At 70.2% G+C, this 112,954-nt stretch carries 105 protein-coding genes and 2 pseudogenes (2 of these 107 only partly in view); 58 read left to right on the top strand and 49 right to left on the bottom strand.

Annotated features, from left to right (window positions below):
• Positions 1-2,192 carry the 3' portion of a choice-of-anchor D domain-containing protein gene (locus tag EAS64_RS06455; protein WP_222849044.1) on the top strand. It extends 1,342 nt beyond the left edge of the window, so 2,192 of the gene's 3,534 nt are visible here — the last part of the coding sequence; its start codon lies beyond the left edge, outside the window; it ends in the stop codon at positions 2,190-2,192.
• A gap of 352 nt (positions 2,193-2,544) precedes the next feature.
• A complete protein-coding gene (locus EAS64_RS44585; protein WP_222849043.1) occupies positions 2,545-3,570 on the top strand; it encodes an FHA domain-containing protein in 1,026 nt (341 codons plus the stop codon).
• 687 nt (positions 3,571-4,257) lie between these two features.
• On the opposite strand, the pseudogene EAS64_RS45615 reads toward EAS64_RS44585, so the two are convergent.
• Positions 4,258-4,905 (bottom strand): annotated as a pseudogene (locus tag EAS64_RS45615) (serine/threonine-protein kinase); the annotation flags it as partial.
• Complete coding sequence (locus tag EAS64_RS44580; protein WP_145851721.1) at positions 4,796-6,397, bottom strand: MFS transporter; 1,602 nt, start codon at positions 6,395-6,397, stop codon at positions 4,796-4,798. The gene EAS64_RS44580 and the pseudogene EAS64_RS45615, both read right to left, overlap by 110 nt.
• Before the next feature lie 103 nt (positions 6,398-6,500).
• Between EAS64_RS44580 and EAS64_RS06440 the strand changes: the two genes are divergently transcribed.
• Both EAS64_RS06440 and EAS64_RS06435 read left to right on the top strand, forming a co-directional pair.
• A complete protein-coding gene (locus EAS64_RS06440) occupies positions 6,501-7,409 on the top strand; it encodes a LysR family transcriptional regulator (RefSeq protein ID WP_145851720.1) in 909 nt (302 codons plus the stop codon).
• A 126-nt stretch (positions 7,410-7,535) separates the two neighbouring features.
• Entirely contained in the window at positions 7,536-8,579 is a 1,044-nt protein-coding gene (locus tag EAS64_RS06435; RefSeq protein ID WP_145851719.1) for a hypothetical protein, read from the top strand.
• A gap of 98 nt (positions 8,580-8,677) precedes the next feature.
• Here the strand turns inward: EAS64_RS06435 and EAS64_RS06430 are convergent, their stop codons facing one another.
• Complete coding sequence (locus tag EAS64_RS06430) at positions 8,678-9,889, bottom strand: TIGR03118 family protein (protein ID WP_145851718.1); 1,212 nt, start codon at positions 9,887-9,889, stop codon at positions 8,678-8,680.
• A 407-nt stretch (positions 9,890-10,296) separates the two neighbouring features.
• Here EAS64_RS06430 and EAS64_RS06425 point away from each other — a divergent pair, with 407 nt between their 5' ends.
• Positions 10,297-10,530 (top strand): hypothetical protein, encoded by a 234-nt coding sequence (locus EAS64_RS06425; RefSeq protein WP_145851717.1) that lies wholly within the window; start codon positions 10,297-10,299, stop codon positions 10,528-10,530.
• Positions 10,531-10,599: 69 nt separating this feature from the next.
• Positions 10,600-10,965: an ATP-binding cassette domain-containing protein gene (locus tag EAS64_RS06420; protein ID WP_222849042.1), complete on the top strand. Its 366-nt coding sequence runs from the start codon at positions 10,600-10,602 to the stop codon at positions 10,963-10,965.
• 285 nt (positions 10,966-11,250) lie between these two features.
• Here the strand turns inward: EAS64_RS06420 and EAS64_RS06415 are convergent, their stop codons facing one another.
• From EAS64_RS06415 to EAS64_RS06405, 3 genes are all read right to left on the bottom strand, one after another.
• The gene (locus EAS64_RS06415) at positions 11,251-13,080 is read right to left on the bottom strand and encodes an ABC transporter ATP-binding protein (RefSeq protein WP_145851716.1); all 1,830 of its coding nucleotides are present in this window, start codon (positions 13,078-13,080) and stop codon (positions 11,251-11,253) included.
• The gene (locus EAS64_RS06410) at positions 13,067-14,935 is read right to left on the bottom strand and encodes an ABC transporter ATP-binding protein (RefSeq protein ID WP_145851715.1); all 1,869 of its coding nucleotides are present in this window, start codon (positions 14,933-14,935) and stop codon (positions 13,067-13,069) included. Before EAS64_RS06410 ends, EAS64_RS06415 begins: the two co-directional genes overlap by 14 nt.
• A 124-nt stretch (positions 14,936-15,059) precedes the next feature.
• The gene (locus EAS64_RS06405; RefSeq protein WP_145851714.1) at positions 15,060-15,719 is read right to left on the bottom strand and encodes a pyridoxamine 5'-phosphate oxidase family protein; all 660 of its coding nucleotides are present in this window, start codon (positions 15,717-15,719) and stop codon (positions 15,060-15,062) included.
• 60 nt (positions 15,720-15,779) lie between these two features.
• Between EAS64_RS06405 and pdxR the strand changes: the two genes are divergently transcribed.
• The 4 genes from pdxR (at position 15,780) to EAS64_RS06385 (ending at position 20,556) form a co-directional block, all read left to right on the top strand.
• Positions 15,780-17,420 (top strand): MocR-like pyridoxine biosynthesis transcription factor PdxR, encoded by a 1,641-nt coding sequence (gene pdxR, locus EAS64_RS06400; RefSeq protein WP_145851713.1) that lies wholly within the window; start codon positions 15,780-15,782, stop codon positions 17,418-17,420.
• 99 nt (positions 17,421-17,519) lie between these two features.
• A complete protein-coding gene (locus tag EAS64_RS06395) occupies positions 17,520-18,605 on the top strand; it encodes an outer membrane protein assembly factor BamB family protein (protein WP_145851712.1) in 1,086 nt (361 codons plus the stop codon).
• Positions 18,606-18,899: 294 nt separating this feature from the next.
• Entirely contained in the window at positions 18,900-19,409 is a 510-nt protein-coding gene (locus EAS64_RS06390) for a hypothetical protein (RefSeq protein WP_145851711.1), read from the top strand.
• 229 nt (positions 19,410-19,638) lie between these two features.
• A complete protein-coding gene (locus EAS64_RS06385; protein WP_246115543.1) occupies positions 19,639-20,556 on the top strand; it encodes a fumarylacetoacetate hydrolase family protein in 918 nt (305 codons plus the stop codon).
• 44 nt (positions 20,557-20,600) lie between these two features.
• On the opposite strand, the gene EAS64_RS06380 is transcribed toward EAS64_RS06385, so the two are convergent.
• Positions 20,601-22,502 (bottom strand): potassium transporter Kup, encoded by a 1,902-nt coding sequence (locus EAS64_RS06380; protein WP_222849041.1) that lies wholly within the window; start codon positions 22,500-22,502, stop codon positions 20,601-20,603.
• Between the two features lie 177 nt (positions 22,503-22,679).
• Between EAS64_RS06380 and EAS64_RS06375 the strand changes: the two genes are divergently transcribed.
• The 4 genes from EAS64_RS06375 (at position 22,680) to EAS64_RS06360 (ending at position 26,302) form a co-directional block, all read left to right on the top strand.
• Positions 22,680-23,561, top strand: a complete 882-nt coding sequence (locus EAS64_RS06375) for a sterol desaturase family protein (RefSeq protein WP_187365719.1) — start codon at positions 22,680-22,682, stop codon at positions 23,559-23,561.
• Positions 23,562-23,647: 86 nt separating this feature from the next.
• Positions 23,648-24,439: an SDR family oxidoreductase gene (locus tag EAS64_RS06370; RefSeq protein WP_145851708.1), complete on the top strand. Its 792-nt coding sequence runs from the start codon at positions 23,648-23,650 to the stop codon at positions 24,437-24,439.
• Complete coding sequence (locus EAS64_RS06365) at positions 24,436-25,419, top strand: NADPH:quinone oxidoreductase family protein (RefSeq protein WP_145851707.1); 984 nt, start codon at positions 24,436-24,438, stop codon at positions 25,417-25,419. The genes EAS64_RS06370 and EAS64_RS06365 overlap by 4 nt, the downstream gene beginning before the upstream one ends.
• Positions 25,420-25,525: 106 nt before the next feature.
• On the top strand, positions 25,526-26,302 hold the full coding sequence (locus EAS64_RS06360) for a VOC family protein (protein ID WP_145851706.1): 777 nt from the start codon (positions 25,526-25,528) through the stop codon (positions 26,300-26,302).
• On the opposite strand, the gene EAS64_RS06355 is transcribed toward EAS64_RS06360, so the two are convergent.
• From EAS64_RS06355 to EAS64_RS06335, 5 genes are all read right to left on the bottom strand, one after another.
• The gene (locus tag EAS64_RS06355) at positions 26,289-26,657 is read right to left on the bottom strand and encodes a DUF6582 domain-containing protein (protein WP_222849040.1); all 369 of its coding nucleotides are present in this window, start codon (positions 26,655-26,657) and stop codon (positions 26,289-26,291) included. The genes EAS64_RS06360 and EAS64_RS06355 overlap by 14 nt on opposite strands.
• A gap of 72 nt (positions 26,658-26,729) precedes the next feature.
• The gene (locus EAS64_RS06350) at positions 26,730-27,482 is read right to left on the bottom strand and encodes an SDR family oxidoreductase (protein WP_145851705.1); all 753 of its coding nucleotides are present in this window, start codon (positions 27,480-27,482) and stop codon (positions 26,730-26,732) included.
• Between the two features lie 119 nt (positions 27,483-27,601).
• A complete protein-coding gene (locus EAS64_RS06345) occupies positions 27,602-27,910 on the bottom strand; it encodes an STAS domain-containing protein (protein ID WP_145851704.1) in 309 nt (102 codons plus the stop codon).
• Positions 27,894-32,084: a SpoIIE family protein phosphatase gene (locus EAS64_RS06340; RefSeq protein WP_145851703.1), complete on the bottom strand. Its 4,191-nt coding sequence runs from the start codon at positions 32,082-32,084 to the stop codon at positions 27,894-27,896. Before EAS64_RS06340 ends, EAS64_RS06345 begins: the two co-directional genes overlap by 17 nt.
• 152 nt (positions 32,085-32,236) lie before the next feature.
• Entirely contained in the window at positions 32,237-32,977 is a 741-nt protein-coding gene (locus tag EAS64_RS06335; protein ID WP_222849039.1) for a TetR/AcrR family transcriptional regulator, read from the bottom strand.
• A 95-nt stretch (positions 32,978-33,072) separates the two neighbouring features.
• Between EAS64_RS06335 and EAS64_RS06330 the strand changes: the two genes are divergently transcribed.
• Positions 33,073-34,677 (top strand): MFS transporter, encoded by a 1,605-nt coding sequence (locus EAS64_RS06330; protein ID WP_246115542.1) that lies wholly within the window; start codon positions 33,073-33,075, stop codon positions 34,675-34,677.
• Between the two features lie 675 nt (positions 34,678-35,352).
• Here EAS64_RS06330 and EAS64_RS06325 read toward each other — a convergent pair.
• Positions 35,353-35,886, bottom strand: coding sequence for a PaaI family thioesterase (locus EAS64_RS06325; protein WP_145851701.1), 534 nt, complete (start codon positions 35,884-35,886; stop codon positions 35,353-35,355).
• Positions 35,887-35,949: 63 nt separating this feature from the next.
• Between EAS64_RS06325 and EAS64_RS06320 the strand changes: the two genes are divergently transcribed.
• Complete coding sequence (locus EAS64_RS06320) at positions 35,950-36,420, top strand: winged helix-turn-helix transcriptional regulator (protein ID WP_145851700.1); 471 nt, start codon at positions 35,950-35,952, stop codon at positions 36,418-36,420.
• A 77-nt stretch (positions 36,421-36,497) separates the two neighbouring features.
• Here EAS64_RS06320 and EAS64_RS06315 read toward each other — a convergent pair whose 3' ends face one another.
• Positions 36,498-37,682: a glycoside hydrolase family 1 protein gene (locus EAS64_RS06315; protein WP_246115541.1), complete on the bottom strand. Its 1,185-nt coding sequence runs from the start codon at positions 37,680-37,682 to the stop codon at positions 36,498-36,500.
• A gap of 355 nt (positions 37,683-38,037) precedes the next feature.
• On the opposite strand from EAS64_RS06315, the gene rho reads away from it, so the two are divergent.
• Together rho and EAS64_RS06305 are read left to right on the top strand one after the other, a co-directional pair.
• A complete protein-coding gene (gene rho, locus EAS64_RS06310; RefSeq protein WP_187365797.1) occupies positions 38,038-39,225 on the top strand; it encodes a transcription termination factor Rho in 1,188 nt (395 codons plus the stop codon).
• A 148-nt stretch (positions 39,226-39,373) separates the two neighbouring features.
• A complete protein-coding gene (locus EAS64_RS06305; protein ID WP_187365718.1) occupies positions 39,374-39,970 on the top strand; it encodes a DinB family protein in 597 nt (198 codons plus the stop codon).
• A gap of 17 nt (positions 39,971-39,987) precedes the next feature.
• On the opposite strand, the gene EAS64_RS06300 is transcribed toward EAS64_RS06305, so the two are convergent.
• The 4 genes from EAS64_RS06300 to EAS64_RS06285 all read right to left on the bottom strand — a co-directional run bounded on the left by EAS64_RS06300 (position 39,988) and on the right by EAS64_RS06285 (position 43,141).
• Positions 39,988-41,283 (bottom strand): ABC-2 transporter permease, encoded by a 1,296-nt coding sequence (locus EAS64_RS06300; RefSeq protein WP_222849038.1) that lies wholly within the window; start codon positions 41,281-41,283, stop codon positions 39,988-39,990.
• 72 nt (positions 41,284-41,355) lie between these two features.
• Entirely contained in the window at positions 41,356-41,835 is a 480-nt protein-coding gene (gene bfr / locus EAS64_RS06295; protein ID WP_145851696.1) for a bacterioferritin, read from the bottom strand.
• A gap of 96 nt (positions 41,836-41,931) precedes the next feature.
• Positions 41,932-42,129 carry a (2Fe-2S)-binding protein gene (locus tag EAS64_RS06290; RefSeq protein ID WP_145851695.1) on the bottom strand — a complete coding sequence of 66 codons (198 nt, stop codon included), beginning with the start codon at positions 42,127-42,129 and terminating at the stop codon, positions 41,932-41,934.
• 145 nt (positions 42,130-42,274) lie between these two features.
• Positions 42,275-43,141, bottom strand: coding sequence for an IclR family transcriptional regulator (locus EAS64_RS06285; protein WP_145851694.1), 867 nt, complete (start codon positions 43,139-43,141; stop codon positions 42,275-42,277).
• 160 nt (positions 43,142-43,301) lie between these two features.
• Here EAS64_RS06285 and EAS64_RS06280 point away from each other — a divergent pair, with 160 nt between their 5' ends.
• From EAS64_RS06280 to EAS64_RS06240, 9 genes are all read left to right on the top strand, one after another.
• Positions 43,302-44,060 (top strand): SDR family NAD(P)-dependent oxidoreductase, encoded by a 759-nt coding sequence (locus tag EAS64_RS06280; protein ID WP_145851693.1) that lies wholly within the window; start codon positions 43,302-43,304, stop codon positions 44,058-44,060.
• An 86-nt stretch (positions 44,061-44,146) separates the two neighbouring features.
• On the top strand, positions 44,147-45,133 hold the full coding sequence (locus tag EAS64_RS06275) for a heme-binding protein (protein WP_145851692.1): 987 nt from the start codon (positions 44,147-44,149) through the stop codon (positions 45,131-45,133).
• Positions 45,130-46,104 carry a ketopantoate reductase family protein gene (locus EAS64_RS06270; RefSeq protein WP_187365717.1) on the top strand — a complete coding sequence of 325 codons (975 nt, stop codon included), beginning with the start codon at positions 45,130-45,132 and terminating at the stop codon, positions 46,102-46,104. The genes EAS64_RS06275 and EAS64_RS06270 overlap by 4 nt, the downstream gene beginning before the upstream one ends.
• A gap of 128 nt (positions 46,105-46,232) precedes the next feature.
• Positions 46,233-47,069 (top strand): ABC transporter ATP-binding protein, encoded by an 837-nt coding sequence (locus EAS64_RS06265; protein WP_145851690.1) that lies wholly within the window; start codon positions 46,233-46,235, stop codon positions 47,067-47,069.
• Positions 47,050-47,817 (top strand): ABC transporter ATP-binding protein, encoded by a 768-nt coding sequence (locus tag EAS64_RS06260; RefSeq protein ID WP_145851689.1) that lies wholly within the window; start codon positions 47,050-47,052, stop codon positions 47,815-47,817. Before EAS64_RS06265 ends, EAS64_RS06260 begins: the two co-directional genes overlap by 20 nt.
• A 100-nt stretch (positions 47,818-47,917) precedes the next feature.
• Positions 47,918-48,886, top strand: a complete 969-nt coding sequence (locus EAS64_RS06255; RefSeq protein ID WP_145851688.1) for an ABC transporter substrate-binding protein — start codon at positions 47,918-47,920, stop codon at positions 48,884-48,886.
• 18 nt (positions 48,887-48,904) lie between these two features.
• Positions 48,905-49,195: a hypothetical protein gene (locus tag EAS64_RS06250; RefSeq protein ID WP_145851687.1), complete on the top strand. Its 291-nt coding sequence runs from the start codon at positions 48,905-48,907 to the stop codon at positions 49,193-49,195.
• A 101-nt stretch (positions 49,196-49,296) separates the two neighbouring features.
• Entirely contained in the window at positions 49,297-51,351 is a 2,055-nt protein-coding gene (locus EAS64_RS06245; protein WP_187365716.1) for a branched-chain amino acid ABC transporter permease, read from the top strand.
• 109 nt (positions 51,352-51,460) lie between these two features.
• Entirely contained in the window at positions 51,461-54,145 is a 2,685-nt protein-coding gene (locus tag EAS64_RS06240) for a beta-glucosidase (protein ID WP_145851685.1), read from the top strand.
• A 333-nt stretch (positions 54,146-54,478) separates the two neighbouring features.
• Here EAS64_RS06240 and EAS64_RS06235 read toward each other — a convergent pair whose 3' ends face one another.
• Positions 54,479-55,126, bottom strand: a complete 648-nt coding sequence (locus tag EAS64_RS06235; protein WP_187365715.1) for a uridine kinase family protein — start codon at positions 55,124-55,126, stop codon at positions 54,479-54,481.
• Positions 55,127-55,212: 86 nt separating this feature from the next.
• Between EAS64_RS06235 and EAS64_RS06230 the strand changes: the two genes are divergently transcribed.
• The gene (locus EAS64_RS06230; protein WP_145851684.1) at positions 55,213-55,854 is read left to right on the top strand and encodes an MBL fold metallo-hydrolase; all 642 of its coding nucleotides are present in this window, start codon (positions 55,213-55,215) and stop codon (positions 55,852-55,854) included.
• A 14-nt stretch (positions 55,855-55,868) separates the two neighbouring features.
• Here EAS64_RS06230 and EAS64_RS06225 read toward each other — a convergent pair whose 3' ends face one another.
• The 4 genes from EAS64_RS06225 to EAS64_RS06210 are packed head-to-tail and all read right to left on the bottom strand — an operon-like array spanning position 55,869 to position 59,731.
• Positions 55,869-56,990: an acyl-CoA dehydrogenase family protein gene (locus EAS64_RS06225; RefSeq protein ID WP_145851683.1), complete on the bottom strand. Its 1,122-nt coding sequence runs from the start codon at positions 56,988-56,990 to the stop codon at positions 55,869-55,871.
• Positions 56,991-57,035: 45 nt separating this feature from the next.
• Positions 57,036-58,259 carry an acyl-CoA dehydrogenase family protein gene (locus EAS64_RS06220; protein WP_145851682.1) on the bottom strand — a complete coding sequence of 408 codons (1,224 nt, stop codon included), beginning with the start codon at positions 58,257-58,259 and terminating at the stop codon, positions 57,036-57,038.
• Complete coding sequence (locus EAS64_RS06215; RefSeq protein ID WP_187365714.1) at positions 58,249-58,812, bottom strand: protein-tyrosine phosphatase family protein; 564 nt, start codon at positions 58,810-58,812, stop codon at positions 58,249-58,251. The genes EAS64_RS06220 and EAS64_RS06215 overlap by 11 nt, the downstream gene beginning before the upstream one ends.
• A 37-nt stretch (positions 58,813-58,849) precedes the next feature.
• A complete protein-coding gene (locus EAS64_RS06210; RefSeq protein WP_145851680.1) occupies positions 58,850-59,731 on the bottom strand; it encodes a MaoC/PaaZ C-terminal domain-containing protein in 882 nt (293 codons plus the stop codon).
• 337 nt (positions 59,732-60,068) lie between these two features.
• On the opposite strand from EAS64_RS06210, the gene EAS64_RS06205 reads away from it, so the two are divergent.
• Together EAS64_RS06205 and EAS64_RS06200 are read left to right on the top strand one after the other, a co-directional pair.
• The gene (locus tag EAS64_RS06205; protein WP_145851679.1) at positions 60,069-60,869 is read left to right on the top strand and encodes an SDR family NAD(P)-dependent oxidoreductase; all 801 of its coding nucleotides are present in this window, start codon (positions 60,069-60,071) and stop codon (positions 60,867-60,869) included.
• Entirely contained in the window at positions 60,866-61,540 is a 675-nt protein-coding gene (locus EAS64_RS06200; protein WP_145851678.1) for a PHP domain-containing protein, read from the top strand. Before EAS64_RS06205 ends, EAS64_RS06200 begins: the two co-directional genes overlap by 4 nt.
• A 212-nt stretch (positions 61,541-61,752) precedes the next feature.
• Here EAS64_RS06200 and EAS64_RS06195 read toward each other — a convergent pair whose 3' ends face one another.
• The gene (locus EAS64_RS06195; RefSeq protein WP_246115540.1) at positions 61,753-62,547 is read right to left on the bottom strand and encodes a TetR/AcrR family transcriptional regulator; all 795 of its coding nucleotides are present in this window, start codon (positions 62,545-62,547) and stop codon (positions 61,753-61,755) included.
• Between the two features lie 217 nt (positions 62,548-62,764).
• On the opposite strand from EAS64_RS06195, the gene EAS64_RS06190 reads away from it, so the two are divergent.
• The 5 genes from EAS64_RS06190 to EAS64_RS06170 all read left to right on the top strand — a co-directional run bounded on the left by EAS64_RS06190 (position 62,765) and on the right by EAS64_RS06170 (position 68,837).
• Entirely contained in the window at positions 62,765-63,646 is an 882-nt protein-coding gene (locus EAS64_RS06190; protein WP_145851676.1) for an SDR family NAD(P)-dependent oxidoreductase, read from the top strand.
• Between the two features lie 8 nt (positions 63,647-63,654).
• The gene (locus EAS64_RS06185) at positions 63,655-64,077 is read left to right on the top strand and encodes a Zn-ribbon domain-containing OB-fold protein (RefSeq protein WP_145851675.1); all 423 of its coding nucleotides are present in this window, start codon (positions 63,655-63,657) and stop codon (positions 64,075-64,077) included.
• Positions 64,074-65,231 (top strand): thiolase C-terminal domain-containing protein, encoded by a 1,158-nt coding sequence (locus tag EAS64_RS06180; RefSeq protein ID WP_145851674.1) that lies wholly within the window; start codon positions 64,074-64,076, stop codon positions 65,229-65,231. The genes EAS64_RS06185 and EAS64_RS06180 overlap by 4 nt, the downstream gene beginning before the upstream one ends.
• A 220-nt stretch (positions 65,232-65,451) precedes the next feature.
• Positions 65,452-66,624, top strand: coding sequence for an acyl-CoA dehydrogenase family protein (locus EAS64_RS06175; protein WP_187365713.1), 1,173 nt, complete (start codon positions 65,452-65,454; stop codon positions 66,622-66,624).
• Positions 66,625-66,686: 62 nt separating this feature from the next.
• Positions 66,687-68,837, top strand: a complete 2,151-nt coding sequence (locus EAS64_RS06170; protein ID WP_145851673.1) for an acetate--CoA ligase family protein — start codon at positions 66,687-66,689, stop codon at positions 68,835-68,837.
• Positions 68,838-68,865: 28 nt separating this feature from the next.
• Here EAS64_RS06170 and EAS64_RS06165 read toward each other — a convergent pair whose 3' ends face one another.
• From EAS64_RS06165 to speB, 5 genes are all read right to left on the bottom strand, one after another.
• Positions 68,866-69,126: a hypothetical protein gene (locus EAS64_RS06165; protein WP_187365712.1), complete on the bottom strand. Its 261-nt coding sequence runs from the start codon at positions 69,124-69,126 to the stop codon at positions 68,866-68,868.
• Positions 69,123-69,827, bottom strand: a complete 705-nt coding sequence (locus EAS64_RS06160; RefSeq protein WP_145851671.1) for an AAA family ATPase — start codon at positions 69,825-69,827, stop codon at positions 69,123-69,125. The genes EAS64_RS06165 and EAS64_RS06160 overlap by 4 nt, the downstream gene beginning before the upstream one ends.
• A gap of 310 nt (positions 69,828-70,137) precedes the next feature.
• Positions 70,138-70,587 carry a hypothetical protein gene (locus EAS64_RS06155; RefSeq protein WP_145851670.1) on the bottom strand — a complete coding sequence of 150 codons (450 nt, stop codon included), beginning with the start codon at positions 70,585-70,587 and terminating at the stop codon, positions 70,138-70,140.
• Positions 70,588-70,683: 96 nt separating this feature from the next.
• Positions 70,684-71,826: a serine hydrolase domain-containing protein gene (locus EAS64_RS06150; protein WP_145851669.1), complete on the bottom strand. Its 1,143-nt coding sequence runs from the start codon at positions 71,824-71,826 to the stop codon at positions 70,684-70,686.
• A 174-nt stretch (positions 71,827-72,000) separates the two neighbouring features.
• A complete protein-coding gene (gene speB / locus EAS64_RS06145) occupies positions 72,001-73,011 on the bottom strand; it encodes an agmatinase (protein ID WP_145851668.1) in 1,011 nt (336 codons plus the stop codon).
• Positions 73,012-73,145: 134 nt separating this feature from the next.
• Between speB and EAS64_RS06140 the strand changes: the two genes are divergently transcribed.
• Positions 73,146-74,027 carry an NAD(+)/NADH kinase gene (locus tag EAS64_RS06140; RefSeq protein WP_145851667.1) on the top strand — a complete coding sequence of 294 codons (882 nt, stop codon included), beginning with the start codon at positions 73,146-73,148 and terminating at the stop codon, positions 74,025-74,027.
• A 45-nt stretch (positions 74,028-74,072) separates the two neighbouring features.
• Positions 74,073-75,395 carry an IS630 family transposase gene (locus EAS64_RS06135; RefSeq protein ID WP_222849036.1) on the top strand — a complete coding sequence of 441 codons (1,323 nt, stop codon included), beginning with the start codon at positions 74,073-74,075 and terminating at the stop codon, positions 75,393-75,395.
• Positions 75,396-75,442: 47 nt separating this feature from the next.
• Here EAS64_RS06135 and EAS64_RS06130 read toward each other — a convergent pair whose 3' ends face one another.
• From EAS64_RS06130 to EAS64_RS06115, 4 genes are read right to left on the bottom strand one after another with little or no spacing between them, the layout of a single operon-like run.
• Positions 75,443-76,336 carry a TIGR03620 family F420-dependent LLM class oxidoreductase gene (locus EAS64_RS06130; protein ID WP_222849035.1) on the bottom strand — a complete coding sequence of 298 codons (894 nt, stop codon included), beginning with the start codon at positions 76,334-76,336 and terminating at the stop codon, positions 75,443-75,445.
• 29 nt (positions 76,337-76,365) lie between these two features.
• A complete protein-coding gene (locus EAS64_RS47925; protein ID WP_222849034.1) occupies positions 76,366-76,776 on the bottom strand; it encodes a hypothetical protein in 411 nt (136 codons plus the stop codon).
• Positions 76,777-76,794: 18 nt separating this feature from the next.
• Positions 76,795-77,706: a formyltetrahydrofolate deformylase gene (purU, locus tag EAS64_RS06120; RefSeq protein ID WP_145851665.1), complete on the bottom strand. Its 912-nt coding sequence runs from the start codon at positions 77,704-77,706 to the stop codon at positions 76,795-76,797.
• Complete coding sequence (locus EAS64_RS06115) at positions 77,696-79,039, bottom strand: aminomethyltransferase family protein (RefSeq protein ID WP_145851664.1); 1,344 nt, start codon at positions 79,037-79,039, stop codon at positions 77,696-77,698. The genes purU and EAS64_RS06115 overlap by 11 nt, the downstream gene beginning before the upstream one ends.
• Positions 79,040-79,304: 265 nt before the next feature.
• Between EAS64_RS06115 and EAS64_RS06110 the strand changes: the two genes are divergently transcribed.
• A complete protein-coding gene (locus EAS64_RS06110; protein WP_145851663.1) occupies positions 79,305-80,231 on the top strand; it encodes a LacI family DNA-binding transcriptional regulator in 927 nt (308 codons plus the stop codon).
• A 21-nt stretch (positions 80,232-80,252) separates the two neighbouring features.
• On the opposite strand, the pseudogene EAS64_RS45610 reads toward EAS64_RS06110, so the two are convergent.
• Positions 80,253-80,973: pseudogene (locus EAS64_RS45610) on the bottom strand (DUF899 domain-containing protein).
• A gap of 89 nt (positions 80,974-81,062) precedes the next feature.
• A complete protein-coding gene (locus EAS64_RS06100; protein WP_145851662.1) occupies positions 81,063-81,491 on the bottom strand; it encodes a PPOX class F420-dependent oxidoreductase in 429 nt (142 codons plus the stop codon).
• A 152-nt stretch (positions 81,492-81,643) separates the two neighbouring features.
• Here EAS64_RS06100 and EAS64_RS06095 point away from each other — a divergent pair, with 152 nt between their 5' ends.
• A complete protein-coding gene (locus tag EAS64_RS06095; protein WP_222849032.1) occupies positions 81,644-82,444 on the top strand; it encodes a L,D-transpeptidase in 801 nt (266 codons plus the stop codon).
• Between the two features lie 307 nt (positions 82,445-82,751).
• On the opposite strand, the gene EAS64_RS06090 is transcribed toward EAS64_RS06095, so the two are convergent.
• Positions 82,752-83,147 carry a DUF302 domain-containing protein gene (locus EAS64_RS06090; RefSeq protein WP_145851661.1) on the bottom strand — a complete coding sequence of 132 codons (396 nt, stop codon included), beginning with the start codon at positions 83,145-83,147 and terminating at the stop codon, positions 82,752-82,754.
• 63 nt (positions 83,148-83,210) lie between these two features.
• Entirely contained in the window at positions 83,211-84,056 is an 846-nt protein-coding gene (locus EAS64_RS06085; protein ID WP_145851660.1) for a CmcJ/NvfI family oxidoreductase, read from the bottom strand.
• A gap of 189 nt (positions 84,057-84,245) precedes the next feature.
• On the opposite strand from EAS64_RS06085, the gene EAS64_RS06080 reads away from it, so the two are divergent.
• From EAS64_RS06080 to EAS64_RS06070, 3 genes are all read left to right on the top strand, one after another.
• On the top strand, positions 84,246-84,926 hold the full coding sequence (locus tag EAS64_RS06080; RefSeq protein ID WP_222849031.1) for an SIMPL domain-containing protein: 681 nt from the start codon (positions 84,246-84,248) through the stop codon (positions 84,924-84,926).
• A 596-nt stretch (positions 84,927-85,522) separates the two neighbouring features.
• A complete protein-coding gene (locus EAS64_RS06075; protein ID WP_145851659.1) occupies positions 85,523-85,927 on the top strand; it encodes a nitroreductase family deazaflavin-dependent oxidoreductase in 405 nt (134 codons plus the stop codon).
• Positions 85,928-86,020: 93 nt separating this feature from the next.
• Positions 86,021-86,881 carry an SAM-dependent methyltransferase gene (locus EAS64_RS06070; RefSeq protein WP_246115539.1) on the top strand — a complete coding sequence of 287 codons (861 nt, stop codon included), beginning with the start codon at positions 86,021-86,023 and terminating at the stop codon, positions 86,879-86,881.
• Here the strand turns inward: EAS64_RS06070 and EAS64_RS06065 are convergent.
• Positions 86,784-87,953, bottom strand: coding sequence for a permease (locus tag EAS64_RS06065; protein WP_145851657.1), 1,170 nt, complete (start codon positions 87,951-87,953; stop codon positions 86,784-86,786). The genes EAS64_RS06070 and EAS64_RS06065 overlap by 98 nt on opposite strands.
• A 197-nt stretch (positions 87,954-88,150) precedes the next feature.
• Positions 88,151-88,327 carry a hypothetical protein gene (locus tag EAS64_RS43370; protein WP_187365711.1) on the bottom strand — a complete coding sequence of 59 codons (177 nt, stop codon included), beginning with the start codon at positions 88,325-88,327 and terminating at the stop codon, positions 88,151-88,153.
• 180 nt (positions 88,328-88,507) lie between these two features.
• Here EAS64_RS43370 and EAS64_RS06060 point away from each other — a divergent pair, with 180 nt between their 5' ends.
• From EAS64_RS06060 to EAS64_RS06050, 3 genes are read left to right on the top strand one after another with little or no spacing between them, the layout of a single operon-like run.
• Positions 88,508-88,873 (top strand): DsrE family protein, encoded by a 366-nt coding sequence (locus tag EAS64_RS06060; protein WP_145851656.1) that lies wholly within the window; start codon positions 88,508-88,510, stop codon positions 88,871-88,873.
• 20 nt (positions 88,874-88,893) lie between these two features.
• Positions 88,894-89,271: a hypothetical protein gene (locus EAS64_RS06055; protein WP_145851655.1), complete on the top strand. Its 378-nt coding sequence runs from the start codon at positions 88,894-88,896 to the stop codon at positions 89,269-89,271.
• Positions 89,272-89,297: 26 nt separating this feature from the next.
• Positions 89,298-90,251, top strand: a complete 954-nt coding sequence (locus EAS64_RS06050) for an RNA-guided endonuclease TnpB family protein (protein ID WP_153227505.1) — start codon at positions 89,298-89,300, stop codon at positions 90,249-90,251.
• 18 nt (positions 90,252-90,269) lie between these two features.
• Here the strand turns inward: EAS64_RS06050 and EAS64_RS06045 are convergent, their stop codons facing one another.
• Both EAS64_RS06045 and EAS64_RS06040 read right to left on the bottom strand, forming a co-directional pair.
• Entirely contained in the window at positions 90,270-91,838 is a 1,569-nt protein-coding gene (locus EAS64_RS06045; RefSeq protein WP_145851653.1) for an HD domain-containing phosphohydrolase, read from the bottom strand.
• Between the two features lie 52 nt (positions 91,839-91,890).
• Positions 91,891-92,676, bottom strand: coding sequence for an SAM-dependent methyltransferase (locus EAS64_RS06040; RefSeq protein ID WP_246115538.1), 786 nt, complete (start codon positions 92,674-92,676; stop codon positions 91,891-91,893).
• Between the two features lie 145 nt (positions 92,677-92,821).
• Here EAS64_RS06040 and EAS64_RS06035 point away from each other — a divergent pair, with 145 nt between their 5' ends.
• A complete protein-coding gene (locus tag EAS64_RS06035; protein WP_145851651.1) occupies positions 92,822-94,048 on the top strand; it encodes a kynureninase in 1,227 nt (408 codons plus the stop codon).
• Positions 94,049-94,075: 27 nt separating this feature from the next.
• Here EAS64_RS06035 and sigJ read toward each other — a convergent pair whose 3' ends face one another.
• A complete protein-coding gene (gene sigJ / locus EAS64_RS06030; RefSeq protein ID WP_145851650.1) occupies positions 94,076-95,008 on the bottom strand; it encodes an RNA polymerase sigma factor SigJ in 933 nt (310 codons plus the stop codon).
• A gap of 241 nt (positions 95,009-95,249) precedes the next feature.
• On the opposite strand from sigJ, the gene EAS64_RS06025 reads away from it, so the two are divergent.
• Positions 95,250-95,687, top strand: coding sequence for a cupin domain-containing protein (locus EAS64_RS06025; RefSeq protein WP_222849030.1), 438 nt, complete (start codon positions 95,250-95,252; stop codon positions 95,685-95,687).
• A 9-nt stretch (positions 95,688-95,696) separates the two neighbouring features.
• Here the strand turns inward: EAS64_RS06025 and EAS64_RS06020 are convergent, their stop codons facing one another.
• Positions 95,697-96,338, bottom strand: a complete 642-nt coding sequence (locus tag EAS64_RS06020; protein WP_145851649.1) for a TetR/AcrR family transcriptional regulator — start codon at positions 96,336-96,338, stop codon at positions 95,697-95,699.
• A 171-nt stretch (positions 96,339-96,509) separates the two neighbouring features.
• Here EAS64_RS06020 and pdhA point away from each other — a divergent pair, with 171 nt between their 5' ends.
• The 9 genes from pdhA (at position 96,510) to EAS64_RS05980 (ending at position 104,328) form a co-directional block, all read left to right on the top strand.
• Positions 96,510-97,712 carry a pyruvate dehydrogenase (acetyl-transferring) E1 component subunit alpha gene (gene pdhA, locus EAS64_RS06015; protein WP_145851648.1) on the top strand — a complete coding sequence of 401 codons (1,203 nt, stop codon included), beginning with the start codon at positions 96,510-96,512 and terminating at the stop codon, positions 97,710-97,712.
• On the top strand, positions 97,709-98,734 hold the full coding sequence (locus EAS64_RS06010) for an alpha-ketoacid dehydrogenase subunit beta (protein ID WP_145851647.1): 1,026 nt from the start codon (positions 97,709-97,711) through the stop codon (positions 98,732-98,734). Before pdhA ends, EAS64_RS06010 begins: the two co-directional genes overlap by 4 nt.
• Positions 98,731-100,146: a dihydrolipoamide acetyltransferase family protein gene (locus tag EAS64_RS06005; RefSeq protein WP_187365710.1), complete on the top strand. Its 1,416-nt coding sequence runs from the start codon at positions 98,731-98,733 to the stop codon at positions 100,144-100,146. The genes EAS64_RS06010 and EAS64_RS06005 overlap by 4 nt, the downstream gene beginning before the upstream one ends.
• A gap of 148 nt (positions 100,147-100,294) precedes the next feature.
• Positions 100,295-101,611, top strand: a complete 1,317-nt coding sequence (locus tag EAS64_RS06000) for an ammonium transporter (protein WP_281283193.1) — start codon at positions 100,295-100,297, stop codon at positions 101,609-101,611.
• A gap of 78 nt (positions 101,612-101,689) precedes the next feature.
• Positions 101,690-102,118: an ATP-binding cassette domain-containing protein gene (locus EAS64_RS44565; protein ID WP_222849029.1), complete on the top strand. Its 429-nt coding sequence runs from the start codon at positions 101,690-101,692 to the stop codon at positions 102,116-102,118.
• A complete protein-coding gene (locus EAS64_RS44560; RefSeq protein WP_342782026.1) occupies positions 102,082-102,612 on the top strand; it encodes a DUF8746 domain-containing protein in 531 nt (176 codons plus the stop codon). The genes EAS64_RS44565 and EAS64_RS44560 overlap by 37 nt, the downstream gene beginning before the upstream one ends.
• Positions 102,609-103,394: a DUF2705 family protein gene (locus tag EAS64_RS05990; RefSeq protein ID WP_145851646.1), complete on the top strand. Its 786-nt coding sequence runs from the start codon at positions 102,609-102,611 to the stop codon at positions 103,392-103,394. Before EAS64_RS44560 ends, EAS64_RS05990 begins: the two co-directional genes overlap by 4 nt.
• A 102-nt stretch (positions 103,395-103,496) precedes the next feature.
• Positions 103,497-103,751, top strand: coding sequence for a hypothetical protein (locus EAS64_RS05985; RefSeq protein WP_145851645.1), 255 nt, complete (start codon positions 103,497-103,499; stop codon positions 103,749-103,751).
• Positions 103,752-103,962: 211 nt separating this feature from the next.
• A complete protein-coding gene (locus EAS64_RS05980) occupies positions 103,963-104,328 on the top strand; it encodes a VOC family protein (RefSeq protein ID WP_145851644.1) in 366 nt (121 codons plus the stop codon).
• Between the two features lie 241 nt (positions 104,329-104,569).
• Here EAS64_RS05980 and EAS64_RS05975 read toward each other — a convergent pair whose 3' ends face one another.
• The 5 genes from EAS64_RS05975 to EAS64_RS05955 all read right to left on the bottom strand — a co-directional run bounded on the left by EAS64_RS05975 (position 104,570) and on the right by EAS64_RS05955 (position 110,066).
• Positions 104,570-106,267, bottom strand: a complete 1,698-nt coding sequence (locus tag EAS64_RS05975; RefSeq protein ID WP_145851643.1) for a CocE/NonD family hydrolase — start codon at positions 106,265-106,267, stop codon at positions 104,570-104,572.
• A 54-nt stretch (positions 106,268-106,321) separates the two neighbouring features.
• Positions 106,322-107,224 (bottom strand): CE1 family esterase, encoded by a 903-nt coding sequence (locus tag EAS64_RS05970; protein ID WP_222849027.1) that lies wholly within the window; start codon positions 107,222-107,224, stop codon positions 106,322-106,324.
• A 94-nt stretch (positions 107,225-107,318) separates the two neighbouring features.
• Positions 107,319-108,218 carry a 1,4-dihydroxy-2-naphthoyl-CoA synthase gene (locus EAS64_RS05965; protein WP_145851641.1) on the bottom strand — a complete coding sequence of 300 codons (900 nt, stop codon included), beginning with the start codon at positions 108,216-108,218 and terminating at the stop codon, positions 107,319-107,321.
• A 42-nt stretch (positions 108,219-108,260) separates the two neighbouring features.
• Positions 108,261-109,355 (bottom strand): hypothetical protein, encoded by a 1,095-nt coding sequence (locus EAS64_RS05960; RefSeq protein ID WP_145851640.1) that lies wholly within the window; start codon positions 109,353-109,355, stop codon positions 108,261-108,263.
• Between the two features lie 204 nt (positions 109,356-109,559).
• Entirely contained in the window at positions 109,560-110,066 is a 507-nt protein-coding gene (locus tag EAS64_RS05955) for a hypothetical protein (protein WP_145851639.1), read from the bottom strand.
• A 53-nt stretch (positions 110,067-110,119) separates the two neighbouring features.
• Here EAS64_RS05955 and EAS64_RS05950 point away from each other — a divergent pair, with 53 nt between their 5' ends.
• Complete coding sequence (locus tag EAS64_RS05950) at positions 110,120-111,118, top strand: GlxA family transcriptional regulator (RefSeq protein WP_246115537.1); 999 nt, start codon at positions 110,120-110,122, stop codon at positions 111,116-111,118.
• On the opposite strand, the gene EAS64_RS05945 is transcribed toward EAS64_RS05950, so the two are convergent.
• The gene (locus tag EAS64_RS05945; RefSeq protein WP_145851638.1) at positions 111,111-112,511 is read right to left on the bottom strand and encodes a lipase maturation factor family protein; all 1,401 of its coding nucleotides are present in this window, start codon (positions 112,509-112,511) and stop codon (positions 111,111-111,113) included. The genes EAS64_RS05950 and EAS64_RS05945 overlap by 8 nt on opposite strands.
• A gap of 173 nt (positions 112,512-112,684) precedes the next feature.
• Here EAS64_RS05945 and EAS64_RS05940 point away from each other — a divergent pair, with 173 nt between their 5' ends.
• Positions 112,685-112,954, top strand: partial view of a cation:proton antiporter gene (locus tag EAS64_RS05940; protein WP_145851637.1) — the beginning only. Its footprint extends 1,098 nt past the window's final position; only the first 270 of its 1,368 coding nucleotides appear in the window; the start codon lies at positions 112,685-112,687; the stop codon falls past the right edge of the window.

Raw genomic sequence — 112,954 nt, 5'->3', positions numbered from 1 at the left:
ACAACACGATGATCCGCGACGGCGACCTCGACCCGAACTGGCAGTTCGGTGTCGGCGCGCTGTGGTTCGACGGCAGCCAGGGCTGGGGCCCGGGCCCGATCAACGTGAGCAACGCGCTGATCGAGCAGAGCCCGTACGAGGCCATCCAGTGGGTCGAGGGCACGATCAGCAACGTCAGCCTGAACAACGTGTCCATCGCCGGCGCCGGCACCTTCGCCCTGCAGGAGCAGACCGGCGGCACCGCCACGCTCACCAACGTCACGGCCACCGGCGTGGCGCAGTCCGTCGCGCCGAGCTACAGCTGTGAGGGCGGCAACTTCGTCATCACCGATGGCGGCGGCAACTCCGGCATCACCCCGACGCAGTGCAACGGCTGGCCGGCCCCGGTTTACCCGCCCTACCCGGTCACCGGCGTCAACACCAGCCCGAGCGCGCTGAGCTTCGGCACGGCCGCGACCGGCACCACCACCGCCGCGCAGACCGTGACGGTCGCCAACCCGACCAGCGCGGCCGCAGCGGTCTCGTCCATCGCCGCCAGCGGCGACTTCTCGCAGACCAACACCTGCGGTTCATCGATCGCGGCAAACAGCTCGTGCACGGTTAGCGTCAAGTTCTCGCCGACGGCAACCGGCACGCGCACCGGGACCCTCACGGTCAACGCCGGCGGCGTCACCAACACGGTGAGCCTGTCCGGTACCGGCATCGCGCCGGGGCCGGTGCTGAACGCCGCGCCGGGCAGCCTGTCCTTCGCTGGCACGGTTGTCGGGACAAGCGCCGCCACCCAGACGGTGACGGTGACCAACTCGGGCACCGCCGCCGCGACCGTCTCCGGCGTCGCGGTGACCGGGGACTTCAGCCAGACCAGCAACTGCACCAGCATCGCGGTCGGCGGGTCCTGCACGGTGACCGTCACGTTCACGCCCACCGCCGCCGGGTCGCGCACCGGCACCCTGACGGTGACCAGCAACGCCAACAACAGCCCGGTCACCGTCGCGCTGACCGGTTCCGGCATCGGGAGCACCACCAACATCGCGGCCGGCCAGCCGGCCTCCGCAAGCTCGGCCAACAGCCCCTACGTCGCCGCCAACATCACGGACGCCGACCCCTCCACCTACTGGGAAAGCGCCAACGGCTCGTTCCCGCAGTGGGCACAGGTCGACCTCGGCCAGAGCTACAGCATCGGCAAGATCACGCTGAGGCTCCCGCCGTCGACCGCCTGGGGTGCGCGGACGCAGACCCTGTCGGTGCTCGGCTCCACGGACGGCTCGAACTTCTCGACCATCGTGGGTTCGGCCGGGTACACCTTCGACCCGAACGCCAACAACAACACCGTCACCATCACGTCCAATGCGACTACCGCCAGGTACGTCCGGGTGAACATCACCGCGAACACTGGCTGGCCGGCCGGCCAGCTCTCGGACTTCGCGGTCTTCCCCGCCTCCGGCGGTGGCGGTTCGTCGGCGACCCTGGCGACGAGCCCGTCCTCGCTGACCTATCCCAGCCAGGCACTCAACACGACAAGCGCCGCCCAGACGGTGACGGTGACCAACACGGGAACCGCGGCTGCGACGGTATCGAGCATCGCTGCCAGCGGCGACTTCGCGCAGACCAGCAACTGCGGGACGTCGATCGCGGCGGGCGGCTCCTGCACGGTGAGCGTCACGTTCACGCCCACCGCGTCCGGAACCCGCACCGGCAGCCTGACGATGACAAGCAACGCGACGAACAGCCCGACCACGGTCGCGCTGTCCGGCACCGGCGCGGGTACCACGCCAACCAACCTGTCGCAGAACCAGCCGGCCTCGGCGAGCGGATACACCCAGACGTACGTGCCCGCCAACGCCGTGGACGGCAACACCAGCACCTACTGGGAGAGCACGGACAACGCCTTCCCGCAGTGGTTCCAGGTTGACCTGGGCGCGTCGAAGAGCTTCAGCAGGCTCGTGCTCGACCTCCCGCCATCCACCTCATGGGCGACAAGGACGCAGACGCTGTCGATCCAGGGGAGCACCGACGGCTCGACTTTCACCACGATCGTCGCGTCGGCCAACTACACCTTCAACCCCTCGACCGGCAACACGGTCACGATCACGTTCCCCGCCGCCAGCTACCGCTACGTGCGGGCCAACTTCACCGCCAACACGGGGTGGCCAGCCGGGCAGCTCTCCGAGTTCCAGGTCTGGAGCAGTTGAGATAACCAAGTACGCGAGGTAAGCCGGGGCCAGCTTCCCGGCTCTGGGGGCGGGCGCGGCAGCGCACGCCCCCCCTCGCATAATGCGAAATGCCGTGCGCTGCCGCTCGACCGGTAGCCAAAATGCTGCCCGTCCTTGGCGAGACGCCGTGCGCCGGTGACCATTGCACCGGATCACCCCAGGACCAAAAGAACCTGGTCCCCACCCTCCGGCGCGTGGCCCGGCCCTTGCGGGCTGTTCCCAACGCGGCGTGCGGCGCCTCCCCATCTGGAGCTAACCGCATCGCGAACCGAGGCGCCATCCCCGAATCAGGGGGTGCACCTGACGGAACCCGCGTGCTTAGACTGGCCCGGTGGCCACGCACGTCAGTACCGCGTCCGGCCAGGTCATCCGGCTCACCGAAGGCAGCCAGCTGGTGTTCGGGCGAGGACCCGAGGTAGACCTGGCGATTTCCGCTGGGCGCGGACTCTCCCGGCGTGCCGGGATCATCAGGACGACCCCCGAAGGTGCCTGGATCGCCAACATCAGCCGGACGCACGCGCTGTACGTGGCGGGCGACGGATACCGGATCCGGCTGCCGCGGGTGGAGGGCGACGGAGAACCGGCCGGCGGCTGGCTGGTCCACGCGGGCACGGCGATGGTCGGCTCCCGTGCCATGCTCGACGACGGGCTGCAGATCGCGGTCATGGTCCCCGGGCGGCACCGGCGCACGGCCGGGGCGGCCGACGCGGAGCCCGCCGCGAGCCCTGCCGCGCCCGAGGGCGACGGCACGGTGCTGCCGCTCTACCTGGACCCCAAGACCAAGCTCTTCCTCGTCGCGCTGATGTGGTGCCGGCCATGGCTCACCGACCCGGGCGCGACGTCGCCGCTACCGCGCACGCCGGAGATCGCCAGGGCGGCGCTTGAGGTGACCGGCGCGCACCACGAACTCGAGCGGTTCGAGACCGACCAGGAGTTCCGCGACCGGCTGGCCGCGCGCGTCGCCGAGCACCTCAAGGTGCTGCGCCGCAAGATCACCGAGCGCGGCCTCGCCGGGCCTGATGTCCGCCTGTCGGATGAGGTCGCCGTCCGGGTGCTCATCGAGCACGGCATCGTCGCGCCAAGCGACCTCCGGCTGCTTGCCGACCCTGCCTGGTGCTCCCGTCAGGAGGACCTCTGGTGGACCAGGGAGTTATGCGGGCGGCGGGCCGGATCCGCCCGGCGGCGGCGGGTGCAGCGCGCCGGCGTTGACGAGGAACGACGCACGGGCGGTCGGCTCGCCGGCGGCGGTGACGAACACCTGGTAGGTCCCCGGGGGTATCAGGCCTTTGAAGAAGATATGCCCCTGGTCGACGGCGTAGTTGAAGGTGCCGTTCAGGTCGGTGACCGTCGCGAGTGACGAGACGCCATGACCGGCGAGCCCGACCGTCACGGGGGTGAAGGGCCGGTAGCCGGTGCCGTGGATGATGTACACGGTGTCGCCGTCGCCCATCGGCTGGCTGAGGCAGATTTCCGGCGTGGTGCCCACGGTGGTGGTCGCACACGGGAGAGGGCTGGCCGCCGGGCCGAGGGTGGCGCTCGACCCCGGCGCCTTCGCTTCGCCGGACTGCAGCGCGAGGCCCAGGCCGATGCCCGCGCCGAGCAGGGCGATGGCCACGGCAGCCCAGATCCCGGTTGGCAGCGTCCCCCGGCCGCCAGGATGCGTGCGGCCCGCGTGACCGGGCAGCAGGCGCCGGACGGGTACCCGGGCCGGCCGGCTGTCCGGCGATTCGCGCCCGAGGTTGTAGCCGTCGAGCGAGTGAAAGCCGGGCAGTGCGGTGTGCGAGCCCGACGTGGCATCCTCGGGCGCCGAACGGACACCCGAGCCGTCCGTCGCGTCGCCTGCGGGCTCGTCGCCGAAGTCACTGCGGCCGGCTCCGGCCGGCGGGACCGGGCTGTTCTGGTACTCCGCGATCAGCGTCATCGCGGACTCGGGCAGGTAGGAGTGCCCGGGACCAGACGGGAGGGAAAAGGAGCCGAGGCTGCCGAGAATCGCGCTGTCTGTCGGCCGGTCCCGCGGCACGCGCTCCAGGCAGGCGGTGATCAGGGCGTCTAGTTCCTTTGGCATGCCGGTCAGGTCGGGCGGCTCGGTGGCGAGCCGGACCAGGATGTCCATCACCGTCTCGCCCCGGTAGGGCGGATGGCCGGTCGCCGCGTACACGAGCGTCGCGCCGAGCGAGAAGACGTCGCTGGCCGGCGAGGCCTGCGTGGCGTCCCTGGCCTGCTCGGGCGCCATGTACGCGGGCGTGCCCGCCGCGCCGCGGGTGGTGGTGAGCTGCACCCGCTCGGCCGCCCGGGCCACGCCGAAGTCGATGACCCGCGGCCCGTCCGGCGCCACGAGCACGTTCGACGGCTTGACGTCGCGGTGCAGCAGTCCCGCGCCGTGGATGGACTGCAGCGCCTCGGCGCAGCCCGCGGCGAGCCAGCGCACGGCGGGTACCGGCAGCGGACCCGTCTTGCGGACCAGCGTGGTCAGCGACGGCGCGGGGACATAGGCGGTGGCGACCCAGGGCAGGTCGGCGTCGGCGTCCGCCTCGATGACCGAGGCGGTGAACACCCCGCTTACCCGGCGTGCCGCCGCGACCTCACGGGCGAACCTGGCGCGGAAGCCAGCCTCCTCGGCCAGTTCGACCCTGATGGTCTTCACCGCCACCAGGCGGCCGGCCGCCGAACGGGCGAGAAACACCTGTCCCATCGCTCCGGCCCCGAGCTTTCCGATGATGGCGTAGGGGCCGATGCGATCCGGATCCCAGCGCCGCAGCGGCTGGACAATCGTTTGCGGCATCGTTCGGTTCGCCTCCCCTCGCGACAATCATGCACATTCGCTTGGGGTGTGACGTGCACCCGGGAAAAGACCGGCCCCGGCGACCACGATATGACCCGTTCGGGTGGTGTGGGAATAGTGCGAAGGTGCGGACTTTCGGGTTGTCCGGCCGCCGCGCGGCGGCGCCCCCGCGTGCCCTCGCCGCCAGCACGATGGCCACGACCACCGCGGCGACCGCTGGCACCGTGCCGCAGAAGGCCATGCCCGCCCGCGCGCCAAAGTGGCTGGTGATCTCGCCGACGGTGAGCGCGCCGATGGGCGTGCCGCCGATGAAGGCCAGCATGTAAAGGCCCATGACACGGCCGCGCATCTCCGGATCCACGGCGAGCTGGACGGCCGAGTTGGCCATCGCCTGGCAGATCAGGTTAACCAGGCCCATGGCGGCGAGCAGCACGGCGAAGACGGCGATGCCCGGTGCCAGCGCCCCGGCGACCTGGAGCACGCCGAACAGCGCCGCGCAGCTCACGATCGCGCGGGTCCGCGGCCTGGCGCCCGCGGCTGCGAGCACCGCGCCGGCCGCCGAGCCGAGCCCGAGAACGATGTTGAACAGGCCGTAGGTGCTCGCATCGTCCCCGTACGCCGACTTCGCCATGGCGGTGAGCACGATCGGGAAGTTGAGGCCGAACGTGCCGAGCACGCCGACGAGGAAGATCGTCCACAGAATCTCCGGCCGGCGCCACACGTACGCGGCGGCCTCGCGCGCCGCGCGCGGTGAGCGGGCGGCGGAGGCGGCGGGGGCGGCGGACGGCTGCAGGCCGGCAGGTCGCAGCAGGAGCAGGCCGACGGTAGGGCCGAGGTAGCAGGCGGCGTTGGCGGCGAACACCCAGCCGGTGCCCGCGCACACGATGAGGACGCTGGCGAGGGCCGGCCCGACGAGCCGTGCGGCCTGGAACGCCGCGGCGTTCAGCGAGATGGCCGCGCGGAGCTGGCCCTCCGGCACCACGTCGGTGACGAACGCCTGCCGCGCGGGCACGTCGAACGCGAAGATCACCCCGCTCAGCAGCGCGAACACGTACACGTCGGCGGCGGTGACCGCGCCGGCGATGGTGATGACCGCAAGTAGCGCGGTGCTGACGGCGTTCAGCGTCTGCGTGATCAGCAGGATGCGCCGCTTAGACAGCCGGTCGGCCGCGATCCCCGCGTGCATGCCGAGCAGCAGTATCGGACCGAACTGCAGGGCCATCGTCACGCCGACGGCGGCCGAACTGCGCGTGAGGCTGAAGATCAGCCAGTCCTGGGCGATGCTCTGCATCCACGACCCGGTGTTGGCCAGGCTCTGGCCGGCGAGGTAGATCCGGTAGCTGCGCACGGTGAGGGCGGCGAAGGCGCCCCTCGGTTGCCGAATCGCCTCGGCGGTAGTCACTGGGAACGCCTTCCTGCTCGTCTTAGTTGTCTTTAGGCATTCTCTGCCACCTGCGATTTATGTGGAACGGCAATCATCTGCCTAACTGTTATTGTGAATCGTTATGACTGGCTATGACCCGCAGCTGCTCACCACGTTCCTTGCCGTCGAGCAGACGGGCAGCTTCACCCGTGCCGCGGCCCGGCTCGGCCTGCAGCAGCCGACCGTCAGCCAGCACATCCGCCGCCTAGAGCAGCAGGTCGGCAGGACCCTGGTGCTGCGCGACACGCACTCGGTGTCGCTGACCGCCGACGGCGAGGCGATGATCGGGTTCGCGCGCAACATCCTGGCCGCCTCCGAGCAGGCGGCGGCCTACTTCAGCGGCTCGCGGCCGCGCGGGCGGCTGCGGATCGGCATCGCCGACGACCTGGCGCTCACCCGGCTGCCGCAGATCCTGCGCGACTTTCGCAGGGACAACCCGCTCGTCGACTTCGACCTGATCGTCGACCAGAGCGGCCTGCTGCACCAGCGCCTGGAGGGGGACAAGCTCGACGTCTTCATCGGCAAGCGGCCGAGCGGCGAGCAGCGCGGCCAGCTCGTCAAGCGGGATCGCATGGTCTGGGTGGGCACGCCGTCGACCAGGCTCGACCCGACGAAGCCGCTGCCGCTTGTGGTCTACCCGGCGCCGAGCATGTCGCGCACCGAGATGCGCCGCGCACTGCAACGTGCCCGCGTCCCGTTCCGCAGCGCCTGCGTTTGCCACGGCGTCAACGGGCTGATCGCGGCGGTCGCGGCCGGCATCGGCATCTCGGCCATGGCCGCCAGCCTGGTGCCTGCCCAGCTCAGCACGCTCGGGCCGGGCTACCGGCTGCCCGAGCTCGGCACGATCGACCTGATGCTGCAGACCAACCCGCGCACCGACCAGCGCCCGGCGGTGCGCGCGCTGATCTCGACGGTGCTGGCGAGCGGGTCGCGCTCGCTGACCGCCTACCGCGACGAGCCCGCCGCGGCCGCGGCCGCGTTCGCACGCTGACCGCCGGATAGACCCTTTCTTTGCGGTCATCCCGTGCCCTATGGTGTCCGTGGGTTGGGTGGAAATGTGTGTTTTGTGAGTGATGTGAATGTCACTCTTCGGGGCAGGACAACGAAAGGAAACCGAATGGAGCACGACGGGAAGTCCCGCCGCTGGCGGATGCCGCGCGTCCTGGGGGCTGCGGCACTGGCGGCTGGACTGCTTGCCGTGGGTCTGCCGGCAGGCGCGGCCCAGGCGAGCACCGTGCCGACTAGCCCAGGGGCGAGCACCACCACCCAGTACTCGCTCGACTTCGTTGGCAGCGCCAAGACACTCGGCCACACCTGGATTGTCGACTTCAACGCGGGCAACGACGCCGTGGGCGTCCTGCTCAGCACGACCTACAAGGGCGTCTCCGAGCAGCACCAGTGGATGACCACCGCTGGGTACGGCAAGACGGCGGCCAAGGAACTGAAGGTCACAAGCACCGGGCACGCCAGCTTCGCCACCGGCAAGACGCTCAGCCCGGTGCTGTCCGTCACGGCGGCCTTCGCGCCGACCAAGGCCACGAAGAGCGCCTGCACCAAAGGCTCGGAGACCGTATACACCGGCAAGGTGACCGGTTCCCTCACGCTGGTCACCGGCCTGAAGAGCGTCAAGGTCAAGCTCAAGTTCAGCGGGAAGGCTGGCGCGTCGCTTGACGTCGACAAGTCCTGCCAGCCGAAGATCCCGCCGGTCAAGACCCCGTGCGCGGGCAGTGGCTGGTTCGTCACCGCCGCCAACAATTCGAGCAATGTGCTCGGCGCGCAGACACCCGGATCGAAGACATGGCAGGACCTGTTCGCCCAGGGTCCGTTCAAGACCGCGTCCAAGTGGGTCCAGCGCTCGGCCCTGGTGGCGGTCAACGGCCCTGCGCCCAAGGTCAGCACGGCATCGAAGACGGTCGCGGTCAGCGGGCTCGCGTCCGGCGCCATCACCGGTGCCGGGTTGATCTCTTACAGCAGCGGCTTCGCCAGCCCGCCAGTCACGTGCTACATCGGCAGCAAGAAGTACAAGGCGACGACCACCGAGTACTTCGGCTCGGTCAAGGTAAGCAAGCCGTTCAAGGCGAACACCGCGCTGGCAGGCACGCTGACCGCGAAGACGCCCACCCAGGGCTTCTACAACGCCGTCAAGCTAGTCGCCGCGTAACCGGTCACTAGTCAGGGACCGGGCGAAGCCACGCACCCGTTCGGGATGAAGAGAGGAAATCTCATCCCGAACGGGTGCGCTCTCACTCGCCGCGTCGGCTACCAGCCGCCCCCGGTGGCGGCCGGCTTGGCAGGGGTGAGGATGCCCACCAGGCCGTCTCGGTAGCCGTGCGGCCCGGCGCTGAACTCAACCGCGGACGATCCGCCGAACGAGGAGTTGCCCACCTCGAGCCCCCACAGCCCGGGGATGGCGATCGGCGTGCCGTTCGGCGTGTCGAGCCAGCCAAGGTACTTGCCAGTAGTTGGGTTGAACGCGTTGATCCAGCCGTTGCCGAGGTTTCCGACGAGCAGCGCGCCGCCGAACGGCCCGAAGCCCTTCGGCGCGATCGCCAGGCCCCACGGCGCGTTGAGCTCGCCGCCGCCGGCCAGGTGCTTGATCAGCTTCCCGTTGACCGTGTACACGTCGACGAAGCCGCGGCCCTTGCCGACGAGCACGTCGGTCTTCGCCTTGTTCTGCTTGGCGTAGGTGACGTAGAGCTTCCCGCCCAGGTTCTGCACGTTGAACGGCACGAAGCCGGCCGGGATCTTCGGGTCCTTGAACTCGCCGGGAGTGCTGACGAACTTGAAGTTCTTGTTGAACACGTCGATCTTCCCGTTGGCCACGTCGGCCGCGAACAGCTCGGGTCCGGCTTTGGGCCCGGTGGCGATCGCCAGCCCCTTGAACACGGCGTGCGCGGGCACCTTGCCGCCCGCTCCGCCCTTGACGCTGTCCTCGACGACGAAGGCGGCGCCACCGTCCCACGCCTCGAGCTGCCCCGGTGACTGCTTCTTGCCGGTCGAATCGGTGTCGACGATGAAGACGGCTGCGCTGCCGTTCGGCCCGCCGACATGGAAGGCGGCCGCGTCCGGGTTGAACACCTGGCCGGTGGGGTTGCCGCCGGGCACGGGCACGCTGAAGTCGCGTACGACCTTGCTGCCCTTGACCCCGCCGCTGTAGATACCGGCCATCCCGGAGCCGTTGTCGGACACCCAGATGGGGGTGCCAGGGCCGGCCGCCAGGCCCCAGGCGTTGGTCAGGGTGGGGTCGGTCAGCTTCGCGTGGTAGGAAGCCTTGTTGGCGATGAGAAGGGTCCGTGCGAAGCTGTCCGGCTGCGCCGCGGCGTGCGCGGGTACCGCGACGACGGTCAGCCCGGTCACTGCGAGCCCCGCTCCGATTGCCGCTGCTCCGATGCGTCCGGCCCGGCGGCCGGGATGCGCGTACTTGGTAGCGATGCTGGTGATCTTCCTGGCGTTGCTAAGCGTGCGCCGCATGGGGGTCCCTTCACTCGCCTGCCCAGGGGGGCAGGCCCTCCTCCCGGGCCTGCCAATCGCTCTCACGGCCGCCACGCCGGCCCGGGTTCGGTGGCTGACAAAATGCAGAGGAAAACCATAGAATTGAGAGGAAATACAGAGTATTCGGAACGGGTTCGGCCTGCTCCCGCCGCCCACGGTGCCTCCGTCTCGGCCTCGTCGCGCATGACCGGCCACCTGCGGCGTTTCAGCTTTTCAATTGTTAACGTGCGCAGACTGCATACGTAAATGTCGGAAGTGTGTTGACATGAGTCAGTGTTAGCGCTCACAATGGTGGCACTCGGGGTGACCTGGCGGTGCCCCGGGGCCCGGGCTGCAGCCCTGGGCGTCCGGCCTTGGCGGCCGGGCGCCGGACGGGAGGGATCGGCATGGAACCGTCATCTTCGGTCGCGCGGCGCCCGCCCGCGCCCGGCGGGGCGGACTGTGCCGCGAGCCGGATCGCGCTGGTGACGGCGCACGCCAACCGGGTTCTGAAGATCACCCATCCGTACGTCAGCGATTCCGGGCGCTGGGAGGCGACCTGGACGGGCGGCGGTTCGGCCGTCGCAGACACCGAGTACGAGCTACTCGAAGACATCGCCGCGCGCCTCGGGCGCCCGTGACCGGGCGCCGGCCATCCCCTCTTCGGCCCGGCGCCCCTCGCCCGGCGTGATACCGGGCACAATGGGCCTGTGCAATCTGCGATCGAGGCACGCGCGCTCGGGCAGCAGGCCAGGTCGGGAGCTGTCACGCAGCAAGACGTCTCGCTGACCGTCGGAGCCGGGGAACTTGTCGCGATCATCGGCGCGAGCGGCTCAGGCAAGACCACGCTGCTCGACACGATGTGCGGCCTGCGGCCGCCCGTCTCCGGTGCGGTGAGCCTGGCTTCACGGAGCATCGGCTACGTCCCGCAGGACGACATCATCCACCTCGCCCTGCCGCTCGCCCGCACGCTCCGCTACGCCGCCGCGCTCCGCGGCGTGCCGGCCGGATCGGTCGACGCCGTGCTGGAGACGCTGGAACTGACCGGCCGCTCGCTGATCCCGGCACCCGTGTAGTCGAGGTAGACATGGCCGCCCTCGTCGAGGTAGCCGTATTCCGTCGCGCGGAGCTCGTCGAGCCTGGATGTCTCCTCGTATCCCGGATATGCGACGCGAATATCGTTCATCACGCGCCCCCTGCTTTCCCAACTCCAGGCGTTTGGCCAGCCAAAACGCCGTTACATCGATGCGGCCCCTTGCACTGGTTACTGAACCATCCGGTGATTGAGCGCCGGTTGAGCACGGCCGTGCGCGATCGCGGCCGGCCGTCATCGCAGGCGCGTCCACGCGACGGCTCATTGACTACTGGTAAGCAGTCGCCTGGATACGGTAGAGCTCGGCGTACCGGCCGTTCCTTGCCATCAGCTCGTCGTGGCTACCGTACTCGGCCACCCGGGCACCGTCCATGACCACGATAAGGTCGGCCATCCGGACCGTGCTGAACCGGTGCGACACCAGGACCGTCACACTCCCGCTCTGCCTGGCTAGGTGCGCCCGCTCCGCGTACCGCTCGAACAGCTGGTGCTCGGTCTCCGCGTCCAGTGCCGCCGTGGGCTCGTCGAGCGTGACGAGCAGCGGCTCGTCCCGCATGAACCCGCGGGCGAGTGCGATCTTCTGCCACTGGCCGAAGGACACGTCCACCCCGCCGTCCCAGGTCGGCCCGAGCTGCGTGGCAAGGCCCGATGGCAGGGCGCGGATCAGATCGGCGGCCCCTGCCCGCTCGACCGCGGCGGCCAGCGCCGGCTCGGCGTCGAGCCGCGGCAGGTCACCGACGCCTACCGCCTGCCCGGCGCGGAACTCGAACCTGAAGAAGTCCTGGAACGCCCCGGCCAGCCGTTCCCGCCACCGCGCGGTGTCGATCTCGGCCAGGTCGGCGCCGTCGACGAGGATCCGGCCGGATGCGGGGGAGTAGAGCTTGGCGAGCAGCTTGACCAGCGTGGACTTCCCCGCGCCGTTCTCGCCGACGACCGCGACGACCGATCCGGCCGGCAGGAACAGGTCGACATCGTCCAGGGCGGGGCGGCTCGCGCCCGGGTAGCGGAACGTCACGTGCTCGAGCCTGATGCCGTCGGTGATGCGCTCGGGCGCGGGCAGGTTCGCGTGCTGCGCAACCCCGGCGGCGTAGTGCTCGAGCCAGGCAAGCCGCTGCGCCCCGTCCATCCAGGTGCCGCGCAGGAAGCCGATCTCGCCCACCGTGGCGCCAAGGTAGGACGACAGCCTGGCGCCCGCGGTCAGCACCAGGATGGCGCCCGAGGCCGAGGCATGGGGCCCGGCGGCGACAAGCGCGATCGCGCCGGTGTAGCCGAGCGCGAAGATCGCCCAGCCGCCGGCGTACCAGGCGGCGGAGCGGTTCCTCTCCTTGGCTACCGGGCGGTACCAGGTCTCCCACGCGGCCCGGCGCCGGCCGGCCAGCGCCGGGCCGATGCCGAGCACCCGCAGTTCCTTGCCGGCGGCCGCCGTGGTGGACAGCGTGTACAGGTGCGTCGCGAGCCGGGTGGACTGCGCACCGCGTTCCTGTGCGGTGCGCTCCACGGCGGGCCGCCATGAGGTGGCGGCCACGGTCGGCACCGCGAACAGCACCAGGGTCACCAGGACCGGGTTGACGGCGCCGAGCAGCGCTACCGTGATGCCAAGCCGCACCAGCCACCCGGCGGTAGAGAACACCGACATGTACATGTGGTCGAGGGTGTAGGTTTCCTCGCGCAGCACCGCCAGCCGGTCCAGGTACTCGGGCCGCTCCTGGTGCGCGACGGTGGCGATCGTCGCCTGGAGCCGCGCCACGTGGGACTCAAGTGCGATGGTGACCTTGTCCCTGAAGCGCCGCTGCAGGCGGGTGGAGATGGTCTGCAGCAGCCAGGTCGCCACCGTCGAGACGGCGAGCGCGATGATGGCGAACCACAGCAGCGCCGCGTCCTGCCTGAGCAGCCCCTCGCCGAGCAGCTTGAACCAGACGGCGAGCAGCGCGTCAGGTACCGCCGCGAGCAGCGCGAGCACGAAGGAAACGCCCATCAGCGACGGTTCGTAGCTGAAGCCGAGCCGGCACAGCCGCCACATCGAGCGGAGCGCGGGCGGCAGCTTCCCGATGTCATCGCTCGCCGTCGTGTCAGGAGATGGCACCTCAGGAGAGGACATCGAGGGCCACCTCATCCTCGCCCTCTTCTGCCGCTCCAGCGGCGAACCGCTCCGCCTGCAGGGTGAACATGCGCCAGTAGCGGCCGCGCAGCGCCATCAGCTCGTCGTGGCTGCCGAGCTCGACGACAGCGCCGCCGTCGACCACCGCGATCCTGTCCACGTGCCTGACGGTGTTGAACCGGTGCGAGACCAGGATCGTCGTGCAGGACCTGGTAGCCGCGAGCAGCCGCTCGAATATCTCCATCTCGCCGCGCACGTCGAGCTGTGCCGTCGGCTCGTCGAGCAGCACGAGCCCGGCGCCGAGGCGTACCGCGGCGAGCGCCCGGGCCAGTGCGACCCGCTGCCACTGCCCGCCGGAGAGGTCGGTGCCGCCTGGGTAGCCCTTCGACAGCACGGTGTCCAGGCCGGTCAGGCGGTCCGCCCCGGCCTCGGCCAGCGCCGCGGCGACGATGCCGTCGAGTTCCCCCATGCCGGGCTGCCGCGGGGTTTCCCGGGGGGCGACGTTCTCTCGCAGGCTCAACTCGAACCGCACGAAGTCCTGGAACACGGCGGTGACCCGGCCGCGCCACGCGGCAAGGTCGAGATCGCGCAGGTCGGTGCCGTCGATCTCGATCGTGCCCGACTGCGGGTCGTACAGCCGGCAAAGCAGCTTGGCCAGGGTGGTCTTGCCCGCGCCGTTCTGGCCGACGATGGCGAGCGAGCTGCCTGCGGGGATGTCCAGGCTGAGCCCGCGCAGCACCGGGCGGTCCGGGCTCGCCGGGTATGCGAAGGTCACGTCGCGGAACCTGATCTCTCGCCGCGGCAGGCCATCCGCGGGGCGGCCGCCCGAGGTCACGGCGTCGGCCTCGCGCATAGCGGCCGTCACCCTGAGCACCGCCGCGGCCGAGGCGGAGGTGCCGTCAAGCGCCCAGTTGAGGCCGCCGAACGCGATCATCGACGAGCCGGCCACCGCCGTGGCGTAGGCGATCAGGGCGCCGAGTGCCAGCCGGTGATCGAGGGCGGCGCGGCCGAGCGCCCACAGCACGACCGCGTTGGCCGCGAGGACCAGGGCGAGGCTCAGCAGGACGGAGCGCTCGCGCATCCGCGTCGCCTCGTACTGGAGCTGGTGCAGCCGCCGTCTACTGGCGAGGAACCGCGCGAGCACCCAGTCGGGCAGCCCGAAAATCCGCAGTTCCTTGGCCGCGGGCGGGTCCACGGCCAGCCGGTAGGCGTAGTCGGCGTCCCGCTGCGCCAGCCGGACCTCCGGGGTGTTGCGGTCCCGCCAGACCGAGCTCTCGCGCAGCAGCCAGTGCGTGCCGAGCCAGCCGCCGGCCAGCACCGGCGGTGCCCACCAGGCGAAGCCGAACAGCACGCACGCCTGGGCGAGCCCCGCGACGAACTCGACGAGGCCGGCGGCGATGAAGTCCATCGAGATCGACAGCGGCGGCCCGGTCATTCCCCTGTCGAAGTCCCGCGCCACCTGGAGGTCCGTGGCCAGGGCGGGGTCCTCCAGGTGACCGATGCCCGACGGGGCAGCGCACGCCGCGGTCAGCAGGTCATACAGCCAGGCCGCCGCCCGGTCACCGAGGTTGCCCGACACCGAGGTGTGCAGCGGGCCGAGCACCTGCATGCCGATGAACACCACCGCGACCGCGAGCAGCGGCGCCGCGACGCCGGAACCACGCTCGACCGCGGCGACAAGAACGCCAGTGGCGACCGCGAAGCAGGCGGGCAGCAGGCCGCGCGCGACGAGCAGTCCCCACCAGGTCGCCGCCAACCGCCGGTCGGCGTGCCACAGCGCCGCGGCGAGCCGCAGCTCCTGCCGTTCCCGCACCCGTACGAGCACGGAGGGCCGGGTGTCCGTGTTGCCTGTCATGGGCTTCATACTTGCAGAACCGGCCGGCCCTGCCCAGCCTCAATCAGCACAGAAGTTCGATAAAAAGCCGCGAGCTTCCCCGGCGGCTGGCATCATTATCGACTGGTCTCCGGCCAGGCGGCTATTAGCTGGCGCGGTCGCGGATGTGCGCGGGCAGCGGGATCTCGCCGCGCTGCTCCGGGTCGGGGACCGGCTCGCCGAATGTCACGGAGACCGGCAGCACGCCCGCCCAGACGTCGAGTTCCAGGTCCTCCCGGTCGTCCTTGGGCATCCCGGTGCGGATCTTCACCGAGGCCTCGGTGAGCGGCAGCGACATCACGGCCGTGGCCGCCATCTCCTTCGTGGTCGGCTGCCGGGCGGCCGCCCAGCGGCCGGGAATGAGGTGGTCGGTGATTACCCGCAGCGCCTGCCACCGTTCGTCCTCGTCCGTGACGACGGACGCGGTGCCGAAGATGACGGCGCTGCGGTAGTTGACCGAGTGGCTGAACACCGACCTGGCCGCGACAAGCCCGTCCAGGTGCGTGACGGTCACGCAGACCCGCTGACCGTCCGCGGCCCAGAACGCACCGTTCGCCGACGACCCGTGCAGGTACAGCGTGTCGCCGTCGCGTCCGTAGGCGGTGGGCAGCACCACGGGATCGCCGTCGGCGACCACGCCGAGGTGGCACACGAGGCCGGCGTCGAGTACCTGGTAGAGGGCGGTGCGGTCGGTCTCGCCGCGCTCGCGGTGCCTGCGCAGGGTGGTGCGGGGCGTGCTGGACAGCGGGGTGGTCTCAGTGCTCATGATCCCGTAGCCTATGCGGCAAGTGGACTGGCACAAATAGCCAATCATGGAGAAGTTTCGATGACCACTTTGCCATCCGATCTGCCCGTCATGGTGAACCGCGCGGACGGAGAGCCGCTGGCGGTCCAGATATCCGCCCAGCTCCAGGCCGCCGTCACCGGCGGCGCGCTGCACGCGGGCGACCGGCTGCCGTCGAGCCGCGACCTGGCGGCGACCCTCGGCGTCAGCAGGACCGTGGTAACGAACGCGTACGCGCGGCTGTTCGCCGAGGGGTGGCTCGAGGGACGCCACGGCTCGGGCACCTACGTGGCCGACGTGCAGCCGGCCGCCATGCAGTCAGCCGACGGGCGCGACTCCGACACCCGGACATCGTCAATATCAGTCGTGCCGGCGAAGCCAGCGGCCCCTGCCGCAGCGCGGCGGCCCGATACGATGGCGCCTTTCGCCATCGGGCCGCCGCGCGAGGACCTCGGGGGGGACGGGGGGTCGTCCCCCCGGGAGGTAACCGATCTTCAGCCGGGCATTTCCTGGCACGACGGGATAGACCCCGCCGCCTGGCGGCGGGCCTGGCGAGAGGCGGGCGCGCACCTTCCGTCCCGCATGCCCGACCCTTACGGGCTGCCGGAACTGCGCGCAGAGATCGCGGCATATCTGCGCAGGTCCCGCGGGCTCGCCGTCACACCCGCCCACGTCCTCGTCACTCAGGGCACCTCGAGCGGGCTCGCGCTGCTCGCCGACTCGGTGCTCCGCCCTGGCGACAAGGCCGGCATCGAGGAACCCGGTTATCCCACCGGGCGCGAGGTGCTGCGCCGGGCCGGGGCGCAGGTCGTGCCCTGCCGGGTCGACGCGCACGGCATCGTTCCCGAGGAACTCCCCGGCGAACTACGGCTGCTCTACACCACGCCCGCGCACCAATACCCGCTCGGCGGACGCCTGCCGGTGAACCGTCGTCAGGCACTGATCGCGTGGGCCAGGGAGTCCGCCGCGCTCGTTGTCGAAGACGACTACGACAGCGAGTTCCGCTACGACGTCGGGTCGCTGCCTGCGATGCACAGCATGGACCCGGACGTGATCGTCTACCTCGGCACCGCCTCCAAGGTCCTGGCGACCGCCTTCGGCGCGGGTTGGCTCGTCGCGCCGCCCGCGCTGGTTGATCAACTCGCCGCGCTCCGTCCACGGCTCGGCGTGCGTATCCCCGAGCCGGTGCAGTACGCCATCCTCGCGCTGCTCCGCTCGGGCGACCTGGAACGCCACGTGCGCAAGATGCGCCTGGAGTACGCCCGCCGCCGGGCCGCGCTCGTCGACGGACTCAACCGCGGCACGCAGGGCAGGCAGGTTCCGTTCCGGCTGCTCGGCGACACGGCCGGGATGCACGTGGTGCTCGAGCTCTCCGGCGATTACCCGGCCGCCCGCCTGGTCGAGGCGGCAGCGGAGCGCGGCGTCCTGATCTACCCGCTCGACCGCTACTACGCGGGAAAGCCGACGATGAACGGCCTCATTCTCGGCTACGGCACCGCCACCCTCCCGCAAATCCGCCGCGCCGCGGGCGAGCTCGCCCGCCTCCTCACCCGCCTCTCCTTAGCCCCGCATTGGCGCATGGCTGTGGCAGCGATACGCCTATGGGGGATGCGCCAGATCCCCCAGCCGCAGGCTGGCAATCCGTGCGCTTTCACACCTCAAGCTCCGCCGGCTCGCGATTGACGCCATAGTAGATCCCTAACCTGGGCTCCAGTGGCTACCCGGTGCCGCTACCGGCGAGCCGCAGCTGCCCGGAGCACGAGAACGAGGAGCCTGCCCGGCATGCGTCCCGGAGCTAATACCCCCCTCCACCACAGACGTGCCTTCTGGGCGCTGATCGCCGCCTGCCTCGCGCTCACCGTCGTCGTGCCGTGGTCAGTTGCCCGCGTGGTCCGCCTAGTGCACGGGCCGTCCGTGCTAGTGCCCGGTGACGGATTCAGCGCGGTGGCCGTCACCTCGGACGGGCGGACACTCTATGCCGCGAACGGGGGACCCGTCGGAAGCAACGGCCATACGGTGACGCCGGTAGACATCGCCACCGGCAAGGCGGGCAAGCCCTTCGCTGTCGGGACCGATCCGCAGGGTCTGGCGGTGACGCCTGACGGCCGGATGCTCTGCGCGCTGCTTTCGGACGGAAGGATCACGCTGGTCAATCTCCCGACCGGCACCCCTGTGGCGTCGATTCACGTCACGAGCGGCGCGTACAGCATGGCGGTGTCCCCGGACAGCACGTCACTGTTCATCGGTACCGACAACAACGAGGTAGTGGCCGTTGACATCGCCACCGGGCGGCGGAAACTCCTGATCCCTCTCCCCACGCCCGGCAGCGGGGTCGTGACTCCCAACGCGATGACCGTGACGCCGGACGGCAGAACGCTGTACGTGGCCGAAAACGACGACGCGGTAATTCCCGTCAATCTCGCCACCGGCAATCAAGGAACCCCGATCACCGTCGGGAACTCTGACCTGACCATGACTTCAGCGCTCGCCGTCACGCCGGACGGCAAAACCCTGTACGCCGCCGTCAACGGCGACTACGACTTTGGTTCAGGACCCAACAACCTGGTAGCCATCAGCACCGCGACCGGCACCGTGTCCAAGACCATCGCCTACGGGCAGGGGCCGATCGCGCTCGCGGTCACGCCGGACGGGCGCACCCTGTGCGTCCTGAACGGCAACTACGGCGACTTCGTGACCGATGAATCCACGGTCACCCCCATCAGCACAGCCGACGGCAGGCCAGGCAAGCAGATCCGCACCGGAGGCCTTTTCGGCCGTGCCGGCGCATTCGGCTTCGCGATCACGCCTGACAACCGCACCGTCTACGTGGCGCAGGGGGATGTCGTAGCCATCGGACTACCCCGCTGACCTAGGCTCGCTCATGATCACTCGGGGCGCGCAGCCCCCGGACACCGCCAGCGCACCGCGCGCTGTGCCGTCCGGGCCGTGTGCTGTTGTGCGCAAGAGGGAGCGGGGTGATCGGATCGCAACGTGGGTGTGTAGAGCTGGGGCATTATTGACAGGTCTGGTCAGCGGCGGCTGGCACATTGCAGCCCTCGCGGGCAAGCGGGCGTCGAGCGGCGAGGAGCGTGAGGTGGGATGCGGGCGGGTCCCTGGGTCTGGCTGAGGGCGGCCTGCGACGCGTTCGTCGCGGTAGCCGCCGTGCTGATGATCGTGGCTCCGCGCTGGGTGTGGTTCCAAGCGACGCTTACGTATACGGGTGATGGTCAGTCGGGCTGGGTGCCGGCGCCACCTAGCGGGCGGGCCACTGGGGTGTATGCGCACCCGTCGCTGTGGGTCGTGGTGGGGCTCGCGGCCGTCGAGATTGCCCTGCTCGTGGCACGCTATTGCCCGGGCGGGCGACTGCGGGTGCCCGGCGACAGCACGCTCCTGGCAGTCGGATCTGGCTTGGTGTTTCTCCTGATGGTGGTTGATTACCTGGCCGTTCCGAGCCCGTGGGCTGACGCTTTCACGCCCTTTGGTCCCCCGGACTGGGGAGTGAAGGACTACCTCGACGGGGCCGTCTTTGTCATGACGCGGACTCATGGGGCAACCATCGCTCTTAAGGTCGCCCTTGCCTCGCTGGCCGGCGCCGTGGCCTCGCTTGTCGTCACCAAGCTGGGAGCTGCGAGACCTGACGCGGGACCGGTGCTTCTGCCCCGTCCCTGGTGACAGTTGCCAAGGGTCGCGCGGCGAGACGGGGTGCGGGAACCGGGAAACCTGTTCTTCGGGCTGGCTCCACGGACGGGGAAGGCGGGACATCCTGTCCGGTTCCCTCATGCCTTGATCGAGCTGGTCGGCGTCGACATCATGACTGGCGTGACTATCCGGCCAGTCAGCCCCGATCCCGCGGGTCAATTAGGGTGGGCCGGGGTGGCGCGAGAGACGGGCACGGTGAGCAGTGACGACTGAGGAAGACTCGAGGGGTACCGGGATCGTCCGGTTCCTGGCGGGCGACGGCGAACCGCGCATCGGGATGCTGGCGGGCGATGTCATCACCGGAATAGCCGTGGACTCGCTGGCGGATCTGCTCGGCCTGCCGCTCGCCGAGATCCGCGCGATCTGCCAGGCCCCAGCGCGCGAGACGGTCCCAGCCGGCGAGGTCAGGCTGCTCGCCCCGGTTGATGGCCGCACGGAGGTGTGGGCGGCGGGCGTGACGTACGAGCGTTCACGCATCGCGCGGATGACGGAGAGCGAGGAGTCCGCCGACGTCTACGACCGCGTGTACGCCGCGGAACGGCCCGAGCTGTTCTTCAAGTCCGCCGCGTGGCGGGTGAGCGGTCCCGGCGCCCCGGTGTCCGTGCGCGCGGATTCCACTATCGACGTCCCCGAGCCGGAGCTCGCCGTGGTACTCAACGCGAGCAGGGAGATCGTCGGGTACACCATCTGCAACGACATGAGCTCGCGGTCCATCGAGGGGCAGAACCCGCTCTACCTGCCGCAGGCCAAGATCTACCTGGGCGGCTGCGCGCTCGGCCCGTCGGTCAGGCCGGCCTGGGAGGTACCCGACCCGTACGCGCTGACCATCGAGCTGACGATCAGCAGGGACGGCGCGGTCGCCTGGGCAGGCAGCGCGAGCACCTCGGCCCTGCACAGAAAGATCGGCGAGCTGGCCGGCTACCTGTTCTGCGAGGACGAGTTCCCGGCGGGCGCGGTCCTGTCCACCGGGACCAGCCTGGTCCCTGATCTGCCGTTCACCCTCCAGGCGGGCGACGAGATACGCATCGCGATTCCCGGCATCGGCGAGCTCGCCAACCCGGTGGTTCGCGGCAAGGCCGCCGTCGCCGCCGCACTCGGCCTTCCCGCCCGCGAAATCTAAGTCACCATCCCGAACGGTTACGTGGCTTCGCCCGTCACCCCCGCCTACAGCTCGATCCGGGAGCCCATGATGACCGTGCTCTCCCTGGGGAGCTGGAAGTACTCGGCGGCGTCGGCCGTCAGCCGTGCCGTGGCGATGAACAGCCGCTTGCGCCACGGGCTCATCCCTGGCGTGCTGCCCTTGCGAATCTCGATGGTGGACAGGAAGTAGGACACGTTGCCGCTGTCCAGCTTCCCCTCGGGCGCGGCCGCGCGGATGAGCGGCATCAGCGACGGGACGACCGGCGCGTCCATGTAACCGAAGCGCGCGGTGACGTGGTAGATCCGGTCTTCCTTGTAGCCGAGGTCGTCGATCTCCAGCCGGTTGCCATCCGTCACGTGCGGCACCGGCAGCGTCTCGATGGCCAGGATCAGCACGTGGTTATGCAGCACATGGTTGTGCTCCACGTTGGCCCGCATGGCGAGCGGCGTGGTGGCCTTGCCCCGGTTGAGGAAGATCGCGGTGCCGGGCACGCGGGGGAGGGGAGGCGTTGCGTCGTGCAGCCCGTCGATGAACTCGCGCAGCGATCCCTCGTCGAGCGAGCGTCGGCGGCTGACGAGCTCCCGGCCCTTCTGCCAGGTGGTGAGCACGATGAAAACCACGATGCCGATGGCGAGCGGCAGCCAGGCGCCGTGCGGCAGCTTAGTGAGGTTGGCGGCGAAGAACAGCAGGTCGAAGGCGATCAGCACGGCGGCGCCCGGCAGGACGAGCCACAGCGGCTTCTTCCACTGGCTGCGGACGATGTAGAAGTAGAGCAGCGTGGTGATGGTGATCGTGCCGGTGACCGCCACGCCGTACGCGTAGGCGAGTGCGGTCGACGTGCGGAACGTGAAGACAAGCGCGAGCACCGCGACGCACAGCGCCCAGTTGATCCACGGTACGTAGATCTGCCCGACCCGCTCCTCTGACGTGTGCGCGATGCGCAGCCGCGGCAGGTACCCGATCTGGGCGGCCTGTTGCGTCACCGAGAACGCCCCGGTGATGACCGCCTGCGAGGCGATGACGGTCGCGGCGGCGGCCAGGATCACCATCGGAATCCGCGCCCATCCTGGCACGAGCAGGAAGAAGGGGTTGGCGATCGCCTTGGTGGGATCGGAAAGGACAAGCGCGCCCTGCCCCATGTAGTTGAGCACGCAGGCCGGGAAGACCGCGAACAGCCAGGCCCGGGTGATCGGGCCGCGGCCGAAGTGCCCCATGTCGGCGTAGAGCGCCTCGGCGCCGGTCACCGCGAGCACCACGGCCGCCATCGAGAAGAACGCCGTGCTGAAGTGCCCGAACAGGAACGAGAGCGCATACGTCGGAGACAGTGCCCGCAGGATGTCAGGGTTGCTGGCGACACCTTTGATGCCCCAGGCGGCGATGGTCACGAACCAGAGCAGCATCACGGGCCCGAACAGCCGCCCGACCGCGTGGGTGCCGAACCGCTGGATCACGAACAGGCCGATCAGGATGGCCGCGGTGATCGGCAGCACGATGTCGCCCACGGACGGCGCCGCGACCTGCACGCCCTCGATCGCCGAAAGAACCGAGATTGCCGGGGTGATCATGCTGTCGCCGAAGAACAGCGACGCGCCGAACACGCCGAGCCCGGCGAGGATCAGCGCCGTCCGCCGCCCGCTGGGCGCGCCCCGCCGACGGATCAGGGTGATCAGTGCCATGATGCCGCCCTCGCCGTCGTTGTCGGCGCGCATCACCAGGAGCACGTAGGTGACCATGACGATCAGCATGATCGCCCAGAAGATCAGCGAGACGACGCCGTACACGTTCTGCGTCGACACCTGGACGCGGTGCGGGTCGGCCGGGCTGAAGACGGTCTGCACGGTATAGAGCGGGCTGGTGCCGATGTCGCCGAACACGACGCCGAGCGCACCCAGCTCAAGCGCTCCCCGCGCCATCCCCTGTCGCAACACGCCTCCCAGGCCGGTGATCCCGACAATCACACCACGGCAAACCCTAGCGTCGCCTATCTGGAGCATTGTCTGCCGGGACCACGTGTAACCAGCTTGGAAGCGCGCGGGCTTGCCGGTCCGCCGGACCTGAGGTAAGTTACCCGCCAGTCATATCTCCGTGCACTGGAGGCGGCGATGCATGACGTGCTGAACCCGTGGGCCAATCCGGTGACCTACGCGGTCCCGTTCTTCATCCTGTTCATCGGCATCGAGCTCGCCGTGCTGAAGTGGCTCGACCACGACGACACCGTCACCGGCTACCAGGCCAGGGACGCCTCCGCGTCGATCATGATGGGCTTCTTCTCCCTGTTCACGACGCTGGCGCTGAAGGCGGCCGCCTTCTTTGTGTACATCGCGCTCTACCTCTACGTGGCGCCGTGGCACCTGGCGATGCACACCTGGTGGTCGTGGGCGCTGGTCATCGTCGGCGTGGACTTCGCCTATTACTGGCAGCACCGCTTCGTGCACCGCGTTCGCGTCGGCTGGGCCGCGCACCAGGCGCACCATTCCTCGCGGTACATGAACTTCGCAACCGCCCTGCGGCAGAAGTGGAACCCGTGGTTCGACTTCTTCTTCTGGCTGCCGCTGCCGCTGCTCGGTGTGGCGCCCTGGGCGATCTACGCTGCCTACGGCATCAACCTGGTCTACCAGTTCTTCGTGCACACCGAGACGATCCGCAAGCTGCCCCGCCCGGTCGAGTTCGTGTTCAACACGCCGTCTCACCACCGGGTGCACCACGGTTCCGACCCGATCTACCTGGACCGCAACTACGCGGGCATCCTCATCGTCTGGGACCGGATGTTCGGCACCTTCCAGCCTGAGCTGTTCCGGCCGAACTACGGCCTGACCCACCCGGTGGACACTTACAACCTGCTCACCCTCGAGTACGGCCACTACGCGGACCTGTGGCGTGACGTCAGGCACGCCGCCTCGTGGCGGGACCGGCTCGGCTACCTGTTCATGCCGCCGGACTGGCAGCCCGCGGCGGCGCGCGTCGCCGAGGCGGCTCAAGCCTGACACGACACGGCCAGCCTGACAGCGAGACGGCCAAGCCCGGCAAACAGCCCCCTGGCGCGAGGAGCGGAAATCGGTATGGTTCGCACATGACGAACGTGAGCGGAGCCGGCGCGGTGGTGACCGGCGGTGGCGGCGGCATCGGACGGGCCATGGCGCGCAGGCTGGCGGCCGACGGCGCCCGGGTAGTGGTGAACGACCTCGACCCGGCCGCGGCCCAGGCGGTCGCCGCCGAGATCGGCGGCCTGGCGGTTCCCGGTGATACCGGCACCGAGGCCGGCATCGCGGGGCTCATCGCGGCCGCGGAAGACTTCCTCGGGCAGGTCGACATCTACTGCTCCAACGCGGGCACGGCGGCCGGGGCCGGCCTGGACACGCCGGAAGACCAGTGGCAGCGCGCCTGGGAGGTCAACACTCTCGCGCACGTCCGCGCCGCACGGCTACTGCTGCCCGGCTGGCTTGACCGCGGCCAGGGCACGTTCGTGGTCACCGCGTCGGCGGCCGGCCTGCTGACGATGCTCGGCGGCGCGCCGTACTCGGCGACCAAGCACGCGGCGGTCGGGCTCGCCGAATGGCTCGCGGCGACGTACCAGCACCGGGGCCTTACCGTGCACTGCGTCTGCCCGCAGGGAGTTCGCACCAGCATGCTCGCCGGTTCCGGGCGCGCGGGTGACATAGTGCTCGGCGACAGCGCGATCGAGCCCGAGCAGGTGGCCGACGCGCTCGCGAAGGCGATGGCCGAGGGCAGGTTCCTCGTCCTGCCGCACCCCGAAGTGCACGACTACTACGTCTACCGGGCGACCGACACCGACCGCTGGCTGCGCGGCATGTCCCGGCTGCAGCAGCGGATCGAAGACCAGGCACCGGAGGGGGCCCAGTGAAGGCCTGGCAGCTCGGCAGCTATGGCGAGGCTGAAGAGGTCCTCGAGTTCGTCGACCGTCCGCGCCCGGTGCCCGGCCCCGACGAGCTCCTGGTGCGGGTGCTCGCCGCGTCGGCCAACTTCCCCGACGTGCTGATGATCCGCGGCAGCTACCAGGTCAAGCCGCCGCTGCCGTTCGTCCCCGGTGTCGAGCTATGCGGCGAGGTCGTCGAGGCCGGCCCTGGCGTGACCGAATTCGCCCCGGGTGACCGGGTGCTCGGCGGCACGGCGCTGCCGGACGGGGCATTCGCCGAATACGCGCTGATGCACGCGACGCGGGCGGTGCCGGTGCCGGAAGCGCTCGACGACGCGCAGGCGGCGCCGTTCCACGTCACCTACCAGACGGGGTGGTTCGGGCTGCACCGCCGAGCCCGTCTCGCGGCCGGCGAGACCCTGCTGGTGCACGCCGCGGCGGGCGGCGTGGGCAGCGGCGCGATCCAGCTCGGCAAGGCCGCCGGCGCAACGGTCATCGGCGTGGCCGGCGGCGCGGAGAAGGCGGCGATCGCCAGGGAACTCGGCGCCGACGTGGTGATCGACCGCTACGCCGAGGACTTCGTCGGCGTCGTCAAGGAGGTCACCGGTGGCAGGGGCGCCGACGTCGTCTACGATCCGGTCGGCGGCGAGGCGTTCCGCAAATCCACCAAGTGCATCGCGTTCGAGGGCCGCATCGTGGTCGTCGGCTTCGCGAGCGGCGAGATCCCGTCGGCCGCGCTCAACCACGCGCTTGTCAAGAACTACTCGATCCTCGGCCTGCACTGGGGCCTGTACGAGCGGCTCGCCCCGGGCGCGATCCGCGAGTGCCACACGGAGCTGACCAGGCTCGCCAATGCCGGTCTCATCAAGACGCTGGTCACCGAGCGGCTCCCGCTCACCGAGGTGCCCGATGGCCTGCGCCGCCTCGGAGCGGGTACGACCACGGGACGGATCGTCTTCCAGCCCTGACCTCCGTCCCCGAACGGTTGCGTGGTTCCCGCATCACGATGAGATTTCACGGCGGGCGCGGTCTTCCCTGCTGACGGGGCAACCGGCCCCCGAATGGGGAGGGATCATGGCACAGGCCAACGGAGTTCCGTGCTGGATGGACCTGCTGACGTCGGACACGGAGCGGGCGCGCGAGTTCTACGGGCGAGTGCTCGGCTGGACCGCTGCTGAGGCCTCGGACGAGTTCGGCGGGTACTTCATGTTCTTTGCCGACGGTGCACCGGCGGCCGGGTGCATGCCGACGCAACCGGGCGTGGGCATCGCCGACGTGTGGGGCACCTACCTCACCGAGGACGACGCCGACACCGCGCTCGCCCGGGTCGCCGAGCACGGCGGGGCCGTCCGGGTTCCCGCGATGCCCGTCGCCGACCTCGGCATCCAGGCGATAGTCGAAGACCCGTCGGGCGCGCGGATCGGGATCTGGCAGCCGGGTACGTTCCCCGGCTTCGGTCCTGTCGGCACGGGCAAGCCGGGCACGCCCGCCTGGTTCGAGCTGCACACCAGGGAGCACGCCGGCTCGGTCGCCTTCTACCGCGACGCGCTCGGCTGGCAGCCGAAGGTGCTCAGCGACACCGATGAATTCCGGCTGACCGCGATCGAGGACGACGGGACTGGCACTCCGCAGCCGGTCGCGGGCATCATGGACGCGAGCGGCTACCTGCCCGCGGGGGAGGGACCGCGCTGGGAGGTCTACCTGTCGGTGGACAGCGCCGACAAGGCCCTGCAGGCCGCCGTCGAACTGGGTGGCACCGTCCTGCGGGAGCCCGAGGACACCCCGTACGGCAGGATCGGCTCGGCGGCCGACCCGATGGGCGCCCGCTTCAACGTCGTCAGCCGCCTTTAGCCCCGCGGTCCTTGCCGCCCTTGGCCAGGTCGCGCCATGAGGACTCGGACACCTCGATGTCGTAGCGCTTCGCGGCGGCCAGGATCCGCTGCCACGCCCGGTCGCGCTCGGCGTCGCTGACCCCTTCGACCTGGTCGAAGCGCGCGATCGCGTTGCGCACGTGCCTCGCGTCGGTCAGCGGTTCCTTGCGCTCCTTGGGGAAGGCGAACTCGCTGTTCTTCAGGTCGTCCTTGTCCGCGGTGCTCATGCCCTGGCCCTGGCGCGGAACGTCCTTGCCGTGCGCACGGGCGCTCTGTGCCTCCCTGGCCTTCGCGATGTTCTGGCGGGCGGCTTCCTTCTGCTTGGCGGTCGCCATGAGGGACTCCTTTCCGCTGGTATGGCTACAACGGCCGTCTACCCGGAGCCCTCATGGCTACACGCCGAATGGCTACACGCCGCCGGTCAGCGTCACGCCGCCGTCCAGTACCAGGGTCTGCCCGGTGATCCAGCTGGCCTGGTCGGACAGCAGGAAGACGACCGCGCCCGCGATGTCCTCGGGGACCCCGAGGCGCTTGAGCGGGTAGGCGGCGGCCACCTTCTCCTCCTTGCCTTCGTACAGCGCGGTGGCGAACTTCGTCTTCACCACGGCGGGCGCGATCGCGTTGACCCGGACGCGCGGGCCGAGCTCGACGGCGAGTTCGGTGGTAAGCCGGATCAGTGCGGCCTTGCTTATCCCGTACATGCCGATGCCAGGGCTCGGCCGCAGGCCGGCCACGGAGGAGACGTTCACGACCGAGCCGCCGTGCTCGCCCATCCAGGCGTCGACAGCCAGCCGGGTCCAGGCAAGCGGCGCGAGCACGTTGACCGCGAGGATCTTGGCGGCCGCAGCGGGGTCGGTGCCGAGGACCGGGCCGTAGACGGGGTTGATGCCGGTGTTGTTGACAAGCATGTCAAGCCGGCCGAACGTCTCGATGGTCGTGGCCACCGTTTCGGCCTGGTGGGCGGCGTCGTCGGCCTTGCCGGGCACCGCGATCGCGACTTCTGGCCCGCCCAGCTCGGCCACCGCCGCGGCGAGCGTCTCGGCGCCGCGGGCGGTGACGCACACCCGCGCCCCCTGCCTGACGAGTTCCGCGGCGACGCCAAGGCCGATGCCCCGGCTCGCACCGGTGACGATGGCCACCCGGTCCTTCAGTGATTCCATCTGCCTCTTTCCGCCTGCCTCGGTCGCGCTGTCCTGCGCGGGTCGCTTACGCCCGCGTGGCGTTCACGGCGACGGTACCAGGCGCGCGGCCTGGTGCCGAGGGGGCAGTTGGGTGGCTGTTACGGCGCGGGGACCACAGTGGTGACCGTCTCGAGTCCGGTGATGGCGAGCACCGGCGCGAGAATGCCGGTGGCGATGATCTTGATACGGGACGCGTGCGGGAGCAGCGCGGTCAGGCCGGCGCTGTCCAGGTAGCTCACCGCGGTCAGGTCCACGATGACGCGCGCAATCGGCGGCACCGCCGCGGCCGCCTCGTCGAGCGCCGCGCCGAAGCTGGCGGCGTTGCTCATGTCGATCTCGCCCGCGGCGGCCAGCACGGTGGCGCCGGCGTCGTCCCGCCGGGTGGAAAGCTCAAGAGGAGCGGTCACCGGTGATCCTCGCCTCCATGATGACGGTCGTGCCCGCCCCGTCGGGCTCGATGCTAACCCTGTCCATGAACGCCTGCATGAGCGGGATTCCCTTACCGCGGAACGGCGCGGGCGCCGGCGGCAGCCACTGGCCGCTGTCGGTCACGGTCATCCGGAGCGTGCCCGCGGTGACGGAGGCACGCAGTCGGATTTCGCCGCCCGGGCGCTCGCGGTGGCCGTGCTCGATCGCGTTGGCGACCGCTTCTCCCGCCGCCACCAGGGCGTCCTGAGCCAGCCGGATGCCGAGGCCGCAGCCGTCGAGCCACTGCCGCAGCCGGGTGCGCACCGGTCCGAGCTGGCCGATCTCCGCGGGAAAGTTCAGCTCAAGCGGGGCTGGATGGCGGTAGAGCACCATGGCGACGTCGTCCCCGTATCCGTCGGGAGGCGCGAGCCGGGTCATGAGCCTGGTCGCGAGGTCCTCGAGTGAGTCCTCGCCGCCGCTCATGACCGCGATCCCGGCCTCGGATATGCCATCGGTCAGCGGACGGCCCCGCCGTTCCACGAGGCCGTCGGTGTAAAGCAGCAGGGTCGACCGCGGTTCGAGCAGGTAGCCCGCGTCGCGGCGCCTGGGAGTCGGCCCGGCGGCGAGCGGGAACGAGCGGGCCTCCTCAAAAAGGTCGACGCGGCCGTCCGGGTGGACAACGAGAGCCGGCGGGTGCCCGGCGCTCGAATAGCTGACCCGCCCGGTCGCCGGGTCGAGGATGGCGCAGCACATCGTGGTGCACTCCGCGCCGGGTACGGACGCCGCGAACCGGTCCATGGCGGCAAGTACCTGGCCCGGGCTCCCGTCCTGGAGCAGCAGCGCACGGCAGGCGCTGCGCAACTGCCCCATCACCGTCGCGGCGCCGAGGTCGTGCCCGACGCAGTCGCCGACCACGATCGCGATCCGCCCGTCGGGCAGCCCGATGATGTCGTGCCAGTCGCCGCCCACCTCGAGCGGGCGGGTGGCGGGCTCGTACCTGGCGCTGAATCCCGCGGGAAGCTGCGCGGGGCCCAGGATGGAGCGCTGCAGCGCGAGCGCCGTCTCGCGCTGCTGGTCGGTCTGGTGCGCCCGGCTCAGCGCCTGGCCGAGCTGCCCGCAGAGCAGGCTGAGCAGCGTCTGATCCTCGATGGTCAGCGTCCTGCCGTCGGCCAGGTCGATCCAGATCGTCAGCGTGCCCGAGGGATGCTCGAGGCTCACGCCCGCGCCGCCGCCTGCCGCCGCAGGCGTGAGCGGCGCCCGCTCGCGCAGGCCGGCCAGCTGCTCGCGCACCGCGGGGGCAAGGCTCTCCCACTCGTCGCCCGCGGTGCTGAAGGTGACCGACGGCCCTGCCGCGTCGGTCCAGATGGCCGCGACGACGCGCCTGGCGTGCCATAGCCGGTGCAGTTCACCGAGCGCCTCGCGCAGCGTGTCGGCCATGTTGTGGGCACGCGTCAGCACCTGACCGAGCGAGGCGAGGGCGCTTTGTCGCTGGATGACGTAGTGTTCGGCGGTCACATCGCGGAGTGTTCCCACCACGAGCCGCCCGTTGTCCGAGTCGGTGATCTCGTTGAAGCTGCCCGCCACCCACAGCCGGCGACCGTCGCGGTGCCTGACGGGGACGTGGAAGTTCCCGCCCGCGCGCTCCCTGGTGTCCCGGTAGGCCTCCTCGGCCATCCGGCGGTCGTCCGGGCCGGATTCCGCATCTGGCCACCACGGGTGCGGTGCCGGGTAAGGCAGCCCCTCGGGGCCGTAACCGAGCATGTCCGCGAAGGCCGAGTTGATCTCAAGGACGGCGCCGTCCGGGCCGCTGAGGAAGAAGGCCTCGTGCAGCGACTCGATGAGCGCCGCCCGCCACCGTGCGTGCTGGCTGCGCATCCGGGACAGCTGCACGCTTGCCCGGACCCTGGCGAGCAGCTCGGCGGCGGAGAACGGCTTTACCAGGTAGTCGTCGGCCCCGGCGTCGAGACCCTCGATCGCCGCATCCTGGCCGGCTCGCGCCGAGAGCAGCAGCACCGGCACGTCGGCCGTACGGGGATCGGCTCGCAGCGCGGCGACAAGCCCGAGGCCGTCGAGCCGAGGCATCATCACGTCGCTGATGACCAGATCGGGCGGCCGCACCCGCGCGGCGTCCAGGGCGGCGCGGCCGTCGGTGACCGTGCTCACCAGGTAATGGGGCCGCAGCAGCCGCTCCAGGTACTCGCGCATGTCTGCGTTGTCGTCGGCGAGCAGCACCCGTGGGCCCTCGGACGGCGTCCGCGCCGCTGCCCGCGCGCCGGGCAGCGCGCCCGCCGTGGCGGCGCCGGACGGGTCGTTCTGCGCCTGGTCGTCGGCCGGCGGCAGCCAGCGCATCGCCTCCTGCACGTACGGGTCGGCGGACACGACAAACAGCGGCCGGCCGCTCGCCGCCACGCCGGCCTCGGCGTCAGCGTCGTCCGGCCCGCCGGCGACATCCGCGCCCGCGTCGCCTGCCGCGCCTGCGTCGCCCGCCGGCGGGTGGGTGAACGGAAGGCGCACGGTGAAGGCGGTGCCCTCGTGCTCGCTGCTTTCCGCGTCGATCGTCCCCCGGTGCAGCCCGACGAGCTCCCGGACCAGCGCCAGGCCGATGCCGCTGCCCTCGTTGGACCGCGCCCGCACGTTCTGCACGCGGTGGAAGCGGTCGAACAGCTGTGGCAGCTCGGCCTGGGGAATCCCGGTCCCGGTGTCCGCCACCCGCAGCACCGCCTGCCCGTCCTTCTCGCCGAGCGTGACCGTAATGCCGCCGTCGAAGGTGAACTTGAGCGCGTTGCTGAGCAGGTTGAGAACGATCTTCTCCCACATTTCCCTGTCGACGTAGACCGGTGCGCTGAGCGCCGGGCAGTCCACCTCGTAGCGCAGGCCGGCCCGTTCGATGGCCGAGCGGAAGACGCTGGCAAGCTCGGCCGTGAAGGCGCTCAGGTCGGTCGGCTCGTAGCTGGCCCGCATCCGGCCGGCCTCGATCCTGGAGAAGTCAAGCAGCGAGTTGACCAGCTTCCCGAGCCGCAGGCCGTTGCGGTGGATCACGTCGAGTTCCGAGCGAGCGGCGTCGTCCGCCGGGCCGAGGCGGCGGCGCAGTTCTTCGACCGGGCCCATGATCAGGGTGAGCGGGGTGCGGAACTCGTGGCTGATGTTGGAGAAGAACGTCGTCTTGGCCCGGTCGAGCACGGCGAGTTCCTCCGCCCTGCGCAGTTGCGCCTGGTAGGCGATCGCCCCGTTGACAAGGGCCGCCGACTGCCGCGCGACCAGGCCGAGGAAGTCCTGGTAGGCCGCGTCGAGCGTGCGGCCCGCACTGGCCGCGAGCACCATCGCGCCGACCGGCTCGCCGCCGGCGTCGCCCGGTAGCGGCAGCACCATCGCCTCGGCGGGCGGGTCGCGCCAGCCGCCGGACGGCAGCCCTCCGAACCGGGCCGCCACGTCGCGGAGCACCACCGGCCGCCCGCCGTGCAGCACCTCGACGGCCGGCCAGCCGGGCGCGGGTCCCGGCATGGTGCTCGCGGCCAGCGTGGCTTCGGCAACGTCTCGGGTCCCGTCGGCTGCACGCAGGTAGATCGCGGCGTACGGCACGACCTGCCCGGCACGGGACAGGATCTCGGTCACCACCTCGCAGACTTCGGCGACGCCGCGCCCGCGCCCGGCCTGCGCACCGAGGTTCTGCAGCACGGCCAGACGGTGCCGGCCCACCACCTGCTCGGTGCTCTCGGTAACCGCCGTGAAGACGCCGCGGACGGCGCCGTCGTCGTCGTGCAGCGGACTGTAGGAGTACGTCCAGTACGTCTCTTCCCAGTACCCGTGCCGGCGCATGGGCAGCAGCAGGTCCTCCGACCAGGTGGCCTGACCGCTGCTCAGCACCGAGTCGAGCATCGGTCCGATCGTGTCCCAGATCTCGCTCCACACCTCGCGCCCGGGCAGGCCGAGGGCCGGGTGCTTGTCGCCGAGCAGTGGCATGTAGGCGTCGTTGTAGAGGAACCGCAGCTCGGGGCCCCACCAGACGATCATCGGGAAGCGCGAGGTGAGGCAGATCCGGCAGGCGGTGCGCAGGCTTGCCGGCCAGTCCCGCGGGTCGCCGAGCGCCTGCGGTCCCCAGGAGTAGTCCCTCATCCGCCGCGCCATCTCCCCGTCTCCGGGAAAGGCAAGGTGGGCACTGCTGAGGTTCCGCATGAGCGAAAACTACCATCGCCGCATGGACCCAAACGGGCAGGCCGGGGTGCATTTCGCCCGCCTGCGGCAGCGGGCGGGCAGGTACGTCACTCAGGACCGGAAGGCGCTGTCTCGCCGTCGGCGTGCTCGCCGCTGTCCTGCCGGGTGCGCCGCTATTCCGCCTGCTGCGCGGCCCGGATGGCGGCGAGCGACGTCACGCCGGCCATGAACATTTCCACGCCGAACTGGTAGTGCAGCTCGGGATCGTCGCACGCGGTCATCGGGATGGCGCACTCGACGAGCCGCGGGTACCTGGCAGGCGGCAGCATGGCAAGCGTCACCTGCTTCTTGCGCTGCAGCTCGGTCCGCGCCGCCTCGTCGATCAGCTCGATGCCCGGCTCGCTCATCACCAGCATCAGGCCGGTCCACAGCGCGGAGCGGGCGATCGCGCTCGCGTCAAGCGGGCTGAATCCGGCGGTGCGCAGGATGTCCAGCGTGAACTCGGTGGCATTAAGCGCGGACTCGTTGTTCAGCTTCTCCGAGCTGGCGAGCAATTGCGCCGCGGCCGGGTGCGCGCGCAGCACGGTGAGCAGCGAGACGAGCAGCCCGCGCAGCTGATCCGTCCACGGCGCCGTGCGGTCGATGGCGGCGATGTCGATCTCGCTCCAGACGCGCTCGGCGAGGCCCTCGAGCAGTTCGTCCTTGCCGCGGAAGTGCCAGTACAGCGCCATCGGCGTCACGCCGAGCTCGGTGGCGAGCTTGCGGATCGTCAGCGACTCCAGGCCCGACGCGTCGGCGAGCGCCAGCGCGCGGTCGACCACGGCGGCCCTGGTCAGGCGAACACGCTCGCCCTCGTCCGGCGGCTGGTCGCCTACCGTGCCGGCTACTCGCGCCGGCTGCCTGGAAGAAGTCACTTGACAACTATACGGCGTACAAGGCAGGATCGGCAATGAGCACATGTACGGCGTATAAGAACGCCATACAGGTACGGCTTACAGGTACGTCGTATATGAACGAGGGAAGGGCCGAAGCGATGGCCGGACGGGCACGATGGTGGGCGCTGACCGCGGTCAGCCTCGCCACCTTGATGAGTTATCTAGACAACAACGTGGTCAACGTGGCGCTCCCGACGATCGAGCGCAGCCTGCACCTTTCGGTGAGCGGGCTTGAGTGGATCGTCAGCAGCTACCTGCTTGTCCTTGGCGGCCTGCTGCTGGTCGGCGGCCGGGTGGCCGACGTCTTCGGCAGGCGCCGGATGTTCCTGATCGGCCTGACCATCTTCACCCTCTCCTCGCTCGCCGCGGGCCTGGCGGGAAGCGCGGGCGTGCTGATCGCCGCGCGGGCGGTCCAGGGCCTCGGCGCCGCGCTCGTGATGCCGGCCAGCCTCGCGATCATCGCCGCGACGTTCACCAACGCACGCGAGCGCACCGCGGCGATCGGCATCTGGAGCGCGGTGGGCGCACTCGGGCTCGCGCTTGGCCCGGCGATCGGCGGGCTGATCAGCCAGCACCTGCACTGGGGCTGGATCTTCCTGATCAACGTGCCGCTTGGCGCGGTCACCATCGCGATCGCGCTGCCGTTCGTCAGCGAGTCGCACGGCAGGGTGGCGGAAGACGGCGCGCCCGCTGGCCGGGTCCGCGCGATGCTCGACATTCCGGGCCTGATCACCTCCGCGGTCGCGCTGTTCTCACTGACCTACGCGCTGATCGAGGGCGGCGACAGGGGCTGGACCTCGCCGCTGATCGTCGGCTCGTTCGCGGTCGCGGCCGTCGCGGCGGCGGTCTTCCTCGCGATCGAGTCGCGCAGCGCGCACCCGATGATCCCGCTGCCCATCTTCCGGTCCGCTGCCTTCAGCGGCGGTCTCGGCACGATGATGATCTGGTCGTTCGGCGTGCTCGGCATCTACTTCTTCACATCGCTGTACCTGCAGGCCAACCTCGGCTTCTCGCCGACCAAGGCGGGCATGGCGTTCGTGCCGATGGCGCTGTGCCTGGCCATCGCCGCGACCCTCTCGCCGCGCGTCACCGCGATCATCGGCGAGCACCGCACCGTGGCGCTCGGCATGGCGATCATGACCGTCGGCCTAGTGCTGTTCGCCCAGCTGGGCGCCGGCGCCACGTTCAACGCGCTGCTGCCAGGGTTCGTGCTGTTCGGCCTCGGCGCTGGCCTGATGAACGTGCCGCTCGCCAACGCGGTGCTCGGCGGCGCGCCCACTGCGCAGGCGGGCATGGCCTCCGCGCTGCTCAACGCCTCCCGTGAAGTCGCGGGCCTGCTCGGCGTGACGGTCATCGGCGCGGTACTCAGGTCGAGCGAGTCAAGCTCGCTCCGGTCGGGCGTCAGCCAGGCGCAGGCCTTCATCGACGGCTACCACTCGGGCCTGTGGCTGACGATCGGCCTGCTCGCCGCCGGCGTCGTGCTCAGCTACGTCACCCTGCGGCCGCGGCGCACCGGAGAGCTGACGATTGACGAGGCGCTTGCAGGCCTTGACGACACGGTTCCCGGCACAGCTTCAGGCACCGCCGAGACGCCGCTCACCGCGCGCGCCTCCGTCCCGGCGCAGTCGCCCGCCTCCCGGAACATCACTAGGGGGGCCGCGCCCGCGGACGGCCGCTGACCCGGGGCGGGCACGCAGCCCGGGCCCCGACCCCCCGGACTGCCGCACCGCCCGCCCCGGCCGCCCGCCTCCCGTGCCGCCGCATCGCAAGGCGGTCACGGGGGCGGGCCGGTCAAGCCGCTTCCGGGGCCGCCACGCCGCAAGGAGGCTCCGGGGGCCGGAGAGCAAGCCGCATCCGTTCGGGAGAGGAAGGAATCCCGGACGGATGCGGCTTCGCGTTTCCCGGTTGGGCGGCGCCTGGGCCCGGGCGTTTGCTACCGCGTGGCCGTCAGCTCACGCCCCACAGCCTCGCGAACGCGCCCTCGAAGGAGTTGTCGCCGCGCCCGCACCCGCCTACCGCACAACCACCTGACCCGCGCCCCGCGGGCTCCCCGAGCCCCGAGCCAGTCGAGATCCCCGGCCACAGACCCGCCTGGCCGGAAACCGAAGGCCGTCCCGCGATTCCGGCGGCGCGGCCGGCGGTGCACGGACAGACATGTACTGACTTGCGGGCAAAAGTGCGCCCGATTTGGCCCAGTTTGTTCCCCCAAACTCGGTATACCTTGTCCCACGGCACCCTACGACAGGAGGCCGGGGGCACTCTCCGCCCGATTTGCCGTGTTTGCCGGGCGGAGATAGGCGCCGTACAGAGATCGCTGAACACGCGGCCCTCGAACTCCGGCAGGCGGCGCGCTGCTACGAGGGATACGCGGGCTGGTCGGGCCGGATCAGCAGGCAGCTGCTCGTGGCCGTGACGTAGACCTTCCCCGCAGCGTCGGTGATCCTGGCCTCGGCGAGTGCCGTGCGCCGGCCGAGGTGGACCACGTTGCCTTCGGCGGTGATCGGGCCGGTTTCGACCGTGACCGGCCGGAGGAACTTCACCGACAGGTCAAGGCTCGTGTAGAAAACGCCCGCGGGAAGCAAGGTGTGCACCGCGCAGCCGCAGGCCGAGTCGAGCATGGTCGCGAACACGCCGCCGTGCACGGTGCCGAGCGGGTTGTAGTGGAATTCCTTCGGTGTCATCCGGAAGGTTGCCTGTCCCTCGCCGAAGGCCACGCCATCGAAGTCGAGAGCCCGCATGACTGGCGGCGGCGGGATCGTTCCCTCCCCGATCGCGGCGAAGAACTCGGCACCGCTCAGGCCGGCACCGGCGGTGGCGATCGCCACCGGGTCGGACCAGGTGAAGGTGCGCTGCCGTGCCTGCTCGGTATCGGGCGCTGTCGTCGTCATGGCCACCTCGCTCTCCAGAGTCTGAGTTTCAGAAAACAACCTAGCACGCGTAGCATGCCGGTCATGAGGCCGTATAGCGCGTACGACAGCGACACCTGCTCGATCGCCAGGACGCTCGCCCTGATCGGCGATCGCTGGACGCTCCTGGTGCTGCGCGACGTGGCCAACGGCGTCCGCCGCTTCGACGAGCTGGCCGGTCACCTGGGCGTGGCGCGCAACGTGCTGTCGGCTAGGCTCGCCCGCCTGGCGGAAGCCGGCCTTGTCGAGCGCACCGCCTACCGCGAGCCGGGCGCGCGCGAACGGCTCGAGTACCGGCTCAGCACGGCGGGCCGCGACCTGATGCCGGTCCTGCTTGCCTTCATGGCATGGGGCGACTCGCACCTGGCCGGCCAGGAAGGCCCGCCGGCCATCGTCACGCACGCCGGCTGCGGCGCGCCGATCAGGGTCGCGGTCACCTGTGCGGACGGCCATGACCTGGGGGAGCGGCCTCATGTACTGGTGCAGCCCGGGCCGGGAAGCCGGATGCGGGCCTAACCAGGCGGTGCTCAGGCGAGGACAGCGTGTCGCTTGCCAGTCCAACAGAACCAGCAAAAGGCGCGCGGCTACTGTCGCTAGGCGCCCGGCCGGCGAAGCCCGCCAAGCCAGGCAAGCGACGGTTTCGGCCGGCGCTCGAACGTACGCCTGTCGACGCCGATGAGGCCGAAGGTGGGCCGGTAGTCGCCCCACTCGTAGTTGTCGAGCAGGCTCCAGTGGAAGTAGCCGTCGACTCGGATGCCGTCGTCCATGACGGAAGCCAGGCCGTCGAGCGCCCCCGCGGTGTAGGCGATGCGCTGCGCGTCGTCGCCGGTGGCGATGCCGTTCTCGGTGACGATGAGCGGAACGGAACCGAGCACGCCTGCGGCCGTGCGCACGGCGTTGCCGAGCGCGGCGGGATAGTACTCCCAGCCGGTGAGCGTGCGGACGGCGTCGTCGGGCAGCGCCGCGGTGGAAGGGTCGGCGGCCGTGCCGCGCACCCGGGTCCTGCTGTAGGCCTGCACGCCGAACCAGTCGTCGCCCGCCGCTGCCTCGATGAACCGCGTCTCACGCGCCCCCGCGTAAGTGCGGGCGGCGTCCAGGTACTCCGGAGCGAGCGGTTCGATGCCCAGCATGGCCACGCTCCAGCCGGTCTTCGCGCCGGGATTGTTGCGGCGCAGCGTGGCGCGCGCCGCCTGGTGTGCCTCGATGAGGCGTTCCGTCAGCGCGAGATCGGCTGGCGGCAGGCCGTTCCGCAGGTCGACGCGACTGCCGTCGAGTGCATGCCGGAAGATCGCGACCATGTTCGGCTCGTTGATCGTGCACACGTGCCCGACGTCAGCACCGAGGATCTCTCCCGCGATGTCCACGAAGCGGTCGAACCGTGCGATCCCGTCCGGGTGCGTCCAGCCGCCATCGGCCGTGAACCAGGCCGGCGACGTGAAGTGGTGCAGCGTGACCATCGGGCGCAGGCCGCGCGCGATCGCGCCGAGCACCATCGCGCGGTAGTGCGCGACCGCGGCCCGCGAGACACGGCCGGTGATGGGTTCGATCCTGGCCCACTCGATGCTGAACCGGTAGTCGGTGAACCCCGCCGCCGCTAGCAGGTCCATGTCCTCGCCCCAGCGGTGGAAGCTGTCGACCGCGTCCAGGCTGGGCTCGGACACGAAGCTGCCCGGCGCGTTCTCCAGGACCCACCAGTCGCTGCTCGCGTTGCCGCCCTCGGTCTGATGACCGGAGGTCGACGCACCCCAGAGGAAGTCAAGCGGGACGGTGAATGACACCTCATGCCTCCTAGTAGGACAAGCTAGTAGGACAAGCTCGCTGCGCAGCCTATTACGCGATACCGCGCCGTAAAAGATCCGAGATGGGGAATGCTCTGGCGCTGGCCGGTGTTTTATGGTACAGTTCGAGTATTGGCCTGGTGCCCATCTGAGTGGCCCGGCTAGCCTCCCAAGCGCCTCACCTGAGCATGTCCTAAGTAGGCAGAGCACAGGCGCTGACGAAGATCCCGAGTCTTCAGGGAAATACTCACTCATCAGACATAGCGCTGCTCAGCAGCCGTTTCACGCTTGCCTTCCACGCATGCCAACGGCTCTATTCGCCATGCGCTTTTCACTCTCCTCGAGAGGAGATCCCATGACCGCAATCGCGGAAGAAATCAACGCAGTAACCACAGCAGAACCCCAAGCAGAAACCAGAGAACAAGCCAAGACGGCAATCCAGGAAAAGCAGGAAATCACGGTCGCGGGCATCGCCGATCTGAGCGACGGGCGCGGTTTCCTGCGGACCGACGGCTACCGAAGGTCGAGGAACGACATCCCGCTCAGCGCCGCCCAGGTCCGCAGGTTCGGACTGCGCGCTGGCGACCAGATCGAGGGCACGGCGACCGGGAACGGCCGTAACGGCAGGACCCTGATCGGCGTCGCGACCATCAACGGCCTGCCCGCGAACCGGGCGGAAAGCCGGCCGAGGTTCGACAACCTCACTCCCATCTACCCCAGAGAACGTCTGCGGCTCGAAGACGGCGACCCGTCGCCCGCCGCCCGGATCATCGACCTGGTGGCGCCGATCGGCAAGGGCCAGCGCGGTCTCATCGTCGCGCCGCCGAAGGCAGGCAAGACCACCGTGCTCAAGACGATCGCGCACGCGATCGCCGAGGGCCACCCCGAGGTGCACCTCATGCTGGTCCTCGTCGGCGAGCGCCCGGAAGAGGTAACCGATCTGCGCCGCCTGATCCGCGGCGAGGTGATCTCCTCGACCTTCGACCAGTCGCCCGCCGACCACATTCAGGCGGCGGAGCTCGCGATCGAGCGGGCCAAGCGGCTCGCGGAACTCGGCCGCGACGTGGTCGTCATGCTCGACTCGCTCACCAGGCTCGGCCGCGCCTACAACCTGGCCGCCCCCGCGAGCAGCCGCATCCTCAGCGGCGGCGTGGCGGCGTCCGCGCTCGAACCGCCGCGAAGGTTCCTCGGCGCGGCGCGCTGCCTGGAGGAAGGCGGCTCGCTGACCATCCTGTCCACCGCGCTCATCGAGACCGGTTCTCAGCTGGACAGCGTCCTGTTCGAGGAGTTCAAGGGAACAGGCAACATGGAGCTGCGCCTCCGCCGTGACCTGGCAGAAAAGCGGCTGTTCCCGGCGATCGACCCGATGCCTTCCGGCACCCGCCGCGAGGAACTCCTGATGGGCCCGGGTGAGCACGCCGCCGTGGTGAGCCTGCGGCGGGCACTTGCCGCCCTCGACAGCCAGCACGCCATCGAGCTGCTCCTCGAGAAGACCACTCTCCCGAACGAGATCCTGCTCCGCCAGATCAGCGCCGCCCGCTGACCTGCCGCAGGCCGGCGTAAGTCGCACCCCGGCCTGCGGCCGGCGGCACCGGAGCCGCAGCCTGCCGCCCCCTTAGGGGTGTCCATCACGCGACGCCCGGCGTATATCGGGTGTCCACGGTCCGGACCGCTATGACAGGGTGGCTGTCATGACTGAGCCGAACAGCACGGAAGAACTTCCGGAGCGTTGGAACGCGCTCGGGCCGGACTCCAGCATGTGGATGGACGTGAAGGAGGACCCGAGGTTCACCGAGGGGACTGACGTCGATGGCGAGCGGGATACGATGCTCGGCTACCTGCGCGGTTACCGGCTGACCCTTGAGATGAAGTGCGAGGGCCTCGACGCGGAACAGCTGGCCCGCAGGTCGGTGCCGCCCTCGACCATGTCGCTGCTCGGCCTCGTCAGGCACATGGCCGACGTGGAGCGCAACTGGTTCCGCCGGGTAATGGCACAGACCGACGCACCGCCGCTTTACTGGAGCGACGATATCCCCGACGCCGACTGGGCGGGCGCGACCGCCGACCCGGCCGTGGTGGCTGAGGCCTGGCTTGCCTGGCGCGATGAGATCGCCTTCGCCAACGAGTACATCGCAGCCACCGACGACCTGGGCGTCCGCAGCCCGATGCCTGACGGCAGCACGGTGGCACTGCGCGACGTGATCATCCACATGATCGAGGAGTACGCCAGGCACTGCGGCCACGCCGACCTGCTCCGCGAGCGCATCGACGGCCGCGTCGGCCAGTAACCGCCACCGGCGACGGTCTAACTCTGCGGCGACGGCGAGAGGTCCCCGCCGCCCGCCGTGTCCGGCCTCCCGGGTCCGCCGCCGGGGTCACCGGGTCCGCCGCCGGGGTCACGTTCGCCGCTGACGTCGGGTCCAACGCCAGGCTCACTGGCGTCACCAGTCGCAGCAGGTTCGCTGCTGGTCTCAGGTCCGCTGCCAAAGTCACGGCCGTCGGCGTCACGTCCGCCGTGAGCGTCAGGTCCGGCTCCGGCGTCGGAGCCCCGGCGCCGCCCGCGGTGGCCGCGGTGGCCGCGGCCGAGCAGCATGAGCGTGGCGTAGCTGAGCACGAGCCCCGCCGCCGCGTACCCGCCGAGGACGAGCAGGTCCCTCGTGATGCCCGCGTTGCCGAAGTAGGCGGCGCCGCGGACCGCGTCGGTTCCCGCTCCCGGCGGCAGCCACGGCCCGATCGCGGCCCAGAAGGGCGGCAGCAGCGGCCATCCGTACGCACCGCCCGCGCTGGGGTTGCCGGCGATGACGAACAGCAGGATCGCGATGCCGATGCCGATGATGCCGGCCATCGTCATCAGGGCGGTGGTGAACGCGCCGGCGGCGAAGACCACCAGGGTGCCGATGCCCCACAGGCCGAGGGTGTCGGTGGGCAGCGCGTGCAGCCAGGGGCCGACGATCAGCGCGCCGAGCAGTGCGGTGACCGCGGCGTACAGCGCAAGGGCGATCAGCCGGATGGTGATCCTGTTGACGTTGGCGGACCGCGCACCCGAGCTCAGGCCGAGCAGTGACGCCGCCAGGTAACCGCCGATCATCCAGCCGATGACCAGGTAGAACGCGGAGAGCCCGTTGTGGTCTCCCGACGCGGGCGGCCGGATGTCCACGACGGTCAGCCGGCGGCCCGAGCGCGCCTCGGTCGTCTGGAGCACGGAGGTCAGCGCGTTGACGGTGGACGTGCCCGCTGCACTGGCCACGGTCAGCCGGTCGGTGTTTCCTGAGACGCTGATCTCTAGCACGCCGTAGCTGGACCGGTCGCGCAGCTTGGACAGCCCGGTGGCGCGGTCGGGCACCGCGGTGGCGTCGAGCGGATCGCCGGGCAGGGCGCTGAGCTGCGCCGCGGCGCGCCCGGCAGCCGCGGCGGCCGGCGCGGTTACCGAGACCGGAATCTGATGCGGTGCCGGCCGGTGAAAGGCGCCGATATAGGAGGCGATGAACGCCAGCTGGAGCAGCCCGATGCCGCAGACGAGCAGGAACGCGCGCGGCGTAACCGCGTCCCTTGCCTCGGCCGCGAAGCCGCGCCACCTTGTCCCCGCTGGTCGCTGGTGCATGGAGACGATGTTCCCGGCGCCACCATGCGCTAACTCAACGCATACGGAACGTGCGAACTGCGGCGGGACTGGTCAGTCGTCGGGCTGCTCGACGAGCTGTGCCAGGTAGAGCGGCTCGCCGAGCTGGGTGATCAGGCCGAGCTGCGTCTCGAGGTAGTCGATATGCTCTTCCTCGTCAGCGAGAATGTCCTCGAAGATGTTGGCGCTCGTGACGTCGCCCGTGCTGCGCATGTACTCGATGCCGCGCCGCAGCCGGTCCACCGCCTCGACCTCCACGGCCAGGTCGGCGTCCAGCATCTGGGTTATCGTCTGGCCGATGCGGAGCGGGAAGAGACGCTGGTAGTTCGGCAGCCCGTCGAGGAACAAGATGCGGTCGGTCAGCTTTTCCGCGTGCCGCATCTCGTCGTACGACTCGTGCTTAGTGTGCTTGGCGATCTTCACCCAGCCGAGGTTCTCCTGCATCTTGGCGTGCAGGAAGTACTGGTTGATCGCCGTGAGCTCGGCGGTGAGCTGCTCGTTCAGGAATTCGATCACCCGGTCGTCTCCGCGCATCTGCTCACCATAGCCCGCTACGGGCCGTTACGGTCATGACACGCTGAAGTTAAGTCACGAAGAGTAATCCGGTGAACACGATCTTCCGCGAAGGATTCAGGCGATGGCGGGCAGCCCGTGGACCGGGCATTCGGCGGACCGCTCGGCGAGCATGGCCGAGATGCGGACCCGGCACATCCCGCACAGGGTGCAGGCGCGGGTGGCCTTGGCCACCGCCTTCACCGTGGCGGCGCCCTCATCGATGGCCGCGCTTACCTCATCGGTCGTCACGGCGCGGCAGATGCACGCGTACACTACCTCGCCGCTCCTTCCGGGCCGCGTCTGGTCAGTATGGTTAGGCTACCCTAACTGACCTATCGCAGTAAAGAGGCGCAGAGAAGCATAACGGACAGCCAGCAATGAGTAACTCGGCGTGATATTCGGACGAGAGGGCCGGATGTCAGAGCGAGCCGGTGTTCGCGTCGGACAGCAGCGCGGAGATGTCCGCGCAGGCCGCGAGCACGGCAGGCTTGAGCTCGCGGACGATCCGCTGTGACGACCAGTCCTGCGCCTGGACCGCCAGGTTGACGCCCGCCAGCACGCGGCCGTCCGGGCTGGTGATCGGTGCGGCCACCGAGCGGAGTCCGTAGGCGAGCTCCTCGTCCTGCATCGCCCAGCCCTGGCCGCGGATGGCGGCGAGCTCCTCGCGCAGTTCGGCGAGTGACAGCTTCGCGTTCGGGCCCGAGTTGGCCGCGAAGGAGGCGTCGGTGATGCGGGCGGCGAGGTCTTGCTCGTCCAGGTGGGCTAGGAGGAGCTTGCCGATCGACGTGTGCACCGCGGGCAGCGTCGATCCCACCTGGATGTTGGCGGTCACCAGGTCGGAATTGCGCAGCCGGATCAGGTAGAGCACGCGGTCGCCGCTGAGCACCGCCAGGTTCACCGTCTCCCCGGTGCGGTCGCCGAGTTCCCTGAGCCTCGGCGTGGCGATGGCTACCAGGTCCAGGCTGCGCAGAGCCGCGGTGCCGAGGGTCAGCGTGCGGACCCCTGGCCGGTAGTCGCCGTTCGGCAGGTGATCGAGGTAGCCCTCGGCGGCGAGCGTCATGACCACCCGGTACACGGTCGGCATCGGCAGCTGAGCCGCCGTAGCCAGATCACTGACACGCCAGGTCGGCCGCTTCTCGTCGAACAGGGACAGGATGCGCAGCCCCTTGGCGAGCGCCTCGACCCGGTAGTCCGGGCGTTCAGCGCCTTCGGACGTTCCGGCGGCGGCCCGCGGCCCGGCAGCCCGCGGCCCAGCGGGGGAGGAGGTGGCGGTACGGCGGGGCATGGGTGCTTCCTCCTCGGTGCTCGGACCACCGACAGCTTACGTGGAGTCGGCGAAAGCGGAGCCTAGACAGCCGCGCGGCGGGTCGGCTACGGTGCTTGAAGTACGAATTTTGAAAGCCACTTTCATCATACGAGAATAAGCGACAGAAAGACAGAGGCTCATGCAGGACTGGCTCACGCTCGACCGACGGCCGACCCTGGTATTCGGAGCCGGCGGGCTCGGCGGGGCCAGTGCGCTCAGCCTCGCCGCGTGCGGCGCGCTCGTCGCGCTCGTCGACGTGAACCAGGAGAACCTCGATACGGTCGCGCGGGCGGCCAAGGAGGCCGGGCATGAGATCAGGCCGCTGCTCGCCGACCTGCGCACGGCCGACGCCTGCCGGGCCGCGGTCAGCGAGGCGGCCGGGCTCGTCGGCACGCCGCAGGTCTTCCTGCACGCCGTCGGGCGCAACGTACGCAAGCCGATTCTCGATCTCGGCGACGACGACTGGGCGGACACGGTCAACCTGAACCTGTCGTCGGCGTACTGGCTCGGCCAGGCGGTCGGCCGGCTCATGGTCGAGCAGCGGTACGGCCGGATGATCTTCGTCTCGTCGGTCTCCGGCCTGCTCGCCCACCCGCATCACGCGCCCTACGCGGCGACCAAGGGCGGGATGAACCAGCTGCTCCGGGTCATGGCGCGCGAGTGGGGCGGCTTCGGCGTCACGGTCAACGCGGTCGCACCCGGCTATATCGAGACCAGCCTGACCAGGGCCTACTTGGACAAGGACAACAACAGGCAGAGCCTCGAGGCGCTCGTGCCGGCCGAACGGCTCGGGCGGCCTGACGAGGTGGCCGACGCGGTCACGTTCCTCGCCTCCGACCGCGCGCGCTTCATCACCGGGCAGGTGCTGTACGTGGACGGCGGGCGCACCCTGGTCTGACCGCCGTGTGCGGCAGCGACCGCCGGCCGATGGGAAGGGCCAGCAACGGATATCAGCTAGCCGAGAGAAGAAAGGCGTGAGACGCGATGAGTGAGGCAGTGCGGCCGCACCCGCGGGACCTGGGCCTCGCCGAGGCACGTGCGCTGGCGCGGCGCGCGGTGGACAAGGCCGAGCAGCTTGGCCTGCGCGGCGCGATCGCCGTCGTGGGTGCGTCCGGCAGCCTGATCACGGCCTCCCGGATGGACGCGGGCGGACCAGGCGGCATGACCCGCGCCAGGTCGAAGGCCTGGATCTCCGCGACACAGCAGATACCGAGCTCGGAACACCTGCACCGGATGACGACGATCGCGCCGCCGGTGGCGACCGGGTTCGCCCAGGCCTCTCCCGAGGCGGTGTTCCCCGGCGCCGGCGGCATGGCGGTGAGCGACGGCGGCGTGGTGGTCGCGGGCATCGCGGCCTCCGGCGCGACCGTCAGCCCGTTCTTTCCCGACGGCATCGACCCGCGGGCGGTGAGCGCGGACGGCAGGCCGGCCAACCCGGAGGATCTGCTGATCGCCTACGCCCTCGGCATCCCCTACGCCGGGCAGCACGGTGATGACGGCAAGCGCTGGCAGCAGCGGTTCGGTGATCTCGTCGTCGATCCGGCCGACAGCCTCGGCATGGCCACCGCGCCGCCGGCGAGCCTGCAGGCGCAGCTCGACTGGGCCAGGGCGCTGTGCGATGCCGTCATGGCGGAGGCGCGAGCGCGTGGCGTGCGGGTCGCGGTCGCCGTGCTTGACCGCGGCGGAGACCCCATACAGCAGGATCTGATGGACGGCGCGCCGGCGGGCGGCGTGGCCATCGCGCAGGCCGCCGCCGGCGCCGCGGCGCTATTCGACTGCGAAAGCGGCGAACTCGAGTCCCGCTTCGGCCCGGTCGCCGCGCTGAGCGCGCTCGTCGTGCCGCCGGTCGCCGGCATTCCCGGCGGCCTGCCGGTCAACGACGCAGGACGGCTGGTCGCGGGCCTCGGCGTCGGTGGCGGCGATCCCGCCGTGTGCGCCGAGATCGCCAGGGCCGCACTGGCAGCCACGTGAGCCGCCACCCCGCGAGCCACCCCGCGAGCCGCCCGACGGACGGCGACGGCGACACGGTCCGCATCGCGGTCATCGGCTGCGGCGCGATCGGCAGCCTGTACGCCGCGCACCTGGCCCGTGTGCCGGGGACCGAGGTGTGGGTCGTCGACCCCTGGGCCGAGCACATGGCGGCGATAAGGGAGCACGGGCTGCGGGTCACCGGGGTCGCGGACTTCACCGCCGAGGTCAGCGCGACAACCGAAGGCCGCGATCTCCCGGCGTGTGACTTCGGCATCGTCGCGACCAAGGCGCTGCACACCAGGGCGGCCGTCGACGGCGCGCGGGCGGCCTTGGCGGACGCGGCGGTCGTGAGCGTGCAAAACGGCCTGGGCAATGAGGAGGTCATCGCCGAGGCAGTGCCGCACGTCATCAGGGGCAGCATCGTCCCGGCCGGCGCGGTGGCCGCGCCCGGCGTGGTCAGGTACGACGCGCCGGGTGACTCGTGGTTCGGTCCCTTCGAGCCGAGTCCCGCGCCGATGTGCGCGGTCGAACGGCTCGCGGGCCTGCTCACCGAGGGCGGCCTGCGCACCCACGCGCTTGCCGACGCCCGCGGTCCGCAGTGGACGAAAGTCATTTTCAACGCCGCCACCAGCCCGCTCGCCGCGCTGACCGGGCTGCCGGTCGGCCGCGTGTGCACCGATGAGGCGCTGCGCCGCCAGGTCGACGGGCTGATCGCGGAGGCGCTCGCCGTGTGCACACGTGCGGGCATCGTGCCGGTGCGGCCGCCGCATGAGGCGGTCGACGAGGCCATCGCGGAGGCATACGGCCACAAGCCGAGCATGCTCCAGGACGTGCTTGCCCGCCGGGCAACCGAGATCGACGTGCTCAATGGCGGTATCGCCGCCGAGGGGCGGCGGACCGGCGTGCCCACGCCACTGCACGACTGCATGGTGGCGCTCGTCAAGGGACTCGAGTCTTCCTGGTCGGGCTAGCGGGAGTCCGCACCGCGCGTGCCACCGAACGCGCCAGCCGCCCTGTGTCGCCAACTCGTAATCGCCGGCCGGTGGACAACCCCCTACCCGCCTCTTAACCTGAATGAAATGAAAATAGCTTTCACGGAATGAAAGTGAGGGGAACCGTGACCGCTGCCACCCCACCCTCGGCCGCCGGGGCCAGGCCCCCGCTGCTCGAGGTCAGCGGCCTGCGCGTGACCTACGGCGGCGTCGTCGCCGTCTCCGACGTGGACCTGCGGATCGCCGAGGGCACGATCTACGGGCTGATCGGCCCGAACGGCGCGGGCAAGACCTCGATGGTCGACGCACTTACCGGGTACACGCGGCCCGCCGCGGGGCGGATTGTCTTCGGCGGCCGCGAGATCGGCGGGCTGCGCCCCTACCAGCGGGCACGGCTCGGGCTCGCGCGTACCTTCCAGTCCGGTGAGCTGTTCGACGACCTGACGGTTGAGGAGAACCTGCTCGTGGCGAGCGAGCGGGTCACTCTCGGCTTGGCGCTGCGGGAGCTGGTCCTGCCGCGGCGGCCAGCCGACGGGGACCGCACCAATAGGGACAGCGTCGACTGGGCCATCTCCGTCTGCGGCCTCGAGGATGTCGCGGACCGCTACCCGGCACAGATCTCACTCGGCAGGCGCAAGCTGGTCGGCATCGCCCGCGCACTGGCCCGCCGACCTCGCCTTGTGCTGCTCGACGAGCCCGCGGCGGGTCTCGACACCACGGAAAGCCTCGAGCTCGGCCGCCGGCTGCGGACGCTGCCCGAAGAGCACGGCGTGACGGTCTTCCTCATCGATCACGACATGGGGCTCGTGCTCAGCGTGTGCGATCACCTGACGGTGCTCGACTTCGGCCGCCGGATCGCCGACGGCACCCCCGCGGTGATCCGCGAGGACCCGCGCGTCATCGAGGCGTACCTAGGAGGACAGCATGCCGGAAGCGGCGCGTAGCACCGGCGGCCAGGAGACCGCACTGGCCGTCAGCGAGCTGTCCGCGGGCTACCAGGGAATCCCTGTCGTCCGCGAGCTGAACCTGGCGGTCGGCCACGGCGAGGTCGTCGCGCTGCTCGGCCCGAACGGCGCCGGCAAGACGACGACGCTGGAAACCATCGCCGGGCTGCACCGGCCGATCTCCGGCACGATCAAGGTGTCCGGGCGCGACGTGGCGGGCACCGCGGCGCACGTCCTGGCCCGCCGTGGCATGGCGCTCGTGCCAGAGGGCCGCGCGCTGTTCCCCGGGCTCACGGTCCGGGAGCACCTGCGGCTGGCAGGCGGGCGCGGCGGCCGCGGCAGTGTCGGCGGAAACAGCAGGGCCAGCGAGCGGGAACTGCTCGAGATGCTCCCCGAACTCGCCAAGTGCCTGGACCGCAAGGCCGGCCTGCTATCCGGCGGCGAGCAGCAGATGCTGGCCGTCGGCCGGGCCCTGGTTACCCGCCCCAGCCTGCTGCTCGTCGATGAGATGAGCCTCGGGCTCGCCCCGGTCATCGTCGAGCGCCTGCTGCCCATCCTGCGCAGGGTCGCCGGCGAGCTCGGCACCAGCGTGCTGTTCGTCGAGCAGCACGTCGCGCTCGCGCTGCAGATCGCCGACCGCGCCTACATCCTCACGCACGGCCAGATCAGCCTCGAGGGACCCGCCGCGCGGCTGCGCGAGAGCCGCGAGCTGCTCGCCGCCAGCTACCTCGGCGAGACCGCCGCCTGACCACGGCCACCTGGCCACGGCACCTGACCGCGGCCACCGAACGAAGAAGACACCGTCACCAGGAAAGAAGCGGAAGTTGAGACAATATAGATGGCTAGCCGTGGCGTCGATCGCCGCGGCCGCACTGACCGCGGCAGGCTGCAGCTCGAGCAGCTCTGGCAGCCCGAGCACCACTAGCAGCGGCACGAGCGCCTCGTCGGGCTCGACCGGATCCGCGTCGGCCGCCGGCACGGCGAGCGCGGACCCGTTCGGCACGCCCAAGAAGGCGACAGGCACGCCTTACGTGTTCGGCATGATCAACGACGAGACCGGCGCGGTCACCTTCCCCGAGGCGCGCCAGGGCGCGATCGCCGCCGCCGCCTACGTGAACAATTATCTCGGCGGCATCAACGGGCACCCGATCCAGATCGACAACTGCACCGGCGACGGCACCCCGGCCACCGCGGCGCGCTGCGCCAACCAGCTAGTCGGCGACCACCCGCTCGCCATCCTCGGCGCCGCCGATGTCGGCGCGCCCGCCTCGCTGCCGATCTACCAGCACGCCGGCCTGGCGTACCTGGGCGGCATCCCGTTCACCCCGGTCCCCCAGACGGCACCGAACTCGGTGCAGTTCTGGTCGGTCAGCGTGGGCGACAACCTGGCGGCGGCCACCTACGCGGGCAAGACGCTCGGCGTCAAGAGCGTCGCGATCATCTACTTCAGCAACGCGCAGGGCGAGTCGATCCTGCCGCAGATCACCCCGGTGTTCAAGGCGGCCGGCGTGACCACGGTCAAGGACATCCCGCTGTCGCCGACCTCACCCGACCCGACCTCGCAGGCCGCCCTGGTGGAGAGCAGCGGCGTCCAGATGGTCTACGTCGACGTGCCGAACGGCTGCGGCAACGTGCTCAAGGCGCTCAAGGGCGTCGGCTTCACCGGCAAGATCATGGGCATCGACCCCTGCGGCGCGCCGCCGGTGATGCAGGCGGCGTCCGGCGGTGCGAACGGCATGTACATCGCGTCGCCGTTCGAACTGCAGAGCGGCGACAGCGCGCAGGCGAAGCTGTTCGTGGCGGCGATGCAGAAGTAGGCAGCGGCCGGGACCTTTGTGGACTCCATCTCTACGGCTGGTTTCGCCACCGTGATGAACGTGCAGCAGGTGCTCGGCACCATCAAGGCCACCCCGACCACGCAGCAGATCCTGGCGGCGTTCAAGTCGGGCACCCACGACAACTTCCTGTCGCACCCGTACACCTGCGACGGCCAGGCGCTGAAGGGCGCCACCGCGGTCTGCAACGACTACTACCTGATGAACCAGATCCAGGGCGCCAACCTGACCCAGCCCTCGGCCACCGACTGGGTGACTTCCAAGGGTTACACGCAGGGCATCGCCGGCTGATGCCCGCGACCCGGCCCGCCCGCCTGTCGCAGGCGGCGGGCGGGCCCGGGTTCCGCGGCAGGCAACGGCATCGCACACCAACGCGACGTAAACGAGACTCCATGTCCAGCTACATGCTCTTCCTGATCCTCGGCCTCGGCTCCGGCGCCACCTACGCCATCCTCGGCCAGGGCCTCGTACTCAAGTACCGCAGCGCTGGCGTGGTCGACTTCGCCCACGGCGCGGTGGCGATGTTCATCGCCTACGTCTTCATCAACCTGCGCGGCTTCGGTGAGCTCGAGCTTCCCGTAGTCCTCATACCTCATCAGATCTCACTGAACGGTGGAGCGAGTCTCCCCACCGCCCTCGCGGCTCTCATAGCGCTGGGATACGCGGCCGTGCTCGGCCTCGTCCTGTACCTGGTCGTCTACCGGCCGCTGCAGAACGCCTCGCCGCTGACCCGGGTCTGCGCCTCCGTCGGCGTGATGCTCGGCCTCGAGGCGATCGCGGTGCTCAACTTCAGCACGCAGCCCGTCGCGACCAACCCGCTCTTCCCCAGTTCGCCGCTGAAGGTGTCCGGCGTCACCTTCCCCGAGGACCGGCTGTTCTTCACCGGCGTCGTGATCGTGGTTTCCGTGGTGCTCGCGCTTGTCTACCGCTACTCCCGCTTCGGCCTGGCCACCAGGGCCGCCGCGGAGAACGGCAGGGGAGCGGCGCTCACCGGCATCTCCGCGGTCCGGGTGGCGTGCCAGAACTGGGTGATCGCCACCGTGCTGGCCGGCGCGGCGGGCATCCTGATCGCCCCGGTCGCCAATCTCGACCCGAACTCCTACACGCTGTTCGTGGTGCCCGCCCTGGCCGCCGCGCTCGTCGGGCGCTTCCAGTCGTTCTGGATCACCGCGCTCGCGGGGCTGCTCATGGGCTGCGCGCAGTCCGAGATCAACAAGCTCATCACCGTCTGGTCCTGGCTGCCGCAGCAGGGCCTGCCCGACGCGCTGCCGTTCGTCGTGATCATCGTGGTGATGGCGCTGCGGTCGCGTTCCGTGGTGGCCCGCGGCGAGGACAGCAGCGACCGCAACCCGTCCATCGGCCGGCCGCGCGCGCCGCTGCGGACGGCGGCCGCCTGCTTCGTGGCCGGCCTGATCCTGCTGTACGTCTTCGACGGCGTGCTGCGGTTCGCCTTTATCTCCTCGCTCACCGTCACCTGCGTCGCCCTGTCCGTCGTGCTCCTCACCGGCTACGTCGGCCAGGTGTCGCTCGCCCAGATGTCGCTCGCGGGCATCGGCGGCTTCATGCTCGGGCACATCTCCGCCTCCTGGGGCATCGGCTTCCCGTGGTCCCTGATCCTGGCCGGGCTGTGCGCGGTGCCCGTCGGGCTGATCATCGGCCTGCCTGCGCTGCGGCTGCGCGGCGTGAACCTGGCGGTGGTGACGCTCGGCTTCGCGGCGGCGCTGGACGCGGTGGTGTTCACCAGCTCGAGCTTCACCGGCGGCATCGGCGGCCTGCCGATCGCCGCGCCGCGGCTGCCCGGCGTGAACCTGGCGATCAGCCAGGGCAACGCATATCCCCGGGTGGCCTTCGGCGTGCTCGTCCTGGTGATCACGATCCTGCTCGGGCTGCTTGTGGCGCGGCTCCGGCTCGGTGCGACCGGGCGGATGCTGCTGGCGATCCGCTCCAATGAGCGCGCGGCGGGCTCGGTCGGCATCAATGTCGCCCAGGGCAAGCTGTTCGCGTTCGCGCTCGCCGCGTTCATTGCCGGCATCGGCGGCGCGCTGACCGGCTACATGCAGGGCGAGCTGACGGGTGACAGCTTCGCGGCGTTCACCTCGATCAGCATGCTCGCGATCGTCTTCGTCGCCGGCGTGGGGCGCATCTCGGGTGCGGTCGTCGCGGGCATCATGTTCTCCGCCGCCGGGCTCTTCGTCACCTTCCTCAATATTCATCTCAACATCGGCAAGTACCAGGCAATCGTGGCCGGCATCGCGCTCGTGCTCACCGCGGTGCAGAATCCGGACGGCCTGGCGAGCACCTCGACGGGGAGGGGTCCCGCGGTCGCGATCGAGCGGCTGTGCGACCGCGCCGCCGGGGAGTACCGCAAGCGGTTCCGGCCGTCCGATGAGTCACGGCCGGCGGCCTCACCAAACGGAAGCCCGCCAATCAAGAATCGAATCATTTAGTTTCCTAATTAGGCATTGACCATCGTGTAAGCCGGAGATAGCTTCGTGGGTTGCGTGCCCCGAAGTGGCGCGCGGTTCCAAGAGGCCCTCAGTGCTGAGAGGAATACTCATGGACGGAGCTACCGGACAGGCGCCAGCCGCGAACCGGGGCAAGGGAAGACGCAGGCGACGCGGGCTGCTGCTGTCGGGCGCTGCCGCCATCGGGCTGACCGTGGCGTGCACGGCGGGAACGGCCGCCGTCACGCCGGCCGCGAACGCGGTCGTGACGGTCACCGCCACGCACACCCACCCCTGGCTGAACCCGCACCAGAACCCGGATAACCAGGCACGCGAACTGCTCGCCCAGATGACGCTGGCGCAGAAGTTCCAGCTGGTTGACGGCACCGGCTTCGCGTTCAACGCGGGATACGCCGGCCACATCCAGGGCATTCCCGCGCTTGGCATCCCGGACCTGTACCTGGCGGACGGGGCGATGGGCGTCGGGAACGGCAGCACGGGCGTCACCCTGTTCCCTGATGCGACCAACAGCGCGGCCACCTGGGACCCGGCCACGGTTTACACCCTGGGCAGCGCGGACGGCACCGAGCAGGCGGCGAAGGGACACCAGATCTCGCTCGCCCCGAACATCAACATCCTGCGCACGCCGTACGGCGGGCGGGCCTTCGAAGGGTACGGCGAGGACCCCTACCTCGCCTCGCAGATCGTCGCCGCGAACGTCAAGGGCGTGCAGAGCGCGGGCGTGATCGCCACCCCGAAGCACTACGTCGCCAACGACCAGGAGACGCTGCGCAACTCGATCGACACGCTGGTGTCCCAGCGGGCGCTCGCGGAGATCTACGACCCGGCGTTCCAGGCGGCCTCCGATGCCGGCGCGGGCGCGGTGATGTGCTCCTACAACAAGATCAACGGCGCCTACGCGTGCGAGAACAGCCAGACCATCGCGGGGACGCTGAAGACCGTCATGAAGTTCAAGGGCTTCGTGATGAGCGACTGGTTCGCGACGCACAGCACGGTCCCGTCGGTCGACGCGGGCCTGGACATGCAGATGCCGGGCGGCACCCTGGCCGGCCCCGACTATTACAGTCCGGCTGCCCTGCAGGCCGCCCTCACCGCCGGAGACATCACGCAGGCCCAGATCGACGACATGGTGTTCCGCATCCTGCGGTCATTGTTCGCGGTCGGCATCTTCGACCGCAGCTACCCCAGCCCGGCCGATGTGGCAAGCGCCGATGTCAGCACCCCGGCCGACAACCAGGCGGCGCTGACCGCTGCCGAGCAGGGCACGGTGCTGCTCAAGAACAACGGCGGCGTGCTGCCGTTCGGCAAGCGGGACAAGTCCATCGCGGTCATCGGCAACGACGCGGGCGCCGGCGCGATGTACGGCGGCGGCGGGTCCGCCGCGGTCAACCCGACCAGCCCGGTCACCCCGCTGGCCGGCATCACCAGCCGCGCGCAGCAGGCCGGCGACACCGTCAGCTACGCGCAGGGCAACGCGAACTACCAGGCGCTGTCCGCGCTGCCCGCCGCGGACTTCACCCCGACGACGGGCACCGGCCCCGGCTGGACCGCGACCTACTACGCGGGCAGCACCGCCAGCGGAACCCCGCTCGGCTCCGAGGTCGTCACCAGCCTCAACATCACCGGCATCCCCGCCATCGTGACGAACGCCGGCGTGCCCGCCTGGTCGGTGAAGTACACCGCCACCATGACGCCGGACGCCACCGGCACCGCCCTGTTCGGGCTGAGCGCGGGCGGCAGCGCCAGCCTCACGATCGGCGGCAAGCAGGTGGTCAGCTACGGCCCGGGCACCGGGTCCACCTTCACCGGCCTGGCCGGCCTCACCGCGGGCGCCGCGGTTCCGTTCGAGCTGGACGCGACCGGGCTGAGCGCGAGCGCGGGCGGCGGGTTCTTCGGCCCGCCGACTGTGGTCGCGCTGACCTGGGCGCCGCAGGAGAACCTGAAGTGGCAGGCGGCCGCCAGCGCCGCCCGCGGCTCCGACGTCGCGGTGGTCTTCGCTAGCAACTTCTCCTCCGAGGGCAGCGACCTGCAGACGCTGGAGCTGCCCGGCGACCAGGACCAGCTGATCGCGGCGGTCGCGGCGGCCAACCCGCGCACGATCGTGGTGCTCAACACCAGCGGCCCGGCCTACATGCCGTGGCTGCACCAGGTCGCGGGCGTGTTCGAGGCCTGGTACCCCGGCCAGCAGGACGGCAACGCCATCGCCGCGCTGCTCTACGGCGACGCCAGCCCCGCAGGCCACCTGCCCGAGACGTTCCCCGCCAGTCCCGGCCAGGGCGTCGCGCACGGCGGCACCGTCTTGACGCCGAACCTCCAGTTCCCCGGCAACGGCACCAGCGTCGCCTACACCGAGGGCATCGACGTCGGCTACCGCTACTACGACGTGAACCACCAGACGCCGCTGTTCCCGTTCGGGTACGGCCTGTCCTACACCACCTTCGGCTACAGCAACCTGCACGTGCACGCCGACGCGCACGGCGCGACCGCCGACGTCACCATCACCAACACCGGACGCGTCTCCGGGTCCGAGGTCGCCCAGCTGTACCTCTCCGACCCGGCCGCCGCCGGCGAGCCGCCCTACCAGCTCAAGGGCTTCCAGAAGGTCACCCTCGCCCCCGGCCACAGCCAGCGGATCCACTTCCAGCTCACCAGCCAGGACCTCAGCTACTACCAGACCGCCTCCAGCAGCTGGACGGTCGCTCCCGGCCAGTACCGGGTCAGCATCGGCAGCAACGAGCGCGACCTCGCTCTCAGCGCGCCGTTCTCCGCCCACTGACCACGGCAACACCGTGCCGGGTCGTCCGCACCGGACGGCCCGGCACGCCCCCACCCGGCGAAGCGCACGCGATCACTGGGCCGCCCGCACCCGGCGACGTGCCGCCGCGGTCACCGCCCCCGCCACTCCCGCTCATCCCTGTGCGGTCACCGCGCCGCGGGCCGCCCCCGCCACTCCCGCTCATCCCTGTGCGGTCACCGCGCCGCGGGCCGCCCCCGCCATCCCGGGTATCCCGGTGGGGGTCACGCGGAGCCACAACCCGTTCGGGAAAATAAGGAGAAGATCCGGAACGGATCCGGCTGACTGTCCGTCCGCCCGGGTCTCGCCTTGTCGTCAGGGCCCGCACGGACGGTGCGTCCGGACGATGAACTGGTCCGGCCAGTCCTCGTCGGCGTGGTTTTCGTCGTTGTCCACGACCAGGTCGGCCCGGCCAGCCGTATTCGCGGTCGCCTGGAGCGCGGTCTCCTGGCGGGCCCAGTGCTCCGCGAACGGAGAGTAGGCGGGCCAGTCCGACCGCAGCTCGAGCCGCCGCCGCCGCTCGCCGGCCGGCGCGTCCAGCCAGATCAGGTAGGAGAGCAGGCCGCCCGCGGGCGGAACGCCCGCGCAGCACCCCTCGGCGATGAGCAGGTCGCCCGGCGGGAGGTCCACCCAGTCCGACAGGCGCCCGGCCAGCCAGTCGTAGCGCCGGTAGCGGCCGGGACGGCCCGCGGCGAGCGGCCGGAGCACCCCGTCGGCGAGCAGGCCCGGTGCCCGCGCCAGTGCGTCCCAGCCGGGAACCAGATCGTCGACGGAGAGCACGGGGGCACCCAGCTCGGCGGCCAGCCGGCGGGCGAATGAGGACTTGCCCGACCCGGACAGGCCGTCGATGCCGACCACCCGGCAGCGCCGCCCGGCCAGCGGCCGCGGGCTCGCCGGATCCGACAGGTCCACGGCCCGGTCGTCGAGCGTGCGGATCCGCGCCGCAAGTTCCTTGAACATCATCGCGGTGAGCCTACCCGGGCGCGCGCCGCCGCTCCGCTACGGGAGAATTGCCTGGCTAGCCGATGAGCCAAACCGACGGGAGAGCCATGGAACTGACCAAGCACGCCCACGCCTGCGTGACCCTGGACAAGGCGGGCGGCCACCTCGTCGTGGACCCGGGCACCTTCGCGAGCAACGCGGCCGAGCTGCTTGCCGACACGAGCACGGTGCTCATCACCCATGAGCACTTCGACCACTTCGACGAGGCGGCGATCACGGCGGCGCTCGACGCACGGCCTGAACTGCGAGTCTTCGGCCCCGCCGCGGTGACCGGCCGCTGGCCCGGCCGGGAGAGCCAGGTCACCGCCGTGGCGCCGGGCGACCGGTTCGAGGCCGAGGGCTTCGAGATCGCCGTGTTCGGCGGTACCCACGCCCTCGTGCACGCGGACATCCCGCGGATAGCCAACGTGGGGTACCTGATCGACGGGGCCGTGTACCACCCGGGTGACTCCTACGAGGTTCCGCCCGCCGTCGTGCACACCCTGCTGCTGCCGACGAGCGGCCCGTGGACCAAGATGGCGGAGGCCGTCGACTTCGTGCGCGCGGTCCGCCCCGAGACGCTGGTGCAGATCCACGACATCATGCTCAGCGAGATCGGCCAGCAGGCCGCGGCGATGTTCCTCAGCCCGCAGATGCTGACCGAGGTCGCGCTGACGATCGTGCCCGTCGGCGAGACGATCAGCCTGTAACTGGCCTACTCCGGCTACAGACCGATCCTGGTCGCCAGCCGCTCCCGGTGGTAGCTGGCGTCGCCGAGGAACAGCTCGCTCGCCTTCGCCCGCTTGAAGTACAGGTGGGCGTCGTGTTCCCAGGTGAAGCCGATGCCGCCGTGCATCTGGATGCTCTCGGCCGCGACGTGGAAGTAAGTCTCCGACGCGTACGCCTTCAGCATCGGCGCGAGAACCGGCACCTCGGGTGAGCCCTCGGCGACTGCGGCGGCGGCGTACTGCACCGCCGAGCGCAGCGACTCGACCTCCAGCAGCAGGTCGGCGCAGCGGTGCTTGATCGCCTGGAAGCTGCCGATGGGCCTGCCGAACTGATGCCGGACTTTGGCGTAGTCGACCGTCATGTCGAGCGACCGCTGCGCGCCGCCGAGCTGCTCGGCGGCCAGCGCGATCGCGGCGACGTCCAGGGTGCGGTCGAGTATCGCGGTGGCATCGCCTGGCGCGCCGATGAGCCGGGCCGTCACCCCGGCGAACTCGAGCCTGGCGAGCTTGCGCGTCTGGTCGAGGGTCGGCAGTGAGGCACGGGCCAGTCCCGCCGTGGCCGTGCCTGCCTCGACCGCGAATAGCGACAGCCCGGCGTCGGTGGTCGCGACGACCAGGATGAGGCCGGCCGCGTGCCCGTCGGGCACGAAGCTCTTATGCCCGTCGAGCCGCCAGTCCTGCCCGTCCTTGCGCGCGGACAGCCGGGCGCTGCCCGGGTCCCAGCTCCCCTCGTCCTCGGTGAAGGCGAGCGTCGCGATCGTCTCGCCGGACGCGATGCCGGGGAGCAGGTCACGCCGCGCGCCCTCGTCCTGGCTCGCGAGCAGAGCGGTGGCGGCTAGCACGGCGCTTGCCAGGTAGGGGCCGGTGTAGAGCGAGGCGCCGAGTTCCTCGAGCACGATCGCCTGCTCGGCGAAGCTGAATCCGGCGCCGCCGTACTCCTCGGGGATGGCCAGCCCCATCAGGCCCAGCTGGCTGCCCGCCTGGTCCCATACCGCGCGGTCGATGCCATCCGCTGTCTCCATGAGCTCGCGGACCCTGGACATCGGCGCCCGGTCCGCCAGGAAGCGGCGCACCGCGGCGCGCAGTTCCTCCTGCTCCGCGCTCACACCCAGACTCATGCGTTCGTTCCTTTCCTGTCGGGCCGTATGTCCACGCCGGCGGCGTCAGTGCGCGACCCGCGGCTCCTTGGGCAGGCCGAGCGCGCGCTCGCCGATGATGTTGCGCTGGATCTCGCTGGTGCCGGAGTAGATGGTGCCTGCCCGGCTGCTGAGGAACACCCCCTGCCAGGGGGTGACCGGGTACTTGTCGCCCTCCGGGCGCAGCAGCCCCTGCGTGCCCTCGATGCCCATCGCGATCTCGCCGAGGCGCTTGTGGTACTCGCTCCAGTACAGCTTGGCCACCGAGGCCTCGGGGCCTGGCTGGCGGCCCGCGGCGACCTGCGCCAGGGTCCGCAGGCCGCTGAAGCGCATGATCTCGACGTGGGTGTACGCCCAGGCGAGCTGCTGGCGGACCAGCGGGTCGTCGGTCTTGCCGCGCTTGCGCGCCGTCTCCACCAGGTCCCAGAACTCCCGCTCGTACCGCAGGTGGGCGACGGTCGCCTGGCCGCCGCGCTCGTGCCCGAGCGTGGTCATCGCCACCCGCCAGCCGTTGCCGAGGCCGCCGATGACGTTGAACAGCGGCGCGCGCACGCCGTCGAGGAAGTCCTCGGCGAACTCCGCAGCGCCCGACATCTGCCTGATCGGCCGGTACTCGACTCCGGGTGCGGTGAAGTCGATGAGCACGTAGGACAGTCCGGCGTGTTTCTCCGCGTCGGGATCGGTCCGGCACAGCACGAACATGCGGTTGGCGTTGTGTGCGCCCGAGGTCCACACCTTCTGCCCGGTGACGACGATCTCGTCGCCCTCGACCACGCCGCGGGTCTCCACCGCGGCCAGGTCGGAGCCGTGGTTGGGCTCGGAGAAGCCCTGGCAGTAGGTGTCCTCGCCGGAGATGATCCGCGGCAGGAAATGCGCCCGCTGCTCCGGCGTGCCGTGCACGATGATGGACGGGCCGACCAGGCTCTCACCCATGCCGCGGTGTACCCGCGGCACGCCTGCCCGGTGGAACTCCTCGTTGAGCACCGCGATGCGCAGCGCGTCCATGCCCTGCCCGCCGAACTCGGCCGGCCAGTGCGGGCAGATCAGCCGCTTCTCCCGCAGCTTGGCGGCCCACTCGGCGTAGGCGGGGTGCGCCATCGCCTTGGCGACAAGGCCGCCCCGGCGGCCGCCCGCGGTCATCGGCATGTACCAGTCGAGCAGGCCGGGTAGCGCCTCCGGCGCCTCGGCCGCGATCCACTCCCTGAGCTCCGCGCGGAACTGCGCTATCTCCGGGCCGAGGTCAAGCTCCATGAGATCCTCCAGCGTGGTGCGGGCCGGCGAGTTCTTGGCCCGCGAACCCTTGGCCGATGGGCCCTTGCTTGGCGAGCTCTTGGTTAACGAGCCCTTGGTTAACGAGCACTGCCGCGATGTGCTCGAGCGACCGCCACAGGCTGAGCGCCGGCATCGCCTGCGGCCGCGCCGCCCGCACGACGTCCCGCGCTTCGTCGAGGGGCACGCCGTTGACGAGCAGGTAGGCGATGGCGACTGTCGAGGTGCGGGAGATGCCCGCCTGGCAGTAGACGCCCACCGTGATGCCCGTCGCGGCGAGCCCGGCGACGTGGTTGGCGGCCTGCAGGATCAGCGCGTCCTGTCCCGGTTCGAGGTCGATGAGCGGGAAGTGGTCGATCGGGATGGGCAGTCGCGGCGGCGTGGTCTCGCCGCGCAGGTCGACGAGGCGCTCGGCGCCTGCCGCGGCCATCGCCATGGCAAGCCCCGCGTCGGCGAGCAGGACGTAGTCGTCGAGCCGGCTGACGCCGATGATCGTGCCGCCCGCCGGCGCCGCGCCGATGTCCGATGCCGTCACGCGTTCTCCTGACTCTGGGTCGTCCCGTGGCCCGCCATCACGCGCCGGCCGGCTCGCGCACCTGAATCCTGCCGCGGTCGATGACCACGGCGCCGTCCGGCCGCGTCGTGGTGAACAGCACGGTGTCATCGCCGTCCTGCCGCCACATGGAGATGGTGAGCGCCTCGCCTGGCAGCACCGGCTTGCTGAACCGGCCGTACATGGAACGGAACCTGGCCGGGTCCGAGCCGCACAGCTCGTGCAGCAGGGCGCGCCCGGTGACGCCGTAGGTGCAAAGGCCGTGCAGGATCGGCTGGCTGAAGCCGCCGGCGGCCGCGAACTTCGGGTCGACGTGCAGCGGGTTGCGGTCGCCCGACAGCCGGTAGATCAGCGCCTGTTCCGGCCGCGTCTCGTAGACGACCTGGTGGTCAGGCTCCCGGTCCGGCCGCTGCCACCCCGGGTCGGTGCCGCGGGATCCACCGAAGCCGCCCGCGCCGCGGATGAAGACCCCGCTGCGCGCGGTGACCAGGACCTCGCCGGAGGCCTCATCGGTCGCCACGTTCTCGGTGGAGATCAGCGCGCCGGAGCCTTTGTCGTAGATGCCGGTGACCGTGGACACCACGGAGACGCTTCCCTCCACGGGCAGCGGCCGGTGCAACTCAAAGAACTGCTCGGCGTGCACGAGCATCGCCGGGTTGAAGTCGCCGAGGCTGCGGCCAAATCGGCCCTGGGAGGCGAGCACCGCGAACGTCGGCAGCACCCGCTGCTCGATGCCCTGGCTGTTCTCTGTGGTGAATTCGAGCTCCCGAAGCGGGTCGCCCAGCCCGGCCCCGACGCCCACCGCGTAGAGCAGCGCGTCCTTGCTGTCCCAGGACCGCACCTGCGGCTCGCTGGGGATTCCCACCACGCTGTGGTCCAGGCTCACTACAACCTCCGGCATCGCAGGCAGTTAAAGTCGGCAGCAGGCAAATTTGCTAGAATAATGTTCTAGAAATAATTAGTGGGGGCCGGTGTCGCCCTGTCAACCCCCGGCGACTAGACCCGCGGTACTGCCCTGCGTCCGCCGTCCCGCGGCCCGCCCGCGGCTGCCCACTCCCGCCCCGCGGCCCGCACCCCAGCCGCGGCCCTCACCCCGGCCGCGCGCTCTCGCCTCTCCCGCGGCCTTGACAGGCCTGTCCCCGCGGCCAGACGATACTAGAACAAACTTCTAGGATTTTGCTTTCCCTGTTCGCGGCCGGTTTCCCGGCCGCGGGCCGGGAGGCGGGGGAGTGGCACACATGGGAGTCCTGGACGGGAAGGTCGCGATCGTGACCGGGGCGAGCCGCGGCATCGGCGCGGAGATCGCCGCTCAGTTCGCAGCCGCCGGTGCGGCGGTCGCGGTGACGGCACGCACGGTCGAGGCGGGCACGTCCTCGCTTGACGGCACGCTTGGCGAGACGGTGGCCCGGATCGAGGCCGCGGGCGGCACGGCGGTGGCCATCCCGGCCGACCTGTCGCGGCCCGAGGACAGGGAACGGGCGGTGGCCGAGGCCGTCGCGCGGCTCGGCGCGCCGGACATCCTGGTGAGCAACGCGGCCGTCACCTATTTCACCCGGGTCGCGGACTTCACGCCGCGCAGGTTCCAGCTGATGTTCGACGTCCAGGTCGAGGCGCCGTTCCACCTCGCTCAGCTCGTCATCCCCGGCATGCGGAAGAAGAGCAGGGGCTGGATCCTGAACATCTCCTCCGGCGCCGCCCGGCATCCGTCCATCCCGCCGAACGCCTGGGCCGGCCGCGGCGGGACCGTCTACGGGATGTGCAAGGCGGCGCTTGAGCGGTTTTCCACCGGGCTGGCCGCCGAGCTCTATCCGGACAACATCGCGGTGAACGCGCTGTCCCCGAACGCCGTGGTCCCGACGCCTGGCACGCTCTTCCATCACCTGACCACGGCGGGCGACCCGAACGCGGAGCCGCCGTCTGTCATGGCGGAGGCGGCACTCGCGCTGTGCAGCGGCGACCCGAAGACGCTGACCGGCCGGATCACCTACTCCCAGGACTTGCTCGCCGAACTGCGCGGCGCCGCGCCCGCGCACCCATGACCGAAGTGCCAGGAGACCGGCCGGGCATAAGATCTGCCGGGCGGGTCCGGGTGGACTGCCACCTGCACACGGTGGCGTCGGGCGATTCTGTGCTCACCATTGAGCAGCTCACCGACCGGGCCAAGTGCGCCGGCCTCGACGTGGTGTGCATTACCGACCACAACGTCACCGCGGCGGCCGTCGACGCGGCGGGCCGTGACCTTGGTGTGCGCGTCATCGTCGGCGAGGAGGTCAGGACCCCCTACGGTGACGTGATCGGGCTGTTCCTGACCGAGCGCATCCCCTATGTGCTGCCGCTCGAGGAGGTCATCGCCAAGATCAAGGCGCAGGGCGGCCTGGTCTACATCCCGCACCCGTTCGACCCCGTCAGATCCAGCCTTGGCCGGGTACTGCCCGCCCTGTGCGCCGAAGGCGCCGTGGACATCATCGAGGTCTTCAACGCCAAGATCTCCGACCCTGCCCTGAACAGCCGTGCGGTCGCGCTAGCCAGGGCCTTCGGTCTGCCGGGCGGCGCGGGCTCGGACGCCCACGACGCTCCGGGCGTAGGCGCCGCCTACCTGGACATGCCCGACTTCGATGGCCCGGCCAGCTTCCTGGCGGCCCTGAACCACGCCCAGCTAAGCGGCGAGTTCCGCGACCACGCCCCCCGCTACCCGCGGCGTTCCCCCTAGCAGCCCCGCGACATTACGCCCACGCACACCGCCAGTCCCACCCGCCACATCGCGCCGCCGATGATCACGGAACTTCTTATCCTGGCGGAACTTTTCTCCCCGGATCGGGTAGAAAAGTTCCGTTGTAATCGGAATTTCCGTGATCATGTTCGACTTGCTGTTGCGCATGTGACTGGCGAGACCCTCCGGGCGGCTGGGTCAGCTCGCCGGGCTCAGTCGGTCGGCGAATCGGCGCGCGCTGACGCGCGCCGCGTTCCGCGCTCGGCCCGCTCAGCCCGGCCGGCTCGGTCAGCACGGTCGGCGCGGACCGTGCCGACCGGCTTGACCGCCGGCGACCAGGGCCCGTTGGCCATGATCCGCTGCACGTACTCGATGACCGCGTCGGCCACCCGGCTCGCCTGCTGCCGGTTCTTGGCGACGGCGACCTCCCTGGCGCCCTCGCCGATCAGCTGGGTCAGGATGGTGGCGTACAGCCGGTCGAACGACGTGTCGGACAGGCCGAGGAGCGTGTCGTTCTGGCTGATCCACTGGTGGCCGCGGGTCCGCGCCATCACGCCGAAGCCGGGCGGCGTGTCACCGGACAGGAACAGCACCGTCAGGTCCCGGTGCTGCCAGCTGCCCTCAAGGTAGGCGCGGGCGCCCGCCGAGAACAGCTCGAACGGGTCGGTCACGCCGGCCCGCTTGGCCGCCGCGACCGCGCCGGCCGCGGCCTCCTCCTGTGCTTGCTGGTACTCCTGCCACAGCGCGACATACAGTTCGCTCTTGCCGCCGAAGTGGTGGTACAGGCTGCCGACGCTCGACCCGGCCCGCTCGACGACCTCGGCGATGCTCGCCTGGGAGAAGCCCTGCTCCACGAAGACCTCACGCGCGGCGTCGAGCAGCGCCCGCTGCGTTTCCGCCGTCCGTGCCCACTGCCACGTCCCCGCCGCGGACTTGCCGCGCGCCTGCCGTGACGCCGCTGACGAAGCTGAAGCTGATGACGAAGATGAAGCTGACGTCGAATCCACCGAACCCGCCTCCGGCCTTACCGAACACAAGCCGCCCCGCCATGGCCGCACGCCGCCTGGACACGGAGTAACGGAACAGGATTCTAATAGCCTATCCCGTCCAGGCCGAACGTGGGAACCTTGACACTGAGGGCCCATTACTGAAGTCTAATTCCAGAAGAGCATTCTATTCACAGCACCTGCGTGTCTTCATGGGCGAAGGGAACGGTGGGTTTCGATGGGACGACTTGACGGGCGCGTGGCGATTGTCACCGGCGCGGGCCGCGGGATCGGCGCGTCGGTGGCCAGGCTGCTGGCGAGCGAGGGCGCGTCGGTCGTGGTCAACGACCTCGGCGTGGCGGTCGACGGCTCAGGGACGGACAGCGGCCCGGCTCAGGAGGTCGTCGGGGAGATCGCCGAGGCGGGCGGCAAGGCGGTCGCGAGCGGCGCCGACATCACCGACTTCGCGGCGGCTGAGGGCCTGATCGGCGGCGCCATCGAGCAGTTCGGCAGGCTCGACGTCCTGGTCAACGTGGCGGGCATCCTGCGCGACCGGATGATCTTCAACATGACCGAGCAGGAGTGGGACGACGTCATCCGGGTCCACCTGAAGGGCACGTTCAACACGACAAGGTTCGCCTCCGCCTACTGGCGGTCGCTGCGCGACGAGACCGCGCAGAACCGCATCATCAACTTCACCTCGGTCTCCGGCCTGCACGGCGCCCCCGGCCAGCCGAACTACGCGGCGGCGAAGATGGGCATCGTGGGCCTCACCTACTCGAGCGCGAACTCGCTGGCCAAGTACGGCGTCACGGTGAACGCGATCTCGCCGGGCGCCGCGACAAGGATGACCAGCTCCATACCGATGGAGCGCCGCCGCGAGGGCAGCCCGAGCAACGCACCCGACGTGATGTCGCCGGACAATGTGGCGCCGATCGTCGCCTACCTGGCCTCCGAGCGGTCCGGATGGATCACCGGCAAGGTAATCCACTCGGCGGGGTACGAGATCGCGCTGTACAACAACCCCGAGCCCGTCACCAGGATCATCGGGACCGCGCCATGGGACGACGCCGACGTGCTCGCCGATCAGGTGGAGCGCTCCTTCGGCAAGCACCGGTGACGCGGGAAATGCCCAAGCCAATACCGGTTCCCACCCCGGAAACCCGGCCGTTCTGGGACGGCGCGGCCGCTGGCGAGCTGCGCATTCAGCGCTGCCTCGACTGCGGCAAGCCGTTCTTCTACCCGCGCACCCTCTGCCCCAACTGCGGGTCAGAACACGTCGAATGGTTCACCGCGAGCGGCCGGGCGACCCTGTACTCCTACGTGATCAACCACCGCCCGGCACGCGGCTTCGAGGACGACGCTCCGTACGCCATCGCCGTGGTCCAGCTCGCCGAGGGGCCGCGGATGATGACCAACATCGTCGGCGTGCCCGCCACCCCGGAGGCCCTGGTCCTCGACATGCCGCTGCGGGTCGCCTTCGAGCAGCGCGACGACATGGCGATCCCCGTCTTCGCCCCCGACGAAGGAAGCGGCGAGGAGACCGCATGACAGGCAACGGAACCGGCAGCGGCGTCATCATCGCCGGCGCGGCGGAGACCGACGAGGTCGGCAGGCTGCCCGACCACTCCACAATGCGCCTGCACGTCGAGGCGGCACGCAACGCCGTCAGGGACGCGGGCCTGACGATGAAGGACATCGACGGCATCGCCAGCGTGTCCGCGCCTGGCCCGACGGCGGTCGCGCACGCGCTCGGCATCTACCCCGACTGGATCGACGGGACGGGTATCGGCGGCACGTCGTTCCTGCTGCACGTCAGGCACGCCGCCGCGGCGATCAGGGCGGGCTACGCGAAGACCGTCCTGATCACCCATGGCGAGTCTGGCCGGTCACGGGTCGGCGCGCCGCGGTGGTCGATGGACCTCGCGTCACCGCAGGGCCAGTTCGAGCTGCCCTACGGCACGCTCGGGCCGACCACGACCTTCACCATCCCGATGCTGCGGTACATGAAGGAGTACGGGCTCACCCACGAGCAGCTCGCCTACGTCGCGGTCGCGCAGCGGCAGTGGGCGGCGAAGAACCCCCGTGCCATGTTCCGCGATGTGATCACCGTCGAGGACGTGCTGGCGTCCAAGATGGTCGCCTACCCGTTCCACCTGCTCGAATGCTGCCTGGTTACCGACGGCGGCGGTGCGCTCATCGTCACCTCGGCGGACCGGGCGGGCGACTTCCCCAAGCCGCCGGTGCACGTGATCGGCACCGGCGAGTCGGCGGAGTCGCCGCTGATCTCGCAGATGGTCGACTTCACCGAGTCGCAGATGTTCCGGCAGGCAGGCCAGAAGGCCTTCGCGGAGGCGGGCATCGCCGCCGCCGACGTCGACCACCTGATGATCTACGACGCGTTCGCGCACGTGCCGATCTACGGACTCGAGGCGCTCGGTTTCGTCAAGAAGGGCGAGGCGGGGCCGTTCATCGCCGAGGGCAACACCGAGCCCGGCGGCCGCCTGCCGCTGAACACCAACGGCGGCGGCCTGTCCTACACGCACACCGGGATGTACGGCATGTTCGCCATCCAGGAGGGCGTCAGGCAGATCCGCGGCGAGGCGGCGGCGCAGGTCGCCAACCCGGAGATCAGCGTGATCCTCGGCAATGGCGGCATGTTCGCCACCTGCGGCGTGCTCGTCCTCGCCCGCCAGCCGAGGTAACCGCGGCCGAGATGACGACGGGTGGTTGCCCGGCTGGCCGGGGCTGTCAGGCCGCGGCCAGCCGGTGCACCTCCTCCCAGTCTCCCGAACGGGTTCGGCGATCTCCCACCGCCCCGGCGTCTTGACACCTCTTGTCACCCGTCCGAGACTGAGCTTGTTTCTAGAACGAACTCGGAAATTACGGCTGGCCTGCAGGCCAGGCCGTTAGGGGAGGACTCCCATGATCGACTTCTCGCTGTCGGACGAGGAACGGGCCGTCCGCGACACCATCCGCCAGTTCATCAGGCAGGAGGTGATGCCGCTTGAGCCGCAGGTGCTGCGCAACGAGCGGCAGGGCCTGCCCTCGCTTGAGCCAGGACAGCTCAAGGAGCTGCAGCTCAAGGCCAAGAAGGCCGGCTGGTGGGGGATCAACACGCCGGAGGAGTACGGCGGCATCGCGCTCGGCCCGATCATGTCGGCGATCGTGGCGATGGAGACCGGCCGCACTTACGTGCCGTTCCGGTTCGGTGGCAGCGCGGACAACATCCTCTATGCGGGCACCGACGAGCAGAAGCAGCAGTACCTGATCCCGACGATCAACGGCGAGCGGCACAGCTGCTTCGCGATCACCGAGCCGGGCGCCGGGTCCGACGCGCGCAACATCAAGGCGCGGGCGGTGAAAGACGGCGGCGACTGGATCATCAACGGCGAGAAGATCTTCATCACCGGCGGCAACGAGGCCGACTTTGTGATGGTGTTCGCCGTCACCGACCCGGACAAGGGCGCCGACGGCGGTGTGACCTGCTTCCTCGCCGACCGCGACATGGGGTGGAAGTCCGACCCGATCCCGACGATGGGCGAATGGGGTCCGGCCTCCCTGGTCTTCGAGAACGTCCGGGTACCGGAGCGGAACATCCTCGGCGAGCTAGGCCAGGGCTTCGCGCTTGCCATGCAGTGGATCGGCAACGGACGCTTCATGATCCCCGCCGGGGCGATCGGCTCCGCCGAGCGGCTGCTCGAGATGGCCATCGAGCATGCGAAGAACCGGGTGTCCATGGGCCACCCGATCGCCGAGTACCAGGCCATCCAGTGGCAGATCGCCGACTCGCACGTGGAGATCGAGGCGGCCAAGTGGCTGACGCTGCACGCCGCCTGGCAGGTGCAGCAGGGCCGCGACGCCCGGCACGCCTCCTCGATCGCCAAGCTCTCCGGTGCCGTGATGGCCAACCAGGTGGTGGACCGGGTGCTGCAGATCCACGGCGGCATGGGCTACACCAAGGAGCTACCGGTGGAGCGCTGGTACCGCGAGCTGCGGCTGCTGCGCATCTTTGAGGGCACCGATGAGATCCAGCGGCGCACGATCGCCCGCAACCTCATCAAGGGCCACGTCAAGCTCGGTCAGCTCGGAGACTGACGCCAGGTCCGACTCCCGCGCCCGCACTGCCTCAGCAACGCGCAAGACAGGAGAGCCCCGCGATGCCCGCCACGTCAGACAGCAGCGACTCAAGGACCGCCGAGCAGGTCCGCCAGCTGTTCAATCCCCGGTCGATCGCCCTGATCGGGGCGACGGACAAGTCGCGGTGGTCGTGGAGCACCTGGGGCAACTTGATCACGCATAAGTTCGCCGGCCCGGTCTACCTGGTCAACCCGCGCGGCATCCCGGTGCATGGGCAGGTCAGCTACGCGAGCGTGGCTGACCTGCCCGAGCCGGTCGACCTGGCCTTCGTGATGGTGCCGACCTCGGCGGTGCTCGGCGTGCTCGCCGAGGTGGCCGACGCGGGAATCCGCTCCGCCGTCCTGCTGACCTCGGGTTTCGCCGAGGTAGGCGAGGAAGGAGCGCAACTCGAACACCAGGTGGTGAACCTGGCCAGGAAGTGGGGTCTCACCATCCTCGGCCCGAACGGCAACGGGTTCATCAACGCCGCCGCCGGAATCACCCCCTACGGGCTGCCCATCGAGCCGCCGCTGCTGCGCGGCCCGGTCGGCGTCGTGCTGCAGAGCGGCGCGCTGGCCAGCGGCGTGCTCAACTTCGCCCAGTCACGCAACGTCGGCACCAGCCTGCTCGTCTCCATGGGCAACGAGTCGATGGTCCAGATGACCGACGTCATGCGGTACCTGATCGACGACGAGGCGACCCGGGTCATCACGCTGTTCATCGAGTCGATCAGGAAGCCCGCCGAGTTCCTCGCCCTGGCCAGGGAGGCGCTCGCGAAGGGCAAGCCGATCGTTGCGCTCAAGGTCGGCCGCAGCCAGGCAGGCGCCAAGGTGGCCAAGGCGCACACCGGCTCGCTCGTCGGCGACGACGCCGTAGTCGACGTGGTGTTCAGGCAGAACGGCGTCATCCGGGTCGACAGCCTGGAAGACCTGGTGATCACGTCGGGCCTGCTCGCCGGGACGGGACCGCTGCCCGGCCGCCGGTTCGGGTTCGTCACGGCATCGGGCGGCGCCTGCGAGATCATCGCGGACCGGTCGCAGGACGAGGGCATCGAGATACCCGAGTTCGCACCGCAGACGATGAGCCGGCTCCGCGAGGTGCTGCCGGCGTTCGCCGCGACGCAGAACCCGATCGACGTCACCGGCTACATCCTGATCGACAACCAGCTGATGCGTAAGGCGCTGCTGACCGTCGCCGACGACCCGGGGCTCGACGCGCTGGTGCTGGCCACGGACCTGCCGAAGATCGCGCCGCCCGATCCCGCCCCGATGATCGAGTTGTTCCGCGGCACCGCCGAGATCCTCAGGAACAGCCCCAAGCCGATCGTGGTGATGGGCAACACCCTCACCGACATCACCCCCTTCGGCAGGCAGGTCGCGGCGGAGACTGGGTACCCGGGCGTGCTCGGCGGCATCCACCATGGCCTGACCGCGCTCGGCCGCGCCGTCGCCTGGTCCGAGGCCTACCGCTCGGCAGGACAGCGCGTTTCTCCCGTCACCGGACAGCCCGCCCCGGTGGAACTGGCGCAGGAGCCGGAAGCCGCCTGGTCGGAGCACCGGGCCTCGCGGTTCCTCGCCGGGCACGGCATTCCTGTCGTCCCCGGCGTGCTCGCCGCCAGCCCGGACGCCGCGGCGGCGGCCGCCGACGAACTCGGCTATCCCGTCGTGGTCAAGCTGGCCGCCGACGACGTCACGCACAAGAGCGACATCGGCGGCGTCAAGGTCGGCCTGCGCACCGCCGAGGCCGTGCGCGCTGCGTACGCCGACGTAGTGGGCGCGGGGCAGGAGGCGGGCGCGGACGTCCAGGGCGCGCTTGTCCAGCCGATGCGGGACGGCGGCATCGAGCTGCTCGTCGGCGTCATCACCGACCCGGCGTGGGGCCTGGTGCTCGCGGTCGGGTTCGGCGGCGTCTGGGTCGAGATACTCAAGGACACGGCGCTGCTCGTGCTCCCCGCCGGGCGAGACCAGATCCTGTCCGCGCTGAAGAACCTGCGCGGTGCCAGGCTGTTCGACGGCCCGCGCGGCACGGAAAAGGCCGACCTGGACGCGGTCGCCGATGCCATCGCCGCGATCGCCGCTCTTGCGGGGCGCCTAGGCGACCGCCTGGAGACCCTCGAGGTGAATCCCCTGCTGGTCCGCGGCTCCCAGGTCGAAGCTCTCGACGCGCTGATCACCTGGCGCCCGCGTACTTAGCCGTGACGGTAGTCATCAGTCACGCGTGTTAGCCCTCCCGGTCACGACGCAGCCGCTCAATGACCTCATCGGGGCTGTCCGCGGTGACTTTGATCATGGCCCGCACCGCGTCCGCCAGCGCCACGCGCGGCACGTCCAGCTCGATCGCGGCCGACTGTGTCCACTCGGTCAGCTGCCGGTAAAGCTCCGGGCTGAGGTCGAGGGTGATCCGCACCGGTTTTGACCGGATCGCCGTTCGGCCGGTGGGCCGGGTGCCGAGCTCTGTGCGGCTCAGAGCGGCGGCTGTCATCTGAGCCTTGCGCCGCTCCCGTTCTGTTGCCATAACCGGACCTTCCGGAGGGAAGCGCGCCGTTCGTTGAGGTCGCCGGCCACCTCGCGCCAGACACCACGGCCAGTATCGGGAATCGGCAGGCCGAAGCTCTGCGCGTAAACCTCGAGTCTCGGCACGGTCGTCCGCAGCACCTCATAGCCCATGTCCGACAAGGTCTCCCTGGCGTTGGCCGTCGAGTGGGCGCGGGTGATGCACCGGGTCAGCAGCACGGCAGAACGGGCCGGCTCGTCCCGAAGGTCCTGGAGTTCGGCGATCTCGTCGCGGACCGGCGTGGTGCGATTGATCTCGATGGGGCTGGGCGCGCACGGGATCAGGATCTCGTCGACGTACCGCATCGCTGACCGGGCTATGCCGGAGTGGTCTTCCAGCTGGGGAGCATCGATTATCACCACGTCATCAGGGTGGGCGATCTCGGCTAGCCGCAGGTGAAGCCGACGCGACGGCAGGGCGACAATCCGGAATGGAAATGCCGCCGCCGGCGGTAGCCGCGGATCCATGGCTGCGAGGTCCGACCATTCGAGGGCGCTCCCGGCTGGGTCCGCGTCCACCAGGAGCACCTGATGCCCAGCCGCGGCGAAGGTGTGCGCCAGCCATACCGCGGACGTAGTCTTGCCCGTGCCCGGCTTGAGATTGAGCAGGGCGACGCTGAAGGCAGGCACGGTTACAGTATTGCAGTATTTACTGCATTACAGAAGTACTGCGCGGTCACGCGGGACCGGCTGCGGGCCCTTCGTCCGGACAGCATGGTGCTGTCAACAGCCTGTGGATGTACAGCGGGAGTACCGCTGCGAAGTGCGCGCATCATGCCGACCCCCTGTGGAAAACGCATCACGTTTGCCGCCGGGCCCCCCCGGCTTGCCTTTCGCGGGACTGTGCTGTTTCCCGGCTGCCGCCTAACTTAACCCTCCGCAGCCAGATGTGCTACTCCCTGCTTTCTTGACGGACGTAAATTTGGCCGCAATGTCCCGTTCAGGAACTGTTCATTCCTAGTGCAATCGTGATGTCCGCGATCGCTTGCTCCTCCGCCGGGCTCACCTGCTTCCCGCCCTCTCGATGGGCGGCGGCGACCTTGTTTGCCACGGCGAGCACGAAGTGGCGGTAGTCATCGCGCTCCTCGGCGGTCGCCTTGTCTTCCAGCAGCGTCGTCGCCTCGGTTAGGCAGCCGAGCGCCTGGTCCCTGAGCTCCTCGGGATTGTGCACCTTCCCGCCGCGCTCCATGCGCGGCTTCTCCGCCACGATCTCGTCGAGCAGCTCGCTCTCGCCGTGCTGGGCCCGTGCCTCCACGTAGGCCTTCGACATCGCGATCGTCTCGCGGAACATTCCCCCGTGCGACGCTGTGATGACGAGCAGGCCCGCGGACGGCGGCCCTTCGAGCACTAGGTCCCATTCGCTGGGTGAAAACGCTGCCTTGGTAGTCACGGCACTCTCCTCCGGATCGGATGCGGATCACGTAAGAGCATTCCGCGGCTCGCGGCAGCGCGCCTCACCCTCAACGGGTCATCCTGGTGGTGGCCGCTATCGGCTGACGGCGTCGTAGATGGCCTGTCCGTAGGCGGCGCTCCGGTCAGAACCGATGATTCCCGGTGCCATCTTGTTCATCATGTAGGAGATCGTCATGCGGCGGCCGGTATCCATGATGATCATGGAACCGCCCCAGCCTCCCCAGAAGCAGATTCTCTCGTCGGGGATCCAGGGCAGCAGGCCAGGCATGGGCAGCCCGTAGCCGATGCCCCACCGCAGCGGAACGCCGAGCACCAGGTCGGGGCCGTTGAGCTGCTCACGGAAGATCAGGTCGATGGTTTCCTCGCGGAGCAGGCGAATTCCGCCGACCTGGCCGCCGCGGGATACCGCTGACATGATCCGGGCCACCGAACGGGCGTTCCCGTGCCCGTTCGCGGCGCCGATGTCGGCAAGGCGCCAGCCGGGCGTGTTGGCGGCCTCGGCCGGGACCGGCGGCCCGGTCAGCGTCTTGACGGCCGGGCTGTCCGGTCCCAGCGCTTCCAGGTCGAACGGCAGCGGCGGCGGCGGGACCACGTCGGAGATCCGTCCCCAGTCGCTTTCCGCGGCGCCGATCTGGAAGTCCGCGCCAAGCGGACCGGCGATCTCCAGCGCGACGAACTGCTTCAGCGGCTTGCCGCTGACCCGCCGCACCAGTTCGCCGACCAGGTGCCCGTAGTTGAGCGCGTGGTAGCCCGACGCGGTGCCCGGCTCCCACCACGGAGCCTGCGCCGCCATCCGCGAAGTCGCCTTCTGCCAGTCGTAGAGGTCTTCCACGACGGCAGGCTGGTCCAGCCCGGAGACCCCGGAGGAGTGCGACAGCAGGTGGCGGACAAGGACGTCCTGCTTGCCGTTGGCGGCGAACTCCGGCCAGTACGCCGCGACCGGCGCGTCCACGTCAAGCTCGCCGCGATCGGCCAGCATCAGCGCGGCCAGGCTGGTCACCGTCTTGGTGGAGGACCAGACATTGGTGATGGTGTGCTCTGACCACGGGATGACTCCGGCCTGGTCGCAGGAGCCGCCCCACAGGTCGACTGCGATCTCGCCGTCAATGTCCACGACAAGCGACGCGCCCAGTTCCTCGCCTGAGTCCAGGTTCCGCGCCAGCGCACTCCGGACCGCCTCGAACCGCCCGTCACACGTGCCATGTACGTCCGCCACTGTCGTTCCCTCTCCGTTGAAGGTCAGCGCACGCCGGCAAACCCGCACCGCGCCCGCCAGCGGCCGCGACGTAGCCGGTAATCCGCAATGTCATCATGTTCCAGAGCCATGATCATCGTCAAAGACCGGCCCGGCGCGCCGTGCGGCCGAACCCGCGCGTGTCGGCGATTGCGGTCAGCGGCCGTCGAGCAGGGGCTGGCGCGGGTCCCAGCGGGTGCCGTCCCGCTCGTCCCTGCGGCGGCGGGCGATCGCGCTGAGCGCCTCGAGCACCACGCGGTTGGCGAGGAACGAGGTGATCTCCGCGTGGTCGTAGGGCGGCGAGACCTCGACGACGTCCATGCCGAGCACCGGCAGTTCATAACCGATGCGGCGCACCGCGTCGAGCAGCTGCCGCGCGGACAGGCCGCCGGGCTCCGGCGTTCCCGTGCCCGGGGCGTGGCCGGGATCGCACACGTCGATGTCGACGGACAGGAACACCCCGTCGCAGTCGTCCATGGCGATGCCGAATGCCTCGGTCAGGCACTCCTTGAGCCCGCGCTCGCCGATCTCTGTCATCTCGTACGAGCGCATCCGCTGCCCGGCCATCCAGTCGAGCGTCTCCGGCTCTGGCCAGTAGCCGCGCAGCCCCACCTGCAGGAACCGGTCGCCGCGGACGGCGCCGGACTCGATGAGCCGCCGCATCGGCTGGCCGTGCCCGATAAGCGAGCCGAACTCGACGTTGCCGGTGTCGGCGTGCGCGTCGAAGTGGATCATTGACACCCGGCCCTGGCCCACGTGCTGCGCCACCCCGGCCGCGTCCGGCCAGGTGATCGTGTGGTCGCCGCCGAGTACCAGGGGCATCGCGCCATTCGAGGTGACCGTGTACACGGCCGCTTGCAGGTCGCGCACCGACCGGGCGGCGTCGCCGGAGAACAGCTCGACGTCGCCCGCGTCGTAGACCCGCAGGTCGCGCAGCCCGTCCGCGCGCAGCGCGAGCGACGGCCGGGAGCCGTCGTGCGGCAGGTAGCACGTCTGCCTGATGTACTGCGGCCCGAACCTGGCGCCAGCGCGGTGCGAGGTGCCGCCGTCGAACGGCGCGCCGAGCAGGACCACGTCCGCGTCCAGGTAGCTGGCCGGGTCCTGCCAGTCGCAGCGGTCGACGCCGAGAAAGGTGATGTCAGGACCGAACTGAGTGCCGTAACGCAACGGACGCTCCCCTCACTCTTTGCTTACCGGGCGACCAGAATCTTTCAGTGACTCGTGGCTACCATCTTCTCGCGTAGCCGCCATGACCGCGGCGCCGAGCCCGATCGCACCGAGTCTGGGTAGGCTTTCCTGCGATGCATACCATCGGGCTTGTCCTGCACCCGCAGCGCGATTCGGCCGAGGCGGTCGAGGCGATGCTGAGCTGGGCCGCGGCCAACGGCAAGGAGATTCTCGGCATCGGCGCGGAGATCAAGCGGCTGAACTGCGCGGCGACCTCGGTCACGTCGCAAGAACTCGGCCGTAGGTCCGACCTGATCGTCAGCCTGGGCGGCGACGGGACGATGCTGCGCGCGATGCGGCTCGCCGACGGCAACCGGGCCCCGGTGCTCGGCGTCAACCTGGGGAAGCTCGGCTTTCTGGCCGAGGTCGACGTGCCGGGCCTGCCCGAGGCGCTGTCCGCGATCGACCGCAAGGAATTCACCGTCGAGCCGCGGATGGCCATCGACGCGACGGTGGGCACGTCAGAGCTGACGGCGTTCAACGACGTGGCGGCGGTCAGGGTGCCGGGAGAGGGCAGCGCCGTCGTGGAAGTGCGCGTCGCGGGGCAGCTCTTCGTCAGCTACGCCGCCGACGCGGTCATCGTGGCCACGCCCACCGGGTCGACGGCCTACAGCTTCTCGGCGGGCGGGCCGATCATGAGCCCCTCGGTCGAGGCGCTGCTCGTCACGCCCGCCGCGCCGCATTCCGCGTACAACAGGGGAGTCGTGCTGTCGGTGGCCGACCCGGTTGCGCTTGAACTGCTGCCTTCGTCCGGCAGGCTCGCCATCGAGGTGGACGGCCGGGTCTCCTGCTACGCCGACCCGGGACAGACCATCGAGCTGCGCTCGCGGCCGGGCGGCGCCAGCGTGGTCCGGCTCGGCCGGACCACCTTCTACCAGCGGGCCAGGCGCAAACTGCGGATCACCGACTCGGCGGAGATACCGCTCAGCATGATCGGCAGCGTCTGGGACGACTAGTGTGATCCGCCTGAGGTTAGCGACATAAATACGTAGACTGTTGTTATGTCGCTTCCTGTTGCGCCGCTGGCGCTGTCGGGTGAGGTCCGGGCTGAGCTTGAGCGGCTGGCGCGTTCGGGTGACCGCCGCCTGCAGGAGCGTGCCGGGATCGTGCTGGCCTGCTCGGGCTCGGCCGAGGGGAATTCCGGGGTGGCAGCTGAGCTAGGGATTTCCGTTGAGACGGTGCGGAAGTGGCGCTCGCGGTTCACCAAGTCCGGCACGGCGGGACTGGCGGACACCCCGCGTCCCGGGCGCAGGAAGGCGGAGCTCGTGCTTACGGGTGCCGAGCGGGAGCAGCTGGCCCGCTGGGCGCGGCGGGGGAAGACGTCGCAGGTCCTGGCGCTGCGGGCGCGTATCGTGCTGGCCTGCGCGGAGGGCAGGGAGAACAAGGCCGTGGCCGCGGAGCTGCGGACGACCGAGCACAACGTGGCCCGGTGGCGGGGCCGGTTCATCACGGGCCGGCTGGACGGGCTGGGCGATGAGAAGCGGCCCGGCCGGCCGCCGTCCATCCTGCTGGACAAGGTCGAGGAGGTCGTCACCGCCACCCTGGAGGAGATCCCCCGGGACGCCACGCACTGGTCGCGGGCCTCGATGGCCCGCCGCAGCGGCCTGTCGCAGTCCACCATCGGGCGGATCTGGCGCAAGTTCGACCTCAAGCCCCATCTCATCGACGGGTTCAAGCTGAGCACCGACCCGCTGTTCGTGGAGAAGGTCGTCGACGTCGTCGGCCTCTACCACAACCCGCCGGAGAAGGCCGTGGTGCTCTGCGTGGACGAGAAGTCGCAGGTCCAGGCCCTCGACCGGTCCCAGCCGGTGCTGCCGATGATGCCCGGGATGCCCGAGCGGCGCACCCACGACTACGCCCGCCACGGCGTGACCAGCCTGTTCGCCGCCTTCGACATCGCCGACGGCACCGTGATCAGCGAGCTGCACCGCCGCCACCGCCACCAGGAATTCCTGAAGTTCCTCAAGAAGATCGACAAGAACGTCCCGGCCGGCCTGGACGTCCACCTGGTCTGCGACAACTACGGCACCCACAAGACCCCGGTCATCCAGGACTGGCTCGCCCGCCATCCCCGCTTCCACGTCCACTTCACCCCGACCGGGTCCAGCTGGATCAACCAGGTCGAGCGCTGGTTCGGCTACCTCACCGACCAGAAAATCCGCCGCGGCGTCCACAAGTCCGTCCAGGCCCTGGAAGCCGACATCCGCGACTGGATCGGGCAGTGGAACGAGAACCCGCGTCCCTTCGCCTGGACCAAGACCGCCGAGGAGATACTCCACTCCCTGGCCGAATATCTGTCGAAGATTTCAGGCGGGACACACTAGCCGGGTCGCGCCGCCGGGCAGGTACAGCCCGCGTCGCGGGCCTGCCCTCAGTCCTCAAGCAGCCCGCCGACGGTGTCGGCGAGCACCCCAAGCTGGCCGATGTCGAAGGCGCCGGTGGCGCCGAGCGGCTGCACGACCACGTGGTCCGCGCCGGCGTCGAGGTGCCCGCGGACCGCGGACAGCACAGCGGCGACGCCCGACGGGATAATCGTGTTCACCAGGTGGTCGCTGCCGCCGTCGGCGATGTCTTCGTCGGTGAACCCGAAGTTCTTCAGGCTCTGTGTGTAGTTGGGCAACCGCAGGTACCTGGCCGCATAGGTGCGCACTCCGGCGGCGGCCGCCGGGTCGAGTGACACGGCCTGTTCCGGTATGAGCAGCGGCTCGGGTCCGAGGATGGGCCGCGCCACCGCGGTGTGCTCCGGCGTCGTGAAGTACGGGTGGGCGCCCGCGAACCTGGCGGACAGCCGCAGCATCTTCGGCCCGAGGGCGGCGAGGACGACGGGCGGCAGCTCCCGCTCGCCCCCGTGCTGCGCGGGATGGTCGAGCTCGTCGAGGAACTTCTCCATCTTCGCGTACGGCTTCTCGTAGACGTGCCCGAGCTGCGCGACGAGCGGCGCGTGGCTGACGCCGAGCCCGAGGATGAACCGCCCGGGGAAGTCCGCCTCGAGCCGCTCGGCCTCCGCGCGGATCGCCGCGGGCTCCCACGCCCAGATGTTCGCGATGCCCGGCGCCACCACCAGCCGGTCGCTGCCGCTCAGCAGCCCGCGCATCGTCGCGAAGTCCTCTGGCCTGGCGTTGCCGCCGCCAACCCACACCGAGGTGAACCCCGCGTCCTCGATGGCGCGCCCCGCGGCGGCCGGGTCGAGCCCAAGCGCCGACGGCGATCCCATCCAGATGCCTACCCGGCCGAGTCGCGAGCGCAATTCATCAGTGGTCGTCATGCCCACTGACATCTCCCCGCGCCGGGAATTCATTCCCTGGCCGCGGGGAGCGCAACCCGTTCCTCCCGATAGATAAGGATCTTCAGCCGCGTGACCAGCGGGCGGCGGTGAGCGTGTTGGCCATCAGCATGGCGATCGTCATCGGGCCGACGCCGCCCGGCACGGGGGTTGAGCCGCGCGGCGATGCCCGTCACCTCGGCGGCGCGCACGTCGCCGGCGAGGCCGGCTTCTGCGCGGTGGATGCCGACGTCGATGACCGTGGCGCCCGGCTTGACGTGCTCGGCGCCGATGAGCCCGCGCACCCCGGCCGCCGCCACCAGGATGTCCGCCTCGCCCGTGACGGCGGCGAGGCCGCCGGTCTTCGAGTGCGCGCTGGTGACGGCGGCTACCCGGGCGCGAATCCGTGCCGCGATCGCCTTTCCGTCGATCAGCGCTGTCATGTCAGTTCCTCCGGTGGCTCAGGCGAAGACGATCGTGTGCTTGCCGTGCCGGATCACGCGGTCCTCGCTGTGCCAGCGCACGGCGCGCGACAGCACCGCCCGCTCCACGTCCGCGCCGCGCCGCTGCAGGTCGGCGGCGGTGTCGCCGTGGCTGACCCGGACCACGTCCTGCTCGATGATCGGTCCCTCGTCGAGGTCTTCCGTCACGTAGTGCGCGGTCGCGCCGACCAGCTTGACGCCACGCTCCTTCGCCTTCGCGTACGGTCCGGCGCCGATAAAGGCCGGGAGAAACGAGTGGTGGATATTGATGATCGGCACCCCGGCTCGCTCGATGAACTCGGCGGACAGGATCTGCATGTACCTGGCGAGCACCACGAAGTCGACGTTGCCCGCGAGCAGCCGCAGGTGCTCCGCCTCGGCGGCCGACTTGTCCGGTCCCGCGGAGGGGACGTAGAAGAACGGCACGCCGAACGACCGCACCTCCTCCGCCACGTCCGGATGGTTGGAGATCACCATCGGGATGGTGACCGCCAGTTCGCCGTGTTTCTGCCGCCACAGCAGGTCTAGCAGGCAGTGATCGGACTTGGACGCGAAGATCGCCACCCGTTTTGGCACCGACAGGTCGCGCAGCGCGAAGTCCAGGCCGAAGCCGCCGGCGACCCTCTCGCTCAGCGACTCCTCGATCTCCGGCAGCCGCAGCGTGAGGTCGGGCACGCTGAACACGGTGCGCTGGAAGAACGCCCCGCCCTCCGGGTTGTCGGAGTACTGGTCGAGCGACACGATGTTCGCACCGTGGCCGCTCAGCACCGCGGTGACCGCCGCGACGATGCCCGGCCGGTCCGCCCCGTGCACGATCAGCGACGCGTGATCGCGGGCGATGCCGCGCGCCGCGGGCGGCTTGTCCGCAAGCAGGGTTGCCCTAGAACTCATGGCGCCGGTACGCCTTCCGCGCGTGCTCGTCGAACGGGGCGGGCTGCACCGTGGCGCGGACCCGCGGGAAGCCGAGGTCGGCATCCGGGTCTGTGCCCGCGCCCGGGTGCTCGCCCCACACGACGGTGACCTCGGTGCCGGGCTCGGCGTACCGCTTGTCGATCAGCGTCAGCGACGCGATGGTGCCGACCGTGTCGATCGTCGCGGTCTGGTGGGTGAGGCCGGCCAGCGCGCCGCCCGCCTCGACGCGGTGCCGTGCGTAGGTGAGGTGGAAGCCGTTTTCCCGCAGGCCGAGCCCGCGCACGTCTTGGGGGTCGAACACCAGCGTGACCTTGGTGCGTGGCGCCGTGTCCTTCGCGGCGAGCAGCGCGTCGCGGCCGATGAAGTCGTGGTTGAAGGAAATGGACCTGCCGTAGCCGAGCTCCCACGGCGAGACGTAGTAGTCCTCGATGTCGGGGGAGTAGAAGCTGCCGTTGAGCGGCCGCTTGCCCTCGATGCCGAACAGCGGCAGCCACCGGCGGTAGTCGGCGAGCACCGGGTCGGTGTAGATCCCGGGAACCGGCGAGGGAATCCAGCCGCTCTCCACGCTCGCGCTCGCGTATGCCCAGGCGCCGACGTGCACGATGCCGAACTCCTGGCCTGCGGTCAGGAAGATGTCCTTGACAGGCTTGGCATGCTCCCAGCCGCCGATGAACTCATAGCCGTCCTGTCCCGACATGTTGTGCCGCAGCGCGCGGAAGTCGCGGCCGTCCAGGGTCACCGGGATCGAGTGGAAGAACTTCGCCTGCGGCAGCGGCCCGCAGAACACCTTCTCCACCAGGGCCTTCGCCTGCGGCCCCTGGACCTGGTAGCGGAAGATCCGCGGCTCGGCGCCGCCGCGGAACGCCGTCGACGGATCCTCGTCGAAGGCGACGTCGTAGCGGTACCGCTCGCCGTGGTACCTGACCCAGTGCTGCGCCGCGGGGATGCCGGTCAGCACGTACCGGTGCTCCGCCTCGCGCAGCAGGATGCCGTCGGTGATGATGTAGCCGTTCCTGGTCACCGGCACGAACTGCTTGGCCTGGCCGATCGCGAAGTTTTCGTAGTTGTTCGCGCTGACCACCGCGAGCAGCTTCGTGGCGTCCGGCCCCTCGATGTACAGGTCGAACATGTGATGCGAGACGTCGGACAGTGACACCGCCTCGTGCCAGGCGGCCTGCTCACGCCGCCAGCCGACGTACTCGGGATCGATGTTCTCCGGAAGCCAGGGAGCCGGATTCTGCCGCCATAGCAGCGCCACGGGCGAGCCTGCCCGATCGATACCGTCCTGGAGACTCGGCTTCTGCGCCGCCATGGATCCTCCGCGGGTCTGGTCTGGTCTCAACGGGGTAAGTAGAAGTAGATCGATCTAGTAGACCGATCTACGGCACCGTACCCGCAGGGGGCGGCTCATCGCAACGGGCGCGTTCCGAAGGCTAAGGTTGCCGCCCGCGCGGGTTCGGCCAGGGCTGACCCGGCGGCCGCCGCCGCGCTGGGCGACGCCCTGTATCTTCAGAAGGCGAATCGCCGGAAGCGAATCTTGCGACGCGAATTGACTAAGCGAGGGATGCGGGGTGCGGATGAGCGCGAAGCGGGTGACGCTGCGCGACGTGGCCGCCGCGAGCGGCGTGTCGCGGGCTACCGCGGGGTTCGTGCTCAGCGACTCGCCGGCGGCCTCGATCTCCGAACCCACCCGCGAGCGGGTCAGGCAGGCGGCGCGCGATCTCGGCTACGTGCCGCACGGGATCGCGCGGGCGCTGCGCGAGGGCTCGTCGCGCATCGTCATCCTCGCGGTCGACTGGGGCAACGACGGCAACTACGCGCGCACCTTCATCCGCGGCCTCGACGGCGAACTCGGCGCGCACGATCACGTGCTCCTGGTCAGGCACGGCCATGCCGCGGGGGACTCCATGCAGCAGGTGCTCGACGCGGTCGCGCCCCGCGCGGTGCTCCGGCTGGCGGAGAACTACCTGGTCCCAGGGCACGAGTTCGACGACGGCGGGTGGGACGGCGGGCTCGCGGGAAACAGCCTGGTCCAGCTCCGCTACCTGGTGACCCGCGGCCATTCCCGCATCGCGGTAGCGCTGCCCGACGGCGACCAGCCGCTCGGCGCGGTGCGGCTGCGCTTCGCCGCGGAGGCGGCGGGCATGCTTCACATTCCCGCGCCGCCGCCGCTGTTCGTGCCGCGCGACCGTCAGGCCGCCGCGCGCGCCGTCGGGGAGTTCCTCGCGGCGCACGACGGCGTAACGGCGGTCGCCGCGTTCGACGACGAGGTGGCCCTGCGCGTACTCGCGGCCGCCGCCGGTCTCGGCCGCGCCGTCCCCGGCGACCTGGCCGTCATCGGCTTCGACGACACCGAGTGCGGCGCGCTGTCCACGCCGGCGCTGACCACGATCCACATCGACGCGGAAGACCACGGCCGCCGCACCGCCCGGATCATCCTCGGCCTCGACGCCGACGGGTTCACCGCCGCCCCCGCCGAGGTGATCGTCCGCGAATCCGCCTGACCCGCGCAGCGCCTGGGTCCGCTAGTCGGTGAAGGTGGGGTCGGCCCCGTGCACCTTGGCGGCGCGTCCCTTGGGCTCCTCCCATTCCTCCCCGCGCCCGAACGCGGTCAGGTCCAGCCACGAGTAGGTGTTGCCAACCGTCTCCACGCCGCGCGCGAACGTGGAGTAGGTGTGGAAGACCTGCTCGCCGTCGCGCAGGAAGCAGCTGACGCCTGGCACCTCCGTCGAGGTGTTGTCCTCGTTGAGGATTTCTGGCTCGTCGCGGTAGTTGTACACGAACGGCGACCGGTCTTTGTCCATGGTGGCCTGGTAGTCGTAGTTGAAGTCGCTGCCGTAGGAGGAGTACCAGTCCACCGTCCAGCCCCTGGCTGCCGAGTAGGCCTTGAGCTTGGCCAGCGGCGCGCGGGACACCAGCGCGAACGCGGTGTCACGGGACCCCAGGTGCGTGAGCATCCCAGGGGAGAGCTCGTCGATGGCCGCGGTACAGCCGGGGCAGGCAGCCTCCCGGGCCGAACATCACGTGCTGCACGATCAGCTGGCTCTTGTCGCCGAACAGGTCGCGCAGCGACACCGTGCCAAGCGGGCCCTCGAACATGTACTCCTTGTCCACCAGGACCATCGGGAGCCGCCGCCGCTCGGCGTTGAGCGCGTCGCGCTTGCGGGTCGCCTCCTTCTCCGCGACGAGCAGCTTCCTCCTCGCCGCAAGCCACTCCTCGCGGGACACGACCTCGGGCAGACCCATGAGAACCTCCTGTGCGCATGTTCGGGGCGGCCGCCTGGCGGCCGCATCAGTCACCACGCCACGGGCCCGCGGTTCTCATCGGTCGGGGTCTAGCCGGCCTGATGTGCCTGGTGAACGGTGCGGCGGAAGCCCGAGCCGTCGTCGCGCCGCTCGCCGAGCGGGCGGCCGTCCAGGTTGGCGCTCCACGAGATCGTCGGCGTGATCTTCATGACCGGCTGGACGCCGAACTGCGTCTCGCGGTCCACGAGTTCGGCGGTCCCGTAGACGCGCACGAAGCGCGGCGACCACGGGCTGACCGAGGCCAGGTCGTCGATGATGAGCGCGACCTTCTCATTGCCCGCCCGGATATTGCTGGTACGGCGGGTCTTGCCCGGATCGACCCCGCCGATCCAGAAGTGCGTGCCGTCGAACTCGAACCCGACCGGCACCACGTCGGGCTGGCCGTCGGCGGAGACCGTGGCCACCCGCGCCAGCGGCTGCGAGCGAATGTAGGCGGCCTCTTCTTCGGTGAAGGACATGACGCACTCCGATCGCGATGGGTCTGGACATTGACGCCAATTGCCGGGCCACTCCCGGTATTCCGGTGGCGTCTTTTCCTGCGGCGGCCGGGCTCAGTTGCTACAGTCCCCATTGTCACTTTCTGTAGCGCCACGGATGCAATGAGGAGTCAATGGCAGCGGGCTCTGGTCGCGGCGGGGCGTCCGCCGGGCTGCTCATCGCGATCATGGTGGGGCTCTTCACCTGGTACGAGGCTGCGGTGACGTCGGCGCACGGACCGAGCCTGTCGTCGGCGACCGTGCCGGGCCTCACCGGCCTGCCCGCGCAGGCCAGGCTCTCCCTCGCGCACGCGAACAATCAGGCCATGCCGACGACCACCGTGCTCGCAGCGATCCGGTTCACCGCGCCGCGTTACGCCGCACCCGGGGTGCGGGTCGCCGGTCAGGTGCCGGCCACCTGGTGGGGCGTTCCCTCGGTGCTGCCCGTCGTCGCGACAAGGCCGGGCTGGGTCGAGGTGCGTCTGGCTCAGCGTCCCAATGGCTCGACCTCGTGGCTGCCGGTCAGCGCGGTGCGGCTGAGCAGCACCGGCTACCGGATCGTCATCAGCCTGAGCACCATGCGCCTGACGCTGTATCGGGACGGCAGGCCGTTGCTGTCCGCGCCGGCCGGGATTGGCACGAAGGACGACCCGACGCCCGCGGGACACTACTTCGTCGCGTTTGACGAGCCGCCGCCCGCCCCCAACCCGGGCTACGGCCCGTTCATCCTGGTCACCTCGGCGCACTCGCCCGCCATCGGCGACTGGGAGGGCTCAGGCGACGCCGTCATCGGCATCCACGGCCCGCTCGGCGAGGACAGCGAGATCGGCACCGCCGGCGCGCGGATCTCCCACGGCTGCATCCGCCTGCATGACAATGACCTGCTGCGGCTGCGCCAGGTCCCGCCGGGCACCCCCATCGACATCGTGGGCTAAGCCGCGGCTATACATCTCTGTGCCGACCGTTGCGCGTCACCAAGTGTTCAGGCGGCGGCGGTGGTGACGCAACCAATGACCGGCCAAAATACGAGTCGTTTGTCCGTGTCTGCCAGTGTTTGATGAGGAACCCCCTGAGTATCAGCAGGAAGCAGCGGGGAATGGCCCGTTCCCCGGCCCGTCGCCTTCCTCCACATGAATAGGAAGTGACGAGACGGGCCGCACCCCGCGATGAATGTCATGACTGAGCGGCGAGGGGCACCGCGAACCCGTTCGGGATCAGGTTCCCGCCGCGCCGGCCGTGCAGCTATCCGCCGACCAGCGCGTCCGTCAGCGGGTCAATACCGGAAAGCCTCGCCGCCAGTTCGGCGCTCAGGCCATAGCGCGCCGCGATCGCCGCGGGCGAATAGTAGGTGACGTTCGTCCGGCTGCCGTCCGCCCAGATCAGGACCTTGAGCGGAAGGTCGAGGGCGGCGAGCGGCGCCGCGTCCATCACCGGCGTGCCCGCGGCCGGATTGCCGAAGAGCACCAGCGTGGTCTCCCGCAGCTTCAGCCCGGCCTCGCGCGCCTCCGCGCTCTGATCGATCACCGCGAAGACCCGCATGCCCTTCGCGGCTAGCATCCCGGTCAGCCGGGAGACGGTGTCGGCGACCGTTCGCGGGCTTACCTTGGTGACGACCTGCGTCTCCGTCCACTCGGTCATGGCTGGTTCCCCTCCTCGTCAGCACAACCGCGCGCATGTCTTCGTTCCCCGCGGGCGCCAGCGCTACTCGAAGTACGCGATAGACCGGAACTCGATGCTGTGCCGTGGCACGGTCGCCCGCGCCGTCGTGTCGTGGAACGCGCTGTGCGGCACCCGCCAGGCCCGCGACTGGTCGCTGTCGTTGAGCGTGAAGAACAGGATCTCGTCGCGGTTCATGTCGGGGAAGTACCACCACTGGTGGCCGGGCTTGTGGTGGAACTCGAAGCCGCTCGTCCCCGGCCAGTCGGCGGGCATCTCTTTGTACAGGTCGGCGGGGATCTCGTCCACGAAGTACAGCCGGTTATCGAGTCCTTCGTCAGGCCCGACGCTGGTGTAGTCGCAGATGGCGAGCGGCCAGTCCTGCGGCGGCGGGCTGAACACCCGCCACAGGCTGGTGATCAGCGCCCGGTGGTAGCCGGGCGCGTCGGGGAACTGGGAAGCGTAGGCGCCCGCTGCCCGGTCGCGCCCGCCGTTGACAGAGAAGTCGTCGTGCACAAGCGCCGCCTGCGGCTGCGACGCGTTCTCGCCGGGCGCGGCGGAGCGGCGCAGCGTCCAGCCGAGCGTCGCCACCCGGTCCGCCCCGGTGTAGGACCGCACGAAATCGGCGACCTCGCCGGGATAGAGCCGGCTCACCTCGTCCCTGTCGGTGAAGTCGGTGACTGCCGAGCGATGACCGAGGAGCACGAACCCGTTCCGGTCAATCGTGAAGTGGCTGCTGACGGGACGGCCGTCGTGGATCGGCATCTCGTACGGCAGGTAGCTCCCCGTGTTGACGCTCGCGCCAGGCGCGGTGAACCGGCGGAGCACCGTGGACGCGGGGTCCAGGTAGCAGAGTTCTCCCGTGACAGTGCGGATGGTGGTGCTGCTCATCGCCGTCTCCTGCTGCTGTGGCCGCTGCGTGTTCCAGTGAAGAGCCCGGCCGGCCAGATGTCCATGCCCGCCGCCGCAAGCGCCGGACGGGCACAAGCAGCACTGCGCAGAACCCGAGTCAGGCGACAACCGCGACGGGGTAGCGTCGGGTTGAACGTCAACGGCCAGAGCGAGAGAACGGTGGGTTCAGTGACCGATCGGCAGGCTGTCATCTCGGTTCGCGGCGAGGCCCAGCTGGAGGCTGAGCCGGAGATCGCGGTCGTCAGCGTCACGGTCCAGGCGCGCGACCGCGACCGCCGGACGGTGCTCGACCGCCTCGTCGCGCGGAACAAGCAGGTACTCGACCTGGCCGCCGGGTACGGCGACGCGGTGGAGAAGACGGAGAGCGGCCCGGCGAGCGCCTACCCCGAGCTGAAGAAGGGTGATTCCGAACGGGTGTCGCGTTACTCAGGCCAGGCAAGCGTCCGCCTGACGCTGCGGGACTTCACCGTGCTCGGCGAGCTCGTGTCCCGGCTTGCGACGCTCGAGCTGGCCAGTGTGGCGGGCCCGTGGTGGTCGCTGCGTCCGGACAGCCCGGTGTACCGCCAGGTGCGGATCGCCGCGGCGCAGGACGCGACGCTGCGGGGACGTGAGTACGCGGAGGCATTCGGCGGCCGGCTCGGCGAGCTCATCGAGGCGGCGGACACCGGCCTGCTCAGCAGCCAGGCAAGCGCGCCACGGCCCGGCCCGCCCCATGCCTACGCCATGCGAGCTGCCGCGAGCATGCCCGCACAGGAGGAGCCGAGTCTTGATCTCGAGCCGGTCAGGCAGACGGTGAGCGCACAGGTCGAGGCCAGGTTCGCCATGATCCCGCCAGGACCGTCCGCCTAATCCCGCTGGCTGTGGCGGATCCTGCCCGGCAGGCGGTTCGCACGTTAAGGCGGCCAGCTTGTCCATGCGGGCTAGCCGCCACATCATGTGCAGGCAGCGCAGCAGCTTCTCCATCTCCTGCTCCGCCGCGTCGGCGTCCCCGGCGCGCAGGTGCGCGAGCAGCCGCCGGTTCGAATTGCTGATGATGCCGTCCGCGAGAGGCCCCGCCGCGGACGCCAGGTCAGCAACGATGTTTGCGCCCAGCCGCAGCACCCCGGCTACGCCTGGGTCGGGAGCAGACTCGGCCAGCAGGCGGAAGATCTCCGCGTCCCCGGCGGCCGCCGCCCCCCGCACCTCCGGTTGCCGGCAGGCGATGCGGGTCGCCGTCGCGATCGCCGGTATCAGGTCCTCGTACATGTAACGCCTCCCCGCGAGAAGATCACCTTGCTGGCGAGTCTGCCGGAGCGGTATTGAGGCGCGCTTGAGTCAACCGACCCTATTCACCACGGCCGTCGGTGCGTCGGGTCGTGCCTGGCCGATCGGACGCCGGGATGGGATGCTGTCTGCGGGGCCGAACCCGCCCGCACACGGCCGGCGGCGGACGCGAGGAGGCGGCGATGCCGATTCCCCGGATGGTCGCGCGATTGAACAAGGTCGGGCTGAACAGGGTCACCGGGCACATTGCCCCGTGGATGCCCGGCCTCGGTGTCGTCGTGCACCGCGGCAGGCGCTCCGGGCGCGTGTACCGGACTCCGGTCAACGTTTTCGCCGCCGGCGACGGCTATGTGATCGCGCTCACGTATGGCCCGGACACCGACTGGGTGAAGAACGTCATTGCCGCGGGCGGCTGCGAGTTGCGCACCCGCGGGCGCGTCGTCACGATGACCGCACCCCGCCTGTTCCGCGACGAGACTAGGCACGACATCCGCCCGCTCGAACGGCAGGTGCTGCGCGTCATCGGCGTCGCCGACTTCCTGTCCCTCACCACCGAGCCCGCGGCGCCCGCAGCCGGCCAGCCCTGAGCGATCCGCGTCTATGCGACCGTCCCCTAGATGATCGTTTTGGCGCTAATCTCTGGAGAGCATGGCGTAAGTGCTGGGGAGGACGGTACCGCGGTGACAGAGGGGGAATCGCCGGATTCGTTGGGGCCTGGCGAGGTTTTCAGGCTGCGCACCGAAGTGCCGCACGTGGCCAGGGTCTACGACTACTGGCTGAACGGCAAGGACAATTTCACCGCCTTCCGGGTCGCGGCGGAGGAGACGATCGCGGCCTTTCCCGGCATCCGGCTGTCCGCGCAGGCCAACCGGGCATTCCTGCGCCGCACCGTCAGGTACCTGGCCGCCGAGGAGGGCATTCGCCGGTTCCTCGACATCGGCACCGGGCTGCCCGCGGCGGACAACACCCATGAGGTGTCCCAGGCGGTCGCGCCGGAGACCAGGGTCGTCTACGTCGACAACGACCCGCTGGTGCTTGCGCACGCCCGCGCGCTGCTGACGAGCGGGCCGCAGGGTGCCACCGCTTACCTGGACGCCGACCTCAGGGACACCGACACGATCCTCGAGCGGGCCGCGCGGACGCTGGACTTTTCCCGTCCCGTCGCCATCATGCTGCTCGCGATCCTGCACTACATCCCCGACCTCGCCGAGGCCAGCCAGATCGTGGCCAAGCTGGTCGGCGCCGTGCCGTCTGGCAGCTTCTTTGTCGTCTCTTACGCTGGCACCGACCTGCTGCCCGCGGACGTCCTGGCATTCGAGAAAAGCCTCAACGCCCATCTCGCCGCGCGGGAGCACCACGTCGCGCGCAGGCATGACGCGGTGCTCGGCCATGTGGGGCGCAGTAGCCAAAAAGCCCTGACCCCACCCACCCGGGCCTACTCACTCACAGGTGGTGGGCTTGGGAGTGGGCGGAAGTGCCGGTCTCAGGGGAACCACCCATCATCTTCAGCATCATGCCGCCCCCGGTGCGCACGAACCTGAGGATCAGCACCAAGGCGAGCACCAGGAACACGATGTTCAGCCAGGTCGTGTAGTCCCAGGAGACCCCCATGTCGGGCACCTTGGCGCTGGCCCGGTCGGGAATCAGGCCCAGGCCGCCGAAGACGATCTCGATCACGTACCCGGCCGCGGCCATCGCCGCGTAGAAGGTGCCGAGCAGGAACAGCGCCATCCGCCTGCCGTAGTACTTGCGGTAGATGTTCAGGATCGGCGCGATGATCAGGTCGGCGAAGATGAACGCGGCCACGCCGCCGAAGCTGATCCCGCCGTGCCACAGCACCACGGCGAGCGGCACGTTGCCGATCGAGCAGACGAACGAGATGATCGCGACGACGGGCCCGATCAACGGCCCCCACAGCTTGGCGGCCAGCGGATGCCCGGCGAAGAAGAACGACTGCCAGAACGAGTCGGGCACCCACGCGGCGATCGCCCCCGCGACGAACAGCCCGATCACCAGGTCCCTGAGGATCGCCGCCCACTCCATCACGAACACATGGCTGACCGAGGTGAACCCCTCGCCCGAGAACAGCCGTCTGGTGAACGAGCCCTCCCGCGTGACGGACATGTCCATCGCGGCGTGCCCCTCCATCGAGCCCGCCAGGCCCCGGTCCGCTTGCGAGCGCGCCTCCCGCAGCAGTCGCTCACGCAGGAAGAGGCGGAACAGCACCGCGAGGAACACGATCATCAGCGCGCCGCCGCTGAACTCGGCCAGCGTGAACTGCCAGCCCATCAGCAGTGCGAGTATCACGCCGAGTTCGATCACCAGGTTGGTCGATGCGATCTCGAACGCCATCGCCGCGGTGAAGTCCGCGCCCCTGCGGAACAGCGCGCGGCCAAGCGCCACCGCCGCGTACGAGCAGGACGACGACGCCGCGCCGAGTCCGGACGCGATCGCCAGCGTCCGCGGCCGCGCGTCGCCGAGCAACCGGACCACCGTGGACCTGCGCACTAGCGCCTGGATCACCGCGGACAGCGTAAACCCGAGGATCAGCGCCCAGGTGATCTGCCAGGTCATCGACCCCGTGATGGACAGGGCATGGAGGATCGCATCCATCGCCTTCCCTCCGTCCTTCCCATGTGGTTCCCAGACTCGCCCAAACCATATACCCCCTGGGGGTATTAAGGTGCGAGAGGCGGGCGATCCGCGACCTGGGGCGGCGTTGACGGGAGCGAGGGGAGCGACGGACGGCCACGACGCAGTCCGGGCTGGTCGCGAGTCGCGACCAGCCCGGACCGATTGGTTGCGGTCTGTCAGGTGAAGCCGACGTCCAGGATGAAATGGCCGAGCCGCAGGTTAAGCGCCCCGCCGCCGGCCCAGTGCACGATGAACGCCAGGAGGATGATGACCAGGATCACGATCACCAGCCAGAAGAAGAACACGACAATGCCGGGAATTGCGTACCCGGCGACCGATCTCGCTCTTGCCACGGGCGTCAGCTACCCGCATTTGTCATGACTATTCCGCAATGCGAGGTAGTTCCGGGCCGGCGGGCAACGAAGAGTCGAAGATGGGGAAGTCACCCCATGCGGCCGGGTTCGCCCGGCCGGCATCCTCGGAACCAGACGGGCGGCAAGCTGCGGCCCGGTGGGACGAGGAGCGCGGTGCGCATGAAAGGCAAGGCAGTCATCAGCCTGGCGACAGGCCTTGAGGACGCGGAGAAGGTAACGGTGGCATTCCTGGTGGCGGTCGGGGCGGCCGAGCAGGGACGCCCGACGCTGCTGTTCCTGACCAAGGAAGCTGTCCGGCTGGCCACCGAGGGCGTGGCGGTGGGCACCGCGTGCCAGGGCTGCCCGCCGCTGGCCGATCTGGTCAGCCGGTTCGCGGACGCGGGCGGCAGCTACCTGGTCTGCCCGATCTGCTTCGATGCCAAGCAGCTCGCCAGGGAAACGGTGCTGAAGAACGCGACCCTGGGCGGCACCATCCCGCTGTGGGAGTGGATCGGCGACGAGCCGGCCACTACCTTCAGCTACTAGCGGCGAAGGCGGAACCGGTCATGACCGCCACCGCGGGTGAGACGTTCGCCAGGGCCATCGCGGCCAAGGACCAGGCGGCGCTGCGCGCCATCCTCTCCGACACCATCGACTTCCAGGCGCTGACCCCTGGCCGGGTCTGTCACGCCGAGACGGGCGCCGAGGTGGCCGTGGAGGTCATACTCGGGACCTGGTTCGCCCGCGCGCAGATGGACGAGCTGAGCGCGGTCACGGCGGGGCGGGTGGCCGGCCGTGAGCACGTCGCCTACCGGGTCCGGGTGCACGTCGGCGACGATGAGTACCTCGTCGAGCAGCAGGCCTACTACGACACGGCGGATGACGGGAGGATCAGCTGGATGCGCGTGCTGTGCTCCGGCTACCAGCCGCTCCTCCCGGCCTAGCGACCCGCAGGACTGGCCAGAGGGGGTTGCCGTGCCGGGATTCGTTCGGGCTGACCGGGACGCTGCGCTGCGGGCGGGGCACGGTCACCCTGCCCCGCCTGGGGGTGATCCGGACCCATGAATCGACCCGGAAGCTGGCCCGGCGGCTGGAGGACGGCACCGCCCGGATCCTGTCGGCGACGGTGTCGCGGACGGCGCAGCGCTGGTTCGTGTCGTTCACCGTTGAGGTTGACCGGGCGGTCCCGGCCCGCCATGCCAGGCCCGGGACCGCGGCCGGGGTGGATCTCGGGGTGAAGGCGCTGCTCACCGCAGTCGACGACACGGGCACGGTGATCACCATCCACGGCCCGAAGCCGCTGAGGGCGGGGCTGCGCCGGCTGCGGCGCGCCGCCCGCGCGCACGCCCGGAAGAAACCCGGGTCGGCGGGCCGCCGCAAGGCGGCCGCCCGGCTGGCCCGCCTGCACGCCCGGGTCGCGGACATCCGGGGCGACGCACTGCACAAGGCCACCACGATGCTCGCCGCCCGGTACGAGACGGTTGTGGCCGAGGACCTGAACGTGGCCGGGATGACTCGCAACCGCCGCCTTGCCCGGGCGGTCGCCGACCAGGGATTCGGGACCGCCCGGCGGATGCTCGCCTACAAGACCGCCTGGCGCGGCGGGACGCTCGTCACCGCTGACCGGTGGTTTCCTTCCTCGAAGACCTGCTCGGGCTGCGGCACGGTGAAAGCCAAGCTGGGCCTGGCCGAGCGTATCTACCGGTGCGATGGGTGCGGCCTGGTCATGGACCGGGACGTGAACGCGGCCCGGAATCTGCTGTCCCTCGCCGCCAGTGGGGCGGAGAGGCGAAACGCCGGGGGAGGGACGGTAAGACCGCGCCGAGCGCGGCACGACCCGCCGAACCCGGAACCCGGCCCCCGCACGGGGGCAAGACCGGGACCGCCGCCCGGCAACAGGCGGCTGCGGCATGAGCGCCCCTGAGCACTCAACCGCAACGGGTTAGTCCTGCGGCCCGCCGATGAGCCCGTGGCTGGCGGCGAAAAGGCTAGCCATCGAACGGTTGGCGGTTCCTGTCTTCGCGTAGATGTGCTCCACATGGTGGCCGGCCGTCTTGACGGAGATCACCAGCCGCGCCGCGATTTCCCTGTTGGACAGCCCGGTCGCGAGCAGCCCGAGGACCTCGACCTCGCGGCCGGTCAGCCCGGCGGGCCACGCCTTGCGGCGCGGGCTCCGGTGGCCGGCCGCGGCGAGCACGGCGGCGGCCGCGTCGCCGTCGAGGCGGCCCGCCCGCACCTCCGCCTGCAGCGCGGCTGCGGCGTCGGCTGCGGGGCACGCCGCCCGGTACGGCCGTGGCTCGGTCTTCGCCTGGTAGAAGTCGGCGGCGGCGAGCAGCCTGCCCTCGGTCGTCAGGGCGGCCCCGGACAGTCCACGCGGGTAGCCGGACACGTCGAGGCGCTCGTGATGCTGCGCCGCGATGGCAGCGAGCGGCGCGAGCGAGGGAGAGGAGGCGAGTGTCCGTTCGGTGAGGTAGGGGTGCATGCGCACCCGCTCGGACTCGGCGCGGCTCAGCGGGCTCTTCTTGTCCCAGATCAGGTTGGGCACGCCGAGCCGTCCGAGGTCGTGCACGAGTCCGGCCCTGCGCACTGTCTTCGCCGCCGGCTCACCGAGACCGGCGATGGTGGCGGCCTCGCCTGCCAGCTCCGCGACACCCCGCGAATGCCCGATCGTATAGGGCGACTTCACGTCGGCGAAGTCGGCGATGGCCTCGAGTGCCGCGCCGAACTCGGCGTCGCCCAGCCTGATGGCCAGCGCGGGCTCGGCCGCGATCACGTCATCCCAGCTGCTGTCCTCGGCGAGCCCGTCGAAGAGGGTCGGCGCCGCCGCGGCGAACAGGTCCGCGAGCTCGGGATCGAACTGCGTGCCGCGCCTGTCCCGCGCCACGCTCACCGCGGCATCGGTTCCCGCGGCCCGGTGGTAGACCTCGACGACATCGGCGAGCGCGATCAGCCGGGCGGTCACCAGGATCTGCGGGCCGTGCACTCCCTTCGGTGAGCCCCGCCCGTCCCACCGCTCGAAGGTCTGCTCGACGCAGTCCCTGATCCGCTGGGCGAGGCCGAGCCGGGCGGCGAGCGCGTCGGCGGCCATCCAGTGGTTGGTCAGCATCGTCTCCGCGGCCCGGCGCCCGTCGCCGAGGAAGGCGAGCCCGAGCCGCATCCGCTCCGTGGCGGGCCGCCCCGACCCGACGTGGCGCATCATGAACAGCGCGTCGGACGCCGCTGAGGCGAAGTCGGTGTGCCGGAAGTCGGTCTTGAGCACCGTGTCGTCGCCGAACCACTTGGCCTGCTCGTAGGCGTCCACGTGGCAGCCGACCCAGGAGAGCAGGCTCCCGTAGTACACGACCCGCCGGTCGTCGTCGTCAAGCCCGAGCCGCTCCGCCAGCCGCAGCGCGATGAGGCACTGGCGCAGCATGTGCTCCATCGGCTGCCCCATGCCAAGGTCGGTGGCGAGCGAAAGCGCGGCGAGCACCTCCGCCAGCCGCACCCCCGTCGTCACCCTAAGCTCGGTCATGCCACGACTATAGAGTCGCCGCCCATACCCCTCTATGTCTCTTGGCGGGTGCTCAGGGCTTCCTGGCGATCCCGACGTGCCCGACGAGGCCCCGCGCCGTATCGATGTCCGTGGGCTCGGCGTCGAACCACTGACTCAGCGGGACAAGGCCGCGGCCGGTCATCTCCAGGCCGTCGAAGAACGGCAGGATCTCGGCCTTGCTGCGCAGCCGGATCTTGGTCGGCGACATCGCGTTGTACCGCTGGTTCAGTTCCGCGGCGGCCGCGGGCTCGATGTCGCTCGCGCCATGACCGACCACCAGGTAGCTGCCCGACGGGACCGCGTCCATGAGCCTGCGGACCACCGCGTTGGGGTCATCCGCGTCGGGAATGAAGTGCAGCACGGCGATGAGCAGGACCGCGATGGGCTGGCCGAAGTCCAGCGTCTGCGCAGCGCCCTCGACGATCGTGCGGGTGTCGCGAAGGTCCGCCTGGAGGTAGTCGGTCTTGCCGTCGCGGCTGCTGGTGAGCAGCGCCCGCGCGTGGCTGAGCACGACGGGGTCGTGGTCGACGTAGACGACGCGAGCGTCGGGGGCGGCGCGCTGCGCAACCTCATGCGTGTTGTCGGCGGTGGGCAGCCCGCTGCCGATGTCGAGGAACTGCCGGACGCCGTGGACCGTCACCAGCCGCTGCACCACGTCAACGAGGACTCGGCGCGCCCACCAGGCGACCATGGGCATGGTCGGCAGCGCCTCGATCACCCGGTCCCCGGCCTCCCGGTCGGCGGCGAAGTTGTCCTTGCCGCCAAGCCAGTAGTTCCACATCCGCGCGGTGTTCGGGACTTTCGCGTCGAATTCCACGGAACGGAAGCCTAGTTCACGCGCCGTTCCCGACGGCTCGGTGTCGTGGTTGCCGTAAGAGTCAGCCGCACCCGTTCTGTATCGATGTTCTTGATCTTGGCTAGGCTGCCTTCCTGGGCTACCGCATCGAGATCGGGATGAAGAAATGACCATCGTGCCTGCCAGCAAGCTGGACGCCGCCGATCCGCTCGCGCGGTTCCGTTCCCGGTTCGTCGCGGCCGACGATCCGGCCGTGGTCGCCTACCTGGACGGCAACTCCCTGGGGCGGCCGCTTGCGGTGACCGGGGAGCGGCTGGCGAGCTTCGTGGACGGCGCGTGGGGGCGCGGGCTCATCAGGAGCTGGGATGCGGCGTGGATGGCCGAGCCGGTGACGGTGGGGGACCGGCTCGCCGAGGTGGCCCTGGGCGCGGCGCCCGGCCAGGTGATCGTGGCCGACTCCACCACGGTGCTGCTCTACAAGCTGATCAGGGCCGGTCTCAGCGTCCGGGGAGACCGGGACGAGGTGATCATCGACCGGGGGAACTTCCCTACGGACAGGTTCGTCGTGGACGGCATCGCCGCCGAGTTCGGGCTGACGGTCCGCTACCTCAGCGCCCCGCACGCCTCGGGGGTGCGGCCGGAGGACGTCACGGCGGTACTGAGCGAGCGCACGGCCCTCGTGGTCCTCAGTCATATCGCCTACCGGTCCGGGTTCATCGCGGACATGGCGGCCACCACCCGCGCGGCGCACGACGCGGGTGCGCTGATGCTGTGGGACCTGTGCCACTCGGTCGGCGCGCTGCCCGTCGAACTCGACGCGTGCGACGTCGACCTCGCGGCCGGCTGCACCTACAAGTACCTGAACGGCGGTCCGGGGTCGCCGGCCTTCGGCTACGTATCCGCGCGTCTCCAGGAGCAGCTGCGGCAGCCCATCTGGGGCTGGATGGGGGCGAGCGACCCGTTCGCCATGGGGCCGCAGTACGAGCCGGCTGCCGGGATCCGCAAGTTCATCTCTGGCACGCCGCCGGTGCTCGCGATGCAGCCGCTCAAGGACATGCTCGAGCTGATCGCCGAGGCGGGCCTTGACGAGGTCAGGCGCAAGTCGGTCGCGCTCACCGAGCAGGCGATCGCGCTGGCCGACGAGCTGCTCGTGCCGCTCGGCGCCACCGTCGCGAGCCCGCGCGATCCTGCCGAGCGCGGCTCGCACGTCACCGTCGACCATCCGCTGTTCGCCGAGGTGACCGCGGCGCTGTGGGAGCAGGGCGTGATCCCCGACTTCCGGCCGCCGGACGGCATCCGTATCGGGCTGTCACCGCTGAGCACGAGCTTCGCCGAGCTTGAGCGCGGCGTCGAGGCGATCGCCAGGGAGCTGCGTGCCCGCACTGCCGCTTGACGCGCTGACCACCGGAGGCAAGGCTCGTTACCCGGCGCCCTGGCCGGCCGTCCAGGGGCGGAGTTTGCCCGGGTTGCGCACGGCCCAGATGTGGCTGATCTTGTCGCCCGCGACCTCGAACGCGAAGACCGTGACGGTCACGCCGTCCATCTGCGCCACCAGGCCTGGCTGGCCGTTGACGGTGCGCTCCAGGTACGTCCGGCCGGCTCCCGCGAGCTCGGCGAGCTCGGCGAGTCTCGCCAGGTAGCTGGCGACCTGTTCGGCACCCTCGATGGGCTCGAGCGCGGCGCTGACCAGGCCGCCGCCGTCGGCGGTCAGCGTGACGGCGGGGTCGAGGAGGCCGATCAAGGTCGCGATGTCCCCGGCCTCCCAGGCCCGCTTGAGCTCCCTGACCACGCCGGCCCGCCTGGCCACGGGTGCGGGGGCGGCTTGTGAATCGCGGATGCGACGCCGGGCCGAGGAGGCTAGCTGCCGGCAGGCCGCCGCGGTGCGGCCGGTGATCTCCGCCACCTCGGCGAAGGAGTAGCGGAACACGTCGTGCAGGATCAGCGCGACCCGCTCGGCCGGGGTCATCGACTCGAGCACCACGAGGAAGGCCATGCTGACCGACTCGTCGAGGGTGATCCGGTCAGCCGGGTCGGCCGCGGCGCCGCCAGGCCACTCGGCCGGCTCCGGCACCGGCTCGGGAATCCACTCGCCCACGTAGCTTTCCCGCCGGACCCGCGCCGAGCCGAGCAGGTCGAGGCAGATACGGCTGGCGACCGTGGTCAGCCAGGCGCCGGGAGAAGCGATGGCGTCCCGCTGCTCCGGCGTCATGGCATACCAGCGGGCGTACGTCTCCTGCACCGCGTCCTCGGCCTCGGCGAGGGAGCCGAGCAGCCGGTAGGTGACGTTGATCAGCTGGCGCCGCTCGCTCATGACCGCGCTAAGACCCGGGTCTGGCTCTGGTTGGCTGCTCATGGTCTCGCGCGCCTCCGTTCGTCCGCATCCGCTCTCTCATCATGCCGACGAGACAGCGGCGCGGAATGTCAGGGGACCTACCTGGCGAGCACGCTGACGCCCCGCGCGATGAGCGCGATGACCTTGACGCACTCGGTCGCGACGTACCCCGCCCCCACGGAGTTCAGCGCGCGGAACACCAGGCGGCCGATGCCGTAAGAATAGGAGGAATCAGAGTGGCCACCAGCGGAAGAGGTTGCGCATGATGCCATCGCCGGAGAGCCCAGCCGGTGCCGGGGACAACGCCGAGCATCCCGACCTGGCCGTCCCGCGCATCCTCGGTGACTTCGAGGCCCTCGCCAAGGTGATCCCCGAGTCGCGCGGCGCGCTGTGGAAGCTCGCCGAGCCTGGACGCCAGCTAGACGCCAACCTCGTCCACCTGCCGCCGGGGCAGCACGTGGTCACGCACGCCGAGCCCGACCTCGACGTACTGCTCCTCGTGGTGGCGGGCGATGGCATCCTCGGCACCACCGGGCACGCACTCCAGCTCGCGAAGGGCACGATCCTCTGGCTCCCGCACGGCTCGAGCCGCAGCCTCGCCGCCGGCGACGACGGGTTGTCCTACCTGACTGTGCACGGGCGCCGTCCCGGCATGCGGATCAAGTCACGCCACGAGGTCGTGGGCGCGGACCCGACGTAAGCGGCGGCCTTACAGCTGTGTCCTCAACAGCCGCAGACCTAACAGCCGCAGGCCGAGACCCAGCTGCTTGATCGCCGCGTGCGCGTGCGCAGCCGCCTGCGCGGGCGTGGGCGCCGGATCGATCCCGAGCAGCCGCCGCCGGTGCCGCTCGCCGAGCAGCAGCGAGAAGAGCGGCTCGGCCAGGTGCCCGGCCTCCGGGGAACGCTCGGCGCGGATGTGTTCCGCCAGCCTGGCGATGTGCCGCGCGTCGCCGTTGCTGTGCAGGATCAGGGCGAGCTCGGGGAACCGCCCGGATTCACCGATCACCAGCTGGTGCAGCGCGACAAGCTCGTCCGAGTGCACCCGGCTGACGATCCTGGCGGCGAGCGTCTCCAGCGTGTCCCTGTCGGCCGACGCGTCGAGGCTCACCGCGGCGGCGAGGTCCCGCACCATCGCCGTGAACAGGCCCGACTTGTCGCCGTAGTATGCGTAGAGGGTGCGTTTGGTCACCTGGGCCGCGGCCGCGAGCTCGTCGAGCGTGCTCGCGCCGTAGCCGGAGCGCAGGAAGACGCCGAGCGCGGCAGTCAGGATCTCGTTCTCTCGCGCGCGGCGCTCGGCGGCCGTGGGCCGCCCGCGCTTGCGCAGCGCCGGGACGACTGGCTGTCCGCCCATGAGAACCCCTTCCGCGACTCCGCTGAAGCCGACGATGTTGAATTGTCTAGACCAGTCTCTTGCCTGGCCAGCACCCGTTGGCAATACAATGATACGAAACAGTGTCATTAAACTTTCCGGCGCGACCTACGAGGTCCCGGCGCGACCCACGAGGTCGGGGAAGGCCACACGATGGCAAGTCAGGCACGCCAGCGGCGATCAGCGCCGCAGGCACCGCCCGCGCGGAGCGTACCCGCGGAGGAGATCACCGCGAAGCACGCGGCTGCCGACACCGCGCCAGCCGCAGCAGGTAACGCCGAACGTAATGCCGAAAGTAGCGCGGAAAGCAACGCCGGCCGGAGCGAGCAGCTCCGCTCGTTCTACCGGGACATGCTGCTCATCCGGCGCTTCGAGGAGCGCACCGCCCGCGCCTACACCGAGGCGCTCATCGGCGGCTACTGCCACCTCAACCTGGGCGAGGAAGCCAGTGTCGTCGGCCTGATGGCGGCGCTCAAGCCCACCGACTACCTGTTCACGAACTACCGCGAGCACGGCTACGCGCTGATGCGCGGCATCGAGCCGAACCGCGTGATGGCCGAGCTCTACGGCCGCGTCGACGGCGTCTCCAAGGGCTGGGGCGGGTCGATGCACATGTTCGACGTCACGCACCGGCTGCTGGGCGGCTACGGCATCGTTGGCGGCCAGCTTCCGCTGGCGACCGGTGCGGCGCTCGCCATCGACTACCGCGGCGGCGACGAGGTCGTGATGTGCACCCTCGGCGACGGCACCACCGCCATCGGCGCCTTCCACGAGTCACTGAACATCGCGGCGCTGTGGCACCTGCCTGTCGTGTTCGTCATCATCAACAACGGCCTCGGCATGGGCACCACGGTCGCCAAGTCGTCCGCCGAGCCCGACCTCTACAAGCGGGGCGCCGCGTACCGCATGCAGTCGGCGCGCGTCGACGGCTTCGACCCGGTAGCCGTGCACGAGGCGGCGGCCAAGGCCGTCGAGGCGGCCCGCTCGGGCAAGCCGTACCTGCTCGAGGTGATCACCGAACGGCTGCGCGGCCACTCCGTGGTCGACCCCGCCAAGTACCGGTCGGCGGAAGAGGTCGAGCGGCTCAAGCACGAGGACCCGATCCAGATCTTCGGCGCCAAGCTGACCGTGGACGGCGTGCTGAACGCGGACTCGATCGCCGCGATCGAGGCAGAGGTGGCCGGCATCGTCACCGCCGCCGCCGACTTCGCCGCGAACAGCCCGCATCCGGCGGTGTCCACGCTGTTCGACTACACCTACGCCACGCCGGTCGCCAACGACTCGCGCCGCCTGCCGGGCCAGCCGCTGTTCGAGCCTGCGCCGTTCCCCGCGATGCCGGCTGGAGCGCGCGCATGAGCATCATGACCTACCGCCAGGCGCTGCACGACACGCTGCGCGCGGAGATGCTCAGGGACGACAGCGTCTTCCTGATGGGCGAGGAGATCGGCGTCTTCGAGGGCTCGTACAAGATCACCGCGGGCCTGCTGAAGGAGTTCGGCGAGAAGCGCGTCCGCGACACCCCGATCGCCGAGGAGGGCTTCGCCGGCGCTGCGATCGGCGCGGCCATGCTCGGCCTGCGCCCGGTCGTCGAGATGATGACGATCAACTTCTCGATGCTCGCCCTCGACCAGATCATCAACCACGCGGCGAAGATCTACGGCATGTTCGGCGGCCAGGCCAGCGTCCCGCTCGTCATCCGCACGCCGGGCGGCGGCGGCCAGCAGCTCGGCGCGACGCACTCGCAGAACATCGAGCTGTTCTACGCCTTCATCCCCGGCATGAAGGTGGTCGCGCCGTCCAGCCCGGCCGACGCCAAGGCGCTGCTGCTCGCCGCGATCCGCGACAACGACCCGGTGCTCTTCCTGGAGAACCTCGCACTCTACAACACCAAGGGCGAGGTGCCGGACGACGACACCCCGGCGGAGATCGGCAAGGCCGCCGTCACCAGGCCAGGCAGGGACCTGACGCTGATCGGCTACTCGCGGATGGCGCACGTCGCGGCCGAGGTCGCCCAGCGGCTCGCCGAGTCCGACGGCCTGGACATCGAGGTCGTCGACCTGCGCAGCCTGCGACCGCTCGACCGTGAGACGATCGTCGAGTCGGTCAAGAAGACGCATGCCGCCGTGGTCCTCGAGGACGACTGGCTGACCTACGGGATCGGCGCCGAAGTCGCGGCCTCGATCTCGGATGGCGCGTTCGACTACCTGGACGCGCCGGTCCGCCGGGTTGCGATGGCCGAGGTGCCGATGCCGTACGCGAAGCCGCTTGAGACAGCGGCGCTGCCGTCGCGCGATGACGTGATAAACGCCATCCGCCAGACGCTCGCCGCCGTGGGCCACCGCGCTACGCCGCTCGCGCAAGGAGTACCGCACTCGTGATTGAGATCAAGATGCCGCGCCTTTCCGACACGATGGAAGAGGGCGCGATCTCGACCTGGCACAAGAAGCCGGGCGACAAGGTCGCGGTCGGCGACGTCCTCGTCGAGATCGAGACCGACAAGGCGGTCATGGAGTACGAGGCGTACCAGTCCGGCACCCTGGCCGAGATCCTGGTGCCCGAGGGCCAGAACGCCGACATCGGCGCGCCGATCGCGCTGCTTGATGACGGTACCGGCGGTCCCGCGCCGTCCGTCCCGGCCGCGCCGGCCCAAACCGCTTCCCCCGAACGGGTTGAGCCGACTCCGCCCCCGCCCGCAGCCTCGCCAAGCCAGGAGACGGCCCCAGCGGCCGTTTCCTCCGGGCCCGCCGACGAAGCCGCGCAGGACACGGGCAACGGCACCGCCAATGGCATCGCCCGCTCCGTCGCCTCGCCCCTGGTACGGAAGCTGGCCAGGGAGAACCACCTGGACCTGTCGCACGTCACGGGCAGCGGACCGGGCGGCCGCATCATCCGCGCCGACATCAGCGGCCTGCTGTCCGGCGGCGGCCCCGCGGCCGCGCAGGCTCCGTCCGCTCCCGCGGCGGCCCCGGTGGTACCGGCCGCCGCGCCCGCGCCCGCCGCGCCGATCGCCGCGCCCGCGCCCGCCGCGCCGATCGCCGCGCCCGCGACCGTCGCGCCGGCGGTGCCCGCCGCAGCGGCCGACGAGGTGCGCGGCACGCACGGCGTGCCGATCACCCAGGTCCGCCGGGTGATCGCCCGCCGCTTGTCGGCGAGTGCCAGCGAGATCCCGCACTTCTACGTGACGGCGGTCGCCGACGCGCAGGAGCTGATGGACCTGCGCGCCACGCTGAACGCGCAGCTCACCGAGGGCGGCCGGGCCAAGGTCAGCGTCAACGACCTGCTGATCCGCGCCTGCGCGCTCGCCCTGCGCGCGCACCCGGACGTCAACGTCTCCTACGACGGCGACGCGAGCAAGGTCATGCTGGTCCACGACCGGATCAACATCGGCGTCGCGGTGGCCGCGGAAAGCGGCCTCATCGTCCCGGTGATCAGGGACGCGGACACCAAGACCGTCACCCAGCTCGGCGCCGAGGCCAAGAAGCTCGTGGCCCTCGCCGCCGAGCGGAAGCTCACGCCGGAGCAGACGAGCGGCGGCACGTTCAGCATCAGCAACCTCGGGATGTTCGGCGTGGAGCACTTCACCGCCATCATCAACCCGCCGGAGGCGGCGATCCTGGCCGTCGGCGCGACCACCAGGGAGCCGGCCATCGTGGGGGACACCGTGCAGCCCCGCTACCGCCTGCGGTACACCCTGTCGGTGGACCACCGGGTGGTCGACGGCGCCCTGGCGGCGAAGTTCCTCCAGACGCTGACCAGCCTCATCGAGCACCCCTGGATGATCATCGCCTGACCTACGTCACGTTTCCCCGGCGTAAGAGCGCCGGGGAAACGTGACTGAAACAAAAGTCTCCTTCTTTCACGAGCGCGAAATACACAGGTACACCTGGCGACATCTGCGTTTGTGAATCTGCTTACGGCAAGGAAAGAAGGAGACAGGTGTGAAGATTGATACTGGTTCTACCGCGTGGATGCTCGCGAGTACCGCGCTTGTCCTGCTGATGACCCCCGGCCTGGCCTTCTTCTACGGAGGAATGACCAGGGCGAAGAGCGTTCTGAACATGATGATGATGAGCTGGGTCGCCATCGTCACCGTCTCGATCGCGTGGGTCCTGTACGGCGACTCCCTGTCGTTCGCACCGGGCAACAAGTTCATCGGCGGATTCGCCTTCCTGGGCGAGCACGGGCTCGTGGGCACTGACACTCGGGTGAACGGCATACCTGACCTGCTGTTCTCCGTCTTCCAGCTCACCTTCGCCGTCATCACGGTCGCGCTGATCAGCGGCGCGATCGCGGACCGGACCAAGTTCGGCGCCTGGGCGGTGTTCACCGTCGCCTGGGCGACGTTGGTGTACTTCCCCGTCGCGCACTGGGTGTGGGGCGGCGGCTGGCTCACCAGCCTCGGCATCGAGGACTTCGCCGGCGGCACCGTGGTCCACGTCAACGCCGGCTCCGCGGGCCTCGCGCTCGCGCTCGTCCTCGGCAAGCGGCGCGGCTGGGGCAAGGACCCGATGCGGCCGCACAACCTCCCGCTGACCCTGCTCGGCGCCGGCCTGCTGTGGTTCGGCTGGTTCGGCTTCAACGCGGGCTCCGAGCTGGCCGCGGACGGCACCGCCGCCCTGGCCTTCTTCAACACTCAGATCGCCACGGCTGCCGCGGCGGGCGGCTGGCTGCTCGTCGAGCGCTACCGCGACGGCAAGCCGACCTCGCTCGGCGTCGCCTCCGGTGCGGTCGCCGGCCTCGTCGCGATCACCCCCGCCTGCGCGTTCATCGATCCCTGGGCGGCGATCGTGCTCGGCCTGCTCACCGGCGCCCTCTGCTGCTGCGCGATCGGGCTCAAGCACAAGCTCGGCTTCGACGACTCGCTCGACGTGGTGGGCGTCCACCTGGTCGGCGGCGCGTTCGGCGCGATCTCGCTCGGCTTCCTCGCCGCCTACCCGCTTATCGCGGGGCAGCGCAAGGGCCTGTTCTACGGCGGCGGCATCCACCAGCTCGGTGTGCAGGTGCTCGGCCCGGTGGCGGTCGGCCTGTACTCGTTCGCAGTCGCCTGGATCCTCGGCAAGATCATCGACAAGACGATGGGCTTCCGCATCCCAGAAGAGGACGAGGTGGCAGGCATCGACATCATCGAACACGCCGAGTCTGCCTACGAATTCAGCAACGTTCCCCAGCTCCACGGCGGCAGCGGCCTCATGACCAGGGACGACCGCGAAGTTGTCGACGACAAGGCAAAGGAACCGGCCTCCGGGGTCCACTGACCCCACCGGGCTTCCGTCAGGCCCCGCCACCTGCCCAGCGCCACTCGACCCGGCGCTGCCAGGGGGCGGGGCCTCGCCATGTCCAAGCGGTTCGGTCAGCGGACGGTCGTGAACGAAGTCGACCTGGCCATTCCCCGTGGTGCGGTGTGCGGCTTCGTCGGGCCGAACGGTGCGGGCAAGACCACGACCATCCGCATGCTCCTCGGCCTGATCCGGCCGACGTCCGGCGGCGGGCAGGTCCTGGGCGGCAGCCTCACCGACCCCGCGAGCTACCTGAGCAAGGTGGGCGCTCTCATCGAGTCGCCCGCCTTTTACCCGGCCCTCAGCGGCCGCGACAATCTCAAGGCGCTGGCCCGCCTCGGCAGCCTCGACCTGGCCGCGGTCGGGCCGGCCATGGAGCGCGCCGGCCTGACCGCCCGCGCCGGTGACAAGTACCGCGCGTACTCGCTGGGCATGAGCAGCGCCTTGGCATCGCCGCGGCCCTGCTGCCCGCACCGGAGCTGCTAATCCTTGACGAGCCGACGAACGGACTCGATCCGGCGGGCATCGTCGAGATGCGCGGCCTGATCCGCTCGCTGGCTGGTGACGGGATGACGGTGCTCGTGTCGAGCCATCTGATTTCCGAAATCGAGCAGATCTGCGACCACGTGGTGATGATCAGGGCGGGGCGCCTTGTCCACCAGGGCACGGTCGCGGAACTGCGGGCCGAGCAGCAGCCCGATTTCGTTGTCGCGGCCGAGCACGACTCGGACCGCGCGCAGCTGGCCAAGGTGCTCGACACCGCTGGCTGCACGGTATCCGACCGCCCAGGCGAGTCCGGGCTGCTTGTCCAGGCGGCCGGCCTCGGCGCGGCGGACATCAACCGCCTCGCGGCGCGCAACGGCATCACGCTCCGCCAGCTCGCCGAGCAGACCCGGAGCCTTGAGCACGCGTTCTTCGCGCTGACCGGCACGCAGTCCGCCGACGTGGCCACCGGCCAGGAGATGGGAGCGATCAGATGACCTGGGCAGCGTTCACCAGTGAATGGACCAAGCTGAAGCGCAGGACCCTGCTGCTTTCCACCTTCCTCGGGCTCGCCGCGGCGGCCTCGCTCTTCGTGATCCTGCTGTTCACCCAGGCGCCCGCCCATGGTGACGGCGGCGGCCTGCCGTCGCTGCAGCAGCTCGCCAAGCCGAACGGCCTGATCGTCGGCGTCACCAGGGCCACCATGCTGCTCGGGATCGTGGCCTTCGGCATCGCGGCCGCACAGGCGGCGTCCGAGTACAGCCTCGGCACCCTTCGCCAGCTGCTGGTGCGGCAGCCGCGCCGGATCACGCTGCTGGCAGGCAAGATGCTCGGCGTCGTCTCGTTCCTGCTGCTCGCGTTCCTATTCGCCGCGGTGGTGGCGTTCGCGGTGGCGATCGTGGCCGCGCACGGCCGTCACGTGTCGACTAGCGCGTGGTTCACCGGCACCGGGCTCGGTGACCTGTTCCGCGCGCTCGGCGACATCGCGCTTGCCGTCGTCGGCTACACCGTGCTCGGCCTGGCTGTCGGCCTGTGGGTGCGCTCCGCGGTGTTCGCGGTCATCGCCGGCCTTGCCTGGATCATCGCCATCGAGAACATCGTCGTGCGGATCGTGCCGGGCACCGCCCACTGGCTGCCAGGCACGTCGCTTGCCACGGTGGCCTCGGGCGGCGGAGAAGGAATCAGCTACGGTCATGGCCTGATAGTCGGGGCGGTCTACCTGGCGGCAGCCGTCACCGCCGCGGCGGTCGTCTTCCGGCGCAGCGACGTAACCGCCTGACGCGGAACGGGTCGCAACACCGCTGCCCAGCGGGGACATGACCGGGTGCCCGCTGGGTAGTGACCGTCCGTTGACTCAGCAGCCACAGGAGGGAGCGGCACGATGACGATCATTCCGGACGGCATGGGACAGGGGCCGGTGCTTCAGGAGGCCATGCGCGAACTCGAGGCGGCCATCCACGACGCGCGCGTCGCGTTCGACTGCATCGGTCTCGGTGAGATCGACCGCGCGTCCACCAGCGCGCTGACCGCCCGCGTCGCGATCGACGCCGCGGTGACCGCCCTGCAGGCCGCGCAGTCCCAGTCGCCCCTGGGCGGCGGGGACGACCTTGGACCTGGCGACCACATCCTGCGGTGACGAAGCGTTCGCGAAAACACCACCTTACGGCTCGGATGTCCTCGGCGTTACGACGGTATGAGAGGCGATGATTCGTCGCCCTGAACGGCGCGGCAGGGCGGCGGGCAGGCATGATGTCCTTGTGCGGCAGCCTTACCGCTTCCGCAGGACGGTCAGGAATTCCGGCCGCCGCCGGGCGTACCGCCGTCAACGAGGCCGAAGGGGAACCGGCATGCCAGCAAAGGTGGGCTACCTGATGATCGATGCCGCGAGGCCGGCGGCACTGGCGGGATTCTGGTGCGGCCTGCTCGCCCTGTCCACGGCCGCGGAGTCCGACGACGGCGACTACCTTGTCCTCTCGCCGACGGAGGACGGCCTCACGCTCGGCTTCCAGCGGGTGGCCGACGCCAAGCTCGGCAAGAACCGGCTGCACCTCGACCTGATGGTCGACGACCTCGACGAGGTCACCGCCGAGGTCGAGCGGCTCGGCGGCCGCTGGCTCGAGCCGGGAACCACCCGCGACCTCGACGAATTCCGGTGGCGTTGCATGGCCGACCCCGAGGGCAACGAGTTCGACATCGCCGTCCTGACCTCCTGACCGCCGCGACGCGGGCAACATATACCGTGGGTGTGGAGGGCGAGGTCGGTTCCGCGCCAGCTCCCGCGACACGGTCGAGGGGGCCCGCCCGGCCCGGGGTCGAGGCTGACGTTCGAGGAGCGCGAGGCGGTCCTGCACTACCTATTCGACAAGTCCTTTTACAAGCCGGGCGAAGAGAACTCGGTATATCTCGCCCTGTTCGAGGAAGCGCTGCGCGACGCCGCGCTGCGCAAGCTGTTCCTTAGGACGGCCACACCGGCAGGTCGACGCGTGACGCGCGCGCGGTGTCGTGGGAGATCTCCTGGTCCGCCCGGTGCAGCTCGGTGGCGGTGCCCGCGGGCTCACCGCCGCCGGTGTTGCGCGCGTAGCGCGGGTGCGCGCCGGAGCTGACCTGGAGGCCGATGCGGTGCCCCGCCGCGAAGCGGTGGAAGGCCGGCCAGAGCCGCACCTCCACCTCGGCGAAGCCCTCCTCGTCCGGCTCCGGGTCCGTGGCGAGAGTGCCGACGGCGCCGGTGCGCCGGATCCCGTCGCAGACGGTCATCGAGCGCCCGTCCGGGTGGACGTCACAGATGCGGACGAACACGTCCGCACTGGAAGCCGAGGAGCGGAACCTGATCCTGGCCACCGGCTGGCCGGCCACCACCACCGCGTCCGCGAGCGGGGCGCTGCGGAACACCGTGACGTCGGCGCGCCGTTCGTGGGCGGCGTTGTCGACCGGCTCGCAGTGCGGCAGCAGGCTCGGGCCGCCGAGCGCCGGCGTGGGGTCGGCGGGGTCGTAGCGATAACCGGTGACGCCGCCGTCGGGCGCTGCCGGGTCGAGCAGTCCTGACGCGTGCAGGTGCCACGGCTGGCTGACCGCGCCGGGCGGCGGCCACGCGGGCAGGTCGTGCCACTGCCCAGCCCCGGTGAGATCAGCCCCGGTGAGGAACGCGCGCACCGGCGCCGCCCGCGTGCCAGCGACGCCGCCGAAGTGCTCCTTGAGGAATTCCGCCGACTCCGCGACCGACGGACCGCCCATGCCGCGGGAGACGTGCCCCCACGGGCCGATGGTCAGCCGGGGCGGGCGGCCCGCGGCGGCGAGCTGCGCGTAGTTGTCTAGCTGCCACGGCAGGAAGATGTCATACCAGCCGGTGATCATGTAGACGGGCGCGGTGACGGCGGGGACCGACGCGGTGTGCGACTGGCTGGCCCAGTAGTCGTCGGTGAGCCGCTCGTGGCTGAGCCAGTCCTGGTACCAGCCGATCGGCGCCCCCGCCGCGGCGGTGTCGCCGTCGCGCAGCGGCAGCACGCCGAACGCCTTTTCCAGCTTCGGGTCGGGGCGGAGCTGGGACAGCAGCAGCGGCACCATGGCACGCCGGCGCATCCGGTCCATCATCTGCGACCAGCCGAGCGCGTTGCGTAGCGCGAAGGCGCCGTTGTCCCAGGTGATCGCGCCGAAGTCGGGCATGGTGGTGACCAGGCAGAGGGCGTCGGGTGCGTCGTCCGGATCGTCGCGCTGCAGGTGGCCCGCGACCGCCCACTGGGTGTACCCGAGGTAGCTAGGCCCGAAGGTGGCCACGGTCCCGGAGCACCACGGCTGCTTGCGCACCCACCGGTGCGTGGTGATCCCGTCCGCCTGCTCGTCGACCTGCGGGGTGAACTGCCCGCCTGACCCCCAGGTGCCGCGGCAGCTCTGGATCAGCACGGTGAAGCCCTCGCGGGCAAGCGCCGAGCCCTGGACGCCAAAGGGACGCCGCCCGTACGGAGAGCGGATGACGATCGCCGGAAGCGGCGGGCTCACCTCGCCGACGGGAGAGTACAGGTCGGCGAGGAGCTCCACGCCGTCGTCCATCGGTACCCGGAGCTTGCGCTGCACGGTGACGTCGTACGGGCCGGGCGCGAACCCTTCGAGCGCCCTGGTCTGCAGCCACCGGGACAGCCGGCCGCGTCTTGAGGTCATCGAGCGTCCTTTCGTCTTGGACAAGTGTGCCGGACCGGACCGCAGAGCGCTATATCAGTTAGCGGTATGCGCGGCGAAGAACCGCCAGATGACCTCGGTCGCGTTCAGCGCGGTAGACGGCGGGTCGAGGCCAAACAGCTTCTGCACGACCGGGCTCGACGCGCCGTCCGGCCACTGGTGCCCCGCCCCGGCGATGGTGATCAGCTCCACCGCCCGCCCCGCCGGGCAGCGCGCCACCGACGTGGTCACCGTCGCCCGGGTGCGCACAGCCGGGGCCGCGCAGTCGTCGGCGTGCCGCCACAGGGCGTTGACCGCGGGTACCGACGGGCCGTCGATGTGCGCGAAGCCGTCACCCCCGCCGCCGTCGTACGGGATGTTCTTGTCCGCGGTGCCGTGGATGGCGATCACCGACAGGCGCGCCGGATGCGCACAGCCGCCAAGCTGGGTGGCCGAGTCCGGCCCGATGGCGGCGAAGACCGCGGTGCAGCAGGCAAGGTCGTAGGCCATGATGCCGCCGTTGCTGATGCCGGTGGCGTAGACCCGTCCGGCGTCGACGTGCACCACGCGGGAGACGGCGGCCACCACGGCGGTGAGGAAGCCGACGTCATCGACCCCGTTCTTGGCCGGCGTCCCGCAGCAGCCGCCGCCCGCGTTCCACGCCCGGTTGAGCCCGTTCGGGTACACGACAAGGAAGTGGCCAGCCTCACCTTCGGCGTCCCAACCATACGATTTCTCCGCTTCGCGCGCGCTGCCGAACCCGCCGTGCAGCATGACCACCGGCGGTGCGGCGGCCGGCAGCACGGCAGGCCGGTAGACGATGTAGCTCCTGGTAAGGCCGCCAACCACGATGCTGTGCGTCGATGACCCGACGGGCACGGACATCGCGCCGCCTCCGCCCGCCTCCTGGTGCGACTGCCTGCATCCGGCAAGGACGGCCACCAGGGCCACCGCGGCCACGACCGCAAGCCGTACGCGACGCCCCGAACGCCAGGAAGACCCCGCTCCAGACCCCATGCCGTGAATGTACCGGCGCGCCCCGGCAATCGCGCGACTAGTAGTACCAGGGGAACCGCTGCCAGTCGGGCTCGCGCTTTTCCAGGAACGAGTCGCGGCCCTCGGCCGCCTCGTCCGTCATGTACGCGAGCCTGGTGGCCTCGCCGGCGAAGACCTGCTGTCCCACGAGCCCGTCGTCGATCGCGTTGAACGCGTACTTCAGCATCCGCTGGGACGTCGGGCTCTTGCCGTTGATCTTGACCGCCCAGTCGAGCGCGACCCGCTCCAGGTCCGCGTGCGGCACCACGGCGTTGACCATGCCCATCCGATGGGCCGCCTCGGCGTCGTAGGTGTCGCCGAGGAAGAAGATCTCCCGTGCGAACTTCTGGCCGACCTGGCGGGCGAGGTAGGCGGAGCCGAAGCCGCCGTCGAAGCTGGCCACGTCGGCGTCGGTCTGCTTGAACCGGGCGTGCTCGCGGCTGGCCAGGGTAAGGTCGCAGACCACGTGCAGGCTGTGCCCGCCGCCCGCGGCCCAGCCGGGCACGACGCAGATGACGACCTTGGGCATGAACCTGATGAGCCGCTGCACCTCGAGGATGTGCAGCCGTCCGCTGCGCGCCGGGTCGATGGTCTCCTTGGTCTCGCCTTCGGCGTACCGGTAGCCGTCCTTGCCGCGGATCCGCTGGTCGCCGCCGGAGCAGAAGGCCCACCCGCCGTCCCGCGGCGAGGGCCCGTTGCCAGTCAGCAGCACGCAGCCCACGTCGGAGGACATCCGCGCGTGGTCGAGTGCGGTGTACAGCTCGTCCACCGTGCGCGGGCGGAACGCGTTGCGTATCTCCGGCCTATTGAAGGCCACGCGCACGGTGCCGGAGTCCACAGCGCGGTGGTACGTGATGTCGGTGAAAGAAAACCCGTCCACCACGCGCCACCGCGCCGGGTCGAAGATCTCAGAAACCATGGCCACCATTGTGGCGGACGGCCGCACTCGCGGCCGCAGCGCCTACGGCAGGCCGAAGAAGCCGTCGGTGTTGCCCTTGGCGTCGGTGTAGAAGCCCACGATGTCGCCCTCGTCGTTGACGCCGTTGATGAAGCTGGCGCTGGCCATCGGATAGTCCACGGTGGTGAACTTGCCGTGCATCCAGGTGAACCCGTGCGTCACGGCGTTGTTGCCGGTGCCGACGTTGTACGTGCCGACGACCTCGCCCAGGTCGTTAAGCCCGAAGGCCTGGGTGGCCGACGCGCCTGGCATGGCGATTGTGACGGACCGGCCGTGGTGGAACTTGACGAAGGAGTTCGTGGCGCCACCCGCGGTCGTGTAGAAGCCGGTCTCGGTGCCCAGGTTGTTGATCCCGGTAGCGGTAAGCGAGGTCGCTCCCGGCACCGTGATCATCTTGAACCGCCTGGTCCTGATGTTGTAGGCGTAGCCGTGCGCGTTGCCCGCGGCGTCGTTGTAGAAGCCGACCGCGGTTCCCGTGTTGTTGACGCCGAGCAGCTGGTTGAAGGCTGGCTTGGCGTTATTCATCGTCGGGAAGCTGACCGCGTGGTAGTGGCCGCCCGCCCGCCAGAAGCCGATGTTGGCCCCGTTCCCCGTGACGTAGAAGCCGACGGCGATCCCCGTGTCGCTGATGCCGATGACCTGGGTCTGCGCGGAACCGGGGAAGTTCCTGTTAACGAAGTCGCGCTGGGCGTACGGCGGCAGGAGCTCGTACCCCTTGTTCGGGTGGTTAGCGTCGGCGCCGCTGCCGAAGTACCCGACGATCACGCCCTCGTTGTTGATGCCGAGAAGCTGGTTGAAGGTGACATCGCGGCGGTCGTTCAGGGTGAGGACCTGATAGCCGCCGGCCATTGTGTTCATCATCTGCGCCGAGCCGCCTCCGGCCGACGGCATGCCGCTTGCCATCGGCGAGCCGGTGGCGGTCGGCGAACTGCTTGCTGTCGCGCCGGCCAGCGCTACGTTCTGGGTGTTGCCGTTCGCGCTCGTTCCGCCGAGTGCCGCGGAACACCCGGCGGCGGCGAACGCCGCGGCGACGGCCAGCGCCCCCGACAGGAACGGCAGCGCGCGGGGGCGGAACCTGTCCAGGATGAGTCTGTTCATGATGAGGCCCCTTCGATTGGCTTAGGTGCGGCCAAACACCAAGGCCCCGCCCACCGTGGCCGTTCGTGTCTTGCCGACCCCGAGACTAATCAGGGCGACGCGGGAAACCCCGTGCTCATACGATCCGGTAAGCAGCACGTAAGCCACCGCGCACTGGTCGCGTCGGGGCGAAACCCCGGCGGTTGCTGCCGGAATGCGGCCAGGTTACGCCGAGGGCATCAGCGGCAGGGCCGGGTCCAGCTGCGTCGCGGCCGCCTCGACCTCGGCGGTCAGGTCAACACGGGAGCGCCTGCTGTAGACAGGCCCGGTCGCGTCGCTGAGCAGCAGGCGCGCCATGGCCACGCCGCGTGCCGGGACCGGCAGCGGCGCGGCAAGGCGGCTAATCAGGTCACGGATCGCTGGCTCCGCCGACACGATCCGCTCCGCGCGGACCGGCACCGCCGCGGCGGCGGCGAACGACCCGGTGCGCCGTCCCTGCGGCGCGCGCTGCGCCACCCGCAGCAGGTGCTCCCAGCTCCGCGCGACCGACGTGCGCTCCGGCAGCGAGGCGAGCTGCCTGGCGCGCGCCGTGAGCAGGCGGGAGGACTCGGGCGAGCACCCCACGGCGAGCAGGGTGTCGAGCGAGGCGCCGAAGACGCGCGCCAGGATGCCGTCGCCGAACCGGCGCGGCCACAGGACCGGCGAACCGTCAAGTTCGAGAGTGCTTCCCATAAGGCCAAGCCTCCACCTTCCCCGCCGCGCCCAACAGTGGCAGAATTGACAGGGTGCACGACAAAGCTGCCAGGAAGCCGCTGCCCGTCGCGATGATCGTGTTCGACGGCGTGGCGCTGTTCGAGATGGCCGTCGCGAGCGACGTCTTCGGCACCGACATCACTCCGGCCGACGGCGGCCCGCTGTACCGGCTGTCCATCTGCGGCCCTTCGCCGGCGGTCATGACCGAGTCGCACTTCAAGATGGAGGTGCCGAACAGCCTCGACATCGTGAGCAGCGCGCACACCATCGTGGTGCCGCCGGGCATGTTCCCGGGACACGAGGTGCCAGGCGCGGTGCTCGACAGCCTGCGGCGGGCCAGGGCTGAAGGCAAGCGGATCCTGTCGCTGTGCAGCGGCGCGTTCGTGCTCGCGGCGGCGGGCCTGCTCGACGGGCACACGGCCACCACGCACTGGTCCGAGTGCGCGGAGCTGGCCCGGATGTACCCCAGGGTCCGCGTCGACCCGCGGGTGCTTTACGTCGACGAGGGAAACCTGCTCACCTCCGCGGGCAGCGCGGCCAGCCTCGACCTGTGCCTGCACGTGGTGCAGCGCGACTACGGCACGGAGATCGCCGCACGGATCGCCCGCGATCTGGTGGTACCGCTGCACCGCCCGGGCGGCCAGGCCCAGTACATCGAGACCCCGATGCCGTCGCCCGCGGAACCCGACCTGTTCGGCGACACTCTCGCCTGGATGCGGGAGCACCTGCAGGAGCCGGTGACCGTGAGCGACCTGGCGGAACGCGCGGCGATGAGCCCGCGCACATTCGCCCGCCGCTTCCTGGCGAGCACCGGCACGACGCCGCTGCAGTGGATTCTCGCCGAGCGCATCCGCCTCGCTCAGCGCCTGCTGGAGACGACCGGCCTCCCGGTCGACGCGATCGCCCACCAGAGCGGCTTCGGCACCGCGGACAACCTACGCAAGCACTTCGGCCGCACGGTCCGCACCACCCCGCAGTCCTACCGCCGCGCCTTCCAGGCTCCCGCTAGCCTTCAGCCCGCGATCACCTGAACGGCCTCGCATAGATCCGCTCCCACCACGCGCCCGTCTCCCGCAGCTGCCGCCAGGAGGTGAACCGGTAGTGGTACAGGCTGACCCGGACCCGGGCAGGCGGCCCGGCGGGGAACGGGTTGACCCGCAGCAGCCGCAGCACGTCCGGATCCGCAGCGAGCAGTGACTGAAGCAGCCGTGACAGCCACGGCTCTGCGTAGGCCGGGGACAGCGCCGCGAACCACATCAGCCAGTCAAGCCGCAGGTGGTACGGCGCGACCTGCGGCGGCCGGCGGCGCGGGTCACCCGGCTTGCCCTTGAACTCGTACTCGAGCCAGCGCGCCTGCGGCCCCGCCAGCGGATCGGCGGTTCCCTCGATCACCAGCTCGTACCGCTGCCGGCTGATCGCGCCGAACGCGCCGTAGGTGTTGACCAGATGGAACGGGTCGAAGCTCGCGTTCATCAGCTGCCGCCGAGAGAACAGGTTCCGCGCCGGGCGCACGCTCAGCGCCACTGCGGCAGCCGTGTATCCGATGACCAGCGCCTCGTACCAGACAGGCGCGGGCGGGAAGGCCGGCGGCGCGGGCAGCAGCCCGCCGAACAGCGAGGTGTCCACCACCGAACACGCGATGACGATGGTCAGCCAGTTGAGCCAGGCGAAGTTGCCCGACGCCACCAGCCACAGCTGGGTGACGATGATGAATGCGGCCGCCACGCTCGCGGCCGGCTGCGGCGCGAAGAGCACAAGCGGCGCGGCGAACTGCGCGACGTAGTTGCCGGCCGCCTCGGCCCGGTGCACCGGGTCGGGCAGGTGATGGAAGAACCAGCTCAGCGGCCCGGGCAGCGGCTGGGTCTCGTGGTGGTAGCGCAGGCAGGTGAGGTCCCGCCAGCACCGGTCGCCGCGCAGCTTGATCAGGCCGGCGCCGAATTCGAGCCGCAGCAGCAGCCAGCGCAGCAGCCACAGCAGCACGGCGGGCGGCGGGCTGCCCGAGTTGCCGAGGACGATCGCGAGGAACCCGGCTTCCAGCAGCAGCGATTCCCAGCCGAAGCCGTACCAGGCCTGGCCGACGTTCACGATCGACTCGTACAGCGCCCAGAGCGCCAGCCAGGCCAGCATGGCGCCCCACAGCGGTATCGCGTCGCCGAGCCCGGCCGCCATCGCGGCCCCCAGCGCCGCACCCGTCCAGGCGACGAACGCGAACAGCCGGTCAGAATAGCGAAGGTGGAACAGGCTCGGCTTGCGCCGAAAGGTCACGCGGCGCAGGTAGTCGGGGATCGGCAGCAGTCCGCGGCTGCCGAGCAGCCCGCGGAACTGCCGTCCCGCCACGACGAAGGCGAGCACGTAGATCACCGCGAGCCCGCGCTCGAACACCAGCCGCGCGAACCAGTAATCAGGCGCCGCGAACCAGCTCATCCCTCATCCAGGAAACCCCAGGCCAGCCATGCGCCTGCGATACCCGCGACGGCGAGAGGCAATCCGCCGGGTCAGCGGCGCCGTCACATGATGTGACAGAACGCACTGATACGGTTGTGATCTGTGGCTTTCTGATTACTCGCTGGGTGCTGATCCGCGCGTGAGGGAGCCGGATGCAACCTGTCTCGTTCAACAGCGTCCTGATCATCGCCGGGATCTCTGTCTTCGTCCCGGTGGTGCTCGGGCTGCTGCCCCGGCTGCCAGTGCCCGGCGCGGTGCTTGAGGTCATCTCAGGCATCGTGGTGGGGCCGTCGGTGCTCGGCTGGGTCCGATTCGACGCGCCGGTCCAGGTGCTGAGCACTCTCGGCCTGGGCATGCTGCTGTTCCTCGCCGGGCTTGAAATCGATGTCGAGGGGTTGCGGGGCCCCCTGTCACGGCTCGCG

This window comes from Trebonia kvetii, from assembly GCF_007827045.1.
In the GTDB taxonomy this organism is placed as follows: Bacteria; Actinomycetota; Actinomycetes; order Streptosporangiales; family Streptosporangiaceae; genus Trebonia; species Trebonia kvetii.
Note: the sequence above shows the minus strand (reverse complement) of the source record. Positions and strands in the feature narration are given on the sequence as shown.

Bases quoted from the DNA above. Each gene is read 5' to 3' on its own strand.
- EAS64_RS06180 (WP_145851674.1), top strand. From the start codon at position 64,074: ATGACAGGCAACGGAACCGGCAGCGGCGTCATCATCGCCGGCGCGGCG.
- pdxR (WP_145851713.1), top strand. From the start codon at position 15,780: ATGACCACTTTGCCATCCGATCTGCCCGTCATGGTGAACCGCGCGGAC.
- EAS64_RS06435 (WP_145851719.1), top strand. From the start codon at position 7,536: ATGGAGCACGACGGGAAGTCCCGCCGCTGGCGGATGCCGCGCGTCCTG.
- EAS64_RS06350 (WP_145851705.1), bottom strand. From the start codon at position 27,482: ATGGAATCACTGAAGGACCGGGTGGCCATCGTCACCGGTGCGAGCCGG.
- EAS64_RS06205 (WP_145851679.1), top strand. From the start codon at position 60,069: ATGGGAGTCCTGGACGGGAAGGTCGCGATCGTGACCGGGGCGAGCCGC.
- EAS64_RS44565 (WP_222849029.1), top strand. From the start codon at position 101,690: ATGTCCAAGCGGTTCGGTCAGCGGACGGTCGTGAACGAAGTCGACCTG.
- EAS64_RS06115 (WP_145851664.1), bottom strand. From the start codon at position 79,039: ATGGCGGCGCAGAAGCCGAGTCTCCAGGACGGTATCGATCGGGCAGGC.
- EAS64_RS06430 (WP_145851718.1), bottom strand. From the start codon at position 9,889: ATGCGGCGCACGCTTAGCAACGCCAGGAAGATCACCAGCATCGCTACC.
- EAS64_RS06230 (WP_145851684.1), top strand. From the start codon at position 55,213: ATGGAACTGACCAAGCACGCCCACGCCTGCGTGACCCTGGACAAGGCG.
- purU (WP_145851665.1), bottom strand. From the start codon at position 77,706: ATGAGTTCTAGGGCAACCCTGCTTGCGGACAAGCCGCCCGCGGCGCGC.
- EAS64_RS06045 (WP_145851653.1), bottom strand. From the start codon at position 91,838: ATGACCGAGCTTAGGGTGACGACGGGGGTGCGGCTGGCGGAGGTGCTC.
- EAS64_RS06075 (WP_145851659.1), top strand. From the start codon at position 85,523: ATGCCGATTCCCCGGATGGTCGCGCGATTGAACAAGGTCGGGCTGAAC.
- EAS64_RS06100 (WP_145851662.1), bottom strand. From the start codon at position 81,491: ATGTCCTTCACCGAAGAAGAGGCCGCCTACATTCGCTCGCAGCCGCTG.
- EAS64_RS06085 (WP_145851660.1), bottom strand. From the start codon at position 84,056: ATGAGCAGCACCACCATCCGCACTGTCACGGGAGAACTCTGCTACCTG.
- EAS64_RS05975 (WP_145851643.1), bottom strand. From the start codon at position 106,267: ATGACCTCAAGACGCGGCCGGCTGTCCCGGTGGCTGCAGACCAGGGCG.
- EAS64_RS06135 (WP_222849036.1), top strand. From the start codon at position 74,073: ATGTCGCTTCCTGTTGCGCCGCTGGCGCTGTCGGGTGAGGTCCGGGCT.
- EAS64_RS06370 (WP_145851708.1), top strand. From the start codon at position 23,648: ATGACGAACGTGAGCGGAGCCGGCGCGGTGGTGACCGGCGGTGGCGGC.
- EAS64_RS06395 (WP_145851712.1), top strand. From the start codon at position 17,520: ATGCGTCCCGGAGCTAATACCCCCCTCCACCACAGACGTGCCTTCTGG.
- EAS64_RS06165 (WP_187365712.1), bottom strand. From the start codon at position 69,126: ATGACAGCCGCCGCTCTGAGCCGCACAGAGCTCGGCACCCGGCCCACC.
- EAS64_RS06010 (WP_145851647.1), top strand. From the start codon at position 97,709: ATGAGCATCATGACCTACCGCCAGGCGCTGCACGACACGCTGCGCGCG.
- EAS64_RS06300 (WP_222849038.1), bottom strand. From the start codon at position 41,283: ATGCACCAGCGACCAGCGGGGACAAGGTGGCGCGGCTTCGCGGCCGAG.
- EAS64_RS06090 (WP_145851661.1), bottom strand. From the start codon at position 83,147: ATGACCGAGTGGACGGAGACGCAGGTCGTCACCAAGGTAAGCCCGCGA.
- pdhA (WP_145851648.1), top strand. From the start codon at position 96,510: ATGGCAAGTCAGGCACGCCAGCGGCGATCAGCGCCGCAGGCACCGCCC.
- EAS64_RS06325 (WP_145851701.1), bottom strand. From the start codon at position 35,886: ATGACGACGACAGCGCCCGATACCGAGCAGGCACGGCAGCGCACCTTC.
- EAS64_RS06130 (WP_222849035.1), bottom strand. From the start codon at position 76,336: ATGACGACCACTGATGAATTGCGCTCGCGACTCGGCCGGGTAGGCATC.
- EAS64_RS06025 (WP_222849030.1), top strand. From the start codon at position 95,250: ATGATGCCATCGCCGGAGAGCCCAGCCGGTGCCGGGGACAACGCCGAG.
- EAS64_RS06360 (WP_145851706.1), top strand. From the start codon at position 25,526: ATGGCACAGGCCAACGGAGTTCCGTGCTGGATGGACCTGCTGACGTCG.
- EAS64_RS06175 (WP_187365713.1), top strand. From the start codon at position 65,452: ATGATCGACTTCTCGCTGTCGGACGAGGAACGGGCCGTCCGCGACACC.
- EAS64_RS06285 (WP_145851694.1), bottom strand. From the start codon at position 43,141: ATGCCCCGCCGTACCGCCACCTCCTCCCCCGCTGGGCCGCGGGCTGCC.
- EAS64_RS06275 (WP_145851692.1), top strand. From the start codon at position 44,147: ATGAGTGAGGCAGTGCGGCCGCACCCGCGGGACCTGGGCCTCGCCGAG.
- EAS64_RS06220 (WP_145851682.1), bottom strand. From the start codon at position 58,259: ATGGAGCTTGACCTCGGCCCGGAGATAGCGCAGTTCCGCGCGGAGCTC.
- EAS64_RS06415 (WP_145851716.1), bottom strand. From the start codon at position 13,080: ATGTCCTCTCCTGAGGTGCCATCTCCTGACACGACGGCGAGCGATGAC.
- EAS64_RS06185 (WP_145851675.1), top strand. From the start codon at position 63,655: ATGCCCAAGCCAATACCGGTTCCCACCCCGGAAACCCGGCCGTTCTGG.
- bfr (WP_145851696.1), bottom strand. From the start codon at position 41,835: ATGCGCGGAGACGACCGGGTGATCGAATTCCTGAACGAGCAGCTCACC.
- EAS64_RS06170 (WP_145851673.1), top strand. From the start codon at position 66,687: ATGCCCGCCACGTCAGACAGCAGCGACTCAAGGACCGCCGAGCAGGTC.
- EAS64_RS06330 (WP_246115542.1), top strand. From the start codon at position 33,073: ATGAACGAGGGAAGGGCCGAAGCGATGGCCGGACGGGCACGATGGTGG.
- EAS64_RS06340 (WP_145851703.1), bottom strand. From the start codon at position 32,084: ATGCGGAACCTCAGCAGTGCCCACCTTGCCTTTCCCGGAGACGGGGAG.
- EAS64_RS06265 (WP_145851690.1), top strand. From the start codon at position 46,233: ATGAAAGTGAGGGGAACCGTGACCGCTGCCACCCCACCCTCGGCCGCC.
- EAS64_RS06235 (WP_187365715.1), bottom strand. From the start codon at position 55,126: ATGATGTTCAAGGAACTTGCGGCGCGGATCCGCACGCTCGACGACCGG.
- EAS64_RS06260 (WP_145851689.1), top strand. From the start codon at position 47,050: ATGCCGGAAGCGGCGCGTAGCACCGGCGGCCAGGAGACCGCACTGGCC.
- rho (WP_187365797.1), top strand. From the start codon at position 38,038: ATGACCGCAATCGCGGAAGAAATCAACGCAGTAACCACAGCAGAACCC.
- EAS64_RS06280 (WP_145851693.1), top strand. From the start codon at position 43,302: ATGCAGGACTGGCTCACGCTCGACCGACGGCCGACCCTGGTATTCGGA.
- EAS64_RS05960 (WP_145851640.1), bottom strand. From the start codon at position 109,355: ATGAACAGACTCATCCTGGACAGGTTCCGCCCCCGCGCGCTGCCGTTC.
- EAS64_RS06240 (WP_145851685.1), top strand. From the start codon at position 51,461: ATGGACGGAGCTACCGGACAGGCGCCAGCCGCGAACCGGGGCAAGGGA.
- EAS64_RS05980 (WP_145851644.1), top strand. From the start codon at position 103,963: ATGCCAGCAAAGGTGGGCTACCTGATGATCGATGCCGCGAGGCCGGCG.
- EAS64_RS05990 (WP_145851646.1), top strand. From the start codon at position 102,609: ATGACCTGGGCAGCGTTCACCAGTGAATGGACCAAGCTGAAGCGCAGG.
- EAS64_RS06225 (WP_145851683.1), bottom strand. From the start codon at position 56,990: ATGAGTCTGGGTGTGAGCGCGGAGCAGGAGGAACTGCGCGCCGCGGTG.
- EAS64_RS06305 (WP_187365718.1), top strand. From the start codon at position 39,374: ATGACTGAGCCGAACAGCACGGAAGAACTTCCGGAGCGTTGGAACGCG.
- EAS64_RS06355 (WP_222849040.1), bottom strand. From the start codon at position 26,657: ATGGCGACCGCCAAGCAGAAGGAAGCCGCCCGCCAGAACATCGCGAAG.
- EAS64_RS06190 (WP_145851676.1), top strand. From the start codon at position 62,765: ATGGGACGACTTGACGGGCGCGTGGCGATTGTCACCGGCGCGGGCCGC.
- EAS64_RS06035 (WP_145851651.1), top strand. From the start codon at position 92,822: ATGACCATCGTGCCTGCCAGCAAGCTGGACGCCGCCGATCCGCTCGCG.
- EAS64_RS06065 (WP_145851657.1), bottom strand. From the start codon at position 87,953: ATGGATGCGATCCTCCATGCCCTGTCCATCACGGGGTCGATGACCTGG.
- EAS64_RS06060 (WP_145851656.1), top strand. From the start codon at position 88,508: ATGAAAGGCAAGGCAGTCATCAGCCTGGCGACAGGCCTTGAGGACGCG.
- EAS64_RS05965 (WP_145851641.1), bottom strand. From the start codon at position 108,218: ATGGTTTCTGAGATCTTCGACCCGGCGCGGTGGCGCGTGGTGGACGGG.
- EAS64_RS05955 (WP_145851639.1), bottom strand. From the start codon at position 110,066: ATGGGAAGCACTCTCGAACTTGACGGTTCGCCGGTCCTGTGGCCGCGC.
- EAS64_RS05985 (WP_145851645.1), top strand. From the start codon at position 103,497: ATGACGATCATTCCGGACGGCATGGGACAGGGGCCGGTGCTTCAGGAG.
- EAS64_RS06425 (WP_145851717.1), top strand. From the start codon at position 10,297: ATGGAACCGTCATCTTCGGTCGCGCGGCGCCCGCCCGCGCCCGGCGGG.
- EAS64_RS06110 (WP_145851663.1), top strand. From the start codon at position 79,305: ATGAGCGCGAAGCGGGTGACGCTGCGCGACGTGGCCGCCGCGAGCGGC.
- EAS64_RS06200 (WP_145851678.1), top strand. From the start codon at position 60,866: ATGACCGAAGTGCCAGGAGACCGGCCGGGCATAAGATCTGCCGGGCGG.
- EAS64_RS06320 (WP_145851700.1), top strand. From the start codon at position 35,950: ATGAGGCCGTATAGCGCGTACGACAGCGACACCTGCTCGATCGCCAGG.
- EAS64_RS06410 (WP_145851715.1), bottom strand. From the start codon at position 14,935: ATGACAGGCAACACGGACACCCGGCCCTCCGTGCTCGTACGGGTGCGG.
- EAS64_RS06055 (WP_145851655.1), top strand. From the start codon at position 88,894: ATGACCGCCACCGCGGGTGAGACGTTCGCCAGGGCCATCGCGGCCAAG.
- EAS64_RS06245 (WP_187365716.1), top strand. From the start codon at position 49,297: ATGTCCAGCTACATGCTCTTCCTGATCCTCGGCCTCGGCTCCGGCGCC.
- EAS64_RS06440 (WP_145851720.1), top strand. From the start codon at position 6,501: ATGACTGGCTATGACCCGCAGCTGCTCACCACGTTCCTTGCCGTCGAG.
- sigJ (WP_145851650.1), bottom strand. From the start codon at position 95,008: ATGAGCAGCCAACCAGAGCCAGACCCGGGTCTTAGCGCGGTCATGAGC.
- EAS64_RS05945 (WP_145851638.1), bottom strand. From the start codon at position 112,511: ATGAGCTGGTTCGCGGCGCCTGATTACTGGTTCGCGCGGCTGGTGTTC.
- EAS64_RS06210 (WP_145851680.1), bottom strand. From the start codon at position 59,731: ATGCCGGAGGTTGTAGTGAGCCTGGACCACAGCGTGGTGGGAATCCCC.
- EAS64_RS47925 (WP_222849034.1), bottom strand. From the start codon at position 76,776: ATGACAGCGCTGATCGACGGAAAGGCGATCGCGGCACGGATTCGCGCC.
- EAS64_RS06405 (WP_145851714.1), bottom strand. From the start codon at position 15,719: ATGAGCACTGAGACCACCCCGCTGTCCAGCACGCCCCGCACCACCCTG.
- EAS64_RS06020 (WP_145851649.1), bottom strand. From the start codon at position 96,338: ATGGGCGGACAGCCAGTCGTCCCGGCGCTGCGCAAGCGCGGGCGGCCC.
- EAS64_RS06095 (WP_222849032.1), top strand. From the start codon at position 81,644: ATGGCAGCGGGCTCTGGTCGCGGCGGGGCGTCCGCCGGGCTGCTCATC.
- EAS64_RS06140 (WP_145851667.1), top strand. From the start codon at position 73,146: ATGCATACCATCGGGCTTGTCCTGCACCCGCAGCGCGATTCGGCCGAG.
- EAS64_RS06375 (WP_187365719.1), top strand. From the start codon at position 22,680: ATGCATGACGTGCTGAACCCGTGGGCCAATCCGGTGACCTACGCGGTC.